This is a genomic window from Nonomuraea sp. NPDC049709 (genome assembly GCF_040674815.1).
In the GTDB taxonomy this organism is placed as follows: domain Bacteria; phylum Actinomycetota; class Actinomycetes; order Streptosporangiales; family Streptosporangiaceae; genus Nonomuraea.
In genome coordinates this window covers 1-113,764 of the sequence record NZ_JBFANM010000019.1, presented here as the reverse complement: position 1 = coordinate 113,764, position 113,764 = coordinate 1, and the positions used below count along the sequence as shown (strand labels likewise).

The 113,764-nt window shown below is 71.9% G+C and carries 99 protein-coding genes and 1 other RNA gene (1 of these 100 cut by a window edge); 58 read left to right on the top strand and 42 right to left on the bottom strand.

Features of this window, described 5'->3' with window-relative positions; all coding sequences use genetic code 11:
- From AB0J69_RS20840 to AB0J69_RS20825, 4 genes are all read right to left on the bottom strand, one after another.
- On the bottom strand, positions 1 to 92 hold the beginning of the coding sequence (locus AB0J69_RS20840) for an NADH-ubiquinone oxidoreductase-F iron-sulfur binding region domain-containing protein (RefSeq protein ID WP_364119348.1). Its footprint begins 1,495 nt before the window's first position; the window shows 92 of its 1,587 coding nt (coding positions 1-92); its start codon is at positions 90 to 92; its stop codon lies beyond the left edge, outside the window.
- Between the two features lie 76 nt (positions 93 to 168).
- Positions 169 to 1,008, bottom strand: a complete 840-nt coding sequence (locus AB0J69_RS20835; protein ID WP_364119345.1) for a ferric reductase-like transmembrane domain-containing protein — start codon at positions 1,006 to 1,008, stop codon at positions 169 to 171.
- A 70-nt stretch (positions 1,009 to 1,078) separates the two neighbouring features.
- Complete coding sequence (locus tag AB0J69_RS20830; RefSeq protein ID WP_364119342.1) at positions 1,079 to 2,533, bottom strand: DUF1996 domain-containing protein; 1,455 nt, start codon at positions 2,531 to 2,533, stop codon at positions 1,079 to 1,081.
- Positions 2,530 to 3,174, bottom strand: coding sequence for a DUF4142 domain-containing protein (locus AB0J69_RS20825; RefSeq protein ID WP_364119339.1), 645 nt, complete (start codon positions 3,172 to 3,174; stop codon positions 2,530 to 2,532). The genes AB0J69_RS20830 and AB0J69_RS20825 overlap by 4 nt, the downstream gene beginning before the upstream one ends.
- 117 nt (positions 3,175 to 3,291) lie before the next feature.
- On the opposite strand from AB0J69_RS20825, the gene AB0J69_RS20820 reads away from it, so the two are divergent.
- The 4 genes from AB0J69_RS20820 (at position 3,292) to AB0J69_RS20805 (ending at position 9,839) form a co-directional block, all read left to right on the top strand.
- Complete coding sequence (locus tag AB0J69_RS20820) at positions 3,292 to 3,837, top strand: sigma-70 family RNA polymerase sigma factor (RefSeq protein WP_185109925.1); 546 nt, start codon at positions 3,292 to 3,294, stop codon at positions 3,835 to 3,837.
- Positions 3,837 to 4,037 carry a zf-HC2 domain-containing protein gene (locus AB0J69_RS20815; protein WP_148439394.1) on the top strand — a complete coding sequence of 67 codons (201 nt, stop codon included), beginning with the start codon at positions 3,837 to 3,839 and terminating at the stop codon, positions 4,035 to 4,037. Before AB0J69_RS20820 ends, AB0J69_RS20815 begins: the two co-directional genes overlap by 1 nt.
- Positions 4,038 to 4,122: 85 nt before the next feature.
- Positions 4,123 to 4,926 carry a tryptophan 2,3-dioxygenase family protein gene (locus AB0J69_RS20810; RefSeq protein WP_364119335.1) on the top strand — a complete coding sequence of 268 codons (804 nt, stop codon included), beginning with the start codon at positions 4,123 to 4,125 and terminating at the stop codon, positions 4,924 to 4,926.
- Between the two features lie 38 nt (positions 4,927 to 4,964).
- Positions 4,965 to 9,839, top strand: a complete 4,875-nt coding sequence (locus AB0J69_RS20805; RefSeq protein WP_364119332.1) for an NAD-glutamate dehydrogenase — start codon at positions 4,965 to 4,967, stop codon at positions 9,837 to 9,839.
- A gap of 228 nt (positions 9,840 to 10,067) precedes the next feature.
- Here the strand turns inward: AB0J69_RS20805 and AB0J69_RS20800 are convergent, their stop codons facing one another.
- On the bottom strand, positions 10,068 to 11,087 hold the full coding sequence (locus AB0J69_RS20800) for a hypothetical protein (RefSeq protein ID WP_364119329.1): 1,020 nt from the start codon (positions 11,085 to 11,087) through the stop codon (positions 10,068 to 10,070).
- Between the two features lie 47 nt (positions 11,088 to 11,134).
- Here AB0J69_RS20800 and prfB point away from each other — a divergent pair, with 47 nt between their 5' ends.
- The 6 genes from prfB (at position 11,135) to ssrA (ending at position 17,342) form a co-directional block, all read left to right on the top strand.
- Positions 11,135 to 12,250, top strand: coding sequence for a peptide chain release factor 2 (gene prfB, locus AB0J69_RS20795; protein ID WP_364119326.1), 1,116 nt, complete (start codon positions 11,135 to 11,137; stop codon positions 12,248 to 12,250).
- Between the two features lie 396 nt (positions 12,251 to 12,646).
- The gene (gene ftsE, locus AB0J69_RS20790) at positions 12,647 to 13,336 is read left to right on the top strand and encodes a cell division ATP-binding protein FtsE (protein ID WP_091079803.1); all 690 of its coding nucleotides are present in this window, start codon (positions 12,647 to 12,649) and stop codon (positions 13,334 to 13,336) included.
- 20 nt (positions 13,337 to 13,356) lie between these two features.
- Complete coding sequence (ftsX, locus tag AB0J69_RS20785) at positions 13,357 to 14,265, top strand: permease-like cell division protein FtsX (RefSeq protein ID WP_364119323.1); 909 nt, start codon at positions 13,357 to 13,359, stop codon at positions 14,263 to 14,265.
- A 48-nt stretch (positions 14,266 to 14,313) separates the two neighbouring features.
- Positions 14,314 to 14,781 carry an SsrA-binding protein SmpB gene (gene smpB, locus AB0J69_RS20780; RefSeq protein ID WP_364119320.1) on the top strand — a complete coding sequence of 156 codons (468 nt, stop codon included), beginning with the start codon at positions 14,314 to 14,316 and terminating at the stop codon, positions 14,779 to 14,781.
- Between the two features lie 20 nt (positions 14,782 to 14,801).
- Positions 14,802 to 16,655 (top strand): penicillin-binding transpeptidase domain-containing protein, encoded by a 1,854-nt coding sequence (locus tag AB0J69_RS20775; protein ID WP_364119317.1) that lies wholly within the window; start codon positions 14,802 to 14,804, stop codon positions 16,653 to 16,655.
- A 303-nt stretch (positions 16,656 to 16,958) separates the two neighbouring features.
- Positions 16,959 to 17,342: a transfer-messenger RNA gene (ssrA, locus tag AB0J69_RS20770) on the top strand.
- Between the two features lie 136 nt (positions 17,343 to 17,478).
- On the opposite strand, the gene AB0J69_RS20765 is transcribed toward ssrA, so the two are convergent.
- Positions 17,479 to 18,351, bottom strand: a complete 873-nt coding sequence (locus tag AB0J69_RS20765) for a hypothetical protein (RefSeq protein ID WP_364119315.1) — start codon at positions 18,349 to 18,351, stop codon at positions 17,479 to 17,481.
- 224 nt (positions 18,352 to 18,575) lie between these two features.
- Here AB0J69_RS20765 and AB0J69_RS20760 point away from each other — a divergent pair, with 224 nt between their 5' ends.
- The 5 genes from AB0J69_RS20760 to AB0J69_RS20740 all read left to right on the top strand — a co-directional run bounded on the left by AB0J69_RS20760 (position 18,576) and on the right by AB0J69_RS20740 (position 23,810).
- Positions 18,576 to 19,469, top strand: a complete 894-nt coding sequence (locus tag AB0J69_RS20760; RefSeq protein WP_364119313.1) for a hypothetical protein — start codon at positions 18,576 to 18,578, stop codon at positions 19,467 to 19,469.
- A complete protein-coding gene (locus tag AB0J69_RS20755; RefSeq protein ID WP_364119310.1) occupies positions 19,466 to 20,077 on the top strand; it encodes a hypothetical protein in 612 nt (203 codons plus the stop codon). Before AB0J69_RS20760 ends, AB0J69_RS20755 begins: the two co-directional genes overlap by 4 nt.
- A 108-nt stretch (positions 20,078 to 20,185) precedes the next feature.
- Positions 20,186 to 21,016, top strand: a complete 831-nt coding sequence (locus tag AB0J69_RS20750) for a phosphatidylinositol-specific phospholipase C/glycerophosphodiester phosphodiesterase family protein (protein ID WP_364119307.1) — start codon at positions 20,186 to 20,188, stop codon at positions 21,014 to 21,016.
- A gap of 149 nt (positions 21,017 to 21,165) precedes the next feature.
- A complete protein-coding gene (locus tag AB0J69_RS20745; RefSeq protein WP_364119305.1) occupies positions 21,166 to 22,647 on the top strand; it encodes a hypothetical protein in 1,482 nt (493 codons plus the stop codon).
- On the top strand, positions 22,647 to 23,810 hold the full coding sequence (locus AB0J69_RS20740) for a hypothetical protein (RefSeq protein WP_364119302.1): 1,164 nt from the start codon (positions 22,647 to 22,649) through the stop codon (positions 23,808 to 23,810). Before AB0J69_RS20745 ends, AB0J69_RS20740 begins: the two co-directional genes overlap by 1 nt.
- Here AB0J69_RS20740 and AB0J69_RS20735 read toward each other — a convergent pair.
- Positions 23,755 to 24,162: a hypothetical protein gene (locus AB0J69_RS20735; protein ID WP_364119299.1), complete on the bottom strand. Its 408-nt coding sequence runs from the start codon at positions 24,160 to 24,162 to the stop codon at positions 23,755 to 23,757. The genes AB0J69_RS20740 and AB0J69_RS20735 overlap by 56 nt on opposite strands.
- 99 nt (positions 24,163 to 24,261) lie before the next feature.
- On the opposite strand from AB0J69_RS20735, the gene AB0J69_RS20730 reads away from it, so the two are divergent.
- From AB0J69_RS20730 to AB0J69_RS20710, 5 genes are all read left to right on the top strand, one after another.
- Positions 24,262 to 25,224 (top strand): GlxA family transcriptional regulator, encoded by a 963-nt coding sequence (locus AB0J69_RS20730; RefSeq protein ID WP_364119296.1) that lies wholly within the window; start codon positions 24,262 to 24,264, stop codon positions 25,222 to 25,224.
- A 48-nt stretch (positions 25,225 to 25,272) separates the two neighbouring features.
- On the top strand, positions 25,273 to 27,021 hold the full coding sequence (locus AB0J69_RS20725) for a serine/threonine-protein kinase (protein ID WP_364119293.1): 1,749 nt from the start codon (positions 25,273 to 25,275) through the stop codon (positions 27,019 to 27,021).
- Between the two features lie 13 nt (positions 27,022 to 27,034).
- Entirely contained in the window at positions 27,035 to 30,022 is a 2,988-nt protein-coding gene (locus tag AB0J69_RS20720) for a BTAD domain-containing putative transcriptional regulator (RefSeq protein ID WP_364119290.1), read from the top strand.
- Between the two features lie 73 nt (positions 30,023 to 30,095).
- Complete coding sequence (locus AB0J69_RS20715) at positions 30,096 to 30,695, top strand: hypothetical protein (RefSeq protein WP_364119287.1); 600 nt, start codon at positions 30,096 to 30,098, stop codon at positions 30,693 to 30,695.
- A complete protein-coding gene (locus AB0J69_RS20710; RefSeq protein ID WP_364119286.1) occupies positions 30,679 to 31,221 on the top strand; it encodes an OmpA family protein in 543 nt (180 codons plus the stop codon). Before AB0J69_RS20715 ends, AB0J69_RS20710 begins: the two co-directional genes overlap by 17 nt.
- A gap of 114 nt (positions 31,222 to 31,335) precedes the next feature.
- On the opposite strand, the gene AB0J69_RS20705 is transcribed toward AB0J69_RS20710, so the two are convergent.
- Both AB0J69_RS20705 and AB0J69_RS20700 read right to left on the bottom strand, forming a co-directional pair.
- Positions 31,336 to 32,442 (bottom strand): trypsin-like peptidase domain-containing protein, encoded by a 1,107-nt coding sequence (locus AB0J69_RS20705; RefSeq protein WP_364119283.1) that lies wholly within the window; start codon positions 32,440 to 32,442, stop codon positions 31,336 to 31,338.
- 18 nt (positions 32,443 to 32,460) lie between these two features.
- Complete coding sequence (locus AB0J69_RS20700; RefSeq protein WP_364119280.1) at positions 32,461 to 33,891, bottom strand: AMP-binding protein; 1,431 nt, start codon at positions 33,889 to 33,891, stop codon at positions 32,461 to 32,463.
- A gap of 575 nt (positions 33,892 to 34,466) precedes the next feature.
- Between AB0J69_RS20700 and AB0J69_RS20695 the strand changes: the two genes are divergently transcribed.
- The 8 genes from AB0J69_RS20695 to AB0J69_RS20660 all read left to right on the top strand — a co-directional run bounded on the left by AB0J69_RS20695 (position 34,467) and on the right by AB0J69_RS20660 (position 47,685).
- Complete coding sequence (locus AB0J69_RS20695; protein WP_364119278.1) at positions 34,467 to 35,318, top strand: hypothetical protein; 852 nt, start codon at positions 34,467 to 34,469, stop codon at positions 35,316 to 35,318.
- 74 nt (positions 35,319 to 35,392) lie between these two features.
- Positions 35,393 to 37,570, top strand: a complete 2,178-nt coding sequence (locus AB0J69_RS20690) for an acyl-CoA dehydrogenase (protein WP_364119275.1) — start codon at positions 35,393 to 35,395, stop codon at positions 37,568 to 37,570.
- Between the two features lie 65 nt (positions 37,571 to 37,635).
- Positions 37,636 to 39,165 (top strand): hypothetical protein, encoded by a 1,530-nt coding sequence (locus AB0J69_RS20685; protein ID WP_364119272.1) that lies wholly within the window; start codon positions 37,636 to 37,638, stop codon positions 39,163 to 39,165.
- 125 nt (positions 39,166 to 39,290) lie between these two features.
- Positions 39,291 to 39,422, top strand: a complete 132-nt coding sequence (locus AB0J69_RS20680; RefSeq protein ID WP_260477562.1) for a hypothetical protein — start codon at positions 39,291 to 39,293, stop codon at positions 39,420 to 39,422.
- Between the two features lie 85 nt (positions 39,423 to 39,507).
- Positions 39,508 to 40,728 carry a glycosyltransferase family 4 protein gene (locus tag AB0J69_RS20675; protein ID WP_364119269.1) on the top strand — a complete coding sequence of 407 codons (1,221 nt, stop codon included), beginning with the start codon at positions 39,508 to 39,510 and terminating at the stop codon, positions 40,726 to 40,728.
- The gene (locus AB0J69_RS20670; protein ID WP_364119266.1) at positions 40,725 to 44,864 is read left to right on the top strand and encodes an alpha-(1->3)-arabinofuranosyltransferase family protein; all 4,140 of its coding nucleotides are present in this window, start codon (positions 40,725 to 40,727) and stop codon (positions 44,862 to 44,864) included. Before AB0J69_RS20675 ends, AB0J69_RS20670 begins: the two co-directional genes overlap by 4 nt.
- On the top strand, positions 44,861 to 46,711 hold the full coding sequence (locus tag AB0J69_RS20665; protein WP_364119263.1) for a hypothetical protein: 1,851 nt from the start codon (positions 44,861 to 44,863) through the stop codon (positions 46,709 to 46,711). Before AB0J69_RS20670 ends, AB0J69_RS20665 begins: the two co-directional genes overlap by 4 nt.
- Positions 46,712 to 46,716: 5 nt before the next feature.
- Positions 46,717 to 47,685, top strand: a complete 969-nt coding sequence (locus tag AB0J69_RS20660) for a DUF3068 domain-containing protein (protein WP_364119260.1) — start codon at positions 46,717 to 46,719, stop codon at positions 47,683 to 47,685.
- On the opposite strand, the gene AB0J69_RS20655 is transcribed toward AB0J69_RS20660, so the two are convergent.
- Entirely contained in the window at positions 47,626 to 48,366 is a 741-nt protein-coding gene (locus AB0J69_RS20655; RefSeq protein WP_364119257.1) for a methyltransferase domain-containing protein, read from the bottom strand. The two genes, AB0J69_RS20660 and AB0J69_RS20655, sit on opposite strands and share 60 nt — an antisense overlap.
- 34 nt (positions 48,367 to 48,400) lie before the next feature.
- Here AB0J69_RS20655 and AB0J69_RS20650 point away from each other — a divergent pair, with 34 nt between their 5' ends.
- Positions 48,401 to 50,230 carry a hypothetical protein gene (locus AB0J69_RS20650; protein ID WP_364119255.1) on the top strand — a complete coding sequence of 610 codons (1,830 nt, stop codon included), beginning with the start codon at positions 48,401 to 48,403 and terminating at the stop codon, positions 50,228 to 50,230.
- On the opposite strand, the gene AB0J69_RS20645 is transcribed toward AB0J69_RS20650, so the two are convergent.
- Positions 50,167 to 51,411 carry an acyltransferase gene (locus AB0J69_RS20645; protein WP_364119252.1) on the bottom strand — a complete coding sequence of 415 codons (1,245 nt, stop codon included), beginning with the start codon at positions 51,409 to 51,411 and terminating at the stop codon, positions 50,167 to 50,169. The two genes, AB0J69_RS20650 and AB0J69_RS20645, sit on opposite strands and share 64 nt — an antisense overlap.
- A gap of 95 nt (positions 51,412 to 51,506) precedes the next feature.
- Here AB0J69_RS20645 and AB0J69_RS20640 point away from each other — a divergent pair, with 95 nt between their 5' ends.
- The 5 genes from AB0J69_RS20640 to AB0J69_RS20620 all read left to right on the top strand — a co-directional run bounded on the left by AB0J69_RS20640 (position 51,507) and on the right by AB0J69_RS20620 (position 56,549).
- Positions 51,507 to 52,427, top strand: a complete 921-nt coding sequence (locus AB0J69_RS20640) for a DUF3068 domain-containing protein (RefSeq protein ID WP_364119250.1) — start codon at positions 51,507 to 51,509, stop codon at positions 52,425 to 52,427.
- Positions 52,424 to 53,311 (top strand): decaprenyl-phosphate phosphoribosyltransferase, encoded by an 888-nt coding sequence (locus AB0J69_RS20635; RefSeq protein WP_364119247.1) that lies wholly within the window; start codon positions 52,424 to 52,426, stop codon positions 53,309 to 53,311. The genes AB0J69_RS20640 and AB0J69_RS20635 overlap by 4 nt, the downstream gene beginning before the upstream one ends.
- Positions 53,308 to 54,624, top strand: coding sequence for an FAD-binding oxidoreductase (locus tag AB0J69_RS20630; protein WP_364119244.1), 1,317 nt, complete (start codon positions 53,308 to 53,310; stop codon positions 54,622 to 54,624). The genes AB0J69_RS20635 and AB0J69_RS20630 overlap by 4 nt, the downstream gene beginning before the upstream one ends.
- The gene (locus AB0J69_RS20625; protein ID WP_364119242.1) at positions 54,621 to 55,358 is read left to right on the top strand and encodes an SDR family NAD(P)-dependent oxidoreductase; all 738 of its coding nucleotides are present in this window, start codon (positions 54,621 to 54,623) and stop codon (positions 55,356 to 55,358) included. Before AB0J69_RS20630 ends, AB0J69_RS20625 begins: the two co-directional genes overlap by 4 nt.
- Before the next feature lie 84 nt (positions 55,359 to 55,442).
- A complete protein-coding gene (locus AB0J69_RS20620) occupies positions 55,443 to 56,549 on the top strand; it encodes a nitronate monooxygenase family protein (protein WP_364119239.1) in 1,107 nt (368 codons plus the stop codon).
- A 66-nt stretch (positions 56,550 to 56,615) separates the two neighbouring features.
- Here the strand turns inward: AB0J69_RS20620 and AB0J69_RS20615 are convergent, their stop codons facing one another.
- Positions 56,616 to 57,425 carry a crotonase/enoyl-CoA hydratase family protein gene (locus AB0J69_RS20615; protein WP_364119236.1) on the bottom strand — a complete coding sequence of 270 codons (810 nt, stop codon included), beginning with the start codon at positions 57,423 to 57,425 and terminating at the stop codon, positions 56,616 to 56,618.
- Between the two features lie 153 nt (positions 57,426 to 57,578).
- Between AB0J69_RS20615 and AB0J69_RS20610 the strand changes: the two genes are divergently transcribed.
- The 5 genes from AB0J69_RS20610 to AB0J69_RS20590 are packed head-to-tail and all read left to right on the top strand — an operon-like array spanning position 57,579 to position 63,772.
- Positions 57,579 to 59,126: an acyl-CoA synthetase gene (locus tag AB0J69_RS20610; protein WP_364119233.1), complete on the top strand. Its 1,548-nt coding sequence runs from the start codon at positions 57,579 to 57,581 to the stop codon at positions 59,124 to 59,126.
- Positions 59,116 to 60,012 carry an OB-fold domain-containing protein gene (locus tag AB0J69_RS20605; protein ID WP_364119231.1) on the top strand — a complete coding sequence of 299 codons (897 nt, stop codon included), beginning with the start codon at positions 59,116 to 59,118 and terminating at the stop codon, positions 60,010 to 60,012. Before AB0J69_RS20610 ends, AB0J69_RS20605 begins: the two co-directional genes overlap by 11 nt.
- Positions 60,012 to 61,031 carry a thiolase domain-containing protein gene (locus tag AB0J69_RS20600; RefSeq protein ID WP_364119228.1) on the top strand — a complete coding sequence of 340 codons (1,020 nt, stop codon included), beginning with the start codon at positions 60,012 to 60,014 and terminating at the stop codon, positions 61,029 to 61,031. The genes AB0J69_RS20605 and AB0J69_RS20600 overlap by 1 nt, the downstream gene beginning before the upstream one ends.
- A 3-nt stretch (positions 61,032 to 61,034) precedes the next feature.
- Entirely contained in the window at positions 61,035 to 62,183 is a 1,149-nt protein-coding gene (locus AB0J69_RS20595; RefSeq protein ID WP_364119225.1) for a thiolase domain-containing protein, read from the top strand.
- The gene (locus tag AB0J69_RS20590; RefSeq protein ID WP_364119222.1) at positions 62,183 to 63,772 is read left to right on the top strand and encodes an acyl-CoA synthetase; all 1,590 of its coding nucleotides are present in this window, start codon (positions 62,183 to 62,185) and stop codon (positions 63,770 to 63,772) included. The genes AB0J69_RS20595 and AB0J69_RS20590 overlap by 1 nt, the downstream gene beginning before the upstream one ends.
- A 15-nt stretch (positions 63,773 to 63,787) precedes the next feature.
- On the opposite strand, the gene AB0J69_RS20585 is transcribed toward AB0J69_RS20590, so the two are convergent.
- The 3 genes from AB0J69_RS20585 to AB0J69_RS20575 form a co-directional block, all read right to left on the bottom strand.
- Entirely contained in the window at positions 63,788 to 69,982 is a 6,195-nt protein-coding gene (locus AB0J69_RS20585; RefSeq protein ID WP_364119219.1) for a hypothetical protein, read from the bottom strand.
- A 98-nt stretch (positions 69,983 to 70,080) separates the two neighbouring features.
- The gene (locus AB0J69_RS20580) at positions 70,081 to 70,707 is read right to left on the bottom strand and encodes a LysE family translocator (protein WP_364119217.1); all 627 of its coding nucleotides are present in this window, start codon (positions 70,705 to 70,707) and stop codon (positions 70,081 to 70,083) included.
- A 21-nt stretch (positions 70,708 to 70,728) separates the two neighbouring features.
- Positions 70,729 to 71,589: a LysR family transcriptional regulator gene (locus tag AB0J69_RS20575; RefSeq protein ID WP_364119214.1), complete on the bottom strand. Its 861-nt coding sequence runs from the start codon at positions 71,587 to 71,589 to the stop codon at positions 70,729 to 70,731.
- 110 nt (positions 71,590 to 71,699) lie between these two features.
- Here AB0J69_RS20575 and AB0J69_RS20570 point away from each other — a divergent pair, with 110 nt between their 5' ends.
- Positions 71,700 to 72,230: a cysteine dioxygenase family protein gene (locus AB0J69_RS20570; RefSeq protein ID WP_364119212.1), complete on the top strand. Its 531-nt coding sequence runs from the start codon at positions 71,700 to 71,702 to the stop codon at positions 72,228 to 72,230.
- Here the strand turns inward: AB0J69_RS20570 and AB0J69_RS20565 are convergent.
- Positions 72,209 to 72,856, bottom strand: coding sequence for an alpha/beta hydrolase (locus tag AB0J69_RS20565; protein WP_364119209.1), 648 nt, complete (start codon positions 72,854 to 72,856; stop codon positions 72,209 to 72,211). The genes AB0J69_RS20570 and AB0J69_RS20565 overlap by 22 nt on opposite strands.
- A gap of 107 nt (positions 72,857 to 72,963) precedes the next feature.
- On the opposite strand from AB0J69_RS20565, the gene AB0J69_RS20560 reads away from it, so the two are divergent.
- The 3 genes from AB0J69_RS20560 (at position 72,964) to AB0J69_RS20550 (ending at position 74,461) form a co-directional block, all read left to right on the top strand.
- Positions 72,964 to 73,464, top strand: a complete 501-nt coding sequence (locus AB0J69_RS20560) for a pyridoxamine 5'-phosphate oxidase family protein (RefSeq protein WP_364119207.1) — start codon at positions 72,964 to 72,966, stop codon at positions 73,462 to 73,464.
- Positions 73,465 to 73,655: 191 nt separating this feature from the next.
- Positions 73,656 to 74,246: a helix-turn-helix domain-containing protein gene (locus AB0J69_RS20555; protein WP_364119204.1), complete on the top strand. Its 591-nt coding sequence runs from the start codon at positions 73,656 to 73,658 to the stop codon at positions 74,244 to 74,246.
- Between the two features lie 26 nt (positions 74,247 to 74,272).
- Positions 74,273 to 74,461 carry a hypothetical protein gene (locus tag AB0J69_RS20550; protein ID WP_364119201.1) on the top strand — a complete coding sequence of 63 codons (189 nt, stop codon included), beginning with the start codon at positions 74,273 to 74,275 and terminating at the stop codon, positions 74,459 to 74,461.
- Here the strand turns inward: AB0J69_RS20550 and AB0J69_RS20545 are convergent.
- A complete protein-coding gene (locus AB0J69_RS20545) occupies positions 74,455 to 74,856 on the bottom strand; it encodes a nuclear transport factor 2 family protein (RefSeq protein ID WP_364119198.1) in 402 nt (133 codons plus the stop codon). The two genes, AB0J69_RS20550 and AB0J69_RS20545, sit on opposite strands and share 7 nt — an antisense overlap.
- 90 nt (positions 74,857 to 74,946) lie before the next feature.
- Here AB0J69_RS20545 and AB0J69_RS20540 point away from each other — a divergent pair, with 90 nt between their 5' ends.
- Positions 74,947 to 75,480, top strand: a complete 534-nt coding sequence (locus AB0J69_RS20540; protein ID WP_364119196.1) for a helix-turn-helix domain-containing protein — start codon at positions 74,947 to 74,949, stop codon at positions 75,478 to 75,480.
- Here the strand turns inward: AB0J69_RS20540 and AB0J69_RS20535 are convergent, their stop codons facing one another.
- The 3 genes from AB0J69_RS20535 to AB0J69_RS20525 all read right to left on the bottom strand — a co-directional run bounded on the left by AB0J69_RS20535 (position 75,481) and on the right by AB0J69_RS20525 (position 78,451).
- A complete protein-coding gene (locus AB0J69_RS20535) occupies positions 75,481 to 76,395 on the bottom strand; it encodes a CU044_5270 family protein (protein ID WP_364119193.1) in 915 nt (304 codons plus the stop codon).
- Positions 76,396 to 76,398: 3 nt separating this feature from the next.
- Positions 76,399 to 76,980, bottom strand: coding sequence for an RNA polymerase sigma factor (locus tag AB0J69_RS20530; protein WP_364119190.1), 582 nt, complete (start codon positions 76,978 to 76,980; stop codon positions 76,399 to 76,401).
- Between the two features lie 115 nt (positions 76,981 to 77,095).
- Entirely contained in the window at positions 77,096 to 78,451 is a 1,356-nt protein-coding gene (locus tag AB0J69_RS20525) for a dipeptidase (protein WP_364119188.1), read from the bottom strand.
- Between the two features lie 271 nt (positions 78,452 to 78,722).
- On the opposite strand from AB0J69_RS20525, the gene AB0J69_RS20520 reads away from it, so the two are divergent.
- From AB0J69_RS20520 to AB0J69_RS20510, 3 genes are all read left to right on the top strand, one after another.
- Positions 78,723 to 80,105, top strand: coding sequence for an aspartate aminotransferase family protein (locus AB0J69_RS20520; protein ID WP_364119185.1), 1,383 nt, complete (start codon positions 78,723 to 78,725; stop codon positions 80,103 to 80,105).
- 67 nt (positions 80,106 to 80,172) lie between these two features.
- A complete protein-coding gene (gene ald, locus AB0J69_RS20515; protein ID WP_364119182.1) occupies positions 80,173 to 81,282 on the top strand; it encodes an alanine dehydrogenase in 1,110 nt (369 codons plus the stop codon).
- 62 nt (positions 81,283 to 81,344) lie between these two features.
- Positions 81,345 to 81,713, top strand: a complete 369-nt coding sequence (locus tag AB0J69_RS20510; RefSeq protein ID WP_364119179.1) for a VOC family protein — start codon at positions 81,345 to 81,347, stop codon at positions 81,711 to 81,713.
- Here the strand turns inward: AB0J69_RS20510 and AB0J69_RS20505 are convergent.
- The 7 genes from AB0J69_RS20505 to AB0J69_RS20475 all read right to left on the bottom strand — a co-directional run bounded on the left by AB0J69_RS20505 (position 81,710) and on the right by AB0J69_RS20475 (position 85,802).
- Positions 81,710 to 83,095 (bottom strand): tetratricopeptide repeat protein, encoded by a 1,386-nt coding sequence (locus AB0J69_RS20505; protein ID WP_364119176.1) that lies wholly within the window; start codon positions 83,093 to 83,095, stop codon positions 81,710 to 81,712. The two genes, AB0J69_RS20510 and AB0J69_RS20505, sit on opposite strands and share 4 nt — an antisense overlap.
- 55 nt (positions 83,096 to 83,150) lie before the next feature.
- Positions 83,151 to 83,993, bottom strand: a complete 843-nt coding sequence (locus AB0J69_RS20500) for a sulfite exporter TauE/SafE family protein (protein WP_364119509.1) — start codon at positions 83,991 to 83,993, stop codon at positions 83,151 to 83,153.
- 44 nt (positions 83,994 to 84,037) lie between these two features.
- Entirely contained in the window at positions 84,038 to 84,163 is a 126-nt protein-coding gene (locus tag AB0J69_RS20495; protein ID WP_364119174.1) for a hypothetical protein, read from the bottom strand.
- 90 nt (positions 84,164 to 84,253) lie between these two features.
- Positions 84,254 to 84,538, bottom strand: coding sequence for an SHOCT domain-containing protein (locus AB0J69_RS20490; RefSeq protein ID WP_364119171.1), 285 nt, complete (start codon positions 84,536 to 84,538; stop codon positions 84,254 to 84,256).
- Between the two features lie 166 nt (positions 84,539 to 84,704).
- Positions 84,705 to 85,076, bottom strand: coding sequence for a VOC family protein (locus AB0J69_RS20485; RefSeq protein WP_364119168.1), 372 nt, complete (start codon positions 85,074 to 85,076; stop codon positions 84,705 to 84,707).
- Between the two features lie 104 nt (positions 85,077 to 85,180).
- The gene (locus AB0J69_RS20480) at positions 85,181 to 85,636 is read right to left on the bottom strand and encodes a Clp protease N-terminal domain-containing protein (RefSeq protein ID WP_364119165.1); all 456 of its coding nucleotides are present in this window, start codon (positions 85,634 to 85,636) and stop codon (positions 85,181 to 85,183) included.
- Between the two features lie 10 nt (positions 85,637 to 85,646).
- On the bottom strand, positions 85,647 to 85,802 hold the full coding sequence (locus AB0J69_RS20475) for a helix-turn-helix domain-containing protein (protein ID WP_091081925.1): 156 nt from the start codon (positions 85,800 to 85,802) through the stop codon (positions 85,647 to 85,649).
- 99 nt (positions 85,803 to 85,901) lie between these two features.
- Between AB0J69_RS20475 and AB0J69_RS20470 the strand changes: the two genes are divergently transcribed.
- The gene (locus tag AB0J69_RS20470) at positions 85,902 to 87,443 is read left to right on the top strand and encodes an FAD-dependent monooxygenase (RefSeq protein WP_364119162.1); all 1,542 of its coding nucleotides are present in this window, start codon (positions 85,902 to 85,904) and stop codon (positions 87,441 to 87,443) included.
- Between the two features lie 21 nt (positions 87,444 to 87,464).
- Here the strand turns inward: AB0J69_RS20470 and AB0J69_RS20465 are convergent, their stop codons facing one another.
- Together AB0J69_RS20465 and AB0J69_RS20460 are read right to left on the bottom strand one after the other, a co-directional pair.
- Positions 87,465 to 88,112, bottom strand: a complete 648-nt coding sequence (locus AB0J69_RS20465; protein ID WP_185109860.1) for a response regulator transcription factor — start codon at positions 88,110 to 88,112, stop codon at positions 87,465 to 87,467.
- The gene (locus AB0J69_RS20460; RefSeq protein WP_364119158.1) at positions 88,109 to 89,215 is read right to left on the bottom strand and encodes a sensor histidine kinase; all 1,107 of its coding nucleotides are present in this window, start codon (positions 89,213 to 89,215) and stop codon (positions 88,109 to 88,111) included. Before AB0J69_RS20460 ends, AB0J69_RS20465 begins: the two co-directional genes overlap by 4 nt.
- Positions 89,216 to 89,309: 94 nt before the next feature.
- On the opposite strand from AB0J69_RS20460, the gene ggt reads away from it, so the two are divergent.
- Positions 89,310 to 91,037, top strand: coding sequence for a gamma-glutamyltransferase (ggt, locus tag AB0J69_RS20455; protein ID WP_364119156.1), 1,728 nt, complete (start codon positions 89,310 to 89,312; stop codon positions 91,035 to 91,037).
- Here ggt and AB0J69_RS20450 read toward each other — a convergent pair.
- Both AB0J69_RS20450 and AB0J69_RS20445 read right to left on the bottom strand, forming a co-directional pair.
- Positions 91,027 to 92,481 (bottom strand): NAD(P)/FAD-dependent oxidoreductase, encoded by a 1,455-nt coding sequence (locus AB0J69_RS20450; RefSeq protein WP_364119153.1) that lies wholly within the window; start codon positions 92,479 to 92,481, stop codon positions 91,027 to 91,029. The two genes, ggt and AB0J69_RS20450, sit on opposite strands and share 11 nt — an antisense overlap.
- Positions 92,482 to 92,633: 152 nt before the next feature.
- On the bottom strand, positions 92,634 to 92,807 hold the full coding sequence (locus AB0J69_RS20445) for a hypothetical protein (RefSeq protein ID WP_364119151.1): 174 nt from the start codon (positions 92,805 to 92,807) through the stop codon (positions 92,634 to 92,636).
- Positions 92,808 to 92,912: 105 nt separating this feature from the next.
- Between AB0J69_RS20445 and AB0J69_RS20440 the strand changes: the two genes are divergently transcribed.
- Both AB0J69_RS20440 and AB0J69_RS20435 read left to right on the top strand, forming a co-directional pair.
- Complete coding sequence (locus AB0J69_RS20440; RefSeq protein WP_364119148.1) at positions 92,913 to 93,698, top strand: SURF1 family protein; 786 nt, start codon at positions 92,913 to 92,915, stop codon at positions 93,696 to 93,698.
- 2 nt (positions 93,699 to 93,700) lie between these two features.
- Positions 93,701 to 94,012: a DUF3817 domain-containing protein gene (locus AB0J69_RS20435; RefSeq protein ID WP_364119145.1), complete on the top strand. Its 312-nt coding sequence runs from the start codon at positions 93,701 to 93,703 to the stop codon at positions 94,010 to 94,012.
- 21 nt (positions 94,013 to 94,033) lie between these two features.
- Here the strand turns inward: AB0J69_RS20435 and AB0J69_RS20430 are convergent, their stop codons facing one another.
- From AB0J69_RS20430 to AB0J69_RS20420, 3 genes are all read right to left on the bottom strand, one after another.
- Entirely contained in the window at positions 94,034 to 94,225 is a 192-nt protein-coding gene (locus tag AB0J69_RS20430) for a hypothetical protein (RefSeq protein WP_364119142.1), read from the bottom strand.
- Between the two features lie 123 nt (positions 94,226 to 94,348).
- Entirely contained in the window at positions 94,349 to 95,416 is a 1,068-nt protein-coding gene (locus AB0J69_RS20425; protein ID WP_364119139.1) for a protein kinase, read from the bottom strand.
- Between the two features lie 40 nt (positions 95,417 to 95,456).
- On the bottom strand, positions 95,457 to 96,311 hold the full coding sequence (locus AB0J69_RS20420; RefSeq protein ID WP_364119136.1) for an arylamine N-acetyltransferase: 855 nt from the start codon (positions 96,309 to 96,311) through the stop codon (positions 95,457 to 95,459).
- Between the two features lie 96 nt (positions 96,312 to 96,407).
- Between AB0J69_RS20420 and AB0J69_RS20415 the strand changes: the two genes are divergently transcribed.
- Genes AB0J69_RS20415 through AB0J69_RS20390 form a run of 6 tightly spaced genes read left to right on the top strand, consistent with a single transcriptional unit; the run spans position 96,408 to position 105,007 of the window.
- Entirely contained in the window at positions 96,408 to 97,067 is a 660-nt protein-coding gene (locus AB0J69_RS20415; RefSeq protein WP_364119506.1) for a response regulator transcription factor, read from the top strand.
- Positions 97,064 to 100,744: a DUF4153 domain-containing protein gene (locus AB0J69_RS20410; protein WP_364119133.1), complete on the top strand. Its 3,681-nt coding sequence runs from the start codon at positions 97,064 to 97,066 to the stop codon at positions 100,742 to 100,744. Before AB0J69_RS20415 ends, AB0J69_RS20410 begins: the two co-directional genes overlap by 4 nt.
- Before the next feature lie 8 nt (positions 100,745 to 100,752).
- Positions 100,753 to 102,279, top strand: coding sequence for an amidohydrolase family protein (locus AB0J69_RS20405; RefSeq protein ID WP_364119130.1), 1,527 nt, complete (start codon positions 100,753 to 100,755; stop codon positions 102,277 to 102,279).
- Positions 102,280 to 102,334: 55 nt separating this feature from the next.
- Positions 102,335 to 103,411 carry an alanine racemase gene (locus AB0J69_RS20400; RefSeq protein WP_364119127.1) on the top strand — a complete coding sequence of 359 codons (1,077 nt, stop codon included), beginning with the start codon at positions 102,335 to 102,337 and terminating at the stop codon, positions 103,409 to 103,411.
- 9 nt (positions 103,412 to 103,420) lie between these two features.
- Positions 103,421 to 103,801 carry a Rid family detoxifying hydrolase gene (locus tag AB0J69_RS20395; protein WP_364119124.1) on the top strand — a complete coding sequence of 127 codons (381 nt, stop codon included), beginning with the start codon at positions 103,421 to 103,423 and terminating at the stop codon, positions 103,799 to 103,801.
- Between the two features lie 9 nt (positions 103,802 to 103,810).
- On the top strand, positions 103,811 to 105,007 hold the full coding sequence (locus AB0J69_RS20390; protein ID WP_364119121.1) for a hypothetical protein: 1,197 nt from the start codon (positions 103,811 to 103,813) through the stop codon (positions 105,005 to 105,007).
- On the opposite strand, the gene AB0J69_RS20385 is transcribed toward AB0J69_RS20390, so the two are convergent.
- From AB0J69_RS20385 to AB0J69_RS20375, 3 genes are all read right to left on the bottom strand, one after another.
- Positions 105,004 to 105,654 carry an alpha/beta hydrolase gene (locus AB0J69_RS20385; protein ID WP_364119118.1) on the bottom strand — a complete coding sequence of 217 codons (651 nt, stop codon included), beginning with the start codon at positions 105,652 to 105,654 and terminating at the stop codon, positions 105,004 to 105,006. The two genes, AB0J69_RS20390 and AB0J69_RS20385, sit on opposite strands and share 4 nt — an antisense overlap.
- A gap of 118 nt (positions 105,655 to 105,772) precedes the next feature.
- On the bottom strand, positions 105,773 to 106,312 hold the full coding sequence (locus tag AB0J69_RS20380; RefSeq protein ID WP_364119115.1) for a TetR/AcrR family transcriptional regulator: 540 nt from the start codon (positions 106,310 to 106,312) through the stop codon (positions 105,773 to 105,775).
- A gap of 5 nt (positions 106,313 to 106,317) precedes the next feature.
- Positions 106,318 to 106,932: a LysE family translocator gene (locus AB0J69_RS20375; RefSeq protein WP_364119112.1), complete on the bottom strand. Its 615-nt coding sequence runs from the start codon at positions 106,930 to 106,932 to the stop codon at positions 106,318 to 106,320.
- A gap of 102 nt (positions 106,933 to 107,034) precedes the next feature.
- Here AB0J69_RS20375 and AB0J69_RS20370 point away from each other — a divergent pair, with 102 nt between their 5' ends.
- Positions 107,035 to 109,842 carry an AAA family ATPase gene (locus tag AB0J69_RS20370; RefSeq protein WP_364119109.1) on the top strand — a complete coding sequence of 936 codons (2,808 nt, stop codon included), beginning with the start codon at positions 107,035 to 107,037 and terminating at the stop codon, positions 109,840 to 109,842.
- Between the two features lie 23 nt (positions 109,843 to 109,865).
- On the opposite strand, the gene AB0J69_RS20365 is transcribed toward AB0J69_RS20370, so the two are convergent.
- The 5 genes from AB0J69_RS20365 to AB0J69_RS20345 all read right to left on the bottom strand — a co-directional run.
- Positions 109,866 to 110,741: an ABC transporter substrate-binding protein gene (locus AB0J69_RS20365; protein ID WP_364119106.1), complete on the bottom strand. Its 876-nt coding sequence runs from the start codon at positions 110,739 to 110,741 to the stop codon at positions 109,866 to 109,868.
- Between the two features lie 167 nt (positions 110,742 to 110,908).
- A complete protein-coding gene (locus tag AB0J69_RS20360) occupies positions 110,909 to 111,685 on the bottom strand; it encodes an ABC transporter permease (protein WP_364119103.1) in 777 nt (258 codons plus the stop codon).
- Positions 111,682 to 112,356, bottom strand: coding sequence for an ABC transporter permease subunit (locus AB0J69_RS20355; protein ID WP_364119101.1), 675 nt, complete (start codon positions 112,354 to 112,356; stop codon positions 111,682 to 111,684). Before AB0J69_RS20355 ends, AB0J69_RS20360 begins: the two co-directional genes overlap by 4 nt.
- Before the next feature lie 204 nt (positions 112,357 to 112,560).
- Positions 112,561 to 113,187 carry a 3-oxo-tetronate 4-phosphate decarboxylase gene (otnC, locus tag AB0J69_RS20350; RefSeq protein WP_364119098.1) on the bottom strand — a complete coding sequence of 209 codons (627 nt, stop codon included), beginning with the start codon at positions 113,185 to 113,187 and terminating at the stop codon, positions 112,561 to 112,563.
- A gap of 67 nt (positions 113,188 to 113,254) precedes the next feature.
- On the bottom strand, positions 113,255 to 113,764 hold a 510-nt coding region (locus tag AB0J69_RS20345), incomplete at its 5' end, for a nucleotide-binding domain containing protein (RefSeq protein ID WP_364119097.1).

The window sequence follows — 113,764 nt, the reverse complement described above, 5'->3', positions numbered from 1 at the left end:
CGCGGCTCCACGACGCCGTGGAGTGTGCGGTGAGCGGGCAGGTCGAGCCGGCGGCAGTGGTCGAGCCCGGCGGTGAGCCGGGCCGGACCCATGCGTAAGACCCGTGGCACTCGAGCCGGAATCACGGCCTCTCCCTTGGGATCGTGAGCAGGGGGACTGCGAGCGGGCTCATCCGGCCTCCCGATATCTGCGCCGGGCCTCGGCGAGGCTCACGGGTGCGTTGGCGGCCGTCGCCGTCGCCGCCGCGGCGCCGGCCGGGACAGGCCGGGCCTTCTGAGGACGTTCTGACGGGACTCCCACGGCGGCGGCGGCGGTCACCGCGGGTCCTGCGACCTTCTCGGGTATGACGGGTGGCCGGCGCACGGTCGCCAGCACGCGGACGATCAGCGCGCCGCCGACCGCCGCCAGGCAGGCCACGTAGGACCAGGCCACCCAACCGGCCGGCGGGCGGCCGGCCGTCAATCCGTGCATGATGGCGACGGGCCAGGCCACGTACGCGGCGGAGTGCAAGATCCGCCACATCCACGGCCTGCTCCGCACCGCGAACCGGCCTCTGACCATTCCCGTCGCCACGGCCACGACCATCAGGTCGAAGGCCAGCGCGCCGAGCCCCACGTAGATTCCGGCGACCGGCACGACCGCAGCCCCCAGCGGTACGTGCCCCAGGCTGATCATGAGCGTGATGTGCGTGACCAGGTACGCCAGCCCGATGAGCGCGGTGGCCCGGTGAGCGAGCTGGGCCCTGACCCGGTTGGCCGGTGTCAGGAAGACGCGTTCGGTGGTCAGCAGGCCGAGCGCGACGGTCGCGGTCAGCAGCACCAGGGCGAACACGCCGGCGTAGAACTCGAGGAAGCCGATGCCTTGGCCGAGCAGCCCGATCCCGCGCTCCGTCCTGGTCAGTGCGAACACCGACAGCACGATCGCGGCGATCGAGGCACTCGCCCCCAGCCGGACATTCCTGGTGTCCAGCTTGGTGGGGGCGTGCCGAGGGCTTCGTCTGTGGAGCATGTATTTCCCTCCAAGGTCGAGTGAGGGTGCGACTCGGAAGGCTGGGTGCCCGTGCGGGCAGGTGTTCAGATCAGCAACGGCGACCCCGGTTGATGCATGAGACGACGAACTGCATCAGCCGGTCGGGCATCACATTGGCGAAGTCCGCGTGGTCGGTGACCGGGTTGTGCTTCTGTTCCGGGAAGGCGTCCAGGGCGTACGACGGACCCTGAGGCACGGAGTACGTGAGGGTCATGCGAAGTTGCGGAATCGCCCTGGTGCCCTGCGGGCAGGCACCACTCTGGTCGGGGAAGACCACGTGCGTGCGGTGATTGGCGCTGTCGGTGTTCTGGCCGTCCCAGCAGCTAGGGAAGTCCAGAATACGGAGCACCTGGCTGCCGCGCGGGCAAAGCGGGTATTTGTCGGGAGTTATGCGGTTTTGGAATCCCGTGCAGCTCCACGCCGCGCGGGCGTTCGCGCCGCCGTTCGTCGCGGCCTTGGCGTCACCCATGATCAGCCTGAGGAACCTCGGCATGGCGACGACCCTGGAGGTGGCGTTGCCGCGGAACTGCAGCGTCACGGCGCGGGCACGCAGCACCTGGCCGACGTTGCCGTCCGGGTCATTGGCGTTCGCGTCCGACTTGCGGTCCCTGAGCACGGGCCAGAAGTACGTGGACTTGTCGCCCAGCCGGCAGGTCGTGCCCGCCGCCGCCAGGCTCTCGTCGGTGGAGAACGCGTCCGTCGACAGGTTGCCCACGTAGTCGTGCAGGTGGTGCGCCCCGTTGCTCACACCGGGGGCGACGATGAAGTTGTCCGGGTTGTTGTGGCCGTTGCGGTTCGTACCGCACTGGGAGACGAACGTGCCGCGCGAGCCGTTCCTGCCGATCCGCGGGTTGAGCAGACCGCCGTTGCCCTGCACCTGGCGGATGTCCACGAAGTCCTCGGGGAACGGGCCCAGGTCGGCGCACTCTTCCTCGGCGCCGCCGGTCCCGGTGGGGGAGGGCGAGGGGGATCCCGTGGGGCTCTGCGAAGGCGATGCCGTGCCCCCGTCATCGGGGTTCTGGCTGGGGTTCGGGCTCGGGGACTGGTTGCCGTTGTTGCCGCCGCGACGGCGGGACTGGACCGTGGGGCTCTCCTCCGGCGCGGCCTCGGGGGCCTCCGCCTCCGGCGACTGGCCGTCAGGGGACTGGGCCTCGGGGGACTGCGCGGGGTCCAGCGCGATGCCGCCGCCCTGGGGCGCCTGCTGGTCGCCCTCCTGCTGATCGGTGTTCTGCTCGGGCGCCTGCTGCTGCTGGTCCTGCTGCTGGCCCTGCTGGTCCTGGCCCTGCTCGTCCTGCTGCTGGCCCTGGTCCTGTTCCTGGTTCTGATCCTGGTTCTGGTCCTGCTGCTGGGACTGCCGCGCCTGGGGCGTCTGTGTCGCCTCGGCGGGGTCGCAGTGGTCGGCGAGGGCCGGGGTGCCCACGCCTATGACAGCCGCGGACACCAGGCCGCCGGCCGCCACGGCCAGGGCGGACACGGCCGCGGCCATGCGTCTGGATCTCCTCATGTGTGTCTCCTCTTTTCGACCGCCATTGCGACGGGTGGAGCGGGTGAGGGCGTCGGGGGTTCGGGCAACTGGCTGTGGTCGACCAGTCCGGTGGACTCCAGGTACGCCATGTGGCGCATCACGTAGTTGATGCCTTCCGCGGCGAACTTCCTGATCTCGGAGTTACGCGTCCCGGACCGTACGCCCGCCACGACGGTGAAGACCTTGCCGTGCGCGGCACGCAACAGGTTCGCGAAGTCCTTGTCGAAGGCCGGTCCGCTCTCCGACGCCAGCTGGGCCATCCAGCGTTGCTGGTCGGGATTGGGCTCATCCGGCAGGGCCACACCGAGCCTCTTGGCGACCTGCCGGGTCAGCAGGTCGAGCTCCATGTGCTCCTTCATGATGAGCTGGCCGACTTCCTTCACGCGTTGGGACTCGGCGCGGGTCTTGGCGTACTCGCCGACGGGCATCTCCCACAGCCCGGCCTGGCGTACCTTGACCAGCAGGTCGCGGTCGGCGGCCGTGAGCGGCCCCGACGACGTCTGTGTCCACTGGGCGGCCGCGGGGTCGATCGCCGGCGGCATGACCAGCACGATCGTCACGGCGGCGGCTACGACGAAGCCGCCGAGCATGAACAGCTCGCCGCGCAAAAGCCTGTGCATGGTCGGAGGTACGCGGGCCTACCGGCTGGGGTTCACGTATGGCCGGAGATAGTTAGAAATGACTGGAGTTATCGGAGTGGCTACCGCTTGGATAACGAAGGTGTAAAGATGTGCCCCGTGCTAGGTCACCTCGACGGCAGGTTCGAGAGTGCGGATGCCGAGGCGGAGCATCGCATCGCGGTGCTTTACCAGGAGTTCGGCGGCCCTCTGCTGCGACACGTCCGCAAATCCACAGGTAATGACCTTCAGTGGGCCGAAGACGTCGTGCAGGAGACGCTCGTCCGGGCCTGGCGGAACTCGGCAAGACTGCAATGGGAACCAAGCCTCATATGGGCGTGGCTACTGACAGTGGCCCGCCGCATTGTCATTGATGGTCGTCGGCGGAAGAGCGTCCGGCCGCAGGAGGTCGAGCCGCCCGAAGTCGACATGATGTCGGTGCCAGATGGGTCGGAGCGAGCGTTGTCGGCGATGGTCGTCGCGGACGCTCTCCGATCCCTGTCCGAAGAACACCGCGAAGTCATTGAGCAGACCTACCTCCGAGACCGTACGATAAGTGAAGCGGCGGAGATTCTGGGGATCCCGCCGGGCACGGTGAAGTCCCGGCTCTACTACGGGATCCGGGCTCTCCGCGAGCTGCTGCGGGACAAGGGGGTAGCCGGCTGATGCATGACGGGGTGGCCGCCTACGTCCTCGGCGTCCTCGATGAAGAGGAGCACGAGGCCTTCGAGCGCCACCTCGACACATGCGAGCGCTGCCAGGCGGAGCTGATTGAGCTTGCCGAGCTGCCGGATCAGCTCGACGAGCTCAAGAACGACCCCTCCTCGACTTCCGGCGACGATCCCCCGATGTCGATGTCACGTTGACGTCTGTGCCCTTTTCGGGTGATATCGGTACGGCGAGGCGTTGCGCCCGGCCATGCGTGGCCGGGCGGTCAGGGGGAGGTGTTCGGTGGGCATCGACGGTGATGCGCCCGGGCCCCCGCGTCGGCAGTTCGGCGAGGAAGGCGGCCGGCTGTCGTACGGCGGCTATCTTCGCCTGCCCGAGCTCCTCGCCCAGCAGCAGCCGCAGTCGCAGGCTCCTGACGAGCTGCTCTTCATCACCATCCACCAGGTCTACGAGCTGTGGTTCAAGCTGCTGCTCCACGAGCTGGAGGGTGCCCGCGAGGCGCTGTTCGCCGGCGAGCTCTGGCGTGCCAGGCACCTGTTCCGGCGGGTGCACTCGGTCGAGCGCGTGCTGATCGAGCAGGTCGAGGTCCTGGAGACGATGACGCCCCAGGACTTCCTGGAGTTCCGCGCCAAGCTGTCGCCCGCCAGCGGGTTCCAGTCGGTGCAGTTCCGGGAGCTGGAGTTCCTGTCGGGGCTGAAGGACGAGCGCTATCTCGGCACCTTCAGGCACGCCGGCGAGGAGGAGCTCGCCCGGCTGCGTCGCAGGCTCGCGGAGCCCACGCTGTGGGATGCTTATCTCACCGCCCTCTCCCAGCGTGGCCTGCCGGTCTCGGACGACGAGATCATGGGCTCGCTGCTGGCCGTGGCGAGGGACCGCGGGTCTTACGACGACCTGTGGCAACTGGCCGAGGACCTGCTGACGCACGACGAGACCGCCGCGCTGTGGCGGATGCGTCATGTCCAGATGGTCGAACGCCAGATCGGCACCAAGTCGGGCACAGGCGGCTCGACAGGTGCCCCCTACCTGCGCGGTAGGACACGCCTGCACTACTTCCCGCTGCTGTGGGAACTTAGGGCCTGGCTATGAACAGCCATGGCGAACCCTCACAAAGGAGTGAGAGCGAAATGCCGCTCGACGAGGCCAAGGATGAGCTGCTCCAGCGAGCCGCCGAAAGTTGCGCGGTGAGCAGCGAGCACGTGAGCACCGAGGAGGCTCTGTCCTTCCTGCGCTTCTACTATCGACATGTCGCGCCGGAGGACCTGCTCGACCGCAACCCCGTTGACGTGTACGGCCCCGCGATGTCCCAGAGGCAGCTCGCCGAGGTCCGCCCGCAGGGCAGGGCGGTGGTCCGGGCCTACACCCCGACGCTGGAGGAGAACGGCTGGGACCCCGGCCACTCCGTGGTCGAGGTGGTCACCGACGACATGCCGTTCCTGGTCGACTCGGTCACGATGGAGCTCGACCGGCACGACCTGGGCATCCACCTGCTGGTCCACCCGCAGATGCGGGTGCGCCGCGACATGACGGGCCGGATGCTGGGCCGCGGCCAGGAGGACGTCACCGGCCAGATGCTGGTCGAGTCCTGGATCCACATCGAGATCGACCGCCAGGCCGACTCGGCGGCTCTCAAGGCCATCGAGGCCGACCTGCAGCGGGTGCTCTCCGACGTGCGCCACGCGGTCGAGGACTTCAGGAAGATGCGGGCGCTGGCCGTACAGACCGCCGAAGACCTGAGCATGAACCCGCCGCCGCTGGAGCCCGCGGAGGTCGAGGACAGCCTCGACCTGCTGCGCTGGCTCGCCGACGGGCATTTCACGTTCCTGGGCTACCGGGAATACCGCCTGGAGGACACCGACGAGGGCGAGGCGCTGCGCGCGCTGCCCGGGGCGGCCCTGGGCATCCTGCGCGACGACAAGGTGAGCTCCGAGAGCTTCGCGGCGCTGCCCGCCGAGGTGCGGGCCAAGGCGCGCGAGAAGCAGCTCATGATCATCACTAAGGCCAACTCCCGCGCCACCGTGCACCGGGCCACCTACCTGGACTACATCGGGGTGAAGCTGTTCTCGCCCGAGGGCGAGGTGATCGGGGAGCGGCGCTTCCTGGGCCTGCTCACGCACGTGGCCTACAACGAGTCGATCTCCCGGATCCCCGTGCTGCGGCGCAAGCTGGCCGACGTGCTCGACCAGGCCGGGCTGGCGCCCGACAGCCACGACGGCAAGGACCTCATCGAGATCCTGGAGACGTTCCCGCGTGACGAGCTGTTCCAGACCTCGGTCGACCAGCTCCTGCCGATCGCGATGGGCGTGCTGCGGCTGCGCGAGCGCAAGCAGGTCAAGCTGTTCCTGCGGCGCGACGACTACGGCCGCTACATCTCCTGCCTGATCTACCTGCCGCGCGACCGCTACACCACCAAGGTGCGGCTGAAGATGCAGGAAGTGCTGCTCAAGGCCCTGGGTGGCCGGTCGCTCGACTACAGCGCGATGATCGGCGAGTCGGTGCTGGCCCGGCTGCAGGTGGTCGTGCGGGGCGAGCGGGGCAGGCCGCTCCCGCCGCCGAGCGTGGACGTGGAGGAGCTGGAGGCGCGTCTGGCCGCCATCACCCGCTCCTGGGAGGACGACCTGGCCACCGCTCTGGGGGAGATGACCTCGGAGGAGGAGGCGCCGAAGCTCATCAGGCGGTACGCCTCCGCCTTCCCCGAGGGCTACAAGGCGGACTTCCCGCCCAAGGTGGCCGTGGTCGACCTCCGGCGGCTGGAGCAGCTCGTGGAGCGGGGCGACGGCGAGGAGGTCGGGATCAACCTCTACGAGCCGTACGACGCGGCCGAGGGGGAGCGGCGGCTCAAGATCTACAAGGTCGGCTCGCCCATCTCGCTGTCCCAGGCGCTGCCGCTGATCCAGCGGCTCGGCGTGGAGGTCGTGGACGAGCGGCCGTACGAGGTCGACCGGGACAACGACCCCGGCACCAAGAACGCCTGGATCTACGATTTCGGGCTCCGCTACACCCCCTCCGAAGACGTCGACAGGAACGACTTCAAGCGGCTCTTCCAGGACGGGCTCACCGCGCTGTGGCAGGGCCGGGTGCAGGCCGACGACTTCAACGCGCTCATCCTGGCGGCCGGGCTGACCTGGGAGCAGGTCGAGATCCTGCGGGTCTACGCCAAATACCTGCGGCAGGCCGGGAGCACGTTCTCGCAGCCGTACATGGAGCAGGTGCTCAAGGACAACGTGCGGCTGGCGCGGCTGCTGGTGCGGCTGTTCGAGGCCAAGCTCGACCCGCGGCGGGGCGAGGACGTGCGGGTGGACCTCGTGGAGGCGCTCACCGAGGAGATCCTCGGGGCGCTGGACGAGGTGGCCTCGCTGGACGAGGATCGGATCCTGCGGGCGTACCTGGAGATGATTCAGGCGACATTGCGCACTAATTACTTCCAAACTGTGGATGGGCGCCGCAAACCGTACATTTCGCTCAAGTTCGACCCTCAGGCCATCAGCGTGCTGCCGTTGCCGCGGCCGAAGTTCGAGATATTCGTGTACTCGCCCCGGGTCGAAGGCGTGCATCTCCGGTTCGGGAAAGTGGCGCGGGGCGGGTTGCGGTGGTCGGACCGGATGGAGGACTTCCGTACGGAGATTCTCGGCCTGGTGAAGGCACAGATGGTGAAAAATACCGTCATTGTGCCGACTGGGTCTAAAGGTGGATTTGTCGTTAAGCGTCCGCCCAAGTCCGGCACCCGCGAGGACCAGCTCGCCGAGGGCGTGGCGTGCTACCGGATGTTCATCTCCGGGCTGCTCGACATCACCGACAACCTCGTGGACGGCAAGGTCGTGCCACCGCCGGACGTCGTGCGGCACGACGGCGACGACACCTACCTCGTGGTCGCCGCCGACAAGGGCACCGCCACCTTCTCCGACATCGCCAACAGCGTGGCGAAGGAGTACGGCTTCTGGCTGGGCGACGCCTTCGCCTCCGGCGGCTCGATCGGCTACGACCACAAGGCCATGGGCATCACCGCCCGGGGCGCCTGGGAGTCGGTCAGGTACCACTTCCGCACCACGGGCGTCGACGTGCAGAACACCGACTTCACCGTGGTCGGGATCGGCGACATGTCGGGTGACGTGTTCGGCAACGGCATGCTGCTGTCGGAGCACATCCGGCTGGTCGCCGCGTTCGACCACCGGCACATCTTCGTGGACCCGTCGCCCGACGCCGCCCGCTCGTTCGCGGAGCGGCAGCGGCTGTTCGAGCTGCCGCGCAGCTCGTGGGAGGACTACGACGCCAAGCTGATCTCGGCCGGCGGCGGCGTCTTCCCGCGGACCGCCAAGTCCATCCAGATCACGCCCCAGATGCGCCAGGCGCTGGGCATCCCGTCGGGCGTCGCCTCGATGGCGCCGAACGACCTGATCAGCGCCATCCTGCGGGCCCCGGTCGACCTGCTGTGGAACGGCGGCATCGGCACCTACGTCAAGGCCGGCGCCGAGGCCAACTCCGACGTGGGCGACAAGGCCAACGACGGGCTCCGGGTCAACGCCTCCGAGCTGCGCTGCAAGGTCATCGGCGAGGGCGGCAACCTGGGCTTCACGCAGCTGGCCCGGATCGAGTTCGCGCTCAACGGCGGGCTGGTCAACACCGACTTCATCGACAACTCGGCCGGGGTGGACACCTCCGACCACGAGGTGAACATCAAGATCCTGCTCGACCAGGTCGTACGCGACGGGGAGCTGACCGACAAGCAGCGCAACCAGACCTTCACCTCGATGACCGACGAGGTCGCCGACCTGGTGCTGCGTGACAACTACGCGCAGAACGTGGTGCTGGCCGCGGCCCGTACGCAGGCCGTCGAGATGCTCCACATCCACGCCCGCTACCTGCGCAAGCTGGAGCGGGACGGGCTGGTGAACCGGGAGCTGGAGTTCCTGCCCTCGGACAAGACGCTGGCCGAGCGGCGGCAGGCCCGGCTGGGGCTGACCGCGCCGGAGTTCTCCGTGCTGCTGGCCTACACCAAGCTGGTGGCCGACGCCGAACTGCTGGGCTCCGACCTGCCCGACGACCCGTACCTGGCCTCGTGGCTGGTCTCCTACTTCCCGTCGGCGCTGCGGGAGCGGTTCCGCACGTACATGGACGAGCACCCGCTGCGCCGCGAGATCATCACCACCTGCGTGGTGAACGAGCTGGTCAACTCGGCGGGCACCACGTTCATGTTCCGCTTCGGGGAGGAGACCGGGGCCTCGACGCCCGACATCGTGCGGGCGTACCTGGTGGCGCGGGAGGTCTTCGATCTGCCGAGCTTCTACCGGGCCGTGGAGTCGCTGGACAACAAGGTGAGCACGGACGTCCAGATCGCCATGCTGCTGGAGGCCCGCAAGCTGGCCGAGCGCGGCGCCCGCTGGCTCCTGGTCAACCGCCGGCCGCCGCTGGACCTGGCCGGGTCCGTCAGCTTCTTCGTCAAGGGGGTCAACGGCCTCGTCGCCCACATCCCGAAGCTGCTGACCGGGCCCGACATCGCGGCCTACGAGGAGCGCCGGGACTCGTTCGCGGCCCGCGGGGTGCCGATGGAGCTGGCCGAGCGGGTGGCCGCGATGGTGCCGGCGTACTCGACGCTGGACCTGGTGGAGATCTCGTCCCTGACGGGGCGGCCGGTCAACGAGGTGGCGGAGGTGTACTTCGACCTGGCCGACCGGCTGCAGCTGGCCCGGCTGCGGGAGCGGGTCATCGCGCTGCCGAGGGACAACCGGTGGAACTCCATCGCGCGTTCGGCCCTGCGCGACGACCTGTACGCCGCGCACGCCTCGCTGACGCGCGACGTGCTGGCGCACAGCAAGCCGGGGCTGCCGCCGGAGGAGCGGCTGGCGCGGTGGTCGGAGACCAACTCGGCGGCGGTGTCCCGGGCCCGGCAGACGCTGTCGGAGATCTGGGAGAGCGACAACTTCGATCTCGCCACGCTGTCGGTCGCGTTGCGCGCCATCCGCACGCTCGTCGCCGCCAGCAACCTCCCCCACACGGAGGCATAGTCACGGAGGCATAGTCACGCGCCGCCGGGGCCGGCCACCCGCCGGCCCTTCAGGCGGCTTTCCTTTACGCGCTGCCGGGGTGGGCCAACCGCCGACCTTGGCTCGCGTCCGTCCAGGGGAACGCCCGCTGACCGGTCAGTGGCGCGCCGCCGTTACGGAGCGCACCGCCGGCCGGGTTCCGTGGCACACGAAGCCCGGCGACTCCACCAAAGGTGACAGGGGGGTCGGTCACTGGCCGGAGGCGCGGGTCAGGGCGCCGTCGTGGGCGATGACCGGGGCGGCGGCGGGGGTGGTGAGCGGGGGGACCGCGGTGGCGTACTGGTGCGTCTCGATCAGCTTGAGCGTGCGGCGCAGCACCGGCGTGGTGATGGCCCAGCGGGCCTGCTCCGGCACCGGGATGTAGTCGTCCTCGGCCGTCTTGGTCGTCGTGGTCGTCGTGCGGGTCAGCGAGTATTGGATCAGCGCCCCGCCGTCCTCGGTGCGCAGCGCGTAGACGGGATAGTTGTCGGCGCTGAAGATCGAGTCGTAGCTGAACCCGTCGTTCTTGGCCTTCTCCCGCTGCGAGGCGATCTGCTCGGCCACGTCGGTGGTGTAGGGCCCCGCCGCGAGCAGGCCGGCCGTGACCCCGGCCGTGCCCGTCTCGGCCACGCTGGCGTGCACGGGGCCGATGAACTGCGGGCTGATCGTGACGGTCTTGTCGTCGGGCGCAACGGCCGAGGCGTAGCCCTCGGCGTCGAGCTTGATCTTCGGCAGCTCCTGCCCCGGCAGGAGCTCGGCCGCGGAGCTGAGCCGCCAGCGATCGGACTTGGTGAACGTCAGCAGCGCCGGCCGCCCGTCGCGCGTCACCAGCGCGCTGAACCAGGGCGCCGGCTCGTCCGGGGCGAATCTGGGCACGTAGAGCGTCGGCGCGCCCCATCGGAAGCGCGGCGGCGCGTAACCGGTCGCCAGGAAGGCGGCCACGGCGATCTGCGACTGCCCGCCGGTGGTGACGTCGTTCTTGACCATGTCGAGCCGGCCCTCCAGGGGGCTCTTCACCCGCAGCGCGTCGTCGGTGGCGATGATCGCCGAGAACTCCTCGGCCGCCTCGGCCCGCGTGACGGCGGGCGGCGCGGGGGAGGGCGACGCGGTCGCGGAGGCCGCCGCGGCCGACCTGGTCGGCGCCGGTTGGGCATTGCCGGTGCAGGCGGTCACCGCGGCGAGCAGGCCGGCGGCGAGCGCCAGCACCCCTCGCCGACCGTATGCACGCACCTGGCCATGTTATTCGGGCCCGCGAGGGTCGCGTACCCTTGGGAGACGTGGCAGGCATCGATCCGGCAGAAGAGATCAACGAGCTCGCGGGCACGCTCCGCAGCATCCAGGACGTTCTCGACCTCGACGCTATGCGTAAGCAGATCGAGGAGCTGGAGCAGCAGGTTGCCGCCCCAGACCTGTGGGACGACCCCGAGCAGGCCCAGAAGGTCACCAGCAAGCTCTCCCACCTCCAGGGCGAGCTCAACCGTGTCGACGGCGTCGCGCGCCGGCTCGACGACCTGACGGTCCTCTACCAGCTCGCGGCCGAGGAAGGCGACGACGATACGCGCGCCGAGGCCGACAAGGAGCTCGAGTCCCTCAAGTCCGACATCGGCGCGCTGGAGGTGCGCACGCTGCTGTCGGGCGAATACGACGCCCGCGAGGCGCTCATCACGATCAACTCCCAGGCGGGCGGCGTCGACGCCGCCGACTGGGCGGAGATGCTGCTGCGGATGTATCTGCGGTGGGCCGAGCGCAAGGGCTACTCCACCGAGGTCTACGACACCTCCTACGCCGAGGAGGCCGGCATCAAGTCGGCCACCTTCACCATCAAGGCGCCCTACGCCTACGGCACGCTGCGGGGCGAGCACGGCACCCACCGGCTGGTCCGCATCAGCCCCTTCGACAACCAGGGGCGGCGGCAGACCTCGTTCGCCGGGGTGGACATCGTGCCGGTCGTCGAGCAGACCGACCACATCGACATCAACGAGGACGAGATCCGCGTCGACGTCTATCGCTCCAGCGGCCCCGGCGGCCAGGGCGTCAACACGACCGACTCGGCGGTGCGCATCACGCACCTCCCGTCCGGCATCGTGGTCTCCTGCCAGAACGAGCGCTCGCAGCTGCAAAACCGCGCCACGGCCATGAACGTGCTCCAGGCCAAGCTGCTCGAGCGCAAGCGGCAGGAGGAGGCGGAGAAGATGTCGGAGCTGCGGGGCGCGACCACCACGTCGTGGGGCACGCAGATCCGCAACTACGTGCTCCACCCCTACCAGATCGTGAAGGACCTGCGCACCGGCACCGAGGCGGGCAACCCGTCAGCCGTGCTCGACGGCGACATCGACGGGTTCATCGAGTCGGAGATCCGCTGGATGCGGCGGCAGGAGTCGGAGTCGGCCTAGGCTCAGAGGCCGCCCAGGTGCTTGACCGCCAGAGTCAGGAAGAGCAGGGCCAGCAGGAGCAGGATGAGGAGGGCGGGTGGCAGCCCGGCGAAGCCGTGGTTGTGCATCCGCTCTCTGTTGGCGCGGCACAGGGCACAGCGGCCCTCAATCACGGGGTGGGCGCACTGCGCGCATACGAGGTGTTCACAACTCATGTCAGCCCCAAGTCTAGCCGCACAATCGTTTTGTTTCCGTTATGGACGTTCCATGCCAGTCTTCCCCCTAGACTGTCGTCTGGCCAATCGGAACGTCGATCATCAGTAAAGACGACGCCCCCGATCGGCCGGTGGCGGGAAGTGGGCATGTGCCACCCTCGCTTCCGTCCTGACCCCTAGACTGGCATGCCGTGATGCTCTCGTGATCCATTTCGATAATGTCACCAAGGTCTACGCGAACCAGAACCGGCCCGCCCTCGACCACGTATCCGTTGACGTGGACAAGGGTGAGTTCGTGTTCCTCGTCGGTCCCTCGGGATCAGGCAAGTCCACGTTCCTGCGCCTGATCCTGAAAGAGGAGCGGCCGAACTCCGGCGCCATCCATGTCGCCGGCAAGGACCTGGCCCGCCTCTCCAACTTCAAGGTGCCGCACCTGCGCCGCCGCATCGGCTGCGTGTTCCAGGACTTCAGGCTGCTCCCGAACAAGAACGTCTACGAGAACGTGGCGTTCGCCCTCGAGGTCATCGGTAAGCCCCGGCGGTTCATCCGCAAGGTGGTGCCCGAGGTCATCGAGCTGGTCGGCCTGGAAGGCAAGGCCCACCGCATGCCCGACGAGCTGTCCGGCGGCGAGCAGCAGCGCGTCGCCATGGCCCGCGCGTTCGTCAACCGGCCGATGATCCTGCTGGCCGACGAGCCCACGGGCAACATCGACCCCGCGACGAGCATCGGCATCATGAAGGTGCTCGACCGCATCAACAGGACTGGCACCACGGTCGTCATGGCCACGCACGACGCGGCCATCGTCGACTCCATGCGCAAGCGTGTGGTGGAGCTGGAGGACGGCAAGATCGTCCGTGACCAGTCGCGTGGCGTGTACGGCCAGGCGTACTGACAGGGAGCTGCAGACACAACATGCGGGCGAATTTCATCTTCTCCGAGGTCTGGATCGGCCTCCGTCGCAACCTGACCATGACCATCGCCGTGATCATCACCGTGGCGGTCGGCATGGCGATGCTGGGCGTCGGCCTGATGATCAACAGCCAGGTCGGGCTGATGAAGGGCTACTGGGACGACAAGGTCGAGATCTCGGTCTTCCTCTGTAAAAAGGGAACGGCCATGCCGGCCTGCAACGGCAAGGCGATCACGCCCGCGCAGACCAAGGCGCTCCAGGAGCACATCACCAACACCCAGGGTGTCAAAGAGGTGTTCTTCGAGGACGAGACGACTGCCTACGAGAACTTCAAGCAGTCCTTCTCCTCCAACAAGGCCCTCGTGGACGCCACCAAGGTCGAGGACCTGCCGCAGTCGTTCCGGATCAAGCTCGAAGACCCGGACAACTACCAGCCCGTCATCCAGGCCGTCACGGGTCAGCCCGGCGTCGCCCAGGTGATGGACCAGAAGCAGCTCATCGCCCCGTTCTTCAGCCTGCTGGACACGCTCGCGATCGCCGCCCTCACCGTGGCCATCGTCCTGGTCCTGGCCGCCGCCCTGCTGATCGGTAACACGGTCCGGCTGTCGGCGTTCAACCGGCGCCGGGAAACGGGCATCATGCGGCTGGTCGGCGCGTCCAACCTCTACATCCAGCTGCCCTTCGTGATGGAAGGCGTCATCGCCGGTCTCGTCGGCGGCGTGTTCGCCGCGGTCATCCTGATCATGGCGAAGGTCTTCCTGTTCGACGAGGTCGTCAGCTTCTTCGGCGACGCCACGGCCGCGCTCGGCTGGAACGACCTGGCCCAGACGATCACGCTCACCATGATCATCGGTGTCGTGATCTGTATTCTGGCCTCGTTCGTGACGCTGCGCCGCTACCTCAGGGTCTAGCCGTGCGCATGGGTCGTCATCGTCCCTGTCGCCGGTAAAGTCAGAAGCATGCCACGTGAGACCGGGCGGAAGGTCATCGCCCAGAACAAACGTGCTCGGCACGACTACCACGTCGAGGACACTTTCGAGGCGGGTCTCGTGCTGCAGGGCACCGAGGTGAAGTCGCTACGCGAGGGCCGCGCCTCGCTCGTCGACGGCTACGCCAGCATCGACGGGAACGAAGCGTGGCTGCTCAACGTCCACATCCCCGAATACTCGCAGGGGACGTGGACCAACCACGCGGCGCGGCGCAAGCGCAAGCTGCTGCTGCACCGCAAGGAGATCGAGAAGCTCGCCGCCAAGACGAAGGAGGGCGGGCTCACGATCGTGCCGCTGGTCCTCTACTTCAAGGACGGCAGGGCCAAGGTCGAGATCGGCCTGGCCCGAGGCAAGAAAGACTGGGACAAGCGGCAGTCGCTGGCGGAGCAGCAGGCCAAGCGTGAGATGGCCCGGGCTCTGCGCCAGCGCAACCGATGAGAGCGGCGGCACCCTGACCGATGAGACGCGCCCGCCGCATTCTGGCCGCGACCGCCACCCTGGCGGTCGCGAGCACCACGCTGACCGGCTGCTTCGAGGAGCCCTCACCGCACGACGCGGTGCGCGACTTCCTCGTGGGCTGGCAGTCGGAGGACTACGACCTGGCCGCCGGCCGCACCGACGGCGACCTGGCGACGGTGCGCAAGGCCCTGGCCGACGCCAAGCTTGAGCTCGACGCGGCCTCGTTCCGCTTCAAGATCACTAGCGTGGGCGTGACCGGCGACGAGTCCAAGGCCAACTTCCACGCCGAGGTGGACCTGGGGGAGAACAACCCCCTGTGGGAATACGACGGGGTGCTGCCGCTGCACCTGGTCGATGGGGTGTGGAAGGTCCGCTGGTCGCCCTCGGTGCTGCATCCGCAGCTCAAGGAGGGGCAGCGCTTCGCGGTCGCCACCGACCCCAAGCCGCGCATGCCGGTGGTCGACAGGACCGGCGACGCGCTGCAGACCGACACCGTCCTCTACGTCGCCGGTGTCGTCCCCGGCAGGCTGGGCGACCAGGCCGAAGAGGTGGTCGCGCAGCTGTCCGAGGTCACCGGCTACGCCCAGGACCGGCTGCTGAGCCGCGTCAGGTCCTCGCCGCCCGACACGTTCGTGCAGCTGGTGACGTTCGGGCGGTCGCGCTACCAGTCGATGCGGGCCAAGCTCGACGCCATCGACGGCATCGAGGTCAACCCGCAGAACCAGCCGGTCAATCCCGACGCGCCCCGGCAGATCGTGGGCAGCGTCAGCGCGCTCACCCCGGAGACCGAGCAGAAGCTCGGCGGGCCGCAGCGGGCCGGTGACTCGGTGGGCAAGAGCGGGCTGCAGCAGGCCTACCAGGACTATCTGACCGGCTCCACGGCGACCAAGGTCATCACGCTCGACCTCAAGACCGGCCGGGAGGTCACCAAGCTCAAGGAGTGGCCGGGCCGGCAGAACGTCTCGGTGAAGACCACGATCGACCGGGGCGCCCAGGCGGCGGCCGAGCAGGCGGTGGCCGACACGGAGACGAGCGCGCTGGTGGCGGTGCAGCGCGACACCGGCGAGATCCTCGCGGTTGGCACCAAGGGCCTGCACCAGGAGCGTGACGCGCTGGCCGGCAAGTTCCCGGCCGGGACGGCGTTCTCGATCGTGGCCGCGGACGCGCTGCTCAACGAGGGCGTGAGCCCCAAGCAGCGGCTGGCCTGCCCGCAGGAGCGGACGGTGGGCGGGGCCAAGTTCGTGCACACCAGCCAGTCCACCGCCACGACGTCGGCCACGTTCCAGGAGAACTTCGCCAAGGGCTGCGTGACCGCGCTGGCCTCGCTGGCCCGCCGCGTCACGGCCGACGACCTGGCCAAGAGCGCCAAGGCGTTCGGCGTGGGGCAGCCGTGGCGGCTGCCGCTCAAGTCGTTCAGCGGCTCGCTCCCGCAGCTGGCCGGCGACGCCGACAAGGCCAAGGCCATCGCGGGCCAGAACGTCGAGGTGAGCCCGCTCAGCATGGCGCTCGTGGCCGCGACGGTCGCCTCGGGCACCTGGCGGCCGCCCGTGCTGGTGACCGACCCCAAGTCCCCCGACCCGGCGGCCCAGTCCACGCCGGCCACCCAGCCGGCCCCCGTGGCCATGAGCCCGGAGGTCCGCACGGCGCTGACGGCGATGATGCGGGCCGGCGCCGTCGGCACGCCCGCCCAGGCGGGCAAGGGCACCGTCTACGGCGTCACGGCGACGGCGGGCAACCAGCAGAGCTGGTTCGTCGGCTGGCAGGGCGACGTGGCGATCGCGGTCCTGGCGAAGAACTACAACGCCGGAGCCGTGGCGGGGAGCTTCTTCGCGGGCCTGGGCAACTCATCGTGAAATTGTCGCGACACTGAGCAACCATCCGGTCCTCAGGTTGCGTCTTACTCAATGACTGGGCCCGCTCGGGGGGTTGCGGTTCCAGTCGCCGTGATGAGATCAGGACTTCATCTCGGGGGAAGTCCTGCCGTCCGGACCGGCTCGACCCTGCCGGTCGGCCCCCGGGAGCGCGTGCTGCTGTGCCGCGCTCCCGGGGGTTTCGCCACGTCTGGCCACGGGGAATTAAGTTGGCGTTGAGGGCGTTGTCCCGTGTACATTCATGTTGCTCTTCCCCTCTCGGGGGGAGGGGTTGACAACTGCACAGGGGGTGACTGGCTTCGACTTTGACCTTGCAATTCAGGTGAAGCGGGCCGAGGACTGCGGACATAACCTCGTTAATCCTGTGACCGCAAACAACAAGTGCCAATTCCAAGAGCACTGTGGCGGCCAGGTCTGACCTGGCCCTCGCTGCCTAAGTAGCGAAACCACTGTCAGCCCGGGAGTGCCTTCGGCCCGGTGTCTGGCATCGCTAGAAGGCTCAACCGTTCGACCCGGCCACGGGGAAGATCGGGAAACTAAACAGTGGCTGAGCCCGTCGGCGACTCGCCTGCGTGATCGCCGGGGCTGAGAAAAACACAGCAGGCTGCGCCCGGAGAAGCCCTGACTTGGGGTTGAAGGACGCGGGTTCGATTCCCGCCACCTCCACCAACAGCGGCGGTGTCCATGTGGACACCGCCGTTTTTGCGTTGCGGTCACGCGTACGCGGTCCCCGCTGACCTGCACTATCGTGGTGCTGAGTCCGGCACACTGATCCTGTGCCGGACTCAGCACCCGATCGCCCGATCTAGCCCTTGCGCCAGATCGCCGCGAAGACGCCGCCCTCGGTGTCCAGGATCGCCGGACGATAGCCCAGCACCTTCATCTGCGTGGCCTTGGCCGCGTAGCCCAGGCGCGACAGGCTCAGATATTCCTTGCCGGCCGTGCCCGTCTTGCTCCACACGGTGGTGTAGAGCTTGCCGGGCTCGACGGCCATGAGCACCGGGTGCAGGCCCTGCTTCGCCTTCGCGAGGAGCTCCTGCCCGCGCTGCTCCACGGTCTGCCCCAGGGTCACCTGTACGGTGCCCGTGGCGGCTCCCACGATCCAGACGGCCGCGTAGAGCGGCTTCTCGACCGTGCCGTACACGTCGAGGGACGCGAGGCTGTAGCCGGCGGCGGTGAGCTCGGCGTTGACCTTCGTGAAGGTCTCCTTGGTCAGGCTGAGCTCCGACTTGGCGAGCCCCTTGACCTGCTCGAAGACCACGGCGAAGACGGCGTTCGCGCCCGTCCCGGTGCCGGTGATCATCGCGGGCCGGAAGCCGGCCTTGAGCTGCTCGGCGACGGTCTTCTGCAGGTTGGTGGCCGAGAGGCCCTGCAGGACGTTCACCTTGCGGGTCGTGTCCTTGACCCACACGGACGAGTACTGCGGGTTGGCCGCGTTCGTCACGCTCAGCGCGGCGGGAACGTAGCCCTTGCCGAGGAGCTGCTTGACCTTCTGCAGCAGCTGCGTGCCACTGAGCGCGTCAAGGCTGAGCCAGTCCAGCGGCAGGTTCTGGTTGGTGGTGTGGATTGCGGTGGTTTTGGCGGGTTCTGCGACCGCCGGGGAGGCGATGGCCAGCAGGGGAGCGGTGGCCGCGGCGAGTGCCGTGGTGAGGGCGACCATCCTCTGTGAGCGCCTCATGATCCTCCTAGGGGGTTAAAGGTTGTCCTGATTTTTGGACAAGTAGGGACCATAACAGAGGATGAGGGACAGTTGACCAACCGTCACTGAGATCGCAACGTTCCTGTGTCAGGAGCTCCCGGCGTTACGCGGCGAGAGGTTTCATGCCCAGAGTGTGACCGTAGGCGCCATACATGTGCTTAGGTATTGCTTTGACATTACTTGTGGCGGAGTGGGGTTGAAGGGTGTCAAGGTACGACTGGCGTCACTCGGTGTTCGCGCCCGTGGTCGCGCTGCTGGTGTCCGCCGTGCTGCTGCTGGCCGGGGCGGTGGAGGCGGTGCTCGAGTTCGTGGGCGCGGCGACGGCGCCCGCGGCCGCGGAGCTCGTGGTGACGCTCGTGATCGCGGTGTTCCTGACCACCGTGCTCAGGATCGTCAGGGCCGTACCTGACATCCGGCGGGAGAGCGCCGCGACGGCGCGGGCCGTGGCGAACGTCGGCGGGGTCGACCCGGACGGGGACACGCTGGTGGCGCGGCGGCTCAAGCTGTTCAAGGAGGCGGCCGAGGCCGGGAACGACTGCGAGTCGGTGCTGAGTGCCCGCTCGGCGCTGGACGAGAGCGAGATGGCCAACCGGCACCACCTCGACCACGCGCTCATCTGGGCGCTGCCGGTCTTCGGGTTCATCGGCACCGCGCTGACGATGGCCGCGATGGTGGGCTCGTTCTCGAACGCGCTGGACAGCCGGGGCGACCCCGGCGTGCTGATCACCGCGCTCAAGCAGCACGTGCTGCCCGAGCTGGCGTCCGCGTTCGGCGTCACCATGATCGCGCTGTTCCTGAGCGTGCTCGCCTTCGGCGCGATGGCCCTGGTCGAGCGGGCGGAGCGGGCCGCCGTGGTGGCCGCCGACGAGGTGTTCCTGATCTACATCGCGCGCCTTCCCGCGCGGCAGGCGGGGCCCGTCGCGCAGGGGCTCACGCGGGAGCTGGCGCACGTGCAGGGGCTCACGCAGGAGCTGGCCCTGTCGAGGGACCGGACGGAGGAGCTGGTCAAGGGCCTGGACGCGCTGCGTACCGCGATGGATCGGCTGAGCGCCGCCGAGAGCCGGCCGCAGAAGTACACCCTGGTGAGGGAGTCGTGAGGAGGCGGCCCCCCAGGTCGTTCGCACCACCGCTCGACCTGCGTTTCATCGACCTGTTCATGGCCATCGTGCTGGCGCTGTCCTTCGTGGCGATCATGCTGACGGTGGTGGCGCGGATGTTGCCGACCGAGGACGCCGCGCCACCCGCGCAGCGGCAGAAGAGCGTGGCCCAGCTGGAGCGCCGGCTTGACGCCGCCGTACGGGCGCAGCAGCAGGCCGAGGCCGAGCTGCGTGCCACGCGGGAGCAGATCGCCGACCAGACCGCGTTCGCCCTGCCCTGGTGGCTGATCGGCTTCTGCGCGCTGCTCGGCGTGCTGGCCGTGTTCATGAACTGGCGGGTGCGGCTGTGGAACAAGGGCAGCCTGCCGCGGCTGCGGAGCTGGCTGATGGTCACAGTGGTGGTGGCGGTGGTCACGGTGGTGATCAGGTCCCTGAGCGACGGCCAGGGCTACCTGCTGCTGGCCGAGATCCCCTGGTGGGCCGCCGACGTCCTCTGCCTGGGGCTGCTACTGGTCGCGCACGTGCTGATCTCCGACATCCGCGACCGGCGGGCCGCGCTGGGCCAGATCAGGACGCGGTCCGTACGCCCACCGGTGCCGGAACGGTGACCCGCCGGGCGAGCCGGGCACGTCGGCTGTTCAGCGGAACGTCACTCCTGTCACACTTTTCCCCCATAGCGTGGCACGCGTCCTGAATATCCCCCTTAAGGAGATGCGATGTTGCGTCGCGCCATGGGTGTGCTGGTCGCCGCCGGAGCCCTGCTCCTGACGGCCGTTCCAGCCTCGGCGGCCGTCCAGCCCCTTCCCCGTGCCCACGCGCACAACGACTACGAGCACGAGCGCCCGCTCCTGGACGCCCTCGACCACGGGTTCACCAGCGTCGAGGCCGACATCTACCTCGTGGACGGCGAGCTGCGCGTCGGGCACGACCCCGAGGACCTGCGGCCCGGACGTACGCTGCAGTCGCTCTACCTCGACCCGCTGGCCCGGCTCGTACGGCATGGGAGCGTCTTCCCCGGCAGCCGTCAGCAGCTCCAGCTCCTGGTCGACATCAAGAACAACGGCGCCGCCACCTACACCGAGCTGGACAAGGTGCTGCGGACCTACCGCAAGCTGCTCACCACCTACCACAAGGGCAAGGTGAAGCCCGGGGCGGTGACCGTGGTGATCAGCGGCGACCGGCCGCGCGACCTCATGGCGGCCCAGGAGCGGCGCTACGCCTTCTACGACGGCCGCATGGCCGACCTGGGGCAGGGCAACCCCGGCCTGATCCCGCTGATCAGCGACAACTGGACGAACCACTTCACCTGGACCGGCACGGGCGAGATGCCGGCCGCCGAGCGGGACAAGCTGCGGCAGATCGTGGCGACCGCGCACCGCGACGGGCAGCGGGTGCGGTTCTGGGCCACCCCCGACGTGGCCGGGCCGGCCAGGGACGCGCTGTGGCGGGAGCTGGTCGCGGCGGACGTCGACCACATCAACACCGACGACCTGGCGGGGCTGGAGCAGTTCCTGCGGGCGAACGACCGCGGGCGCGCCGCCGCGTAAATCTTGTCGCGTGGGGGTGAACGCCCCGGTAAGGTCCGGAACCAGACTGGCCGCGGGACTCCGGTACGACTTCCGGAAACCGCCTTGAAAGCGATGCTTCGCAGCTCGTGCCCCCATTCCCCGGCCAGTCCCCGACCCCCGGGGAGCCGATGGAGACCTACGCGGACCTGATCGAGTGCGAGGACCTGCTGCTCTTCGCGAACGCGGCGATCACCTCGACCGGCCAGCGCGAGTTCCACAGCGCGGCCGGCGAGCAGCGGCTCTCCCTCGGTTTCCTGCACAGCTACATCCACGGCAACTACCCCGACCTGTACGCCGCGACGCTGGCGCTTGACATCAACGACCACAACGCGGCCCTGATCATCGCCAACCTGCTCAGGCAGAAGGGCGGCGCGGGCGATGGGCGGCTGATCGCGTGGCGGCTGGGGCGGATGAGCCCGCCCCGGGTCTACCGGCTCTTCGAGCGGCTGCGGCGTGACGGCGTCAACAACCGGCGCACCCGGGCGCTGATCCGCGACTGGCTCGCCGGGCGGCCCGACCTGGCCTTCGACGCGGTGAAGTACCGGGCGGCGGTGAAGTCGGCGGTGCGGCACGCGCACCTGCGCCCGGCGGGCGAGCTGGGGGACTTCCTGTTCGCGCCGTTCAGCCGGGCCCGGTATGACACGCCCGTCCTGGAGGCGTGGCGGCGGGCACACTACGACAAAGGAGCCCTGTACGAGCTGCCGTACACGGTCGCCGAGGGCTTCGCCGCCCGGCACGGCATCAGCCGGGAGATCTTCCTCGAGGGCATCGCGCCCAGGCTGACCCGGCTGGAGCGGCTGCGGCTGGCGGACTCGGCGGAGCGCGACGGTGTCCGCACCGAGGCCGACCTGGCCGCGCTGCCGCTGGTCAGGGTGGCTTCGTACGTGCTGTCGCTGGCTGCCGGGGTGCGGGCGCGGCGGCGGGCCGAGCTGGACGCGGCGCTGCGGGCCGCGGCGGCCCGGGCGGCCGGGGCGCGGACCGGCACCTGGGGGAACGTGGCGGCGGTGCTGGACGACAGCTTCTCCTCGTTCGGCTCGCCGGTGAAACGCCGGCGGCCGCTCGCCGTCGCGCTGGCCTGCCACTACCTGCTGGAGGCGCTGGCCGGCCGCTATCGCGGGCTGTGGTTGTCGCGTGGCGCGGATCCGCTCCAGGCGCGGCCGACCGGGCCCACGCCGCTGGGGAGCCGGATCATCGACGCCCTCGACGAGCGCCCTGACCTGCTCGTCATCGTCTCCGACGGCTGGGACAACGCGCCGCCCGGGCTGGCGGCCGAGGTGCTGCGCGTCTGGCGGCGCAAGCTCGACCCCGGCGGCGAGGTCGGCATCGTGCACGTGAACCCGGTCTACGACGCCGGGCAGTTCGACGTGCGGCGGCTGTCGCCGATGGTGCCGACGGCCGGCATCCGCGACGCGGAGGACCTGCCGGCGCTGGTGGAGCTGGCCAGGTTCGCGGAGGGGCGGACCGGGCTCGGGGAGTTGCGGGCCTACCTGGCGGACCGCGCGGCCCCGGCTGATCAGGCGGTTCACGCGGCTCGGGCGGCTCGGGCGGCTCGGCAGGCTCGGGCGGATCGGGTGGATCCTTCGGCACAGGTGGATCGGGTGGTGGGGTGATGATCGACCTCGCCGGGCTGGACACGCGGCCCGCGCAGACCTGGGGCGCGATGCGGCTGGTGCCGCTCGTGCGCCGCGAGCCCATCGAGGACCTGCGGCTGCACGCCAAGGTGTACGGCGACGAGGTGTCCGTGGTGTCCCTGCCGGACCGCACGTACTACACCGCGTACGTGCCGCACGCCTTCGTCGCGTCGTGGACCGGCGACGGTACCCCGGCGGCGGCGTACGGGACCCAGCTCGGGGAGCCGCTGCGGCACATGTGCGTCAGGACGCGGCGCCGGATGGCCCGCCGCGTGGACCGGAACCGGCTCCGGTTCCTGCCGCTGCACCTGGCCGTGGAGGGCTTGCTCGCGTTGCACTTCGGCGGGCCCGAGATCGCGTGGGAGGAGTGGTCGCGGCGGGCGATCGCCCACGGCCTGTCCCCGCGGGCCGAGGACGCCTACACGGGTGCCGAGGTGCGCGGGCTGGACGACGCGCTCAAGGTGTTCGAGATCTACCCGGGGCAGTGCGGGCTGCTTCTCTACACCGGTGACACGCTGGCCGGCGCCTTCGTGGTGCCGCATCCGGAGGACTACCGGGCGCTGCACCCGATGCTCATCCGCGACCTGTACGGCGAGCTGGTCCACGAGTACGCCCTCTTCTACCCCGCCAGAGACTTCCCCGCAGCGATCGACGAGACGGAGGTCTCCTCGCTGTCCGACCTGCGGGCCCAGGCCGAGCGCCAGGAGCGGGAGTGGGCCGGGTTCCACGACTCGGTGATGGCGGCCGGGCTCCTCCGCGCCCCCGCGCGGGTGGAGGAGGTCTACCGGACGGGTCCGTACACGCTGAGCCGCTTCCTGCCGTCGTTCGAGCGGAAGAGCGAGAACCACATCGGGGAGACGATCACTGACGGGGACGGGCGGCTGGCGTACCTGAAGACGTTCCGGCTGTCGGAGGCACAAGGCCGGCGGGGCCACCTGCTGAGCGAGCTGGCCGCGAACGGCTGGAGCCTGCCGGACACCGCCGCCGCACTCCAGACCAGCGTGCCCCTGCTGGGGATGCGGCTGGAGCGGGCCGGGTTCGGGTACCTGCTGCGGCAGGACGTGCTCGACGGCTACCGCAAGGCGCTCAATGAGCGCACCCGGCGTACTCGTCGAGGCGGCGCAGCATCGCCACCAGCATGAGCGGGAACATGGCCACGTGCGAGACGATCATCAGCCCGCCGCCGTCGATGACCCCCAGCCACAGCAGGGGGAAGAGCGGCACGACGGGCGCGAACATGACCGCGCACATCTCCAGCGTCGGGGCCCAGCCGTGGCCGCGGAAGCGCATCCACGCGGCCATGCCGACGGACATGTTGAAGGCCATCGAGAGGTACCAGAGCTCCGGCTGCTCGGCGTGGGAGACGCCGAGGCCGACGGCGGACTGCAGCGCGCCGAGCGCGAACATCCCGACGAACATCGCGATGATCATCTCGACGTAGTGGAGGGCGAACCTGCCCCAGCGGCGACCGGTGTTCGTGGTTGTCGTTGTCATGCTTCGACTGTGTCGGGGCGGGCCGCGGGGAGCCAAGGGAGGCGGCCGAGGAGGTCCGGAAACTTGGGTTCTGCGTCCTTCGACCCTACAGTCGGTGGCATGGATGCGCGGCGGGTCGTGGTGGTGGCGTACGAGGCGGCGGAACTGCTCGACATCGCCTGCGTCACCACGACGCTGGAGAGCGCCAACTGGCACGGCGCGCAACCGTACTACGAATACCGCGTGGCGACCCCCGGAGGCCACCCCATCACCACCGGCACCGCGCTGATCCTGGAGGCCCAGCTCGCCCTGGAGCGGGTCACCGGGCCGCTCGACACGCTGCTGGTGTCGGGCGGCATCGGCCACGAGGACGCCGCCGACAACCCGCTGGTGGTCGGCCACGTGCGCCGGCTGGCCCGGGAGAGCCGCCGGGTGGCGTCCGTCTGCACGGGATCGTACGTGCTCGCCGCCGCCGGCCTGCTCGACGGGCGGCGCGCCACCACCCACTGGAACCAGGCGCAGACGATGGCCGCCCGCTACCCCGACGTCGTCGTGGACCCCGACCCGATCTTCATCCGCGACGGCAACGTCGCCACGTCCGCGGGCATCACCGCGGCCCTCGACCTCACGCTGGCCTTCGTCGAGGAGGACAACGGCACCGAGCTGGCCAGGACCGTGGCCCGGAACATGGTCACCTACCTGCAGCGGCCCGGCAACCAGGCGCAGATGAGCATGTTCGTCAGCGCTCCCTCACCGGCGAACAGCCTGGTCAAGCGCACCCTGGAGTACATCGGCGCCCACCTGCGCGACGACCTGAGCACCTCCGCGCTGGCCACGGAGGCGGGCGTCAGCGAGCGGCACCTGACCCGGCTGTTCCTCAAGCACCTGGGGCAGACGCCCGGCCGCTACGTGCGGCAGGCCCGCACCGAGGCCGCCGCCCACCTGCTGGCCTCCACCTCGTTACCGATGGCGGCGGTGGCGGTGCGCTGCGGGTTCGGCACGGCGGAGACGCTGCGGCAGGCGTTCATCGACCGGTACGGCATCCCGCCCTCCCGTTACCGCCTCACGCAGGCGGCCGGGTGAACCGGTTGGTCTGATGGGACATGCCGCGATCTGGCTAATGTGTCTGCGATGAACGGTGACCGGGTCATTGGCGGGTACGCGCTGCGGCGCCTGCTCGGCCGGGGCGGCATGGGCGAGGTGCACCTCGCGACCACGCCCACCGGCGGGCTGGCCGCGGTCAAGCTCATCCACCCGGCGCTGGCCCGGGATCCGGCGTTCGGGCGGCGGTTCGAGCGGGAGGTGGCGGCGGCCCGGCGGGTGGCCAGGTTCTGCACGGCGCCGGTGCTGGACGCCGGGATCGACGGGGGTGTCGCCTACCTGGTCACCGAGTACGTGAAGGGCCCCGACTTGGCCCAGGCCGTACGCGAGCAGGGGCCTCTGTCGGGTGGGAACCTGGAGGCGCTGGCGGTGGGCATCGCGACCGCGCTGAGCGCCATCCACGGTGCCGGGGTGATCCACCGCGACCTGAAACCCTCCAACGTGCTGCTCTCGCCGCTCGGGCCCCGGGTGATCGACTTCGGCATCGCGCAGCTCGTGGACCACGACAGCCTGGCCAGCCAGGCGATCCTGGGGACACCCGCGTTCATGGCGCCCGAGCAGGTGCGCGGGGAGCCGCTCACGCCCGCCGCCGACGTGTTCGCGTGGGGCGGGGTGATCGCCTTCGCCGGGACGGGGCGGCTGCCTTTCGGCGGCGGGGCGCCGGGCGAGGTGCTGTACCGGATCGCGCAGGAGCCGCCCTGGTTGGACGGTCTGGACGAGGGGATCCGGGGGGTGGTGGAACGGGCGCTGGCCAAGGACCCCCGGGCCCGGCCGACGGCCCAGGAGCTGCTGGGGGAGCTGGTGGGCGGCACCCGCCTGGCGGCGGCCACCGAGGTGGTGGAACGCACGTGGACGGGGACCATCACAGCCGACCTGCGTCCTGGCGTCGCCGCCCCGGAACCGCGTCCCGGCGAGTCCGGTGCCGGCGGCGGCCCGCATCCCGGCGCCGTCCCTCCGGACCTGCGGCCCGGCGAGTCCGGTGCCGTCCCTTCGGGCGCGCGCCACGGCGAGCCCGGGGCCATCCCCTCGAACCCGCGTCCCGGTCAGTCCGGTGCCGCTGCTCCGAGCCGGCGTCCCGGCGAGGTCGGGGACGGGCGGCCGGGTGTGGATGTGCCGGAGCCTGGGGTGGGAGCCGGTGCTCGGCGGCGGTGGCCGTGGGTGGCGGGGGGTGCCGTGCTGGTCGCCGCCGTGGTCGCCGCAGTCACGGTGCCGGGGCTCTCGCAGCAGAGCTGGCCGTACGAGGCGGGTTTCGGCGACTCCTGGTCCGTCGGCGCGTCCGGCGGCGGTGACGCGCGCCTGGACGGCTCCGGCTACGAGCTCACCGTCAAGCAGGGCTGGCGGCTGTGGAAGTCGGCCCCGGTCCAGGAGCCGGAGGAGGGCGTGATCGTCAGCGCGAAGGCCACCCTGGAGGAGGGCGCCGGGGAGTACGGTGTGTGGTGCCACGGCTCGGCGAGCTCCGGAGATCGTTACGAGTTCGGGGTGAGCGGCGCGGGCCAGGTCTCGATCGTCAAGCGCCGCACGGGCACCGGGGGCAAGGCCCTGTACGGCCCGGCGGACGTGCCGAGGACGGCCGCCAACCGCATCGTCGCGGAGTGCGGCCAGAGCGGCCAGGGGGTGCGCCTACGCATGTGGCTGAACGAACGCCTGGTCGCCGAGGTGTCCGACACCGACGCCCCCTACGGACCCGATCGGGCGGGTGTGCACGCGGCCTCGGGCACGGGTGAGCCCATCCGCGTCCGCTTCGAGTCCTTCGCCGTCAGACCGGCGACCGGCGCGTGAGGCCGGCGAGCCGGTGAACGTGCGATTCGGCGTCCTCGGACCGCTGCGGATCGACGGCGGCCAGGCACCCGGCCCGGCCAAGCACCGTACGTTACTGGCCGCGCTGCTGCTGTCCGCGCGCGAGCAGGTGCCGGTCGACCGGCTGCTGTCCGTGGTGTGGGACGACCGGCCGCCGGCGTCGGCGGAGTCGGTGCTCAGGGTGTACGTCAGCGCGTTGCGCAAGCTCGTGGACGGGATCCGTACCGTGCCCGGCGGTTACCTGCTCGACGTGGAGCGGGACGACGTGGACTGCCACCGGTTCGAGCGGCTGGTCGCCGAGGCGCGGCGGGCGCGGGCGGCGGGCCGGGTGGCGGAGGCGGCCGACGGGTTCAGGGCTGCGCTGGGGTTGTGGCGGGGGCGGGCGCTGGTCGACGTCGAGTCGTCGGCGCTGCTCCGGGCACACGGCGTACCGCTGGAGGAGCTGCGCCTGACCGCGCAGGAGGAGCGGGTGGAGCTCGACCTGCAGCTGGGCCGGGGCGCGGAGGTGGTCGGCGAGCTGCGGGCGCTGGTCGGGGCGCACCCGCTGCGCGAACGTGCCTGGGTACGCCTCATCGAGGCCCTGCACCAGGCCGGGCGCAGGTCGGAGGCGCTCGGGGCCTACCAGGAGGCGCGGCGGACGCTGGTCGAGGAGCTCGGGCTGGAGCCGGGGGCCGAGCTGGCGGCCGCCCACCAGCGGGTGCTGGACGGGACGGGCGGGCGGGTCTCGCCGGTTGACGAGCTTCCTCCCGACATTTCCGACTTTGCCGGGCGGCGGCCGGTGCTCGATTGGATCGCCGGGATGGCCGGTGAGCGCGCCTCCGCGCCCGTACACCTGGTCCTGCACGGCCCGCCGGGCTGCGGGAAGTCCGCCCTCGCCGTGCACGCCGCCACCGCGCTCGAACGCCCCGACGGCCGCCTGTACGCCTCCCTCGGGGGCCGGCCGCCGGGCGCCGTGCTCGAAGACCTGCTGCGCTCGCTCGGCTGCCCGGACGGCGCGGTGCCACCCGCGCTGGACGACCGGGTACGCCTCTACCGCAGCACGACGGCCCGCAGGCGGCTGCTCGTCGTGCTGGACGACGCCGCCGACGAGGCCCAGGTACGCCCCCTGCTGCCCACCGGGCCCGGCAGCCTCACCCTGGTGACGAGCCGGTCGCCGCTGGCCGGGCTGGAGGCGGCGCGGGCGTACGAGCTGGGGCTGCTCGACGAGGACGAGGCCGTGGCCCTGCTCGGCGGGGTGGCCGGGCACGAGCGGGTACGCGCCGAGCCCGAGGCCGCCCTGCGCATCGTCCGGCTCTGCGGTCACCTGCCGCTGGCCCTGCGCATCGCCGGATCCCGGCTGGCCAGGAAGCCCGGCTGGACGCTCGACCACCTCGCGGGGCGGCTGGGGGACGAGCGTCGCCGGCTCGACGAGCTCAGCGCCGGCGACCTGGCCGTGCGAGGCAGCCTCGCGCTCGGCTACCGGGGCCTGCCGGAGGCGGAGCGGCGGCTGCTGCGCGGGCTCGGCGCGCTGTCCGCGCCCGACTTCGCGCCCTGGGTGTTCGGGACGGACCTGGAACCGCTGGCCGAGGCGGGGCTGCTCCAGTCGCGCGGCCTGGACGAGGCGGGCCAGGAGCGGTACGGGTGGCACGACCTGACCCGGCTCTACGCCGCCGAACGGCTGGCCGAGGAGGACGGCGGTCCGGCCGGCGTGCTGGCGGCCAGGGCGGGCGAGATCCTCGACCGGGCCCGGCGGGGCTGGGCGTCCCTCCTCCCCGCCGAACCCGGCACCGGCCGCACCGAGGTCCACCCGCCCGAACCCGCCTCCGACCCGGACGGGCTGTGGCGGGAGGCGACGGCGGCGGGTTCCGGGCTGGAGACGGGGTGGCTGCGGCAGGAGGCGCGGTGGCTGGGCGCCGAGCGCCGGTTCCTCGTCGCCACCGTCGCGGACTTCTTCCGGGCCGGGCTGTACGAGGCCGCGTGGCGGCTGGCCTTCTACCTGACCCCGCTCCTCGAACTGGGCGCCCATCACGACGACTGGCACGCCACGACGGCGACCGGGCTGGACGCGGCCAGGGCGGCGGGGCACCGGCACGGGGAGGCGCTCCTGCTGCGCGGCCTGGCCGACCTGCACCGGGCCGAGGGCCGTCTTGAGGCGGCCGCCGCTGCGTTGAGAGCGGCTCAGCCGCTGGTGGAGGGGCTGGAACTGGCCCGCATCACGCTCCGCCTGGGCCTGGTCCAGGCCGCGACGGCCACCGGCCCGCACGCCCGGGAGGCGACCGGCCCCCAGCCGGAATGGGCAACGGGGTCGGGCGCCGGCGGTGCGGGGTCCGGCGCGGGGGATGCACAGCGGGGCGCGGGCGGTGCGGGGTCCGGCGCGGGCGGAGTGCGGGGTGCGGGGGGCGTGCGGTCGGGGCGGGTGCGGGAGGCTGAGCGGGCGTTCGTGCGGGCGTTGCGGGTTTTCGAGGAGGCCGGGGACCGGCGCGGGCGGGCGGACGCCCTGCGTGCGCTCGGCGCGTTGCTCGGCGACGAGGGCCCGCTGGGCGAGAGCCTGGCCGCCTACCAGGACCTGGGCGACCCGCGAGGCGAGGCGGAAGCGCTGCTGGACCTGGCCCGGCTGCATCTCGCCGCCCGCCGCCATCCCCAGGCCCGCGAGTGCGTGGAGCGCCGCCTGCGCATCAACCGCCGCCTCGGCGACCGGTTGCCGGAGGCGGTGGCGCTGCTCGTACTCGCCGAGATCGCCGGGCTGGAAGGCGCCCCCGAGGCGGCCGAAGGGGCGGCGCGGGCGGCGCTGGAGACGTTCACCGCGTACGGCGACCGCAGGAGCGCGGCGCGAGCCCGGCTGGCGCTCGCCCGGGCCGCACTCGACCTCGATCACCTCGATCGGGCGGTTGAGACCCTGATGAGAGCTATGGGAGAGTTTGACGGCCTCGGCGACGAACACGGCAAGGCCGAGGCCGAACGGCTCGTGCGGGAAGCTGATAGGCGGCGTGGTCAGCGGATATAGCGGACTATGCACATCCTGAAGGTCGCTTCCGTACGGTGAGGGACACATTCCCGACGACGAAGGTGACCACATAATGCGAAAGACGATCGCGCTGGCTGTCGCGGCCGTCGCGCTGACGGGATGCGGCATGATCCCCGGCCAGCAGGGCGGAGGCGGCGAGGAGCGGCAGTCGCAGGCCGCCGCGGCGACGGAGGGTCAGCCGGCCGACCAGCAGACCACCGCCCCGGCGGAGCAGCAGCAGACCGCGCCCCCGCAGGACACCAAGGTGATCGCCAGCCGCGAGGTCAAGGTCGGCTCGGGCGACACGTACGGCAAGGCGAAGGTGGAGATCACCGCCCTCAAGCGCCAGGGGCGCACGGCCAGCCTCAACTGGACCGTCACCGCGACCGACGGCAAGGTCAACATGCACAACGGCATGGGCAGTGCCGTCCTGGACTTCACCGTCTCGGGCGTCTCCCTGATCGACCCGGTCAACGCCAAGCGCTACCGGGTGGCCCGCAACGGCACCGGACAGGACGCGGAGTGCGTCTGCTCCGGGACGCAGGGGCAGTTCCTGGAGTCGGGGGAGGCGGTCACGCTGTACGCGGTGTTCGCGGCGCCACCGGCGGACGTCACGAAGATCAATGTCGAGATGCCGATGATCGGCGTGCTCACCGATGTTCCCATCTCTTAGCGTCGCGCTGGCCCTCGTCCTGTCCCCGACCCCCGTGCCGTCCGCGCCCTCGGACGCGACGGGCGCGGTGGAGAACCTGGTGCTGCCCGTCGAGGACATCATCGGCGAGGTCGAGTCGATGGACGGCACCGAGAGCGAGACCAAGCAGGGGCGGCAGGTGACGGTGGCGGTGACCAGCGACGTGCTGTTCGCGCTGGACAAGTGGCAGCTCACCGCCAAGGCCCGGCAGCGGCTGGCGAAGGTGGCCGCGAAGGTCGAGGCCGAGGCGGCGGGCGGGGTCGTCAAGATCGAGGGGCACACCGACGACCAGGGCACCGACGCCTACAACGTCACGCTGTCGCAGCGGCGCGCGCAGGCCGTGCAGACGGTCATGCGGGGGTTGCTGACGACCGCGGGCGTGACCCTGGAGGCAAGCGGGTACGGCGAGAGCCGGCCCAAATGGCCCAACGTGGTCGAGGGCAAGCCGGTGGAGAAGAACCGGGCCAAGAACCGCCGCGTCGAGATCGTCTTCACCGCCAAGCAGTGAGCCCGCCGGGCGGCGAGCCCGCCGTGCGGTGAGCCATCGCGCGGTGACCCCACCGCGCAGTGAGCCCGCTGAGCGGTGAGCGCCCCGCCGGGACGTCAAGCGCCCCGCCGGGCGTCAGTCGCCCTGCAACTGCCCCAGCCGTACGTTGATCGTCTGTGTCGTCCCGTCCGCCCGGAGGACCCCCACCCGGGCCCGGTCTCCCGGCCTCAGGGTCGTGATGGTCTCGGCCAGGAGCGCCATCGTCGGGGTCTTCGTGCCGTTGATCGAGACGATCACGTCACCGGGCCGGATCCCGGCCTTCGCGGCACCGCTGCCCGCCTCGACCGTGACCACCCCGACCCCGCTCGGCTGCCCGTCAGTGCCGATGACCGTGCTGCCGCGGATGCCCAGCGCGGCCCGGTGGCTGTTGGTGACCTTGCCGTCCTTGACGATCTGGCGGGCGATGTCGGTGGCGGTGTTGCTCGGGATCGCGAAGCCGATGCCCGGTGCGGCGCCCCCGCCCAGGTCGGGGTCGGTGGCCGCGAGCGTCGGGATGCCGATCACGTGCCCCGACAGGTCCACGAGGGCCCCGCCGCTGTTGCCCGGGTTGATCGCGGCCGAGGTCTGGATCGCTCCGGCGATGGTGGCGCCGGGGGAGCCGGGGTTCTGCGGTTCGGTGACCGTACGGCCGAGGGCCGAGACGATGCCGTTCGTCACGCTGCCCGACAGGCCCAGCGGGTTGCCCATGGCGAGCACGATCTGCCCCACCCGCAGCTTGGACGAGTCGCCGAACCGCGCGGGACGCAGCCCGTCGGGCCGCTCCACTTTGATCACCGCCAGGTCCCCGGCGGCGAAGGACTTGACCAGCCGGGCCGGTCGAGGGGCCCCGCCGGTGGCGATGGTGACGTTCATCTCCTTGGCCTGGCCGACCACGTGCGCGTTGGTGACGATGTGGCCCTTGGAGTCGAACACGATGCCGGAGCCGAGCCCCACCTTCGTGGTGATCTGCACGATGGACGGCAGGACATCCGTGATGACCCGCTCGAACGCCGCCTCCAGCGCCTGAGGGGAAGCCGTCGGAGTGGCCGGCGGCGTCGTGCCCGTGGTAGTGGGCCCCGTGGTGGTGGGGCTCGTGGCGGTGGGCACGGGGGACGGCGTGGCGGTGCCGGTGGACGTGGGAGGAGGCCCGCAGCCCGCGATCAGTACGGTGGCGGCGACCAGTCCCGCGACGATCTCCCTCATGGGAGATGACTGCCCAGCTCAGCTCGAAAGATACGTTTCCCGGACGTTTCGCCTGCTCAGCTTGCCTGTCGGCGTACGGGGCAGGGTCTCCCGGTACTCGATCACCCGCGGGTGTTTCAGCCTGGCCAGCCGGGGCGCGCAGTGCCGCAGCAGCTCGGCCGTGAGCTCCTCCCCGCCGGAGATCCCGGCCGCCGGCTGGACGAGGGCCACGACCTTGTGCCCCCACTCGGGATCGGGTACGCCGATCACCGCGACGTCGGCCACGGAGGGATGTTCGAGCAGGGCGGCCTCGATCTCGGCCGGATAGATGTTGACCCCGCCGGAGATGATCAGGTCGGTCCGCCGGTCCAGCAGGTACAGGTAGCCGTCGTCGTCGAGGTAGCCGATGTCGCCGGGCGTGTAGTCGCGGCCGCGCATGGCGGCCGCCGTCTTGCCGGGGTCGCCGTGGTACTCGAAGCGGTTGATCCCGCCGATGTACACCAGCCCGGGCGAGCCGGGCGCGACCTCCTCGCCGTCCTCCCCGACGATCGTGAACGACATGCCGTCCAGCGCCTTGCCGACCGTGCCCGGCCGGTCCAGCCACTCCTGGGACGACACCATGGTGGCCACGGCCGCCTCCGTGGAGCCGTAGTACTCCCACACCACCGGACCCAGCCAGTCGATCATCGCCTGCTTGGTGGCCGGCGGGCAGGGGGCGGCCCCGTGGTAGAGGTGGGTGAGGGAGGACAGGTCGTACCTCTCCCGGTCCGGCACCGCCAGCAACCGGTGGAACATCGTGGGCACCATGAACGCGTTCGTCACCCGATACCGCTCGATCAGCTCCAGCGCGGCGGCGGCCTCGAACCGGTCGGGCGCCACGATCGAGTGCCCGAACTGCAGCGCCATCATGGCCTGCCCGTACGGCGCCGAGTGGTAGAGCTGCGAGCACACCAGGTGCACCCCGCCCATCGGCAGCCCGAAGTGCCGCCAGCTCTTGCGCATCAGGATCGGGTACAGCTCCTCCGGCGTCAGGTCCAGCAGCCGCCGGCGTACCCCCTTGGGCCGGCCGGTGGTGCCGGAGGTGTAGAGCATCATCGACCCGGCCCGCCGGTGGCCGGGCGCGGTGGCGGGCTGGTCCGCGACGAGCTCGCCGACCGTGAGGGCGTCCGGGGAGATCACCACCTTGGCCCCGCAGTCGGCCACGATGTACTCGATCTCCTCGGTGGTGAAGTGCCAGTTGACGGGGACCAGGTAGACCCCGATCTGGTACGTGGCCAGCATCATGGTGAGGGCGTCGAGCCCGTTCTTCAGCACGGTCACCACGCAGTCACCGGGACCGGCTCCGCGCGAGGTCAGGCCGTTGGAGGCCCGGTTCACCCGGTCGAGCAGCGCTCCGTACGTCGTGCCCTCGTCACCGAGGAGGGCGGGGCGTTCAGGGTCGTTGGCCGCGATCTCGTAGAAACCCCTCATGTTGGCAGACCTTACAGAATTAGATTCTGCAGGGGGAATAGAGGAATTATCCCGCTCCGTCGTGACGTAACCTCAAGGCCATGGCGGACGACGGCGACCAGAGACGAACGTATGAATCACCCACCACTCCGTTCCGCAAGATCGTCCTGCCCGCGGAGGAGACGGTCAAGATCACCCGTCCGCCCGCCCCGGAGTCGTCCAGCCCGGTAAAGCCGCAGAGCAAGGGCTCGGCGCAGTCGCCGACCCAGCCCTCGGCCCAATCGCCGGCCCAATCGCCGGCACAGTCACCGGCCCAGCCGTCGGCCCAGTCGCCGACGCAGTCACCGGCCAAGTCGCCCGCGCAGCCGTCGACGCAGCCTCCGGCCAAGGCTCCGGGGCAGGGTCCCGTCCAGGGCGCGGGTTCGGGTCCGAACTCCGGCCCGCCGTCGGGACCGAATCCGAATCCGAATCCGGGCCCGGGGCCGGGGCCGACGCAGGTCGCGGGACCCGGCGCGGGGCCGGGACAAGGTGCGAGACCGGGGCAGGGCTCGGGGCCGGGACAAGGCGCTGGGCAAGGTGCGGGGCCCGGGAACGGCTTGGGGCAAGGCGCGGGGCCGGGGCTGCCGCCGCCGCAGCAGTTCGGGCAGCCCCCGTCGCGGACCATGGCGCCGCTGCCGCCCCCACCCCCGCCGCGCCGCCTCGGCGACATCCCGATCAAGGCCGTCTACCTCCTCGGCGCCATCCTCGCCACGGTGCTGGCCGTGCTGCTGGTCTTCGTGGTCTTCTCCGGCGACGTGCCGACCCGGCAGCAGGCGGACGAGCAGGTGGTCCCGGTCGCGCCGGTGCCCAGCAGCTCGGCGGCGCCCACGCCGTCGGTCAGCCCGACCCCCACCGAGAGCCCGATCGTGCTGCCCCCGGTGCCGGCGAGCAAGAAGTACGCGACGCTGTCCGGCACGGCGTCCCTGGTCACGGGTGTCATCACCGACAAGACCGTCGGCATCACCTACCCGAGGCTGGGCTCGCCGTGGAAGGCCAAGTCGTTCCCGCCGTTCTCGATCGCGCAGCGGATCGGCAAGGTGGCCATCCCGCACACCGTGATCGCCTCGGCGATGTACCCCGGCGAGTCGCCCGAGAAGAAGCCCAGCTCGAACGCCGACTACCGCGACATCGCCACCCAGGCCGCCCGCTGGTCGATCCGCACCCAGTACCCCAAGGGCGCCACCCTCCAGTGGACCGCCTCGCAGAAGATCCCGGTCGGCAAGGGCTGGACGCTCGGCTACAAGGTCACCTACACCTTCGACGGCAAGGAGCAGGAGGCCCAGGCGATGGTGACGATCATCGAGGTCGGCAAGACCAAGCCGGCGATGCTCATGGCCTCGATCCCCGAGACGAACAAAACCCGCTGGCGCGACCTGAACACCCTCGTGCAACAGGTTCGTCCGCTCTAACCGGCCGCTATGCCAGAAGCATCCTCTAGAATATGGTTCTGGGCATGCACTCAGACCTGGCTGGAGGATGAGCAATGGCAATCGGGTTGAGCGAGGAGCACGAGGCGCTCCGCGAGTCGGTGAGCGGCTGGGCCGAGCGGAACATTCCCTCGGAGTCGCTGCGCGCCGGAGTTGACGGGCGCCCCGCGTTCTGGTCCGGCCTCGCCGAGCAGGGGCTGCTCGGCCTGCACGTGCCCGAGGAGTACGGCGGCTCCGGCTACGGGCTGCTGGAGGCGGCCGTGGCCGTCGAGGCACTGGCCGAGCGCATGGCCCCCGGGCCGTACGTGCCGACCGTGCTGGCCAGCGCCGTGATCAACGCCTCCAAGCGCCCCGAGCACCTGGAGTCGTTCGCCGACGGCACCCTGACCGGCGCCGTCGCGCTGACCGGCGCGCTGACCGGCACCCGCACGGAGGACGGCTCCCTGATCGTTTCCGGCACGGCCGAGCCCGTGCTCGGCGGCTCGCTGGCCGACTCGCTGGTGCTGCCGGTCGCCACGGCCGACGGCGAGGAGTGGGTCCTCGTCGACGCCTCCTCCGCCACCGTCACCGAGGTGAAGTCGCTCGACCTCACCAGGCCGGTGGCGAAGGTGGAGCTGTCGGACGTGGTCGTCCCCGCCGAGGGCATCCTGGGCGGCGTCGAGAGCACCGACGTGCGCAACATCGCCGCGATCCTGCTCGGCGCCGAGGCGGCGGGCCTGGCCTCGTGGTGCGTCACGGCCGCCGCCGACTACGCCAAGGTACGCGTCCAGTTCGGCCGCCCGATCGGCCAGTTCCAGGGCATCAAGCACAAGCTCTCCCGCATGCTCGTGGCCCTTGAGCAGGCCGGGGCCACCGTGTGGGACGCCACCCGCGCCCAGGGCAAGGAGCTGGAGTTCGCCGCCGCCGTGGCCGGGGTCATGGCGCCCGACGCCGCCGTGCAGTGCGCCAAGGACGCCATCCAGACCTTCGGCGGCATCGGCTACACCTTCGAGCACGACGTACACCTCTACTACCGCCGCGCGCTCACCCTGCGCGCCCTGCTCGGCTCGTCCGCCGAGTGGGCCGCCACCGTGACCGCGCTGTCCCTGCAGGGCGTCTCCCGCGAGATGGAGATCGACCTGCCCGAGGACGCCGAGGAGCTGCGCGAGTCGATCCGCGCCGAGATCGCGGAGATCGCCCAGCTGGAGGGCAAGGAGCAGAAGCGGGCACTGGCCGGCCGCGGGTTCGTCATGTCCCACCTGCCCAAGCCGTGGGGCCGCGACGCCAAGCCGCTGGAGCAGGTGCTGATCGCGCAGGAGCTCAAGGCCGCCAAGGTCCGCCTGCCCGCCATGATCATCGGTGCCTGGGTGGTGCCGTCCATCGCCATGTACGGCACGCCCGAGCAGCAGGAGCGCTTCCTGCCCAAGACGCTCAGCGGCGAGATGATCTGGTGCCAGCTCTTCTCCGAGCCCGGCGCCGGCTCCGACCTGGCCTCGCTGCAGATGAAGGCGGAGAAGGTCGAGGGCGGCTGGCGGCTCAACGGCCAGAAGATCTGGACCTCCGTCGCCCACGTCGCCGAGTGGGGCATCTGCATCGCCCGCAACTCGAACGAGGGCTCCAAGCACGAGGGCATCACGTACTTCCTGGTCGACATGAAGGCCCCCGGCGTCACGGTCAGGCCGCTGACCGAGATGACCGGCGAGAACCTGTTCAACGAGGTCTTCCTCGACGACGTCTTCGTGCCGGACGACCTGGTCGTGGGCGAGGTCGGCGAGGGCTGGAAGGTCGCCCGCAACACGCTGTCGAACGAGCGCGTCTCGCTGTCGTCCGGCTCGGGCGGCACCGGCGCGTCGGTGCCCGACCTGCTGGGCCTGGTCGGCCGGCTGGGGCGGGAGCTGACGCCGGTGGAGGCGCAGCAGGTGGCCGAGGTGGTCTGCGAGGGCCACTCGATCAACGCGCTGTCGCTGCGGGTGACGCTCAAGCAGCTCGCCGGGGGCGAGCCGGGCGCGGACGCCTCCGTACGCAAGCTGCTGTCCACCTCCCACGCCCAGCACGTCTCCGAGACCGCGGTGGACCTGCTCGGCCCGGCCGCCGTGATCGCCGCGGACATGAAGCTCGGCGACGCCGGCTACTGGAACCGGGCGGTGCTCGCGACCAGGGCGATGACCATCTACGGCGGCACCACGGAGGTGCAGCTCAACATCATCGGTGAGCGCATGCTGGGCCTGCCCAGGGACCCCGAGCCCGGCAAGTAACACATGTGACCCCGCGGCGGCTACTCTCCCCTGTGCCTGGAATGTCCGGGAGCAGGGGAGAGGCGGTGTTCGTGACCCGCGGGCAGGAGTGGCTCGCGCGGCTGGCTCCCGCGCTCCTGGGCGCCGGCCTGGCGGCGCTGGCGCTGGGGCCCGCCCTGGGCTGGGGGCTGGTGCTCCGCTACGACCTGCTCTTCGTGCCCGGCGCACCGCTGCTGCCGGACCGGGGCGGCTTTCCCCGTGCCGTGCCCAGCGACCTGGTCGTGGCGCTGCTGTCGCGGGTGCTGCCCGTGGAGATCGTGCAGAAGGGGTTCCTGGTCGCGATCTTCGTGCTGGCCGCGTCCGGCGCGGCGGCGCTGGTGCCGCCGGAGCGCCGGCTCGCGCGGCTGGTCGCCGCCGCCTGCTATGCCTGGAATCTCTATCTCGCGCAGCGACTCATGCTCGGCCAGTGGGCGCTGCTGCTCGGCGTGGCCGGCCTGCCGTGGGCGGTGCGGGCCGCCGGCCGGGGCCCGGCCCGGCTTCTCCTCGCGCTGATCCCGGCCGCGATCGGCGGGTTCCAGGCGATGCTGGTCTCGGCGCTCACCCTGCTGCCGGTCGCCGTCGCCCGGCGCAGGACGCTCGTGACGGCCGGGGTCCTGGTCCTGCTCAGCCTGCCCTGGGCGATCCCCGCGCTCGGCTCGGGGGCGGTCACGGACCCGGCCGGGGTGGACGCGTTCGCCGCCCGGGCCGACGGGCCGTTCGGCGCGCTCGGCAGCCTGCTCTCCCTAGGCGGCATCTGGAGCGCAGACGCCGGCCTGCCCGGCCAGGAGTCCTGGTGGACGGCCACCGCGCGGCTGCTCCTCGTGGCCGCGGGCCTCTACGGGTACGCGAGGCTGCGGTCGGAGCGGTCGGAGCGGCCGGAGCGGCCGGAGCGGCCGGAGCGGCCGGAGTGGTGGGGCGGGCTCGCCGTGGCCGCCGCGGGCGGGTTCTGCGTGGCCGCGCTGGGGGCGTTCCCGGCGGGGCGCGCGGCGCTCAAGTGGCTCATCACGCTGTGGCCGGGGTTCGGGCCGCTGCGCGACGGCCAGGTCTACCTGGCGCCGCTGGCCCTGCTGGTCGCGGTCGGCCTGGCCGGCGTCCTGCGGTCGGGCGCCTCCGCAGTGGTGGGGATCCTGGCGCCGGTGCTGGTGCTGCCCACGCTGGCGTTCGGGGCGTTCGGCCGGCTGGCGGCGGTCACGTACCCGCCGGACTGGGTGGCCGTGCAGCGGATCGTCAACGGCGATCCCGCGCCCGGAGCGCTGCTGTCGCTGCCATGGGGCGCGCACCGGTCCTTCGCCTGGAACGGCGGGCGGATCGTGCTCGACCCGGCCACCAAGCTCTTCGAGCGACGGGTGCTCTGGGACGACACGCTCTACGTCGGGCTGCCGGACGGCGGGCGGTTGCGGGTGCGCGGCGAGGACCCGCTCAACCGGCGCGCGGGCGACCTCCTGGCCGCGGGCGACTACGCGCGGCTCCCGGCCCGGTACGTGCTGATGCCGGCAAGTCAGAACGGGTTCCTACTCGAACAGGCAGGCTGGAAGACCATTTTCCGCGGAAAAGAGCTCCACTTGCTGCGGCGTTGACCGGCTGTTTTGTGATATACCGGAGAGTAACTTGCTTTATCACGGTTTGACCAATGTTATGGATTCGAGCCGGAACACGTTCTAGTCTCGGCACACTGCGCCACTGATCGGAAGGGAGTGCTCTGTTGTTGCGACTTCTCGTGGCCCTGGCCATCGGAGCTCTGCTGGCGGTCGGAGCCTCCGTCGCGGTGGTCAACGTGGCATCGCCCTCTCTGACCCCGCCGAACCAGCCGTTGTACAACTACGGCACCAGGTGATCCTTCCCGCTTGAGGGGCCATCCCAGCTCGACAGCACGGAGGGTGGCTCCGCCATGCCCGCATGCTCGCTGACGAGGAGTGACGGTGGTCTTTACCGGTGAGCACCGGGGGGAGGCGGCCCAGCTGGCCGCGCCGCGCACCCGCGGCGAAGAGGGGGGCGAACGCCCGCTCACGGGCGTCCGTATCGCGATGCTCAACTTCCGCGAGCCCCGGCAGTCCACCGCCGGCGGCGCGGAGGAGTACGCCTGGCAGGTCAGCCGGCACCTGCTGGCCCAGGGGGCCTCGGTCGTCTTCGTGACCGGCCGCCAGCGGGGGCAGCGCCGCGCCGAGGTCCTGGAGGACATCGAGCTGCGCAGGATGGGCAACCCTTATCTGGTTTACCTTCTGGTGCCGCTCTGGCTGCTGTTCCACCGGCGCAGCGTCGACGCCGTAATCGACACGATGAACGGCATCCCGTTCTTCTCCCCCCTTGTCGTACGCCGCCACACCCCGGTGTTCTGCCTCGTGCACCACGTGCACAACCGGCAGTTCCACGCCTTCCTGCCCCGGTGGCTGGCCAGGATCGGCTGTTTCGTCGAGGGGCCGGTCGCCCGGCTGCTCTACCGCCGCTGCCTGACGATCACGGTCTCCGAGTCGTCCGCCCTGGAGCTGCGCCGCAAGCTGCGCTGGCTCGCCCCGATCACGGTCGTGCCCAACGGCTGCGTCGAGCCCGTGCCGGCCGCGCGGGAGTCCGGCCAGGACGGGCCGTCGATCGTGTACGCCGGCCGCCTGGTCGGTCACAAGCGCATCGAGCGGGTCGTCGACCTGGCCGCCGAGCTGGGCGAAGCGTGGCCCGGACTGCGGGTGCACGTCGTCGGGCGCGGCCCCGAGCACGGCCCGCTGGCCCGGCGGATCGCGGCCATGGAGCTGGGCGGGCGGGTCGAGCTGCACGGGTTCCTGCCGGAGGCGCGCAAGAACGCGCTGCTCGGCGCCGCGCGGCTGAACGTGACCGCCTCGGAGTTCGAGGGGTGGGGGCTCACCGTGATGGAGGCGGCCGCGCTCGGGGTGCCGACCGTGGCCTACGACGTGGCGGGGCTGCGCGACTCCGTACGCGACGGCGTCACCGGCTGGCTGGTGCGTGACGGGGAGAGCCTGGCGGACGTGGTCGAACGTGCGCTGAAGGAGCTGGCGGATCCGGACCGCCGGGCCGCGATGGCCGGCGCCTGCCGGGCCTGGGCGGCCGAATTTACGTGGAACCGAACTGGAGCTAGCATAACCGGACTTATCCTGGCGAAACTCCAAGATCGCGGCGGAGCCTATCAGTGACCCAAGCCTCGTCTGGACTCCGGGGGGAGCTCGCGGAGTCCACAGCCGAGAGCTACGAGGCACGGATCAGGCACAGGCTGCGACTGCTCGCCTCCTGCCTCCTGCTCGGGGCCATCGCGTTCAACACCTCGACCGAGAAGATCATCCCCGAGACCAAGCTCGACATGGCGGTCAACCCGCTGGGCTTCCTCGGCCGGGCCCTGCACCTCTGGGACGGCGCCTACTTCGGCCACCTGCAGAACCAGGCGTACGGCTACCTGTTCCCGATGGGACCGTTCTACGCGCTGTTCCTCAAGCTCGGCATGGAGTCCTGGGCGGTCCAGCGGCTGTGGATGTCGCTGGTGCTGTGCACCGCGTTCCTCGGCGTGGTCCAGCTCGCCCGCGCGTTCGGCATCGGCGGTCCGTACGGCCGGGTGATCGCCGGCTTCGTGTACGCCCTCGCCCCGCACGCGCAGGCGCTGATCGGCATCAACTCCTCGGAGTTCCTGCCCAGCGCCGTCCTGCCGTGGATCGTTCTCCCCCTGGTCAAGGGGGCCCGGCACGAGCTGCCCGCGCATCGGGCGGCGGCGCTGTCCGCGCTCGCCTTCCTGTTCTGCGGCGGCGTCAACGCCGTGGCCGAGGCCGCCGTGCTCGTCGTCCCGCTGCTCTACCTGCTGACCAGGCGATCGGGGGCCGGCAAACGCCGGCTGATCGCCTGGTGGCTGCCGCTCATCGCGCTCGCCTCGCTGTGGTGGGCCGCGCCGCTGCTGACGCTCGGCGGCTACATCTTCTCCTTCCTGCCGTTCATCGAGACCGCCAGCGCGACGACCGGCGTGACCTCGCTGGTCAACGCCCTGCGCGGCACGTCGAGCTGGCTCAGCTTCCTGACCGTGGACGGGCAGACCTGGCTGCCCGACGCCCACCAGCAGGCCACGGTCCCCTGGCTGGTCGTGGTCACCGCGGCCGTGTCGGCGCTCGGTTTCGCCGGCCTGACCCTGCGCCGGATGCCGGAGCGCCCCTTTCTCCTGATCAGCCTGGTGTGCGGGGTGGCCGTCATCACGACCGGCCATCCGGGCACCCCCCACCACGAGCTCATGGTGAACCTGCTGGACGGGCCGCTGGCGGCCTTCCGCAACCTGCACAAGTTCGACGCCCTGATCAGGCTGCCCGTGGCGCTCGGCGTCGCCGGGCTGCTCTCCCTGGCCCACCTGCGCTGGCGCAGGCCGCTGACCGTCGCCGCGGCCGGGCTCATGACCCTGTCGAGCCTGCCGATCCTCTACGCGGGGCTCGCGCCCACCGGTGGCTTCACCGCGATCCCCGACTACTGGAAGCAGGCCATCTCCTGGCTGGGGAACAACGCCGGGAACGGGATGGTGCTGGCCGTGCCCGGGGCCAAGCGCGGCGAGTATCTCTGGGGACGCCCCCTGGACGAGCCGCTGCAGGCGCTCTCGCAGACCCGCTGGGCCACGCACACCATCGTGCCGTGGGGGTCGGCCGGCATCTCGCGGGTCATGGCCGCCATCGACGAGCGCCTGTCCACCGGCAAGGGCTCCGCGGGGCTCACCGCCACGCTGCGCCGGATGGGGGTGTCGTACCTGGTCGTGCGCAACGACCTGGACCGCGCCACTATCGGCACCGCCTGGCCGGCCCGCGTGCACCAGGCGCTGGAGGACTCGCCCGGCATCTCGCTCGCGGCCCAGATGGGGCCCGGCGTGGGCATCGGCCGGTACGGCAGGGCCGCCGCCTGGCTGGACCAGCCGTACCACGCGGTCGAGATCTACCAGGTGGCCGGCGCCGCGCCGCTGGTGGGCACCGTCGACGCCACCCGCCCGCTGCGTGTGGGCGGCGCCCCCGAGGCCGTGCTCGACCTGGCCGAGCAGGGCCTGCTGGACGACGACCGCCCGGTCCTGCTCAACGACGACTCCGGCCAGGTCGAGGTGCCCGCGCACGACACGGTGCTGACCGACACGCTGCGCCGCCGCGAGCTCTCCTACCCTGACCTGCGCCGCAACGCCAGCGCGACGCTCACGGCCGGCGAGCCGTTCAGAGGCTCCTCGCCGTCGAACGACATCCTCGACCCCTCGTGGACGAAATACCTGGCCACGGCCGGATTCACCGGGATCGCGAACGTCACCGCGTCCACCTCGGAGGCGGACGTCACGGCGGCGCCCGGGAGCAGGGAGCCCGGCCACCAGCCGTTCGCCGCGCTCGACGGCGACCGGCGGACGAGCTGGCGCTCCACCGGCTGGAACGGCGCGGAGGGCGAATGGCTGGAGGTCACCTTCAGCACGCCCCTGACGGTCCCCACGATCCACGTGGCCTTCGAGAACTCGCCGATCGGCCCCGCGCCCACCGAGGTGGCGGTGGAGACGGACACCGGCTCGCTGCGCCAGCGCGTACGCGCCACCTCGGACCCGCAGGAGCTGGTCGTGCCGAAGGGCCCGATCAGCCGGCTGCGGCTGGAGGTGCTCGCCACCGCCGGCGAGCAGCCGGGCAGGCTCGGCGGCCGGGTCGGGATCACCGAGCTGACCGTCCCCGGCGTGCAGGCCGGCCGCACGATCACCGTGCCCGACCCCCGCGCGGGCTCGGTCGAGCCGGCCACGATCTCGGTCGGCCGGACCGGCGACGTCCCCGGCTGCGTCAAGGGCTCGGTGGCCTGGAGCTGCGCCCAGGGCCACGAGGTCCTTGGTGACGACGGCAACGGCTTCGACCGCACGTTCACCGTCAGGAAGGACGGCTCCTACGACGTCTCCGGCCGTACGGTGCTCACCGACCGCACCGCCATGGAGCGGCTCAGCGCGCTGCCCGGCGACTCCATGAAGGTGGCGGCGTCCTCGACCTCCGTGCAGCACGGCGCGGCCGGCGGCCGGTGGGCGTTCGACGGCGACCCGAAGACCGCCTGGTTCGCCGACCCGCTCGACCCCCGGCCCACGCTGAGCGTCGACCTCGCCCGCAGGACGCGGCTGTCGCAGATCCGCGTCGTCACGCCCGACTCCTACGTCGGCGCCCCGCCCATCCGGGTGACGATCCGGGCCGAAGGCGGGGTCAGGCAGAGCTGGGTGGGCAAGGACGGCCTCATCCGCTTCCCGGCCATGACCGCCCAGAAGGTCCGGCTGGAGTTCGGGGCGTCGGGCGGGCGGGCCATCGAGATCAGCGACGTCGCCTTCCCCGGGGTCCGCCCGCTCGGCGCGCTGACCGGCTTCCCGCTGAGGCTGCCCTGCGGGTACGGCCCGACGCTCACCGTGAACGGCCGGGACGTGCACACCCAGGTCGTCGACGGCACGCTCAATGACGTGGTCACCGGCAAGCCCGTCGCGTTCACGAGCTGCGAGCCGCTGCGGCTGGAGGCCGGCCAGGGCCGGATCACGGTGCGGACGGGAGACGCCTACCGCATCGAGTCCGCGGTCGTCGGCCCCAGCTCCGACGCCCGTCAGGCGGCGCCCGTGGAGATGCGCGAGGTGTCCGTGGACTCGTGGGAGGCCGGCGAGCGGGTGATCAAGGTCGGCGTCACCGACGACTCCTACCTCGTCGTCAACGAGAACTTCAACACCGGGTGGCGGGCCAGCATCGGGACCACCGAGCTGAAGCCGGTCCGGCTGGACGGGTGGCGGCAGGCATGGTTCCTGCCCTCGTACACCGCCGGCACCGTCACCCTGACCTACGAGCCCGACGAGTCCTACCGTGCCCGCCTGGCGGCGGGTGGCGGGCTCGCGCTGCTGGTCGCCGTGCTCGCCCTGGTTAGGACGGGCCCGCCCGCGCGGCACCTCGCGCCGGTGCGGCCGGCCCGCCTGCGCGCCAGCATCGTCCTGCCCTTCGCCGTCGCCCTGGGGTTCTGGACCGGCGGGGTGGCGGGCGCGGCGGTCGTCGGCGCGGTCTGCGCCCTGGGATCGTGGCTGCGGCCGCTGCGCGGCGCCGAGCACGCGCGCGTCGGCCCCCGCGTACGGCTGCTGCTCGGCCCCCAGGCCGGAATCGTCCTCTACCTGGTCGCGGCGGCCTGCGTGGCGGCCGGCATGGACGGCCTGTGGCCGCAGCTCCTCTGCCTGCCCCTGCTCGCGCACCTGCTCGCCGAGATCCCCGCCCGGCGGGCCCCGCGCAGGCAGGCCCCGGTTCCCGTCCCCGTCGCCGCCGGCGGCCCGACCATGACGAGTGTCCCGTGACCGAGACGACCAAGCCGCGCACCGGGATGGTCCTCACCGTCCCGGCCCCATTGGCGCGCCTGGCCGGGGCCGTGTCCCGGTGGGTGCGCGGGCGCGGCGTCCTGCTGGTCGCGCTGGTGCTCATCGCCGCGAGCCTGGCGTGGAAGGCGGCCATCGTCTCGTCCTCCTACTTCAAGGAGGACGACTTCGAGTTCGTGGCCAGGGCGATGGAGAGCGAGCTCTCCTTCGACTACCTGACCCGCATCCACTTCGGCCAGTTCATGCCGGGCGGCTTCCTGCTCGCCTGGCTCACGGCCCGGCTGGAGCCCTTCGGCTGGGGGTACGCGGCGGGCGGGATCCTGGTGCTGCACGCCTTCGCCGCCCTCGCGGTGCTGCGCATGCTGCGCGTGGTGTTCGGCCGGCGGCCGGCCATCCTCGCACCGCTGCTGATCTTCCTCGTCGCGCCGATCGCCGTGCCCGCGCTCGTGTGGTGGGCGGCGGCGCTCAACACCGTCTTCCTGCAGATCGCCCTGCCGATGGCGATCGCCTCGCACTGGCACCACCTGCGTACCGGGCGGATGCGGCACGCCCTGGCGGCGGCGTTCTGGGTGCTGTTCGGGCTGCTGGGATTCGTCAAGGGCTTCGCGCTGCCGCTGCTGCTGCTCGCCCTCACCGCGATCTACCACGGTGGCCTGCGTACGGCGCTGCGCAGACACCTGCCGGCCTGGGCCGCGTACGTGACCGTCGTCGTCGCCTTCGGGGCGCTCTACGTGCAGCGCTCGCTCTCCGCGCCCAACACCGGCGGGCTGCCGATCTTCGACCAGGCCACCGGCTTTCTGTGGGAGCTGCTCGGCAAGACGTTCGCCACCACCGTGCTCGGCGGCCCGTGGCGGTGGTTCGCGGGCGGCGACTGGGGGGTGGCCTCGCCGCCCCTGGCGGTGGTGATCGCCTCGCTCGTCACGCTCGCGGCCGTGGTGCTGGTCACCTCGCACTACCGCAGGCGGGCCGGGGCGGCCTGGGCGATGTTGCTGGGATACGTCCTCGTCGCCGATGCCCTGCCCGTGCTGTGGGGGCGGGTCCACCTGCTGGGCTCGTTCGTCGGCACCGACACCCGGTACCTCGCCGACGCCGTCCCCCTGGTCGCCCTGGTGGCGGGCCTCGTGCTGCTGCCGGTGGAGGGCGAGGCGGAGCCGTACCGCAGGGCACTGCCCGCCAGGGAGCGGGTGAGCGGGGTCCTCGGCGCGGCGCTCGGGCTGTTCGTGGGGGCGTCGCTGGTGTCGGTCACGCTCTTCGCCGGCTACCTGGGCGCGGACCGCCGTCACCGCTACATCGAGACGGCGAGAGCCGAGCTGGCGAGGACGCCGCCCGACGCCGTGATCTACGACCGGCTGGTGCCGTCCGAGGTGCTGCCGAACAGCTACCGGACCTACAGCCTGACCTCCAGGGTGCTGGGCGCGATGGCCTCCCCGCAGCTCAGGGCCAGGATGCAGGCGCCGCCCGCGGCGCTCGACGGCCTGGTCTTCGACGAGCGGGGCCGCCTGCGGCCGGTGGACGTGCAGGGCATTACGCTCGCCCCCACCACGAAGGACCGCTGCTGGCCGGTCACCGGCGGGACCGTGCAGGTGCCGCTGGACAACCGGGCCCGCCGCGTCGAGGGCACCCTGGTCCGGCTCGGGTACGCGGCCCGCACGGACGCGGAGGTCACGCTGTGGATGGGCGAGCGCGCCACTGACGTGCGGCTGCGGGCGGGCCTGGGCCAGGTGTTCCTGCTCGCGGTGCCGGGCGCCGACCGCATCGTGGTCCAGGACGTGCCGAAGGGCGTGTGCTTCGGCGACGTCACGCCGGGTCAGGCGGTGCCGCGACCATGAACGTCATGAGCCGCAGGAACCTGGCGCTGCTGCTGGCCGGCGTGGGCGCCTTCCTGCTGACGCTCATCCCCCTGACCCGCCTGTACGTGTCCGCCCAGGTGCTCAAGACGCCGCTGGAGCAGCAGAGCATGACCAGGTCCGTGGCGGAGTCGGCGACCTATCTGGACCCGGCCACGATGCGACCGGCGGTGGGGGACCTGGTGCAGACCCGGTGGCTGTTCGGCGACGTGCTGGCCGGCGACGCCGACCGCGCGGTGTGGGGCGAGTCGATCTCCGTGTCCACGCGCGAGGACGAGCGGCTGGACTATCACGAGCGGCGGCTGGCCTTCGACCGGCGCACCGGTGTCATCATCAACTGCTGCGGCGAGTACCTCGACGAGAACGCCTCGATCAAGCAGTCGGGACTGGCGTTCCGCTGGCCGTTCAATGCCCAGCGCCGCGACTACACCCTGTTCGACCTGCGGCTGCGCCAGCCGGTCACGGCCGCCTTCGACGGGGTGGAGCGGGTGCGGGGGGTCGAGACCTACCGGTACGTGCAGCGCACGCCGCGCCGGCTGGTGCCGGGGGAGACGCCGCCGCTGCCGCGCGCCCTCGTCGGGCTGCCGGGCAAGGGCGACGTGGGCCTGGCCAGGCACGCCGAGATCCGGCGCACGTACTGGGTCGAGCCGGTCAGCGGCCAGCCGGTCAAGACGGTGGACGAGGTCAAGGAGACGCTGGTCACGGCCGACGGGCGGGGGCGGCTGACCGCGCTGGACGCCAGGTTCACCACCACGGAGGCCGACGTCGCCGCGGCGCTGAACACGGCCTCCGCCTACAGCCGCTGGATCCTGCTGCTGGGCACCGTGGCCCCGATCGCCGGCGGGGTGCTCGGGGCGGCCTGTGTGGTGACCGCCCTCGGGCTCATGCGGCGGCGCTCACCTGCGGCGCAGGACGAGCAGCAGGTTCCAGGTGACCAGCTCGCGGATGCCAGGTAGGTGGACGACATGGCGAGCCCAGCGCGGAAGGTAGCGGGGGATCGCGTCCAGGATCTCCGCGTCCCGGCACCGCCGGGCCCAGGCCAGCGGCTTGGCCACGCTCGCGGCGTACATGCTCTCGCCGTAGACGTTCTTGGGCTGCCTGCCGTGCCTGCGCGCGTAGCGGCGGGCGGCGTAGTGGCCGCCCAGGTAGTGCCAGGGAGAGGTCTCGTGGCCGCCCCAGGGCCCCAGCCAGACCGTGTACGACAGGTAGACGATCCCGCCGGGCCGGGTGACGCGGACCATCTCGTCCGCCATCCTGAGCGGGTCGGGCACGTGTTCCAGCACGTTCGACGAGAAGCACACGTCCACGGAGCCCGTGGCCAGCGGCAGGTCGAGCGCGCTGCCCAATATCGCGTCCCGCGGCGCCACGCCGTCGCGCAGGCGCATCTCCCCGGCGTCGCAGTCCACGCACACCGAGCGCGCCCCGGCGGCGCGCAGTGCGTCGGCGAAATAGCCGGGACCACCCCCCACGTCGGCCACCGTGGCGCCGGCCAGGTCCGTGTAGGTCGCCAGCTGGGCGACCGTGTCCCTGGCCAGGGTGCCGTAGAAGTAGTCCGGATCGCTCTGCTCGACGCGGAAAGCGCGCAGCAGCCGGACGGATCTGCTCAGATCCGCTCGGAACGGTTCGGGGGTGTCCACGGCGCGGAGCTTACTGCAGCGGAAGGAGACCGCGATGGTTGAAGACGTCAAGCGCTCCGAGCCCTTACAGATCACGTTGCCCGCCCTGCGCGGCGGGCCGATCATGGGTGTCGGCCTGCTGCTCATCCTGGTGTCGCTGGTCTTCAGGGCCGGGATCCTCAGCAAGGCGTACTTCGTCGAGGACGACTTCCTCTTCGTGGCCGGCGCCGGTGACAGCGGGCTCACCTGGGAATACCTGACTCGGGTGCACAAGGGGCACCTCATGCCCGGCGCGCTGGCCCTGGTGTGGCTGCTCACGTCGGTGGCGCCGTACAACTGGGCGCTGGTCTCCTTCGTGACCGTCGCGCTCCAGGCGGCGGCCTCGGTGGTCTTCCTCGTGCTGCTGCGGCGGCTGTTCGGCGACCGCGCCGGGGTGCTGGCCGCGCTGGCCGTCTTCGTCTTCTCGCCGCTCACCGTGCCCGCCATGAGCTGGTGGTCGGCCGCGCTCAACGCGGTCCCGCTGCAGCTCGCCCTGGTCGCCGCGCTGGCCGCGCACATCAGGTACGTACGCGAGGGCAAGGGCCGCTGGCACGCCCTGATCTGGACCGCCGTCGGCATGGCCTTCTCCACCAAGGGGGTGTTCATCCCCTTCGTGATCCTCGGGGTCACCAGCGCCTACCTCGGCAAGGGCCCCTGGCTCCGCGCGGTGCTGACCGAGCTGCGCCGGCCCGGCTGGTGGGCGCAGGGCCTGCTGCTGGCCGGTTACGCCGTGCTCTACCTGCTGCGCCGCGACACCGCCGGCTCCGACGCGCTGACCGGGCCGAAGGCGGAGGTGGTCCCCGGGCTCGTCCGCAGGCTGCTGGGCGAGACCTTCCCCACCGGCGCCGTCGGCGGCCCGCTGCGCTGGGGCGGGGTCACCACGACCGGTGGCCTGGCCGACCCGGCCCCGGCCACCGTGATCGCGTCATGGGTGGTGATCGCGCTGCTGGTCGCGGTCACGTGCGCGTACCGCAGGCGGGCCTGGCGGGCGTGGGCGATCCTGGCGGCCTACGTCGTCGTGGCCGACGCGGTGCCCACCGTGATCGCGCGGGCCACGGCCTGGGACCTCGTGGGCGCGGAGACCAGGTACGTGGCCGACGCCGCGGTGCTGTTCGCCCTCTGCCTGGCGCTGGCGTGGCTGCCGGCGCAGGGGGAGGAGGACGTCGTGCGCAGGCCCGTGCCGGGCGGGCTGTCGCTGGCCGCGGGCGCGCTGACCGCCGCCTTCGTGGCGGTGTCGCTGGTCTCCATCAACGCCTTCGGCAACACGCTCAGCGGAGACCGGGTCCGGACTTATCTGGACAACGCCCGTGACTCGCTGGCCACGGCGGCGCCGGGCGCCGACATCTACGCGCGGCCGGTGCCGCCGGAGATCGTCCTGCCCTGGAACGGGCCGCGCCGGCTCACCTCGTACGTGCTGGCGCCGCTGGCCGACGCCGAGACCCGGGAGCGCATGCGCAACCCGCGCCCCACGGCCGAGCCGTACGTCTTCGACGCCACCGGCAAGCTCGTCCTGGTGGGCCGGGTGACCCCGTTCTTCGACGCGGTCAAGGGCGCCAAGTGCTATCCGGCGGGCAAGTCGTTCCCGGTCGAGTCCTACGGTGGGCCCGGCATGGTGGTGGCCATGGCCTACACCAGCCCCCGGCCCGTACAGGTCGTGCTGGACCTGGGCGAGGTCCAGCGGGCGGCCACCCTGCCCGCGACCGGTGCCATGGGCGCGCTGTACTACGTCCCGCACGACGGGGCCGGCAAGGGGATGCGCATCACCGCGGCGGGCGGCCAGGGTCAGGCGTTCTGCCTCAGGGCGGTGGCGTTCGGGGAGCCGGGACCGGCCCCGCCGGCCCTTTGAGGCACGAACCGGATCAGCCGCCTGGCGGGCTCCTCCACGTAGCGGTGGGTGAGCCCGGCCAGCCCGACCGTCAGCGCGCTGACCGCGACCAGGTTGAGCGGCAGGTTGCCGGTCCACGGCTGCTGGCCGGTGAAGTCGTACCAGAGGTAGAGGACCACGAACTGCCACAGGAAGACGCCGTAGGAGATCTGGCCGAGATAGCTCATGAGCCGCCCGCCGAGCAGCGTGTGCACCCGCTCGCTCCCCAGAGCGGCGGGCGCGACCAGGCAGAAGGCGATGAGCGTGTAGAGGGCCTGCTCGGAGAAGGCGGTCCAGATGCTGCCCAGCCCGACCAGGCGCGGCCCGGTCAGCGGCGTGGAGGCGATCAGGTACGCCAGCCCGGCGATGAGCCACAGCGAGCCCCACGACGACGCCAGGGCGGCGCACAGCCGCCGGACGCGGCCGTCCTCCTCCCTGGCCCAGACGGTCAGGACGGCCAGCGCCATGCCCGGCACGAAGAACGTCCAGGAGCGGGGCAGCCACACGTTCATCCACGGCCGGAACTCGGGGAAGTACTCGACGATCGTGTACGCGTACGACACGGCGCCGAAGGCCGCCAGCCCGATCAGCAGCCGCCTGGCCCGGGCCCGCAGGTCCGGGCCGGCGCGCAGCGCGAACCACCGCAGCACGGCCGCCATCAGCGGGAGCGTGAGGTAGAAGCTCAGCTCGACCGCCAGGCTCCACATCTGGCCGAGCCCCTTCGGCCCGAGCCCGAACCACCACGGGTTCGTGTCGTAGGTGTGCACCAGGAACAACATCTGCGCCCACGTCCACGGGTCCGACGCGTGCGCCTCACCCCACAGCAGCAGCGCCACCGCCACCACCAGCCAGTACGCCGGGATGATGCGGAAGAAGCGCCGCCACAGGTAGCGGCGCGTGTCCGGGGTCCGCTCGCCGGTCAGCACCTCCGCCGCCCACGGGCGGTACAGCAGCAGCCCCGACAGCGTGAAGAAGATCGGCACGCCGATCTCGCCCCGCGCCAGCACGCCACCCAGGAACCCGGGCTCCAGCGCCGTCCCGGTCTCCATCGAGACGTGGAACAGCAGCACGGCGAAGGCGGCCACGGCCCTGATCCCGTCGAGGGAGGTCTGGTGGCCCGACACGACCGGCACGGCCGCCGATGTAGAACCTGTTTCGGTCACGTTTCCGCATCCCTGGTGACGTTGGTCACTCACCGCAATAACATTACCGGCGAGTAGAACTAGTTCCAGTCACAGTCACCCAGCATGGAGGGTCCATGAACCGGGTCGTCGTTGGCAGCGTCCTGATCGCCGCCGGGGCATTCCTCATTGTTCTGGCACCCCTGCTGAGATTCCAAGTGGCACCCGCGCTCAGCGCCGCCGCGGGCGACTACTACGGGATCACCAAGCTGCGGGCGGCCGGCGCACAATACTTCAGCGTCCCCGACGGCAGAGTGCTCACCGCCGACCTCGACATCATCGTCACCACTCGTGGTGACGTGAAGGAGGCCGCCGGTGACCGCGTCGTGTGGGACGAGTTCACCGCCGTGAACGACGTCACCAACAGCAAGGCGGGCATCGACTTCACCGAGCGGCGCAGCGCCTTCGACAAGCGCTCCGGCGTCGGGCTCAACTGCTGCGGCGTCAACATCGACAAGGCTCCGGTGCAGCTCCAGGGGCAGATCTACAAGTTCCCGTTCGACGCCGAGAAGAAGACCTACCTGGTCTTCAACTCCAGCACCGGCAAGGCGTACGAGGCCAGGTTCGTCGGCGAGGAGAAGGTGAACGGCCTCGACACCTACAAGTTCGAGCAGGCCGTCCCCGAGACCAAGACGCAGACGCTGAACGCCCCCGCCGCCTGGTTCGGCATGGGCACCTCGGGTGACGTGCAGCTCGACCGCTACTACTCCGGCACCGTCACGTACTGGGTCGAGCCCACCACGGGCGCGCCCGTACGCCAGGAGCAGCAGCGCAACGAGGTGCTCAAGAGCCAGGACGGCGTCGAGCGCTCCAAGGCGTTCGTGGCCACGGCCAAGATGACCGATGACACCGTGCAGAAGCTCGTGGACAGCGCCAGGGACGGCAAGAGCCAGATCACGCTGATCAGGACCACGGTGCCGATCGTGGTGGGCGTGGTCGGCCTCGTGCTGGTCGTGGTGGGCCTCCTGCTGACCCTGCGCGGGCGCAGGACCGCATGAGCCAGGGGGTGGCCGCGCGGTCCCGTCCGGCCACACCCGTGCTGGCCCTCCTCAAGGCGGCCAGGCCACGCCAGTGGCTGAAGAACCTGCTGGTCCTGGCCGCCCCCATGGCCGCCGGGGTGCTCGGCGAGCCGCGCAGCCTGCTCGCGGCGCTGCTGGTCTTCGCCGCGTTCTGCCTGGCCGCCAGCGGCTCCTACCTGATCAACGACGCCTCCGACGTGGAGGCCGACCGGCTGCACCCGCGCAAGCGGCGGCGCGCGGTCGCGTCGGGGGCGGTGTCCGTGCGGGCGGCCCGGACGACGGGTGTCGTCCTGCTGGTCCTGGCGCCCGGCGTCGCCGGGCTCACCGGGAGCTGGCAGCCGGCCGCCGTGGTGGCCGGGTACGTCGCGCTGACGCTGTCGTACACGCTGTGGCTCAAGCACCAGGAGGTCGTGGACCTCATCGCGGTCGCCGGGTGCCACGTGATCAGGGCCTACGCCGGGGCCGTGGCGGTGGACGTGCCGGTGACCGGCTGGTTCCTGATGGTCGTCTCGCTCGCCGCGCTGCAACTGGTGGCGGGCAAGCGCGAGGTGGAGCTGCGGGCGCAGGGCGTGAGCGGGACGCGGGCCACGCTGGCCGCCTACCCGCCCGGCTACCTGACCCAGGTCCGGGTCATGTGCTCGGGCGCGATGATCGTGACGTACTGCCTGTGGGCGCTCAACGCGCACGACGACCTGTTCTACGGGCTCAGCATCATCCCGTTCCTGCTGCTCGTGCTCCGGCACAACCTGCTGGTGAACCGGGGTGAGGGCGAGGAGCCGGAGGAGCTGGCCGTCCGCGACCGGCCGACTCTGGTCTTCACCGCCGGGCTGGTCGTGCTGGTGGGCCTGGGGATCTACGCATGACGACGTTCCTGACCGGCTGGGGGCGTACGGCGCCCACCCCGGCCATGCTCGCCCGCCCCCGCACCCTCGACGAGCTGCGGGAGGCGGTCGAGGACGCTCCCCGGCGCGGCCTGGTGGCGCGCGGCCTGGGCAGGTCGTACGGCGACGCCGCCCAGAACGCCGGTGGCCTCGTCCTCGACTGCACCGGCCTGGACACCTGGACCTTCGACGAGGCCACCGGCCTGGTCACCGCCTCGGGCGGCGTGAGCCTGCACGAGCTCATGACCGAGCTCGTCCCTCGCGGCTGGTTCCTCCCCGTCAGCCCCGGCACCCGGTACGTCACCGTCGGCGGCGCCGTCGCGGCCGACGTGCACGGCAAGAACCACCACCGCGACTCCTCCTTCGGCGCCCACGTCCGCTCGCTCACCCTGGTGACCGCCGGCGGGACGGCCCGCGTCCTGCGCCCCGGCCAGCCGCTCTTCCACGCCACCGTCGGCGGCATGGGACTGACCGGGGTGATCGCCGAGGCGACCTTCGCCTGCGTGCCCGTCGAGAGCGCGCGGATGCGGGTCGACGTGGAGCGCACCGGCGACCTGGACGAGACGCTGGCGGTCATGGCCGCCACCGACGACCGCTACCGCTACACGGTGGCCTGGATCGACCTGCTCGCCCGGGGGCGCCGGATGGGGCGCAGCGTGCTGACCAGGGGCGACCACGCCGGACGTACCGAGAAGAGGGAGCCCGGCTTCGCGCCCGGCCCGCTCGTGCGGGCGCCCGCGTGGGTGCCCGGCGGGCTGCTCAACGGGCTGAGCGTGCGCGCCTTCAACGAGGTCTGGTACCGCAGGGCCCCGCGCCGCCGGACCGTCGTGCAGGACCTCGCGCCGTTCTTCCACCCGCTCGACGCCGTCGAGGGCTGGAACCGCGTGTACGGCCCGCGCGGCTTCGTCCAGTACCAGTTCGTGGTGCCCTTCGGCGCGGAGGAGACGCTGCGCGGCATCGTCGGGTCGCTGTCGGCGCACGGCACCGTGTCGTTCCTGACCGTGCTCAAGAGGTTCGGGCCCGGCTCCGGCGGGCTGCTGTCGTTCCCCATGCCCGGCTGGACCCTCGCCCTGGACATCCCCGCCGGGCAGCGCGGGCTGGGCGGCCTGCTGCGCGGCTTCGACCGGCGGGTGGCCGAGGCCGGGGGGCGGGTCTACCTCGCCAAGGACTCGCGGCTGCGCGCTGACATGATGGCGGCGATGTATCCCGAGCTGGAGCGGTGGCGGCGGATCAGGGACGAGGCCGATCCCGCCGGCCTGTTCCGCTCCGATCTGGCCAGGAGGCTTCGGCTGTGAAGAACGCGCTCGGCGCCGTCGACACCGTGCTGCTGCTCGGCGGGCGCAGCGAGATCGGCATGGAGATCGTCCGGCTGCTCGTGGGGCTCGGCGCGAGCCGGGTGGTGCTGGCCGCGCGGGAGGACTTCGTCCCGCCCGCGCTCGGCGTGGAGGTCCACGTCGTGCCGTTCGACGCGCTGGACGTGCACGCGCACGGCGCGGTCCTGACCAAGGCGGTCGAGCTGGTCGGCGACCTCGACGTGGTGATCTCGGCGTTCGGGGTGCTGGGGGCCCAGGCGGACTACGACGCCGACCCCGCGGCCGCCGCGCGGGACGTCACCGTCAACTACACCGCCCACGTGTCGGTGGGGCTGCACGCCGCGAGGGTGCTGCGCGCGCAGGGACACGGCACGCTCGTGGTGCTGTCGTCAGTGGCGGGCGCGCGGGTGCGCAAGGCCAACTTCGTGTACGGCTCCGCCAAGGCCGGGCTCGACGGGTTCGCCCAGGGGCTCGGCGACTCCCTGCACGGGACCGGCGCCCGGGTGCTGATCGTCCGGCCCGGCTTCGTGATCGGGCGGATGACGAGGGGCCTCGTCCCCGCACCGTTGTCCTCGACCCCCCGGCAGGTGGCGCTGGCCACGGTGGGCGCGTTGCGCGACGGCGCCTCCTCGGTCTGGGTGCCGCGCGCGCTCGGGCCCGCCTTCGGCGCGCTGCGGCTGCTGCCCAGGGCCCTCTGGCGCAGGCTGCCGCGATAGAACTCGTTCCATTCGGCTGACCGAGCAAAGGTTCTAGAGTAGAACGCGTTGCAGTTTGGCGGCCGGGCGTCTTATGGTCAGGGCATGCGGACACGTGTCACGGACATGTTCGGAATCGAGCTCCCGATCTTCGCGTTCAGCCACTGCAGGGACGTGGTCGCCGCCGTCAGCAGGGCCGGTGGCATGGGGGTGCTCGGTGCGCTCTACTTCACGCCCGAAGAGCTCGAGATGGAGCTCAAGTGGATCGACGACCACGTGGACGGCCGGCCCTACGGGGTCGACGTGGTCATGCCGGCCTCGTACGAGGGCGCGGAGTTCGCCCCCGAGGAGCTGGTCGGCCGCCTGCAGTCGATGATCCCCGACGGCCACCGGGCCTTCGTCGAGGACCTCCTCGCCAAGCACGGGGTGCCGCCGCTGTCGGCGGACGCGGACGCCGGGCGGGTCCTGCTCGGCTGGACCGACGCCACCGCGCGCCCCCAGGTGGAGGTCGCGCTGCGCCACCCGATCGCGCTCCTGGCCAACGCGCTGGGCCCGCCGCCCGCCGACGTCGTGGACCTCGCCCACGCGCACGGCGTCAAGGTCGCCGCCCTCGCCTCGACCCCGCGCCACGCGCTCAAGCAGGTGGAGGTCGGGGTGGACGTCGTCGTCGCCCAGGGCACCGAGGCCGGCGGCCACACCGGTGAGATCTCGACCATGGTGCTGATCCCGCAGGTGGTGGACGCCGTGGACGTGCCCGTGCTGGCCGCCGGCGGGATCGGAAACGGCCGCCAGATGGCCGCCGGCATGGCGCTGGGCGCCGAGGGCGTCTGGACCGGCTCCATCTGGCTCACGGTCGAGGAGGCGGACACGCCGGAGATGGCCAAGCGCCGCATCCTGGAGGCCACCTCCCGGGACACCGTCCGCTCGCGCAGCTGGACCGGCAAGCCCGCGCGGCTGCTCAGGAACGAGTGGACGGAGGCGTGGGAGTCGGAGGAGTCGCCGGGGACGCTGCCGATGCCGATGCAGTTCATGCTGGTGTCGGACGCGCTGCGCCGCATCGGCCGCTCGGACGCCTCGGAGCTGGCGACGTTCCCCGCCGGCCAGATCATCGGGATGATGAACCAGGTCAAGTCGGCCAAGGACGTGGTGTTCGGGCTGGTGGAGGAGTACACGGAGGCCCTGGAACGCCTGGAGCGCCTCACGGGCGACTGAGACGTCCCCGTCTCGAAGGGCGCACCGGCCCCGCTCGCGCGGGGCCGGTGTGTCAGTGGTTCCCCGTCAGCGGCCCTCGTACGCCGCCGGGCGCTTCTCGCGGAAGGCGTGGGTGCCCTCCTTGGCGTCCTCCGAGCCGATCACCGGCCAGCCCAGCTCGTCCGACACCTTCAGCGCCGCCACCTCCGGCATGCCCAGCGTGTCCCGGTACGTCCGCAGGATCGCCTGCACCGCCAGCGGGCCCGAACTGGCCACGTCGTCGGCCAGTTCGCGGGCCGCCGCCAGCGCCTGGCCGTCCGGGACCACGCGGTTGACCAGGCCCATCGACAGGGCCTCCGCCGCCGTGATCGCGCGCCCGGTGAGGAGCAGGTCCATGGCGTGGCAGTACGGGATCTGCCGGGGCAGCCGTACGGCGCTGCCGCCCATGGGGAACAGCGCGCGCTTGGCCTCGAACAGGCCGAGCGTGGCCGACTCCGCCACCACCCGCAGGTCCGTGCCCACCAGCAGCTCCGTGCCGCCGGCGACCGCGTAGCCCTCCACCGCGCAGATGATCGGCTTGGTGGGCAGGTCCTCGCGCAGCAGGCCCTTCCAGTGGAAGTTGGGCATCTGGGCGGCCCTGGCCTGGACCTCCGGGTCCGTCGACGCCTGGCCCATGGCCTTGAGGTCGGCGCCGGAGCAGAACGTGCCCTCCGCGCCCGTCAGGATCGCCACCCGGACGCCGGGCTCCGCCGACGCGTACGCCCATGCCGAGGCCAGGCCGATCAGCATGTCCGAGGACAGCGCGTTGCGGGCTTCCGGGCGGTTCATGGTGACGGTCAGGACGTGGCCGTCGCGTTCGATCCGGCAGTGCGGGGTGCTGATCGGCAGGAGCTCCACGGATGCCTCCGAAGTCGCTGTATCAAGCGCTTGTTAGGCAGCGATCATACCTCGTGGATCAAGCGCTTGCTCAGGGCTTCGCTCCCGGGATACGCTCCCACCAGCAAACGAGAACAGGTTCCTGTTTTGCTCGCCCTGAGCTGAGGAGATCAGATGGGCACGCTCGGTTTCTGGAGGCTCGCGCAGGCGGATCCCGAGTGGATCGCGGCCGTGGACCCGGACGGCACGCAATACCGCGCGGGCGACCTCCTCGCCCGCTCGAACCGCCTCGTGCACGGGCTGCGCGAGCTCGGCCTCCAGCCCGGCGACGGCATCTGCGGCCTGGTCCCGAACGGCGCCGACGGCCTGGTCCTCTACCTGGCCGCCCTGCAGGCCGGCTGGTACTACACGCCGATCAACTGGCACCTGACCGGCCCCGAGATCGCCTACATCGTCTCCGACAGCGAGGCCAAGGCCTTCTTCGTGCACCCCCGCTTCCTGGCCGAGGGCACCCGCGGGGCCCAGGCCATCGCGCCCGAGCGCCGCTTCCGCATGGGCGGCACGGCGGAGGAGTTCCGGCCCCTGGCGGAGCTCCTCGACGGGCAGCCCGACACGACTCCCGCCGACCGCACCGCCGGTGCGACCATGCACTACACCTCGGGCACCACCGGCAAGCCCAAAGGCGTCCGCCGGCAGCTCAGCGGCCTGGACCCGGACGACGCCGCCGAGCTCATGACCTTCCTGCTCGGGCTGTTCGGCATCACCCCCGGCCGCCCGAACGCGCACCTCGTGACCTCGCCGAGCTACCACACGGCGGTGACCCAGTTCGGCGGCACGGCGCTGCACATGGGTCACACGCTCGTCTACATGGACAGGTGGGACGCCGAGGAGATGCTCGCGCTCTGCGAGCGCCACCGCGTCACCAACTCGCACCTCGTCCCGACCCACTTCAAGCGGCTGCTCGCCCTGCCGGAGCAGACCCGCTCCAAGTACGACCTCTCCTCCCTGAAATGGATGATCCACGCCGCCGCCCCCTGTCCGATCCCGGTCAAGTGGGCCATGCTCGAGTGGTGGGGCGACTGCGTGTACGAGTACTACGCGGCCACCGAGGGCGGCGGCACCCTCGCCACGCCCGAGGGCTGGAAGGCCCACCCCGGCACGGTCGGCTCGGCGTGGCCGATCAGCGAGCTGCTCATCGCGGACGATCAGGGCGAGCCGGTGCCCACCGGAACCCCCGGGACGATCTACATGAAGATGATGGGCGTCCCGTTCGAGTACAAGGGCGACCCCGCCAAGACCGCCGCGAACCGCCTCAAGGACTACTTCACCGTCGGCGACATCGGATACCTGGACGAGGACGGCTTCCTCTACCTGTGCGACCGCAAGGCCGACATGATCATCTCCGGCGGGACGAACATCTACCCGGCCGAGATCGAGAACGAGCTCATGATCCACCCGAAGGTGGCCGACGTGGCCGTGTTCGGCATCCCGGACGAGGAGTGGGGCGAGCAGATCAAGGCCGTCGTCGAGCCCGCGCCGGGCGCCGAACCGGGGCCCGAGCTGGCCGCCGAGCTGCTGGCCTCGCTGGAGGGGCGGCTGGCCAGGATGAAGTGGCCCAAGAGCATCGACTTCATCGCCGAGATGCCCCGCGAGCCCAACGGCAAGCTGCTCAAACGCAAGCTCCGCGCCCCGTACTGGGAGGGACACGACCGTGCCATCTGATCCGCTGGTCGCTCAGCACGTCCTGGAGTTCCCCGGCGGCTACACGCGTACGACGGGACCGGTGGTCGGCCGGTTCCTGAGCGAGTTACGCGCCCGCCGCATCGTCGGGGTACGGACGGCGGAGGGCCGGGTGCTCGTCCCGCCCCTCGAGTACGACCCCGCGACCGGCGAGCCCGTCACCGGCGAGTACGTCGAGGTCGGCCCGGCGGGCACGGTCACAACGTGGGCATGGGTGGACGAGCCGCTCGAAGGCCACCCGCTCGACCGCCCCTTCGCCTGGGCGTTGATCGAGCTCGACGGCGCGGACACGGCCCTGCTGCACGCGGTGGAGGCCGAGAACCCCAAGGCGATCGGGGCCGGCACGCGCGTCTGGCCCGTCTGGCGCGACCGGCCCACCGGCCACATCACCGACATCTCCCACTTCGCGCCCGAGGTCACGAAGATCGTGTCCAACGTACGCGCCGAATACCGCCTCCAGGCGGGCGGCGCGCTGCGCGTCTTCCTGGAGGGCGTCGAGCGCGGCGTCCTCCTCGGCGGCCGGTGCGCGAGCTGCGGCAAGGTGTACGTGCCCTACCGGGCGGCCTGCCCCGAATGCGGAAGCGCCATCCCGGAGACGCTCGAACTCCCCGACACCGGCACGATCACCACGTACGCCATCAACAACCTGCCGGATCCACGGGCTCCGCAGGTGCCGTTCGTGTCGGCGTACATCCTGCTCGACGGTGCTGACGTCCCCATGATCGCCCTGATGGGCGACGTACCCGCACACGAGGTGCGCCAGGGCATGCGCGTCAAGGCCGTCTGGGTCCCGGAGGGCGAGCGGACGGCGTCCATGACGAACATCCGCTGGTTCGCCCCCACCGGCGAGCCGGACGTGGAGCTGTGATGAGAGACGTAGCGATCGTCGCATTCGCCCAGACGCGGCACACCGGCCAGGACACCGGCCTGACCGAGCCCGAGCTGATCCTGCCCGTGATCAACGAGGTCAAGGAGCGTACCGGGCTCAAGCGGTTCGGCTTCACCTGCTCCGGGAGCTGCGACTACCTGGCCGGGGCCCCGTTCTCGTTCGTGTCGGCGCTCGACGCGCTGGCCGCCTGGCCGCCGATCTCCGAGAGCCACGTCGAGATGGACGGAGCCTGGGCGCTGTACGAGGCGTGGGTGCGCCTCCAGCACGGCGACATCGACTCGGCCCTGGTCTACGGCTTCGGCAAGTCGTCGCTCGGCGACCTGCGCACGATCATGACGCTCCAGCTCGACCCGTACTACCTGGCCCCGCTCGGCCTCGACCAGCTCTCCTACGCCGCCCTCCAGGCCAACGCGGTCGGCGCGGACCGGCGGGAGCTCGACGAGATCGTCCGGCGCAGCCGCGCGGACGGCAGGAGTAACCCGTACGCGCTCGATCTGCCCGAGCCGGACGGTGAGGACTTCGCCGTACAACCGCTCAGGAAGACGGACGTGCCGCCCATCACGGACGGCGCGGCGGCGATCGTGCTCGCGACCGGCGACCTGGCCGCCCGGCTGTGCCCGAATCCCGCCTACATCAGGGGAATCGCGCACCGCATCGAGCCGCACTACCTGGGCCTGCGCGACCTGGCCCGGTCGGTCTCCGCGGCCGACGCCGCGCGGGCCGCCGGGGTCGGCAAGGCGCCCGTCGAGGTGGCGGAGCTGCACGCGCAGTTCCCGCACGAGGAGATCGTCCTGCGGGAGGCGCTCGAACTGGGCGGCGACACCGTGATCAACCCGTCGGGCGGCCCGCTGGCCGCCAACCCCGTCATGGCCACGGGCCTGATCCGCATCGGCGAGGCCGCGCGGCGCATCCACGACGGCGACGCGAGCCGCACGGTCGCGCACGCCGCCAGCGGCCCCTGCCTGCAGCAGAACCTCGTCACCGTCCTGGAGGCATGAACAATGGGCAACCGGTGCGCGGTCATCGGCGTCGGGCAGACGCACTACACGACCAAGCGGCGCGACGTCTCGATCGCCGGGCTGGTGCGCGAGGCGGCGCTGCGGGCGCTGGCGGACGCCGGGCTGACGTTCAAGGACATCGACGCCGTGGTCATCGGCAAGGCGCCGGACCTGTTCGAGGGCGTGATGATGCCGGAGGCGTACCTGGCGGACGCGCTCGGCGCGGCGGGCAAGCCCATGATGCGCGTGCACACGGCGGGCAGCGTGGGCGGCTCCACCGCCCTGGTCGGAGCCTCGCTGATCCAGGGAGGGGTGCACGAGCGGGTGCTCGTGGTCGCGTTCGAGAAGCAGTCGGAGTCCAACGCCACCTGGGCGCTGTCCACGCACCTGCCGTTCAACGCGTCGCTGGTGGTGGGCGCGGGCGGCTACTTCGCCCCGCACATCCGCGAGTACATGCGCAGGTCCGGCGCCCCCGGCCACATCGGCACGCTGGTGGCGGTCAAGGACCGGCTGAACGCGCTGAAGAACCCGTACGCGCACCTCAAGATCCCCGGCATCGACCAGAAGATGGTCGAGTCCACGCCCATGCTCTGGGAGCCGATCCGCTACCTGGAGACCTGCCCGTCCAGCGACGGCGCCTGCGCGCTGGTGCTGTCGTCGGAGTCGGCGGTCACCGGCACCCCGGCCTGGGTGCACGGGACGGCCATGCGCTCGGAGCCGATCTTCCGTGCCGCCCGCGACACGGTCAGCCCGCAGGCCGGCAAGGACTGCGCCGCCGACGTCTACCAGCAGGCCGGCATCACCGACCCGCGGCGGCAGATCGACGTGGCCGAGGTGTACGTCCCGTTCTCCTGGTACGAGCCGATGTGGCTGGAGAACCTGGGGTTCGCGGCGGAAGGGGAGGGATGGAAGCTCACCGAGTCGGGCGCCACGGCACTCGACGGTGACACCCCCTGGAACGCCTCGGGCGGGGTGCTGTCGAGCAATCCGATCGGGGCGTCGGGGCTGATCAGGTTCGCCGAGGCCGCGCTGCAGGTGCGCGGGATGGCCGGCGAGCACCAGGTGGACGGCGCCCGTACGGCGCTCGGCCACGCCTATGGCGGGGGAGCCCAGTTCTTCGCGATGTGGATCCTCGGACGGGAGAGACCCTGATGGAGTTCAACCACGCTGACCTGTACGAAGGGCTCGCGGACACGATCGGGGACAGGACGGCCGTCGTCTGCGGCCAGGAAAGGCGCACCTACGCCGAGCTGGAGGCCGAGTCGAACCGGCTCGCCCACTACCTCATGGACCTCGGCGTCCAGCCGGGCCAGCACGTCGGCCTGCACCTCTACAACGGCATCGAGTACGTCGCCGGCCTGCTGGCCGCCCTCAAGATCAGGGCCGTGCCGATCAACGTCAACTACCGGTACGTCGAGGCCGAGCTGCTCTACCTCTACCGGGACGCCGACCTCCGGGCACTGCTCTACGACGTGGAGTTCGAGCCCAGGGTGGCCGCCGTGGCCGGGGACGCGCCGCTGCTGGAGCACCTGATCGCGGTGGGCGGGCAACCGTCGCTCGGCTCGGCGGTGCCGTACGCGACGGCCCTGGAACACGGCAAGCCGGAGCGGGGCTTCCCGCCGCGCTCGGGCCAGGACGTGTACATCATCTACACCGGCGGCACCACCGGCATGCCCAAGGGCGCGATGTGGCACGTCGAGGACCTGTTCATGGGCTTCGGCGGCGGCAACCCGTACGGCGAGCCGCGCGCCACCCCGCAGGAGGTCATCGACGAGGCGATCAAGGCCACCCCCATGGTCATGATGGCCGCGCCGCCGCTCATGCACGGGGCCGCGCAGATGGCCACGTTCATCTGCTGGTGCATGGGCTCGACCATCGTGTACGTGCGCAAGTTCGAGGCCGCGGAGGTCTGGCGGGCGATCGAGCGGGAGCGCGTCGCCACCCTGAACATCACCGGCGACGCCATGGCCAGACCCCTGGCCGAGGCGCTGGAGAAGGGCTCGTACGACGTCTCCTCGCTGTTCGTGATCAGCTCGACCGGGGCCATCCTGTCCGGCGCGGTCCGCGACCGCCTCCAGGAGCTGCTCCCGAACGTCATGATCCTGGACAGTTTCGGCTCCACCGAGTCCGGCTACACGGCCTCCGGCGTGGCCGGCTCCTCGCCCGAGACGGGACTGCGCTACCAGCCGAACTCCGTGGTCAAGCTGGCCGTGCTCGACGAGCGGAACCGCCCGGTCGAACCCGGCTCCGGGCAGATGGGGACGGTGGCGCGGTCGGGGCGGGTGGCGTTCGGCTACTACAACGACCCGGACAAGACGGTTCGCACGTTCGTCACCGACGAGGTGGGCACCCGGTGGCTGCTGACCGGTGACCTGGCCACGGTGGACACCGATGGCACCGTGAACGTGTTCGGCCGGGGCTCGCAGTGCATCAACACCGGCGGGGAGAAGGTGTTCCCCGAGGAGGTCGAGGCGGTGCTCAAGGGGCATCCCGCGGTGTTCGACGCGGTGGTGACCGGGGTGCCGGACGAGCGGTGGGGCAACCGGGTGGCCGCCGTGATCGAGCCGCGGCCCGGCATCGAGGTCACGGCCGACGAGCTGGACGGGCACTGCCGGCGGCTCCTGTCCGGGTACAAGGTGCCTCGTACGTACGCGTTCGTGACGGAGATGGTGCGCTCGCCGGCCGGCAAGGCCGACTACCGGTGGGCCCGCGAGACGGTCGAGAACACCACCACGGACTGAGGCAGCCGATCTTGGTCAGGTCGGGCGGCGCTGGGAGCTCAGCCGGCGCAGCTCGGCCTCGACCGCCCGCACCTCCTCACCCCTGCCCCCGGCCGTCTCCAGCAGCTTCAGCCGCCCGATCAGCACGTCCCGGAGCAGCCCCTGCCCGCCCTCGGCCGCGGGCAGCTCGCGCAGCAGGTCCGCGGCGACCCGCAGGGCGGCCTCCGCGGCGTCGTCCCGGCCCAGCTCCCACTGGCAGAAGCCCAGCCGGGCGTGCGCCACGGCCCTGGCCAGCGCGTCCCGCGTCACCTGGGTGCTCCGGTGGAAGACGAGCCCGGCCTCCAGCGCCCGCCCCGCCTCCATCAGCGCGTCCCCCAGCATGAGCATCGCCTGGGACAGCAGCCCCGACTGCAGCGGATTGTCCGGCGAGAACCGCTCCAGCGCCGCCACCGCCTCCCGCAGCGGCTGGATCGCCTCGGCCGCCAGCTCCCGCATCCTGAGCGCGGAGGCCAGGGTGAGGCAGGCGCCGGCGCGGCTGGTGTGCAGGACGTGCGCGTTCATGCCCGCGGTCAGCAACTCGTCGTAGATCGCGATGGCCTCGCGCGCCCTGGCCTCGGCCTCCGCGCCGCCGTCCAGCCGCAGCAGGGGGAGCAGCTCCGAGCTCTGCGCCAGGGAGTCGGCCAGGATCGCCCGGTAGGTCAGATCGTCCGGTGCCCGCCGGGCCAGCGGGATCAGGCCCTCCACGAGCGCGTTGGCCTCGTCGAGCTCGCCGAGCATCATGTGACACCTGGCCAGCCGCTGGGTGGCCAGGGCGTGCTTCACGGTGCCCGGTTCGTGGCCGGTCGTGGCGATCCGTGCGTACTCGGCGGCCTCCTGCGGGCGCCCGTCGGCCAGGAGATCGTCGGCGATCAGCGCGGCGGTCTCGGCGGCGGCAAGAGGCTCCGCCAGCCCGCCGAACAGCCGCAGGGCCTCCACCAGGTGCGCCATCGCCTCCTGCCCCCGGCCGAACGCCCGCAGCACCCGCCCCCGCACCTGAACCGCCCGCGCCCGCACCCGCGGCAGCTCCCGCCCCGCCTCCTCGGCCCGGTCCAGCTCGGCCAGCGACCAGGCGATCGCCTCCAGTGCGGCCTGCGAGCGGTCCAGCGCGGCCAGGGTGGAGCCGAGCTGGGCGTAGGTGACGGCGGCGACGGCCGGGTCGTCCAGCTCGTCACAGAGATCGGCGGCCCGCTCGCAGTGGGCCAGCGCCTCGACGGGGCGGCCCTGGGCGAGCAGCTCGGCGGCGTACCGGTTCAGTGCCTCGGCCAGCGTACGGTCCTCGCGCTCGCCGAGCAGCACGATGGCCTGCTCGACGACGGCGAGCCCCCCGCCCGGCCCGCCCTCGGCATCCCGGGAACCCAGCGCGGACAGCCGGGCCAGGGCGGATCCGAGGTGCTCCCGATAGACCCCGGAGACGGCGGCGAGCCCCCGGTAGACGCGCACGGCCAGCTCCGCACCCGCCACGGCGCTCGCGGTGTCACCCGCCTCCGCCGCCGCGGCGCTGAACGCGGCCAGATACCGGCCGTACCGGTCGTGCGTCTCCGGCGCGCCCGTCTGCGGCACCTCCCGCTCCAGCTCCTTCGTGAACGCCGTGAGCGGCCCCACCAGCTCGGCCGCCGCTCCCTCCACCGCGCCGGCGAGCTCCTCGACGAGGGCATCGAGCACATCCGTCCCGGGAAGCGGCCGCAGCTCCAGGATCTGCGCGTACAGACCGGTTCCGGCGGCCGGGCCCTCCTCCTCCACCCGCAACCTGGCCAGCCGGACCAGCGCCAGCAGATGCACGCCGACCAGATCGTGGGGGACAGGCTGCCCGAGCCGCGCCATCGCCGAGGTGCCCGCGGCCAGCCGCGTCCGGGCCGCCTCGCTCTCGTGCAGCTCGGCCAGGCACAGCCCACCGAGCTCCAGGCAGGTGGCGGTGACCAGCCGGTCCCCGTCGCCGGGCGGCGAAGGGGTGAAGTCGAGCGCGCGGGTGACGGACTGCAGCGCGCCTTCGGGGTCCTGCCGGGTGAACCGGATGCCGCCCTGCAGGCGCAGCGCCCCGGCCAGGGCGACGGGACGTTCGAGGCCCTCCGCCACGAGCTTCGCGTACAGCTCGACCAGCCGGTCGGCCGCCGCCTCCGCGTCGGACGGGCAGGCGGCGCGGGACAGGGCGACCGTCTCGAGGATCATCAGCTCGGCCAGCTCGGTACGGAACTCGGCGCTCGTCTGGGCGTGCGGCTCGTAGGACTCGATGGCGGTGAGCAGGTGAGGAATGGCCTCCTTGTGGCGCCCCAGCACCACCAGCGACCGGCCGAGGGCAGCGGCGACCATGCCGACGGCGATCGCGTGCGGCCCGTCGGGCGCGGCGTGCCGCTCGAGCAGCTCGGCCGCCCGCATCGCCAGCGCGAACCCTTCCCCGGCCCGCCCGGTATCCGCCCAGGCCCGGGCGAGCACGGCCTGCGCCGACAGGTACGCGTGAATCTGCTCGATCCCCGGCGTACCGGCTCCCTCGACGGCCTCCCGGCACTCCGCCAGCCGCCGCTCAGCCCGCCCGACGGCCCCCTCGTGCCCGCCCGCCGCTTCCGACCGCCTCATGACCAGATCCAGCAGCCACGGCTGCCCGTCGGCGGCCTCCTCCCCGGCGGCCGGGCCGGCTTCCAGCCTCCTGCGCAACCTGGCCCGCACCTCGGACCGATGGGCCTCCTCGGCACCCAGCACGTCGTACAGCTCGGCGGCGATCTCCAGCTGCGCCCGGCCGTCGGCGGTCCGGCCCAGCTCGTCCAGGCAGAGGCCGAGCAGCCGCCTGCCCGCGGCCTGTGCCGCCGTGTGCCGCTCGGCCGCCACGGTCATGGCCTCCTGCAGCGGCCCGAGCGCCTCTTCCGGCCGGTCGTCGATCAGCAGCAGCTCTCCGAGATCGAGCAGCTGCCCGGCCAGGGCGGGGCGGTGCTCGTCGGGTTCGAGCGTGACGAGGGCCCGCAGGCTCCGTACCGCCTCGGCGGCGGACCGTACGGCGGCGTCCAGGTCTTCCAGGCCGGCGTGCAGCCTGGAGAGCACGGCCGCGGCGGAGGCCAGCATGGCCCGCAGGCCGGGCTCCTCCCGCGCCAGCGCCCGCAGCCGGGAGACGGCCTCGGCGGCCGGGACGAGGGCTTCGGCCGGCCTGCCGTGCGTCTCCAGCCAGCCGGCGAGCAGGTGCAGGCGGTGGGCGAGGTCCCTGTCGGTCGGGGCGACGCCCTTGACGGCGGACGTGGCGGCGACGGCCAGGCAGGCGGCCAGCTCGGGCAACGCCGCGCCGGCCGCGATCCCCTCGAACGGCGTCAGCGGCTCCGGCACCTGTACGGCGAGCGGCTCCGGCACCTCGCCGAAGACCGCCGTCACACCTCGCTCGGACGCCTGAACGGAACCCGCTGCGGCGGCACGGCCCGGCGGCGGCCGCCACGGCTCGAACACCGAGCCCGCCCCACCGGCGAACGCCTGCGCGCCGGTCTCGCCCACGGGCGACCACGCGCCGGACCCGCTGGAAGGCGCCTGCGGGCGGGCCTTGCCGAGGGACGCCTTCGGCGGCTGCCCGACGGGCATGAGCCGGTTGGCCGGTGGATCGGCCCCGGAACCCGGCGGCGGCAGGCGGTCGCCGGACGTGTCCGGGCGCGGCAGCGGGACCGTGGCCGCCTCAGCGTCCGGGTGCCGGTCAGCGGCCGTCTCGGGCCGTACGGACAGGACACCCGTCACGTTCGCCGCGAAACCGGCGTCACCCCCGGCCGCCGAGAACGCCGCCACGGCCTCCTCCAGCCGTCCCGTCCCCAGGAGCGCGCAGGCGACGTTGTAATGCGCCCGCGCGGACTGCTCCGAATACCGGAGATCGTCCTCGGCCAGGATGCGGAACCGGGCCGCCGCCTCCTGCGCGGGCTTGAGCGCGCCCCCCGCCTCACCGCCCAGCAGCAGGCATGCCCCCAGGCCGAACAGCGCCTCCGCCCGCCCGGCCGCCTCCTCGTACGGAGGAGCGCCGGCGTACGCCTCCACGGCCTCCGCCGCCGCGACCACCGCCTCGCCCACCCTGCCCACGGCGGCCAGGCCGTCCGACAACCGTGCCAGCGCCCCTGCCAGCGCGACCCGCGTACCACCCTGAGCCCGCCGATGCCGGACAGCCAGCTCGGCGAGCGTCACGGCAAGTGCCCGCGACCCCAGCCCGGCCTCCTCCACCCGCACCGCCGGCAGAGCGGCCACGGCCTCGGCGAGCTGCCGGTCGGTGGCGAACAGGCCCAGAGCGGCGTCGAGCACGTCGCCGAGCCGGCTCGCGGGGTTGGTCACGGCCTCCGCGACCAGCGTTCCGATCCGGCTGATGACCAGCGACCACAGCGCCGCCCTGACCCGTTCCCGGCCCGCCGACAGCCGGAGGACGTCGAGCATGCGCACGAGATGCCCGACCGTGCGGCCCTCCTGGTCGTGGACGGCGAGTACGAGCGCGTCCAGGCTCTCCGTCCCGGCCAGGAACTCCTCGACCAGGAGGTCCGGCCCCAGCGGGCTCAGCCGTCCGTCATCGGGGGTGCCTGGTGCGCCCGCAGGGTCACGCCGGCCCGGGAAGACGCGGCCCAGCCAGTCGGCCGCGTTCCGGAGGTGAGGTGTGCTGCGGAGGCCGGGGACGGCCGTCAACAGGCCGGGGAGTTCGGCCGGGGAGGGGGCGGTGAGCGTGAGGACCGCCACGGCCTGCCGAGCGGTCACGTCGTCGAGCCGTTCCCCCGTGTCCGGCCAGACGCGGGCCCACTGATCGCGTTCGCGCGCCAGGAACCGGCCGAGCAGGCCGTCGCCCCTTTCCACCCGCCCGCTCGCGTCGCCGTCCGCGTCGCACAGCCGCAGCAGGGCGGCGAGGTGGACGCGGAGCGGGAGGCCGTACTCCGGGTCGTCGAGCCGGGGCGGGGAGGGGAGGGCGGCGCGGCTCGGCGCGAACGCCTTCATGGCCGCCGACGCGTGCTCGGTCCGCTCGGTGAGCGTGAGCGGGTGGGCGTTGAGGTGCACCGTCGTGCTGTTGAGCCGTCTGAGCCGGCCGCCCGCCGCCGTGTCCAGCCGCCGCCACCAGTCCGGCTCGCCGGGCTCTCTGGCCGCCAGCAGGAGGCGTACGCGGGGGTTGTGCCCGTGCTCGGCCAGCCTGCGGATGAGCTCGCCGACGAGGGGGACGGACGGCTCGGGACGGTCGATGACGATCAGGGTGGGTCGCAGCGCGTCGAGCGACACGGCGCTCAGCGGGCCGGCCGGCAGGCCGGGTAAGGCGTCGAGGGGGAGGAAGCCCGTGTCCCAGCCCGCCTCCGCCAGCTCCACGCACAGCTCGCCGGCCAGCCGCGTCTTCCCCGTCCCGCCGCGTCCCGTGAGGACCGCGATCGACAGCGGGGCCGGGTCGGCGGCCCACACGCGCAGCTCCGCCAGCTCCTCGGTCCGGCCCAGGAACGGCACCACCGCGTGGCGTGCCATCAGCAGCGTCCAGTCCGGGCAGTCCTGGGGCAGGCGCACGCGGGCCGGTTGCAGGAGGGTGGGCAGGGGCGCCGAGAGGTCGCCTTCCGCGACGGTTTCGGGCGGGCCGGGGGCGACCGCCGCCAGCTCGCGGAAGCGTTCGTCGGCCAGCAGGGCGGTCACGGGGATGGCGTCGAGGTGGCGTTGGGCGTGCCCGGAGGGGCTGGTGGCGATCACGCCGATGAGCTGGCCGGCGGGTTCGGCGAGCAGGGCGGCGCCCGACATGCCGTGCCAGAGCGAGTCCGGCATCGACTCGAGTTCGGGGCTCAGCACGCTGACCGTCAGGGTCTTCGACACCGCGCCCGTGGGTGCGTCCACCAGGCCGGCCAGTGTCTCTGGGCTCCGCGCCCCTTCTCGCTGCCCCGTCTGCGGGAAGCCCCAGGCCAGCCAGCGCAGGCGGCGGCCTCCGCCGGTCGCCGGCCGGGCGAATCGGGTGCGCTCGATGCCCGGCAGGTCCGCCCATACCGGCTCGGTCACCCGGAGCAGCACCGCGTTCGCGCCGCCGCGCCCCCGCCACACCGGCTCGGCCGCCACCCATCGATCCGGCCCCGGCCCGCGTACGTGGCAGGGCGCGCCAGGGCGTGCCACGTGCCCGGAGGTCAGCACCAGATCGGCACCGACCACATATCCGGAACCGGTCAGGCCGACCAGGTCGGCGTGACCGGAAAAGACCTCGACGACCCGTTCGAGCCCGAGGCGGTGCGGTGGCGTGTCCATGAGGTCCGCCTCTTAGCTACGTCCCGACGTGCCGTCCCCCTGATCAGCGTCTGATCTCATCTCACTATCGCACTATGGCCCGGAAATTTCCTGGCTTGTCAGGCCTTCTCGGTGGTGAGCCAGGCCGCCAGCCCGAGGTAGACGACCCCGCTGCCCACATCCAGCCGCCGGCGTACGCGGGCCGACCCGCGTACCCGTCCCGCCAGGGCCGAGGCGAGCATCGCGTACGTCCCGTCCGACGCCATGCCCAGGACGATCCACAACAGCCCGAGCAGCAGGATCTGCGGCCCGACCGGCCCCGCCTCCGGGTTGGTGAACTGCGGCAGGAACGCCACGAAGAAGACGGCGGTCTTGGGGTTGAGCACATTCACCACGAACCCCTCCCAGAACAGCCGCCGCCTCGACTGCGCCTTCACCTCGATCGGCTCGTCGCCGTCGCCCCGGCGCATCAGCTTGCGTACGCCGAGCCAGACCAGGTAGGCCACGCCCACGTACTTGACCACGGTGAACGCCGTGGCCGAGGCCGCCAGCAGCGCGCTGATGCCCAGCGCCGCGGCCGCCACGTGGACGACCGAGCCGGTGTGGACGCCGAGCACGGAGATCAGGCCGGCGCCGCGACCCTGGGAGACGCTCCGGGTGACGATGTAGAGGACCGCGGGTCCGGGAACCACCAGCAACCCGAGTGTGAGCGCGCAGAATATGGCGAGTGTCGAAATGTCCGGCATGGGGCCATGGTAGGCGTGGCGTCAAAGGCTTTCCTGGAGGGCTGCCAGCAGCGCTTCGGTGGCCGGCGGGTGTGGCGGCTCGCCGTAGACGGCGGCGTACACGTGCCTGGTCGACCCCGGCACCTCCGCCACCTCCACCTCCGGGTGGCGATGGGCGGCCAGCGCGAGCCCGGGCAGCATCGTCAGCCCCAGCCCGGCCGCGACCAGCGCCTGCACGGCCACGATGTCGTCGCTGGTGAAGGCGATCCGCGGCTCGAACCCTGCCTTCTCGCAGGTGTCCAGCAGGTGGCTGCGGCACCGGTCGCACCCGGCGATCCAGGCCGACTCGGCGTGCTCGGCCAGCCCGCCCGCGGGCCCGCTCGACACCAGGTAGCTGGGGTCGTCGAGCAGGTGCACCATGTGGATGCCGCTGTCCTCGGGGGCGGTGTCGTCGTAGCGGAACATGACCGCGACGTCCACCCGCCCGGCCCGCAGCAGCCGCAGCGCCTCCGGCGGCTCGGTCTCGGTGAGCTGCAGGCGAAGCCCCGGATGCGCGCCGGCCAGCGACCTGGCCGCCTTGGGGATGAACGTCCCCAGCGCGGACGGGAAGGCCGCCAGCCGCACCCGCCCGGAGCGCAGCCCCACGTGCGCGGCCAGCTCCTCGGCGGTGGCGTCGAGGCGGCCGATGATCTCCGCGGCCCGCTCGGCCAGCAGCCGCCCCGCCTCCGTGAGTCGGATGCCGCGCCCGGCACGCTGGACGAGCTTCGCCCCGGTCTCCGCCTCCAGCCGGGCCAGGTGGTGGCTGACCGAGGGCTGTGAATAGTGCAGCTCCTTGGCCGCCGCGGTCAGCGAGCCCTTGCGGGCCACCGCGACGAGGACGCGCAGGCGTACGACGTCGAGCATTCATCAATCGTATCTATAGATCGGCCAGAAGACTTCTGTTGGACCTATCGGTCGAAATGCAGGACCGTGGAAGGGGAAGGCCGATTGCTGATTTTCCCTAGGGGAATACCATGAATATCGCCGTAACCACAGCCACCAGACCCGGGCTCGGCATCCTCGTGGCGGGGGTGTCGCGGATCGTCGACCGCCGGCTCGGCCGCCGCGAGACCGCCCTCGCCGTCGCCGCCCTGCTGCGCGACCACCTCCCCGGGCGCGACATCCTGACGCCCGAGGAACGCGCGGGCTCGCCCGACCGGTACGCCAGCCACGTGCTGCACGCCGAGGAGGGCTTCTCCATCGTCGGCGTCGTGTGGCGGCCCGGCCAGGACACGGTGATCCACGACCACGTCTCGTGGTGCACGTTCGGCATCCTCAGCGGGATCGAGCACGAGACGCTCTACCGCGACATGGGCGACCACCTCGTGGAGATCGGGCGGGCCGACAACCGGCCGGGGGAGGTCAGCGGGTTCGCGCCGCCCGGGGACATCCACAAGGTGCGCAACACCAGCGCGGAGGTCGGGGTGTCGCTGCACGTGTACGGGGCCGACGTGGCCAGGCTCGGCAGCAGCGTACGCCGGGTCTACGACCTCCCGATCAGGTAACCCTCCAGCCGGTCGGCCAGCTCCCGGGGCCTCGCCAGCATGGGAGCGTGGCCGCCGTCGATCTCGTCGGGCGTGATGCCGAGCCGGTCGCGCACGACCCGGCGCATGAACTCGGGGGTGAAGAACCGGTCGTCCCGGCACAGCAGGAACCTGGTCGGCACGTCCGGCCACGCGCCCAGCGGCCACGGCTCCAGCACCGCCTTGTCCGCATGGGAGCGCCCCCGGGAGAGGCACTCCTCGGCGAGCTCCTTGGGCACGTCGTGCAGGAACAGCTCGATCGTGTCCATCTCCGCCTGCTCGAACCCCGTGTTGCCCCACCACTCGGACGGCGGCTCGCCCGGGACCGGGACCATGGCCGTGACCAGCACCAGGAGCTCGGCAGGCGTCCGCGCGCAGACGAGCGGCCCGACGAACCCGCCCCACGAATGCGCCACGACGACCAGGTCGCGGCGGCCCCCGACGGCTTCGACCACGGTGTCGGCGTGGTCGAGCAGGCCCGCGTTCTCGTCCTCGACCGGCAGGTCCACCGCCACCACGTCATGCCCGCGACCGCGTAGCTCGGGCTCCAGCAGGTGCCAGTCCCAGGCGGAACCTCCGCCACCGTGGATCAGCGCGAACGTGGCCATGTTGCGATACCTCCGAAGTCAGGCGACACCCCATCCTGTCCCGGCCGATGAGTTCCCGGCGCCGGCCAGGTCTGTCCATTGACGACCGTCGCACCGAAGGAGTGACCATGGAACCGACCACCCGGCTGGACGCCCGCTTCAGCGCCGAGAACGCCGCCCCGACGTCCTGGGCCGAGGCCCGCGACCAGCTGGAGCGCGCGGAGACGTACTGGCTGAGCACCGTACGCGCCGACGGCCGCCCGCACGTCACCACACTGCTGGCCGTCTGGCAGGACGACGCGCTCTACTTCTGCACGGGCGCCGAGGAGCAGAAGGCCAGGAACCTGGAGGCCAACCGCAACTGCGCGCTCACCACCGGCGCCAGCGCCCTGCACGAGGGCCTGGACCTGGTGGTGGAGGGTGTCGCGGAGCGGGTCACGGACCCCGGCAAGCTCAAGCGGCTGGCCGGTGCCTGGGAGGCCAAGTACACCAGCGAGTGGCACTTCGAGGTCGCCGACGAGGGGTTCGTGAACACCGCCGGCGGGGTGGCCCTGGTCTTCGAGGTGGCGCCGGCCAAGGTGCTGGGCTTCCGCAAGGGCGACTACGCGCAGACACGCTGGCGGTTCTGAGCCGCTCAGGCGCCCGGGGCGATGATCAGGGAGCACTTGGCCAAGGTGGCCGGGCTGCCGTTCCAGGACTACGGCCGCGAGAACATCTTCGTCCCGGCCGGCATGAAGGACTCCGGCTATCCGCAAGGTGTAGAAAATAAATTTGCGCAAACTATATTGCGCAAATTTTCTTTCCTACTTACCCTGCTGTCATGGCCCCCACCGAGAAGACCCATCGCGTCAAGGACCTCGACACGCTCAAGGCCCTGGGCCACCCGCTGCGCATCCAGCTCTACCGCGCGCTCCACGTCGCCGGCACGGCGACCGCCTCGCAGCTCGCCGACCAGGTGGACGAGGCGGTGTCGCTGGTCAGCTACCACCTGCGCAAGCTGGCCGCGCACGGGATCATCGAGGAGGCCGAGGGGCGCGGCGGGGACGCCAGAGAGCGCTGGTGGCGACCGGCCGCCACCAGCATCGCCACCCGGGAAGAGGACTTCAGCGACGCCCCCGAGCGCGCCGCCGTCCACACCGCGGTCTCGCGCGTGTTCGCCCGCCAGCGCGGCGAGCTGTACCAGAGCTATCTCGACACGAAGTCCGCGTGGAGCGACGACTGGCGGAACGCGGCCTTCAGCTCCGAGCACTGGCTGGCGCTCACGGCCGCCGAACTGGACGAGATGGGGGCGGAGCTCAACGCGCTGGTCCGGAGCTGGCGGCGGCGCGGCGAGGCGGCGCGGGAGGCGGGCGACACGGAGGGTCGGGAGAACGTGGCCGTGCATGCGTACGGCTTCCCGTTCCGTACCTGACAGCCCTGATCGGGAGGAGAGAGCCGATGAATCCGGACTTATACCTGTACGTGGAGCGGGTCCGGGCCCGCGAGCTGCGAGCCGACGCCGAACGCGACCGCCTCACCCGCGCCGCCGCCCCGGGCTCGGCGGTCCGGGCCTGGGAGACGCGCCTGGGCTGGGCACTGGTGGCGGTGGGCCTGCGGCTCGTGCAGCGCCGGGCCGTCGACTACTGAGCGAGCCCGAGCTGGTGGCCCATGGCCACCGTGTCCCTGATGGCCCAGTGCTCCACGATCCGGCCGTCCCGTACGCGGATCAGGTCCATCCCGCGCACCTCGTAGCGCCGGCCCGAGGCCGTGTGGGTGCCCCGGCTGAGGTAGACGTTGGCCGACAGGTCGCCGTCGTGCACGTTCTGCTCGACCTCGACCGAGACGTCGTGGAAGCCCGTCTCCCCGGAGGCCGTCCGCTCCCACTTCTCCCGCCACGCCGCCAGGCCGTGGTGGTCGCCGTCCGTGCCGCCCCGATGGTCGATCACGTCGGGGTCGATGAGGGCGAGCGCCTCGTCCATCCGCCCGGCCAGCGCCTCCGGGTAGAGCTCCAGGATCCGCCGATGCACCTCCGCAGCCGTCATGGCGACCCTCCTTCCAGCTAAGTGGGGAACTCCCCGTTTATGGTTCACGGCTACAGTAACCGGGGACTTCCCCACTTAGCAAGGAGTCAGATGGGATCGTCTCGGCCGCTGCGGGCGGATGCGCAGCGCAATCGCGACCTGCTGCTGGCCGCGGCGGCCCGGGTGTTCGCCGAACGCGGCACCGACGCGCCGCTGGACGAGGTCGCCCGCCGCGCCGGAGTCGGGAACGCCACCATGTACCGGCATTTCCCCACCCGCTCCGACCTGCTCGTCGCCGTCTACGCCGACGAGGTGGCCCAGCTCTGCGCCGGCGCGGAGGAGTTGCGGGCGGCCGGGTCGCCGCGGGAGGCGCTGCACGAGTGGTTGCGGCGGTTCATGGACCACCTCACCACCAAGCGCGACCTGGCCCTGGCCGCCTCCCACGAGACGGCCCGGCACGCCGAGTGGCATCGATCGATGCTCGGCGCCGCCTCCGGCCTGCTGGAGGAGGCCAAACGAGCCGGTGACGTACGCGCGGACCTGGACGTACGCGACCTGCTCACGCTCGTCAGGGGCATCACCCTGGCCGCCGCGGACCGGGCCCAGGCCGAGCGCCTGCTGTCCCTGGTGAACTGGCGGGCCTGATCACGGCACGTCGCCCGCCCGGTCCACGATGCCCGACCCGAGCACCGACATCCCCACGGCCTCGCCGTCGTTCACCACCTTCATCCCCATGTAGTGGTAGTCCTCCGGATCGAGGACGTAGTACGCCTTGACACCGTCCCCGGCGTCGAACACCACCCCGACGCCCTGGCGCCCGTCCAGGTCGGTGGTGCCCTGCTCGATCGACACGTGCGGGATCCTGGCCAGCGCCCGGTACATCCCCGCGACCGTCTCCGGCGGGATCATCGGCCCGAACTTCATGTACCACCCGATGGTCCCGAACGCCTTGACGTCGTCCTCGATCTCGGGGGCGCAGTTCGGCCGGCAGATCGACAGGGGGAACCGCTCCCTCTCCAGCCCGCGGAAGTGGGCCAGCAACGCGTCGGGGTCGGAGGGCAGGCTCTCCACCTCCCGCTGCGTACGCCCGACGTGTGTCGGCCCCTTCTCCGCGGCCCCCACCTTGAGCTCGCCGCCCTCCTCCCTGATCGCTTCCCGGCGTCCGTCCATCCGCGCCCACGACTCGAACGCCGGCAGATCGGCGCCCATGTGCTGCGATTCCTTGAGGTAGAACCACTGGTCGGGCCGGATCTCCGTGGCCGGGCTCCGTACGGCGACGAGCGCCGCCTGTTCGAGCACCGACGTGGTGCCGTCCCGCTGTGCCGACACGGCCGGCTGCGTGCGTACCTCGCCGGCCCGCGGCTGGATGACGGCGACGGCCGCGGCCGCCAGCACGCAGGCCCCCGCCACCGTCAGCCCCAGCCGGTACGCGGGCCGCCGGCGCCGCCTCGTCACCGGAACGGCCGTCAGCTCGGCAAGCCTGCGCTCCACCCCCGTGACGTCCGGCCGCTCGGGCACCTCGCTGCGCATCTCCCTGAGGAGCTCGATCTCGTTCACCATCACTCATCCCTCGTCCACGACGGTCGGATCGGCACCAGCGAGCACCCGGCGCAACTTGCCGCGAGCCCGGTTGACCCGTGACCGCACGGTCCCCACGGGAACGCCCAGCGCCACGGCGGCCTCCTCGTACGTCAGCTCCGTCCAGGCCACCAGCAGCAACGTGTCCCGATGCTTCTGGGACAGCCCCGCCAGCGCCTTCGCCAGCCGCCTGCTCGCCGCGCCCGCGGCCACCCGCCGCTCGACCTCGTCCGTGAACGGCTCGGTCACCGAGTCGGCCCCCGTCCGGCTCAGTGCCCTGTACAGGCCGATCTCGCGGCGGCGGTGCCGGCCGATGAGGTTGGTGGCGATGCCGTACAGCCAGGAACGCTCGTCACCGAGGCCGCGGTCGTACGTGTCCAGGCGCTGCAGGGCCACCGCGAATGTCTCGGCGACGATGTCGTCAGCCGGTTCCACGCCAAGCCGCCGCACGACGTAACGCTTGAGCTCGGGGGCGTGGTCGACGAACAAGGTGGCGAACCGCTCGGGTTCGTGCCGGGGCACCGCGTCCACCGCGCCACCGCCGCCCGCCCGGCTCTCGTGTCGCATGTCTTGCCTCTCGGGTGTCTCTGGTCATGACACGAGTAATTGCCGCGAACGGGGACGGCGGTTCCAAAAAAGATCAGCCCACCCGGTAACCGGGTGGGCTGACGGTGCGGGCGGTCTACACGCCCAGGGCCGAGGGCAGGCTCAGCTCCTGCAGGAACAGCGCCTCGGTGGTCGCCACCCTGCGCAGCTCCTCCAGGTCCACCCGCTCGTTCGGCGCGTGGATGGCCGCCTCCTCGTCCTCCGCCCCGAACAGCAGGATCTCCGCCGCCGGATACTGCTTCAGCAGCGTGTTGACCAGCGGGATCGAGCCCCCGGCGCCGACGTCGCGCGGCGGGCGGCCGAAGGCGCGCTCCATGGCGCGGTTCAGGGCCGCGCGGGCCTTGCCGCCCGAGTCGGCCTGGAAGCCCGACCCGACCGTGAAGTCCCCGAACGACACCTGCACGTTCCACGGCGTCACCTGGCGCAGGAACTCCACGACCGCGTTCACCGTCGTCTTCGGGTCGCCGGCCGGAGGTACGCGGACCGTCACCCGGGCCCGCGCCGCCGGCTGGACGGCGTTGACCGCGCCCGACACCGTCGGCACGTCCAGCCCCGTGACCGTGATCGCGTACGAGGACCACAGCCGGTCCGCCAGCGAGCCCGAGCCCACCAGCGACACCCCGTCCAGCACCCCGGCCGTCTTCCTGAACTCCTCCTCCGACGGCCCGTGCCCGAGGAACGACCCCCGGGGCAGCCCCGGCACGCGGATGTCGCCGTTGTCGTCGTGCAGTGAGGTCAGCATGCGCATGAGCGCCGCCAGCGCGTCGGGGGCCGCACCGCCGAACGAGCCGCTGTGCAGGGCCTCCCGCAGCGTACGGACCTCGATCGTGAAGGCGGCCATCCCGCGCAGCGAGGTCGTGACCGCCGGGTCGCCCACGCGCGGGTTGCCGGTGTCGGCCACCACGATGGCGTCGGCCCGCAGCAGGTCGGGGTTGCGCTCGACGAACGCCTCCAGCCGGTCGCCCGCGTATTCCTCCTGGCCCTCGATGATGACCTTGATGCCCACCGGGAACCGGCCCTGGAAGGCGCGCAGGGCGGTGATGTGCGAGATGACGCCCGACTTGTCGTCCGCGCAGCCCCGCCCGTACAGGCGGCCGTCGATCAGGGTCGGCTCGAACGGCGGCGTCCGCCACGTGGCCGGGTCCCCCGCCGGCTGCACGTCGTAGTGCGCGTAGAGCAGGACCGTGGGCATGCCGGGAGGCGCGGGCGCCTCGCCGTAGACGGCGGGGAAGCTGCCCTCGACGGCAACCTGCTGCACGCGCGGCAGGCCGGTGGAGCGCAGGAGCTCCTCCGTCATGGCGGCGGCGGCGAACACGGGCTCTTCCGGGTGCCCGGGGAAGGCCACGGAGGGAATGGCGGCGAGCCGCTTGAGCTCCTCGATGGCCTGTGGCATCGCGGCGGAGACGGCGCTCTCGATCTGTTCAGGAGTCACGGGACGGTCCCCCGGGGGTTGTTCTAACGGTTAACAACAATTCATAGCGGTTGACAGCAGTTTGCTCTCATTGGATCACAACAGCCCCCACGCTGCGGAAACGGGGCGGGCACAGCCTTGACCCGCGCGCTAATCTACTGCGGATTTCGTTGTTGTTACATACCGGTTCTGCGGATCTCGATTTTCTTGCATAGTGCTGCGACCGATTCGCTTGGCAAACCGCAGGTGAGCATGCAGACTGTGGGGAGTTCAGACACGAGGGAAGATAACCATGACGCAGCCGGAACACGACGTCCTGAAGGCCGCGCAGGACAACCTGTGGTTGCACTTCACCAGGCACAGTGCCTACGAACAGTCAGAGATCCCGACCATCGTGCGCGGTGAGGGGTCGTACATCTACGACATCCACGGCAAGCGCTACCTCGACGGCCTGGCCGGCCTCTTCGTGGTCCAGGTGGGCCACGGTCGCCAGGAGCTGGCCGAGGCCGCCGCCAAGCAGGCCCAGGAGCTGGCGTTCTTCCCGCTGTGGTCCTACGCCCACCCCAAGGCGGCCGAGCTGGCCCAGCGACTGGCCTCCCACACTCCCGGCGAGCTGAACCGCGTCTTCTTCACCACGGGCGGCGGCGAGGCGGTCGAGACCGCCTGGAAGCTGGCCAAGCAGTACTACAAGCTCGTCGGCAAGCCGCTCAAGCACAAGGTCATCAGCCGCCAGATCGCCTATCACGGCACCCCGCAGGGCGCGCTGTCGATCACCGGCATCCCGGCGTTCAAGCAGATGTTCGAGCCCCTCGTGCCGGGCTCGGTCCGCGTGCCCAACACCAACCACTACCGCGCCGACGAGATCACCGGTGTCCCGGGCATGACGCCCGAGCAGTACGGCATCTGGGCCGCCGACCGGGTGGCCCGCGCCATCGAGATGGAGGGCCCCGACACGGTGGCCGCCGTCTTCGCCGAGCCCGTCCAGAACGCCGGCGGTTGCTTCCCGCCGCCTCCCGGCTACTTCCAGCGCCTGCGCGAGATCTGCGACGAGTACGACGTGCTGCTCGTCTCCGACGAGGTCATCTGCGCCTTCGGCCGGCTGGGCACCATGTTCGGCGGCCAGAAGTTCGACTACGTGCCTGACATCATCACCTGCGCCAAGGGCATGACCAGCGGCTACTCGCCCATCGGCGCCATGATCGCGCACGAGCGGCTGTTCGAGCCGTTCAAGGACGGCGACACCATGTTCGCCCACGGCTACACCTTCGGCGGGCACCCGGTCTCCGCGGCCGTGGCCCTGGCCAACCTCGACATCTTCGAGCGCGAGGACCTGCTCGGCCACGTGACGAAGAACGAGCCCCTGTTCAAGCAGACCCTCGACGACCTGCGCGACCTGCCGATCGTCGGCGACGTGCGCGGCTCCGGCTACTTCTGGGGCATCGAGCTGGTCAAGGACAAGGCCACGAAGGAGACGTTCGACGCGGCCGAGTCCGAGCGGCTGCTGCGCGGCTTCCTGTCGAAGGCGCTGTTCGACGCGGGCCTCTACTGCCGCGCCGACGACCGCGGCGACCCCGTCATCCAGCTCGCCCCGCCGCTCATCGCCGGCCAGAAGGAGTTCGACGAGATCGGGTCGATCCTCCGCGGCGTGCTCACCGAGGCGTGGGCGCGCCTCTAGGCCCCGCCTGAGAACCACCCCTCAATCCGGCACGACGATGTGCCGGTTCCCGAAAGGATCCACCGCAATGAAGATCGGCGTCCCAGCCGAGGTCAAAAACCACGAATATCGCGTCGCCGCCACTCCGGCGGGCGTGCACGAGCTGGTGCGCAACGGGCACGACGTCACCGTTCAGCGGGGCGCGGGCCTGGGCTCGCAGATCACGGACGAGGAGTACCTCGCGGCGGGTGCGAAGATCATCGACAGCGCCGACGCCGTGTGGGCCGAGGCGGACATGGTGCTCAAGGTGAAGGAGCCGATCGCCGAGGAGTACCACCGGCTGCGCGAGGGGCTGGTGCTGTTCACGTACCTGCACCTGGCCGCCTCCCGCCCCTGCACCGACGCGCTGCTCGGCGCCCGGACCACGGGCATCGCGTACGAGACCGTGCAGGTGGGCAACGCCCTGCCGCTGCTCGCCCCGATGTCGGAGGTCGCGGGCCGGCTGGCGCCGCAGGTGGGCGCGTACAACCTGATGCGCTTCAACGGCGGCCGGGGCGTCCTGCCGGGCGGCGTGCCCGGCGTGGCCCCGGCGAAGGTGGTCGTGATCGGCGGCGGCGTCTCCGGGCTGAACGCCGCCCAGATCGCCGTCGGCATGGGCGCCGAGGTCACCGTCCTCGACACCAACATCGACCGCCTGCGCTTCATCGACGCCATCTACCAGGGCCGGCTCAAGACGCTGGTCTCCACGCGGTACGCGATCGAGCAGGAGGTCCTGCAGGCCGACCTGGTCATCGGCGCGGTGCTGATCCCCGGCGCCAAGGCCCCGACGCTGGTCTCCAACGACCTGGTCGCGCGCATGAAGCCGGGCTCGGTGCTCGTCGACATCGCCATCGACCAGGGTGGCTGCTTCGAGGACTCGCGTCCGACCACGCACGCGGAGCCGACGTACAAGGTGCACGAGTCGGTCTTCTACTGCGTGGCCAACATGCCGGGCTCCGTGGCCAACACCTCCACGTACGCCCTGACCAACGCGACCCTCCCGTACGCGGTCAAGCTGGCCAACCTGGGCTGGCGCGAGGCCCTGAAGGTCGACGCCGGCCTGGCGGCCGGGCTCAACACGCACGACGGCCTGCTCACCAACGAGCCGGTCGCCGAGGCGCTCGGCCTGGCCTACACCCCGGTCGCCGAGCTCGTCTGATTGTCGGCGGTGGAGGGTACGGTTGCGCCACCGTACTCTCCACCATCCCTTGAGAGGCAGCGATGGCGCTCAGCATCAGCCAGGTCACCATCTACGTCGAGGACCAGCAGCGGGCGGTCGACTTCTGGTCGAACAAGGTGGGCTTCGAGGTCACCCGCGACATGCCGTACGGCGAGGACCGCTGGATCGAGGTGCAGCCGCCCGGCGGCGGCACCCGCCTGGTGATCAGCAAGGCCGATCCCGACGCGCCGGTGCTGGTCAAGGACATGCCCAACTACGTTCTGTTCCAGGCCGACGACATCGTCAAGACGCACCGGGAGCTGGCGGGGCGCGGCGTGGTGTTCACCCAGGAGCCCACGCGGCAGCCGTGGGGCTGGTCGGCCGTGTTCACCGACGACGACGGCAACCTGTTCCATCTGGGCCAGAGCTAGCGCACGCCCAGGCGCCGCCGCAGGTCGCGGGCGGTGGCCAGCACGTGCTCGAGCTCGTTCGGGCTCGGCCACGGCGCGCTGCCGGGGCGCACCAGCGTGCCGCGCACCGACGCCAGGTGCTCGACCGCGCTCATGTGCACCCCGCTCCGCGCCGCGAGCCACGCGAACACGTCCGAGTGGTTGTGCAGTGGCCTGGTCACCAGGTCCCACGTGCCCAGCACCTCGGCCAGGTCGGCCACCGCCAGCGGGACACCGCCCCGGCGCGCGATGGCCGCCGCGGCCAGCTCGGCCCTGGCGGTCAGCTCGGGCTCGGCGTGCCGCCCCCAGGCGGGCGGCGGCGGATCCGCCAGCCACTCCTGCGCCTCCCCGTGCTCCCCGGCCACCGACAGCAGCCCGCCCAGCTCGACCGCGGCCCCGTGGTGCCCGGCCTCGGCCGCCTGCCGGAACCAGTGCTGCCCGCCCGCAAGGTCGCCGAACTCGGCGATGAGCAGCAGGCCGTAGTTGAAGGCCGCCTCGGCGTCCCCGCCGGCCGCCGCCCGGCCGAACCAGTGGCTGGCCGCCGCCGTGTCGCCGAGCTCCACGCAGACGAAGCCGGCCATCCGCTGGTCCTCCGCCCGCCCGGCGGCGGCCGCCTGCTCGTACCAGCCCCGCGCCGTACGCAGGTCGCCCCGGGACAGCGCGACCCCGCCCAGCCGCGAGGCCGCGCCGGGATGCTCGCTCCGCGCGGCCAGCCGGTAGTAGGCCTCGGCGCCCTCGGGGTCGCGGTTGGCGTGCAGGTAGAGGCCCATGCAGTACGCCGACTCGGCGTGGCCGCCCCTGGCCGCGCACTCCCACCAGTGCACGGTCTCCTCCTCCTCGCCCGCCGCGTAGGCCAGGAAGCCCAGGTCGTGGGCGGAGGCCGCGTCACCGTCCGTGGCCGCCCGGCGGTGCCACTCGCGCGCCGTGCCCGGCTCGCCCGCGTCCTCGTACATCAGGGCCAGCCTGCGGGCGGCCGTCCTGGACCCGCCGGTGGCCGCGATCTCGAACCAGGCCCTGGCCGCCTCGGCGTCGCCGCGCTGCTCCAGCAGGAGCGTGGCCAGGTTCGTGGCCGCCTCGGCGTCGCCGGTGCCGGCGGCGGCTTCGTACCAGGTGACGGCCTCCTCCAGGCTGCCGTGTTTCTCGTGCCAGATGCCCAGGTTGTAGGCGCTGTCGACGTTGCCGCCCGCGGCCGCCAGCTCCCACCAGAGCCTGGCCGCCGCGCGGTCGCCGTGCTGGGCGTAGAGCTTGCCGAGCCGGTGCGCGGCCTGCGCGTCGCCCGCGCGCGCTGCGGCCAGCAGCTCGGGCTCGTCTCCCACGCGCGGCGCCGGTACGGCCGGCGCCGCCACCTCTCCTTGCCAGGCCATGGCGACAGACTGGCACGTGATCGCCCGATCGCGAACCGTAATCGCCGACAAGGCTCTACGAGAAGTCGATGAACCCGGTGTACATGCCCATTCCGCACGCGTACCGCAGCAGGCCGGGCGGTTGCGGCGGCAGCCGGACGGTGGCCGGCAGGGCGACGTCGCGCCCGTCGATCGAGACGGTGCCGGTGCAGCCCCGGTCCGCCAGCTTGAAGACCACCTCGACGGGCACCCCCGCTCGCGCCGACACCATGGCCGGCCGGTAGCCCTCCCGCGTCGCCCACACGGTGACCGACCGCGCGGGCGGGCCGGCCGCCTCGGGAGCGGCGGTGGAGACCCAGCCGCCCAGGTTGATCCCGGCCCCGGCGGTCCAGAGCCCGGCGGCGATGGCCACGACCCCGGCCACCCGGGCCAGCCTGGTCCGGGAGATGCGCCGCAGGACGTATCCGAGCAGCGCGAACGCCGGCGCGGTGCCGACGACGAACCCCGCCATGGCCGCCGCGCCCGCCGAGGGGGAGCCGCTGGAGATGGCGAGCATCTCGATGCCGAGCGTCACCCCGCAGGGCACCAGGATCGTGGCCGCGCCCAGCAGGGGGGCCTTGTACCGGGACGGAGCCGCCGGCTCCGCGGGCGCGCAGCCGGCGCGCCCGCGCCGCATGAGCCTGATGGCGAAGACGATGACGGTGAGCCCGGCCGCGACGAGCAGCACCGCCCGCGCCTGCGGCGGCAGGGCGACGGCCGAGCCGAGCAGCCCGAGCAGCGCCCCCACCACGGTGTACGAGACCAGCCGCCCCGCCAGGAACCAGCCCACCAGCGCGGGATCGCGCCCGCGGGAGCCGTCGAGGAGGCCCATCAGCAGCCCGCCCTGCGCCGCCGTGCAGGTGGCGGTGCCCGCGACCAGGCCCGCGGCGAGCCCGCCGGCCAGCAGGGTGAGGGTCTGCCCGCTCAGCGGACGAGCGCCAGGCTGTCGGGGGACCCGCTCCTGGCGGCCGACGCGATCGGACCGAACGGGCCGGGGTCGTCAGTGATGATCATCTGGCACTGGCCGCTGAGCTCGGCGATGGACCGCATGCTTGTCCCCACTCTCGACGAAGCCGTATTCGAAACGTAACGCGACTCCATGGATGCGGCCAGTGACACTTGTTACACCCTTAGTGATGTTTAGGAGGATCCGCCCCTGAGAACGGACATCCTTTCGAAGTATTCGTCATCGGTCATCTCACCGCGGGCGTACCTCTCGGCCAGGATCTGCTCGGCGGACGCGGTCGGCGAGGCCGCCGGAGCGGCGGCGGCGTGCGCGCGGCGCGGGCCCCACCAGCCCCTTCGCCAGCCCGTGACGGCCAGCGCGATGAGCGAGACCCAGAGCAGGCCCCAGATGACCGGGAAGATCGGCGAGAAGCCACCGGCGCCGCCCCAGTGCGGCGCCCATAGGGCGATCGTGTTCATGTTCTCCTCCTTGGTTCGTACCTCCAGGGTCCGCCGGAGGAGGACATGGCGAATCGGATGTGGGGCTCTGTTCGCGCTCCGCCCCGGGGAGTGCTCGGGCGGGCGGGCCGTACGACGGCTGGGGTAGCGCCCCGGCGCGTCCCATCGTCCTCAGGGCGGGGGCCGGTCAGGCCAGGCAGAACTCGTTGCCCTCGGGGTCGGCCAGCACGACCCAGTCGTCGTGCGTGGTCAGCAGCTTGGCACCGAGCCCGATCAGCCGGTCGATCTCGCTGTCGAGGTCGTCGGCGCGCAGGTCGAGGTGGAGCCGGTTCTTGACGATCTTGCGCTCGGGCACCCGCTGGAACCACAGCCGCGGCGATCCGCCGTCGACCAGCACGGTCGGATCGTCCTCCGGGTCGAGGACCCCTTCCTCGCGCAGCCGCGCGAGCTCGGTCTCGTCATAGGGCGCCACGGCGTAGCCGTCGAGCACCGCCGCCCAGAACCGGGCCAGCGAGGCCGGGTGCCGGCAGTCCACCACCACGTCATGCAGCCTGGCCATCAGGCCTCCTCGCCTCGACGTGCCTCTCCCGGATCGGGTCCTCGTACGCGCGCCGCATTCTTCGACCTTTTCAGCGGCCCGGCCCGGCATTCAACCAAATTTGGTCATACGATCCGGCTGCGTACGGTCGTACGGTCGATCCCGAGCTGGTCGATGACCTGCGCGGCCGGGTCGGGCCGGGCCTGCGCCAGCAGGCCGAGCGCCAGGTGCCGGGGCGTCTCCGCGTCCCTGGTCCGCATCGTCGTGGCCTTGATGGCCTGGTTGAGCACGGCACGCGCGCTGGAGGTGAGCGCGGTGCCGGGGACGGCCGGGTGCTTGCGCGGCGTCTTGGGCGCGTCGCCGACCTCCAGGCCCAGCATCCGCAGCGCCGCCCGGTCGAGCTCGTCCAGCGCCGCGCGGGCGGTGGCCACGTCGATGCCCAGCGCCCGCGCGGACTCCTCGTGGTGGAGGAGGCCGAGCAGCAGGTGCTCGGTGCCCATCCGCCGGTCGCCGCGCAGCCGGGCCTCCTCGAACGCGGCCTTGATGATCACCGTGACCGGGCTCTTCTGCCTGCCGAACATGGTCAGCTCCTCACTTCCCGTATTTGGCGTGCACCGACTGCCGTGACATGCCGAGCGCGTCACCGATCTGCTCCCAGGTCCAGCCCTGCTCCCTGGCCAGCGCGACGGACACCGCCTCGACCTGCTCGGCCAGCCGGTGCAGGGCGCCGACCGCCCGCAGGCCCATCGCCGGGTCGTTGGCCCGGATCCGCTCGGACAGCTCTGTAACGTCCACGGTGTCAGGCTAGCTTGACAGGCGCGATTTTGTCAATCTAGCCTGACGGGCATGGAGGATGTGCTGATCGTGGGGGCCGGACCCGTGGGGCTGATGCTCGCATGCGAGCTGAGCCTGGCCGGAGTCCGCCCGATCGTGCTGGAGAAGAGGGCCGAGCCGAGCGAGCTGCCCAAGGCCAACGGGCTGGGCGGGCAGGTCGTCGAGTTACTCGACCACAGAGGGCTGCTGGAGCGGTTCAGCGAGGGCAGCCCGTTCGCGGGGCGGGCGCCGGGGTTCCCGTTCGGGTCGGTGCCGCTGCGCTTCGACGGGATCGAGGACAGTCCGCTGCGGCTGCTGCTGATTCAGCAGCCGAGGCTGGAGCGGCTGCTGGCCGAGCGGGCGCGGGAGCTCGGGGTCGAAGTCAGGCGGGGGTGCGAGGTGCTGTCGCTCTCCCAGGACGAGGAGGGGGTGACGCTCGACGTCGCGGACGGCGGCGGGCGCGCGCCGCTCCGGTCCCGGTACGCGGTCGGCTGCGACGGCGCGCGCAGCCTCGTACGCGAGCGGGCCGGGATCGCCTTCCTCGGCACCACCGACGAGGAGGGGCTGCTGATCGGCCACTTCAAGGCCGACATGAAGGTGTTCGAGTCCCTGGAGGGGGACGGGCTCCAGCCGGGCTGGAACCGCAGGCCGGGCGGTCGCGTGCTGCTCACCTCGCTCCACGACGGCGTGCTCGTCGCCGGCGTGCGGGAGCGGGGCGACCTCGCGGACGGCCCCGTGACGCCGGCGGACTTCCGGGCCGCCGTCCGCCGCGTGCTGGGCCGGGACGTGCCGCTCGGCGAGCCGATCTGGCTGTCGAGCACGGTCGCGCAGGCCAGGCTCGCCGAGCGGTACCGGGCCGGGCGGGTGTTCCTCGCGGGCGACGCCGCCCACCTGTTCCCGGCGGGCGGGTCGGCGCTCAACGTGGGCATGACTGACGCGGCCAACCTCGGCTGGAAGCTGGCCGCCAGGCTGCGCGGGCGGGTGCCGGACGCGCTGCTCGACACGTACGAGTCCGAGCGCCGGCCGGTCGCCGAGCGCACGCTCATGCAGACCCGGGCGCAGGCGGCGATCGACCGGGTCGAGGGCGAGGACGGTGCGGCGCTGCGGGCGCTGCTCGCCGAGGTGTTCGCCTTCGACCAGCCGGCCCGCCACCTCGCAGCGCTGCTGACCGACTCCGGCCTGCGGTACGGGCCCTCCGGTGACGCCGCTCCCGGGGACGCCGGGCACCCGGACGTCGGGCACCGGGACCCCGTTCCCGGGGATGCCGGGCACCCGGACGCCGCTCCTGGGGGCGCCGGGCATCCGCTGGTCGGCCGGTTCCTGCCGGAGCTGGCGCTGGCCGGCGGGGGCCGGGCGGCCGAGCTGATGCACGCGGCCCGGCCCGTGCTGCTCGACCTGGGCGGCGGCGCCGAGCTCCACGACGACTGGATCGACGTGGTCAGGGCCCGCTGCGACGACCCGCCCGCCGACACGCTGCTGATCCGCCCGGACGGCTACGTGGCCTGGGCGGGCACCGAGGGGCTGGCGGAGGCGGCCGCGGAGTGGTTCGGCCTCGCCGCCGCCCACCAGAAGTGACCCGGCGGCCGGGGCGACGGCTCAGAGCCAGCCCGGCTTGACCAGGCCCGACTCGTAGGCGATCACGACGAGCTGGGCGCGGTCGCGGGCGTGCAGCTTCATCATGGCCCGGCTCACGTGCGTCTTCGCCGTCGCCGGTGACATGAACAGCTTGGCCGCGATCTCGTCGTTCGTCATCCCGGTCCCGACCAGGGCGAGCACCTCGCGTTCGCGCTCGGTGAGCTGGTCGAGGCCGTCGGCGGCGACGGGCTCCTTGGCGCGGGAGGCGTACTCGGCGATCAGGCGCCGGGTCACGCTGGGGGACAGGAGCGCCTCGCCGGCCGCCACCACCCGCACCGCCTGGATCAGCTCGGCCGGCTCGGTGTCCTTGACCAGGAAGCCGCTGGCGCCGCCGCGCAGCGCCTCGAAGACATACTCGTCCAGCTCGAACGTCGTCAGGATGATGATGTGCGGCCCCGGCGGCATCTGGCGGGTGGCGGTCAGGCCGTCGGTGCCCGGCATGCGGATGTCCATGAGCACGACGTCCGGCTGGTGCTCGCCCGCCAGCCGGACGGCCTGCGCGCCGTCGGACGCCTCGGCCACCACGGTCATGTCCGGCTGGGCGTCGAGCAGCGCCTTGAAGCCCGCGCGGACCAGCGCCTGGTCGTCGGCCAGCAGAACCTTGATCATGATGTCTCCTCGGGTAGGGGCAGCCGGGCCTCGACCTGGAAACCGGCGCCCGACGGACCGGCCACCAGCGTGCCGCCAAGCGCGGAGGCCCGCTCGCGCATGCCGGGGATCCCGTTGCCGCTGCCCGACTCGGCCAGCACGGCGGCGGTGGTGGCGCCCGTGTCGGACACCCGGACGACCAGCTCCTTCTCGCCGTACTCCAGGCGCACGTTCACCTCGGCCCCCGGCGCGTACCGGGCGGCGTTCGTGAGCGACTCCTGCACGATCCGGTACGCCGCCCGTTCCACCTGGGACGGCAGCGGCCGCGAGCCGATGCGCTTGAGCGCCACCTTCATCCCCGAGCGCTCGACCAGCTCGTCGAGGCGGTCGAGCCCGGCGGTCGGGGAGCGTGGGGCGCCCTCGCGCAACACGTTCAGCACCGAGCGCATCTCGCCGAGCACCTCCTTGGAGGCCGTCTTGATCGTGGCCAGGGCGGTCCTGGCCTGCTCGGGGTTGGCGTCGATGAGGTGCAGCGCGGTGGACGCCTGCACGTGGATGAGCGAGATGTTGTGCGCGAGCACGTCGTGCAGCTCCTGCGCCATGGTCAGGCGCTCCTCGCTGGCCTGCCGCCGGGCCTCCTCCTCGGCGATCCGGTCCCGCTCGGCCCGGCGCTCCTTGACGACTTTGACCAGCTCGGCCACGACCATGAGCAGCATGATGGAGGTGAAGATCCATACGCTGTGGAAGAGATCGCGGTTGCCGACCAGCCAGGCGTAGGTCACGAACGACAGCAGCGTCATCGCGGCCATGAGCCAGGCCATCAGCCTCCTGCCGCGCACCACCAGCAGGAACAGCAGGACACCCGGGCTGAGGAAACTGGGGCCGTAGGCGTACCCGCCGACCAGGAAGAGATCGCAGGCGGCCAGCCCGGCGGCGGTCGTGAGCAGCGGGAAGCGGCGGTGCGCGAGGATCGCCAGCGGCCCGACCAGCAGCAGCAGGTACGCGTAGGGGTCCATCGGCTCCCTCGCGAACCGCTGCCCCCAGGAGGCGCCCCTGCCGATCACCAGCTGGCCGACCGCCACGATGAGGGCCAGATAGGGGTCGAAGCCGTACTTCCTGCGCACGCCCCCACGCTAGATCACCCCTCTGACCAGCGCATCACCCCAGCGTGTGAGGGGGCCCTACCACGACGGGCGTACGTAGGCCATCGTGGAGACCATGCGCCGTGTGATCATTCCCGCAGCAGCAGTCCTCGTCGCGCTCGTGCCGGCCCCGGCCGCGCTGGCGGAGCGCCAGCAGAAAGTCCCCGTGGCCGAGGGGTACGGGGGCGCCGTCGCCACCGTGGACCTCGATGCCAGCAAGGCAGCCATCTCCGTGCTCAGGAAGGGCGGCAACGCCATGGACGCCGCGGTCGCCGCTGGTGCGGTGCTCGGCGTCACGGAGCCGTACTCGTCGGGCCTGGCCGGCGGCGGCTTCATGGTCTATTACGACGCCAGGCAGCGCAAGGTGTTCACGATCGACGGCCGGGAGACCGCGCCGCAGGCCATGACCGCCACCAGCCTCGAAGGCATCCCGTTCGAGGAGGGCGTCACCAGCGGCCTGTCGGCGGGCGTGCCGGGCACGGTCGCGAACTGGGACCTGGCCCTGCGCAGATTCGGCACGATCCCCCTCAAACAGGCCCTCCAACCGGCGATCGAGGTGGCCTCCAAGGGCTTCGTGGTGGACCAGACCTTCCACGACCAGACCGCCGCGAACGCCACCCGCTTCAAGGACATCGCCTCCACGGCCAAGCTCTACCTCCCGAACGGCGCCCCGCCGCCCGTCGGCTCGGTCTTCAGGAACCCGGAGCTCGCCGACACCTACCGCCAACTGGGCAAGCGCGGCCCCTCCTGGTTGTACGGCGGGCAGCTCGGCAAGGAGATCGTGGCCACGGTCAAGCGGCCCCCGGTCACCCCCGGCAGCACCCGCAACGTCCGGCCGGGCCTGATGGAGCTGTCCGACCTGCGCGCCTACCGCGCGATCATGCGCGAGCCCACCAAGATCTCCTACAAGGGCATCGACGTGTACGGCATGGCCCCGCCCTCCTCCGGCGGCTCGACGGTCGGGGAGGCGCTCAACATCCTGGAGGCCCTGCCGCAGGTGGGCCTGCACGAATACCTGGAGGCGTCCAGGCTGGCCTTCGCCGATCGCGGCAAGTACGTCGGCGACATCCCCGGCGTGCCGCTGGCGGAGCTGCTGTCCGACGGCTTCGCCAAGGAGCGCTCCTGCCTGGTGGGCGACAGGGCCATGGCCCACCCGGCCGCGCCCGGCAGCCCGGACGGCGCGTACGAGCCCTGCGCCCGGCCCACCGACGCCGCCACCCCGGTCGCGGCCGAGGGACCGGAGACCACGCACCTCGTCGTGGCCGACCGCTGGGGCAACGTGATCGCCTACAACTTGACCATCGAGTCCACCGGCGGCAACGGCATCGTGGTGCCGGGCCGCGGCGTGCTGCTCAACAACGAGCTGACCGACTTCACCTTCGGCCCGGCCCCCGGCGACCCGAACCTGCCCGGCCCCGGCAAGCGGCCGCGCTCGTCGATGTCGCCGACGCTGGTGTTCGACGACGGCCGGCCGGTGCTGGCGGTGGGCTCGCCCGGCGGCTCCACGATCATCACGACCGTGCTGCAGATCCTGGTCAACCGGTACGACTTCGGGATGAGCCTGCCCGACGCGCTCGCCGCGCCGCGCGCCACCCAGCGCAACACGGCGCAGACGCAGGCCGAGCCGGCGTTCCTGACCCGCTACCAGGCCGAGCTGGAGGCCAAGGGGCACAGCTTCGCGCCCAACCCGGAGATCGGCGCCGCGACGGCGCTGGAGTTCCTCGGCAGGGGCCGGATCCAGGCCGCCGCCGAGCCGGTCCGCCGCGGCGGCGGCAGCGCGATGGTGGTCTCGCCTAGTAGATGAGTTCGAAGGCGCCGGGCTGCACCTTCCTCGTACGCGCCCAGTACTCGAAGGTGAAGCCCGGCCAGATCGTCCGGTTCACTCCGTTCTCGTCCAGATACCAGGACCGGCAGCCGCCCGCGTTCCAGACCAGCGGGTTGAGCCGCTCGCGCAGCCGGTCGTTGAACGCCCGCTGCGCCCCCGGCGTGACGTCCACGGCCCTGGCCTGGGTGCGGGAGAGCAGGCGCAGGCACTCGATGACGTAGCGGACCTGCGACTCGATCATGAAGACGACCGAGTTGTGGCCCAGGCCGGTGTTGGGGCCGAGGAGGAAGAACAGATTGGGGAAACCGGAGGCGGCGATGCCGTAGTAGGCCTCCACGCCGTTCTTCCAGGCGTCCTGGATGCGCAGGCCGTCCCTGCCGGTGATCCGCTGGTCGGCCAGCGCGTCCACCACCTTGAAGCCGGTGCCGTAGACGATCGCGTCGGCCTCGTGCTCGACCCCGGCGGCGTCCACGAGCGAGCGCTGCCGGATCTCGGTGATCCCGTCGGTGACCAGAGTGACGTTATCCCTGGTCAGAGCCGGATAGTAGTCGCTGGAGACGAGAATGCGCTTGCAGCCGATCAGGTAGTCGGGGGTGAGGGCGCGGCGCAGCCCGGGGTCGGGGACCTGGGCCCGCAGGTGGCGGAGGGCGAGCTGCTCGTGGACCCTCATCAGGCGGGGGTCCACGGCGAAGCCCAGGGCCCTGCTCTCCAGAGCCCAGTAGATGCCACCGCGCAGGGTCCTGGCCGCGCCGGGCAGGTGCAGGAACCGGCGGGCGCCGGGGGAGAAGCCGAAGTCCGGCTTGGGGTGGATCCAGGGCGGCGTGCGCTGGAAGACGGTCAGGTGGCGGGCGGCGGGGGCGAGCCGGGGGACGAACTGGACGGCGGACGCGCCGGTGCCGACGACGGCGACGCGCTTGCCGGTCAGGTCCACGGAGTGGTCCCATTCGGCGGAGTGGAAGGCGGGGCCGGTGAAGGTCTCCTGCCCCGGGATATCCGGAAATTTCGGGATGTGGAGGGCGCCGATCGCGGAGACCACCGCCTTCGGGCGCAGGGTGTCGCCGTCCTCCGTGGTGACCGTCCAGTCGCGGGCGGCGTCGTCGTACTCCAGGGAGACGACGCGCTTGCCGTACCGGATGTGGGGGGTGACGCCGTATTTGGCGGCGCAGGCGCGCAGGTAGTCCTGGATCTCCTCCTGCGGCGAGAACATCCGCGACCAGTCCGGGTTCAGCTCGAACGAGTAGGAGTACATGTGCGAGGGCACGTCGCACGCGCAGCCGGGGTAGGTGTTGTCGCGCCAGGTGCCGCCCAGCTCGGCGGCCTTCTCCAGGATGACGAAGTCGTGGTAACCGGCTTGTTTGAGCTTGATGGCCATGCAGATCCCGGCGAACCCGGACCCGACGATCACTATCCCTGGCTCACCCACTGGTCCTCCCCGGGGGTGTGCGCTTATTGGACGATGAATCTAATGTAGTGTCCGGCTCCCGATCGGGTCCAGAGTGACGCATCTCACGGAGACGATGCCAGGGAACGACGAAAACCCGCCACGGCCTCCGCGGCGGGTGAAGCTGTCGGCTGTTACCGGAGCAGCAGGAAGGCGGCGACGCCGATGATCACGATCACGGCGACGGCCGCGATGATGGGGACGAGGGGCGACTTCTTGGGCTTGGCCGTGGCCTCCTGCTCGCGCGCGTTGGCGAACGCGCGGAAGGCCTGGGTGTTGCCCGCCGGGTCTATATGCTGGTCAGACATGGCCAGCAGCCTAGCGTGATCGCCTGCGAAGTTTGCGGCTTTTGGCGGGATCTAAGGCGATGGGCTGATTGCGGGACCGCCCCATCGGGCGGATAGCTTTGAGGCATGCTGAGGACCCTGCTCTCTCCCCGCGTCATGGGGCTGCACCTGCTCACGATCGGGGTCCTCGTCGCGTTCATCATGCTCGGGCGGTGGCAGCTCGGCGTTTTCCAAGATTCGGGAAAGCCGCGCGTCTCCACTGACCCCGCGCCCGTCGCGGTCGCCTCGCTCGCCCAGGTGGGGGTCCAGATGAACGGCGAGGCGGTGGGCCGCAGGGTCACGGCGGAGGGGGTCTACGAAGCCGGCCGCCAGCTCCTGGTCGCCGACCGGCAGGCCGACGTCGACGCCCCCGGCGGCAACGTCTCGCGCGACCAGGGTTACTGGGTGCTCACGCCGCTCAAGCTCGACGACGGCACGCTCGTCCCCGTGGTGCGCGGGTGGGTCGCCGAGGCCGACGATCCCGCGGTGGCGGCCGTGCCGCAGGGCAGGGTCGCGCTGGCCGGGCGGCTGCGGCCGCAGCAGGGCACCGACAGCGTGCAGCGGCGCGCGGAGGGCCTGCCCGCCGGGCAGGTGCAGACGGTGTCCACGGGCGAGCTGGTCAACCTGTGGAGCGGGGAGCGGGTGCGCACCGGATATGTCGTGGCGCAGCCGGCCTCGGGCTCGCTGACGCAGGTCAAGGTGGCGCCGCCGGTCACCGGTGGCACGCTCACCTGGCGTAACCTGGCTTATGCCGCCAACTGGTGGATCTTCGCTGGATTCGCCGTTTTCATGTGGTTCCACTTCGTACGCGATGCCGTGCGGGCGGATCGGGACCGCGGCAAGTCGTCCCCTGAGATGGTTCTGGAAGGTTAACGGTGGAATCGGCTCTCAAGCCCTTCCGGGTGCTCGCGTACGTCGTCGGCGTCATGCTGCTCGTGCTCTGCGTGGGCATGGTGCTGCGCTACGGCTTCGGCGAGGCGGCCATGTCGAAGGTCATCGCCCCCATCCACGGCGGGCTCTACATGATCTACCTGATCGCGGTCATGAATCTGGGCATGAAGGCGCGCTGGACGTGGCCGTACATGCTCGGGGTCATGCTCGGCGGCACGGTGCCCTTCCTCTCCTTCTACGTCGAGCGAAGGGTGACCCAGCGCGTGCAGACCGCGCTGGCCGCGGCGGAGGCCTGAGGCCCCCGCCGCCTGGCGGCCTCAGTGGCCGATGCCTCGCCTGCGGCTCCTCTTGAGCCGCTCACGCTGAGACGGGTCGAGCATCAGGTAACCGACCACCGGAGCGGCGACCACGCCGAGGACGACCAGCAAGGTGACCCAACCGGGCAAGAAGATCAGCGAGAGCAGAACCGCGGCGCCTGCGCCGATGGCGTACTTCTGGACTGGCGACATCCTCAACTTCCTCCGAACGCGGAGCGCACGCCCCGCCTCTCCCACATTCTGCGTCCCCTGTCCAACGTGTGAACACACCGTTGTGGTTCCGCTCGCGATGTATCGCAATTGTTGCGCGGACCGTCAAGCCCGCTCGGCGACGATCGCGAGCAGGTCGCGGCGGAGCTCGTCCAGCGTGGGACGTTCCACGGGATTGCCCGACAGGAGCCGGAACAGGACAGGGGCCAGCGCACCCGCCCTGGTCAGTGGTGCGCCCGGCGCGGGCGGGCGGCCCTCGACGGCGGTGAAGAGCGTGGCCCCGAGCGACCACAGATCGGCGGCCTGGGTCGGGGCGCCCTCGGGCGCGGTGTAGGCCGGGAGCGTTCCCGACCTCAGCAGCGGCGTGAGCCGGGCCCGCCCGGAGAAGTCGATGAGGACGTTGCCCGGCTGGATCCCGCCGTGGAACTCGCCCCACGCCGCGAGCCGGTCGATCACGGCCAGCCCGATCGCGGCCACCTCGGAGGGTGGCAGCGGGCCCGACGCCGCGACGACCGCGTCCAGCGGGCGGTCCACGGCCAGCCGGTCGAGCGTCTCGCGCACCACCTCCATCGGCGGCGGCCCCATCGGATGCAGCATCGCCCTCAGCAGCGACCTGAACGGGTCGGACCCTCCGGCCGGGACCTGCCCGGGCGGGCGGCCCTCGACCGCGAAGTGCAGCGTGGCGGCCAGCGACCACAGATCGGCGGTCGGCAACATGCTGAGGCTGGGGAACCCGAACCCGGTGAGCATCGCCCGGCCGGTCGTGGTGAGGAGCACGTTGCCGGGATCGACCCGCCCGTGCACGATGCCCGCCTCGTGCGCGGCGGTCAGGGCCCCCAGGACGCAGACGCCGATCCTGGCCGCCTGCGGGACGGGCAGCGGGCGGTGGGCGCGTACGGTCTGCTCCAGGGAGGCCCCGGAGACGAACTCCATGACCAGCCAGGGCACACCGTCCTCGACCAGCACGTCCAGCACCCGCACGACATACGCGTGCCGCAGCCCGGTGGCCCGGCGCGCCTCGGACAGGGCCGCGTCGCGCAGCTCCGGGGGCACCCGCAACTCCCTGACCGCGACGTCGCGGTGCTCCCTCTCGTCGAAGGCCAGGCGTACGGACCCCGTGCCCAGGGGGTTCAGCAGCCGGTAGCGACCGTTCAGCTTCCTGGTCTCACCCATTTCGAGGTGCACGATAGCGCCCGGACGGCGGCCGGGGCCATCACGTGGAGCCGCCTGCCGACCAGCTTTCGTGAGCCTCGTACACCTTGCGCCAGAGCTTGTCCTTCTCCCCGTCGCTCACGTCGTCGAGCGGCAGCAGGAAGATGTCCGCCAGCGCCGCGTAGTAGTCACGCGACGTGCTCAAGGTCACCGACTGCGTGCTCCGCCCCCGGCGGGTCAGGCGGAGCCCCCGCAGGCTGTCCACCCCGTACGCGTCCCGCCGGTGCACCGCGGCCACGCGCACGAATCCCGAGGTCGCGGACGTGGTCAGGTGGTGGTGCATGTCGGCGAACGCTGACATCTCCACCGGCGTCCGGACGAAGTCCATGCCGACGAACCCGCCGCTCTCCTCGTGGTCGAACCGCCAGCCGCCGGGCGCGGCCTCCGACGGGCGCAGGACGTACTCGAACGGGCCCTGCCGGTACGTGCCGGCGACCAGCGGCAGCGGCTCGTGCAGCGCGTCGCCGAGCCCGACGTCGACCAGCCACTCGCCGCCCGGATTGTCGTCGGAGGGCAGGCCGCGCGCGGTGAGCACGAGGTGGTTCCCGGAGACGCCGGCCTCCCCGCCCCGGATCTGCACGCCGCCGGAATGCCTGGTCACCTCGTAGCCCAGGGACCTGGCCAGCTCCGAGAACGCGCCGTTGAGGTGGTAGCAGTAGCCGCCGCGACCCCGGATGATCCGCTCGGCGGACTCGACGGGGTCCACGGTCGTGGGCCGGCCGAGCCAGATCTCCAGCGCCTCGTACGCGACCTTCTCGACGTGCGCGACATGCAGGGCGCGCAGGTTCTCCGCGTTCGCGGGGGCGTTGAGCAGCCTGGGCAGGCCGAGACGGCGGAGGTAGCCGGCGGTGTTCATCAGGCCAGTCTGCACGGTATGTGCACGAATTTAGGGGTGTCGTCTGCACAGGGCGCTTCTAGTCTTTCGTACGTGGCAGAGCAGCGACGCATCCTCGTGGTCGAGGACGATGTGACGATCGCCTTGGCCGTACGGAACCGGCTGGCCGCCGAGGGTTTCGACGTCAGGGTGGCGGGCGACGGGCAGGACGCCCTCGTCCAGTACGGCAACGCCGAACCGGATCTGGTGATCCTCGACCGGTTGCTGCCCGGCCTCGACGGATTAGAGGTGTGCCGCAGGATGCAGGCGGCCAGGCCGGTGCCCGTACTGATGCTGACCGCGCTCGGCGAGGAGACCGACGTGCTCGTCGGGCTCGGGGTCGGGGCGGACGACTACCTGGCCAAGCCGTTCAGCATGCGCGAGCTGGTCGCCAGGATCCACGCGTTGCTGCGCCGGGTGGAGCGGGCGGCCCAGCTCGCGGCCGAGGACACGGTGATCAGGGTGGGCGAGGTCGAGATCGACACGGCGGCCCGCCGCGTGTTCGTGCGCGGGGTGGAGGCCCAGCTCACCAGGACCGAGTTCGACCTGCTGCGTCGCCTGGCCGAGCGGCCCGGGCAGGTCTTCGAGCGTGACCGGCTGCTGTCCGACGTGTGGGGCTTCTCCGAGGCCGCGGCGACCAGGACGGTGGACAGCCACGTCCGGGCGCTGCGCCGCAAGCTGGGCTCCGACGTGGTGCGCACGGTGCACGGCGTCGGCTACGCGCTGGTGCGGCGATGAATCCTCTCGACTTCCTCGGCCGGATCAAGGTCAAGCTCGGCATCGTGATCGTGCTGGCCGTGGGGACGGCGTTCGTGGTGAACGAGGTCGGCATCAACTCCGGCTTCTCCCGCGAGGTCCGCATCGCGGTCGCGGTCATCCTGGCCCTGATCATGGTGCAGGTGCTGGCCATGGGCATGACCAAGCCGCTGCGCCAGATGGCCAGCGCCGCCCAGACGATCGCCAAGGGCAGCTACACCCTGCGCGTGAGCGCCACCTCGCGGGACGAAGTGGGGGAGCTGGCCAGGGCGTTCAACGCGATGGCGGCCGACCTGGGCGAGGTGGACCGGCAGCGGCGCGAGCTCGTCGCGAACGTCAGCCACGAGCTGCGTACCCCCATCACCGGGCTGCGGGCCGTGCTGGAGAACGTCGTGGACGGCGTCTCGGCGGCCGACCCCGTCACGATGCGCACCGCCCTCGCCCAGACCGAGCGGCTCGGCCGGCTCGTCGCCCAGCTCCTGGACCTGTCGCGGCTGGACTCCGGCGTGCGGCTGATCGAGGCCGAGGCCGTCGAGCTGGCGCCGCTGATCGAGCAGGCCGTCCTGGAGGCGTCGATGGCGCGCGAGGACGTGGCCATCCGGCCGTCCGTGCCGGCCGACCTGGTGGTGCGGGCCGACCCCGACCTGCTGGCGCAGGTGCTGGCGAACCTCCTCGACAACGCCGTCCGGCACAGCCCCCCGTCCGGGGTGGTGACCGTTCTCGGCGAGCCTTCGGGGGCCGGGGTGCGGCTCACGGTCTCCGACCAGGGGCCGGGGATCCCGGCGTCGGCCAGGGGGCGCGTGTTCGAGCGCTTCTCCCGGCTGGACGCGGGACGGGCGGCCGACTCCGGGGGTGCGGGGCTGGGGCTGGCCATCGTGAAGGAGATCGTCGAGCTGCACGGGGGTTTCGTTCGTATCGATGACTGTGCCGGGTGCCGGATGGTCGTCGATCTACCAGGGAGGACGACGATGGCGGACGTGCCATTAGAGGGTGAGCGCGGTGGTTCGGGGGAGGACGCGCGGGTGGAACAGGGGGGTGCCGGCGAGGCGCTGGGTGCGGAGGCGCCCGTGGACGCGGCTGCTGACGCGACCCCTGCGGCCTCGGGGACCCCTGGGGATGGCGCTGCCGGTCGCTCTGCGGACCTTCCGGCCGGTCATCCGGCGGACCTTCCGGCCGGTCACGCGTCCGGCCTTCCTGCCGGTCCGGCCGACCTTCCGGCCGGGCTGACGGCCCTCATCGGGCTCGCGTCCCCGGGGGCTGGCGCGCCGGACCTCGCCTCGGCCGGGAGCGGCGCGCCGGGGTCGGGCCCTGCGGCGAGCGGCGCGGTGGGGAGCGGTGCGGTGGGGAGCGGTGCGGTGGCGGGTGGCGCTGTGGGGGGTGGCGCTGCGGCGAGCGCTGCTGCGGGGAGCGGCGCTGTGGGAATGGGCGCTTCGGTGAGTGGCGCTGCGGGGAGCGGTGCCGTGGCAGGCGATGCTGCGGAGGCGGCTGCTCCGCTGGCGGGTGCTGCGGCGGCGGGCGCTGCGGAAAGCGACGCTGTGATGAGTGGCACGCCCGAGCTGGCTGCGGCCGGTAGCGGCGCGGCTGGATCCGGTCCTGCGGCCAGCGGGGTGGCGGCGAGCGGCGCAACGGTAGGCGGCGCTGAGGCGGGTGGTCGTGCGGCGGGTGCGCCCGGTGCGGCAAGCGGGTGGCCGTTGGTCGACGGGGCGGCCGCCGTGCCGGTGCCTGCTCGGAGTGCCGCGGCTGGGGACGGTCAGGGTGTTCCGGCGGGCGTGGCGGCTGCTGCGGCGCTGGGAGCGGAGGGTGCGCACGGTCCCGCGGCTGCGGCTGCGGGGGTCCTGGTCTCGGGGGCCGGTACGGGTGTGGGGCGGCCGGGTGTGGGGCGGGCTGGAGCGCAGGCTGGTGGGGGTGGGTATGGGGCGGCGGAGCCGTCCGATGCCGGGAGGCTGGCCAGGATGCTGGGGGGTGGGGTCATCGGGCTGCTGATCGGGTTCCTGGTGGGCATGTTCGCGGCCGTGTTCGCCAGCGTGACCATCGGCGACGCGGCCGCCCTCGTCACGCTGGTCATGTGCACCGCCGTCATGGGCGCTGTCGGTGCGGCCATGGGAGCGGGCACGGGCAGGCGGGCGGCGGTCGCGGCGTACCAGGGGGCGGAGCCGTACCGGGGACAGGCGGGACCGGTGCCGCCCTACGTGCCGCCGCCGCTTTTCCCCCGGCCCGAGCTGCCCGAGCCGCCCCGGTGGCTGCTGCCGGCGGCGGCGGGGGCGGGGGTGTTCGCGGCGGTGGCGCTGCCCGAGGCGCAGATCGGGCTGGGGATCGTGCTGGTCGCGATGGTGCTCGGCGCCGCGGCGCTGCCGGCCGTGCTGCGGCGGATGACGCCGTGGACGGTGGCGTTCGGGGTGACGGCGTACTGGCTGATGTCCATGGCGGCGGTGCGCGATGCCGACTGGCTGGTCGCGATCCTGCTCGTGGCGGGGGCCGGGCTGGGCGCGCTGGCGGTCTCCGGCGCGGGCGCCGGCTGGCTGGGCGTGATCAGGGGCGGCGTGTCCGTCGCGCTCGCGCTCGGACCGGTGCCGTGGTTCCTGGCCCAGCCGGTGAAGCGGCTGACGGCCCGCCGGCGGGTGCTGCCGATGCTGGCCGCGCTGGGCATCACGGCGGTGCTGCTGCTGGTGTTCGGGTTGCTGTTCGCCTCGGCGGACGCGGTGTTCGCGTCGTACGTGGAGCGGCTGACCACCGCGCCGGACTGGGCGGAGTCGGCACCGGTGCGGATCTTCCTGTTCGTGCTGTTCGCGGTGCTGCTGGCCGCGGTGGTGCTGGTCGCGCTCAGGCCGGTCGTGGACCCCGTGGGGCCCGACACGAAGTTCGCGGTGAGCAGGAGCATCTGGATGGTGCCGCTGACGGCGGTGAACCTGCTGTTCGCCTCGTTCGTGGCGGTGCAGATCACGGCGCTGTTCGGCGGCGACACCCTGGTGCTGAGGACGGCGGGGCTGACCTACGCCGAGTACGCCAGGCAGGGGTTCTTCCAGCTCGTGGTGGTCAGCGTGTTCGTGCTGGGCATCGTGGCGGTGGCCGCCGGGCTGCTCAAGGTGGATCGGCGGGAGCGCTGGATGCTGGCCGCCCTGCTGGGCGTGCTGTGCGGGCTGACCATGGTGGTGCTGGCCTCGGCCCTGCACCGGATGAACCTCTACACCGACGCCTACGGCCTGTCCCGGCTGCGCCTGTCCGTGCAGGCCGCGGTGTGGTGGCTGGGCGCGCTGTTCGCGCTGGTGCTGCTGGCGGGCGCGGCGCGGTTCACGGGGCGCGGCTCCGGCTGGCTGCCCCGTACGATCGTGCTGGTCACCGGGCTGGGGCTGGGCGCGTTCGCGATCGTCAACCCCGATCTGCAGGTCGCGCAGACGCAGGTCGAGGTGCGCGGCCCGGCCAAGATGGACTCCGACTACCTCGGCGACCTCGGCGCGGAGGCGGTGCCGGCCCTCGACCGGCTGCCGGAGCCGCAGCGCAGCTGCGTGCTGGCGGCCGTGGTCGAGGCCAACGGGCTGGACCGCCCCGATCCCTGGAACGGCTGGAACCTGGCTCGCTCCCAGGCCCGTGACCTGCTGGCGCAGCGGCCGGTGGGCGACACCGCGCAGTGTCCTCCGGTGCCCAGTCGCGTCTCTGATTGAATCCAGGGGTGAGGTTCGACGTAGTCATCAGCGGCGGCCGGGTGCTCGACGGGACGGGCGCCCCGCCGTACCGCGCGGACGTGGCGATCTCGGGCGATCGGGTCGCGGCGGTCGGCCGGCTGGACGGCGCGGAGGCGGGCAGCGTGATCGACGCGACCGGGCGGCTCGTCGCGCCCGGCTTCGTGGACTGCCACGCCCATGGCGACGCGGCCGTGTTCGACCCGGACGTGCAGCGGGCGGCGCTGCGGCAGGGGGTGACCACGTTCGTGCTCGGGCAGGACGGGCTGTCCTTCGCGCCCGGCTCGGCCGCGACCGTCGCCTACGCCTCCCGATACTTCGCCGCCGTCAACGGGGCGCTGACCGAGGGGCCGCTGACCGTCGGCGAGCTGCTGACCGGTTACGACCGGGCGGTGGCCGTGAACACCGCCTACCTGCTGCCCCACGGCACCATCCGCTACGACGTCATGGGCCCCTCGCCCGATCCGGCCTCGCCCGGCGACCTGGCGAAGATGCTGCGCCACGTTGAGCGGGGGCTGTCGGAGGGCGCGGTGGGGCTGTCGAGCGGGCTCGAATACCTGCCCGGCCGCTATGCCGACGCCGAGGAGCTGGCCGCCCTGTGCGCCCCGCTCGGCGGGCTCCCGTACGTCACCCACATGCGCGCCTACGGCCAGCGGGCCGGGGTGGGGATGGCCGAGGTCGTGGACATCGCCGAGCGCTCGCGCGCCGCCGTGCACGTCTCACACCTGCACGGGCCCGCCGACGTGCTGCTGCCGCTGGTCGACGGGGCACTCGGCAAGGGCGTGGACCTGAGCTTCGACACCTACCCCTACCTGCGCGGCAACACGATCCTGGCGATGGTCGTGCTGCCGCCGTCCGTGCCCGGCGCCGAGCCCGGCCCCGCCCTGGAGATGATCGCCTCGGACGCGCTGGACGAGTGGTGGCCGACGCTGGAGGCCACCTGGCCCCGGCTGACGGTCTCGCACGCGCCGGGCCTGGAGTGGGCCGAGGGGCTGACCATGGTCGCGGCGGCCGAGCGGGCGGGAGTGGCGCCGGCCGAGTTCTGCCGCCGCCTCCTGACGGAGACGCGGCTGGAGGCGGGGGTCGTCTCCGCCCGTCCCGACGAGGGCCCGCAGGGCGAGGAGTCCGTACGCCGGATGCTCCGCCACCCCTCGCAGACCGGCGGCTCCGACGGCATCTATGTGGGCGGCCATCCGCATCCGCGCGGGTTCGGGGCGTTCGCCAGGTTCCTCGGCCGGCACGTCAGGGAGCTGGCGGACTGGACCTGGGAGCAGGCCGTGACGCACCTGTCCACGCACCCGGCCCGGCGGTTCGGGCTGGCGGACCGGGGGCTGCTGCGGGGCGGGTTCGCGGCCGACGTGGTGGTGATCGACCCGGCCACCGTCGGCGACCTGGCCACCTACCCGGCCCCGCGCGCACTCGCCGAAGGGGTCGACGACGTGGTCGTGACCGGCGTACGCGTGCTGGCGAACGGCGAGCTCACCGGGGCCACACCCGGGCGCGCACTCCGGCCGTGAGCCCCTGACGAGCCGAGATGTTGGGATAAGGTCGGACGCGGACGAAGGGGGTGTTGTGCCGGCGATCCTCGGTCAGTCGGTCTTCGACGGCGGGCTCGAATTTCCCGCGATGGTGGTGCACCGGGACGCGCTGGAGCACAACGTCGCCACGATGGCGGCCTTCGTCCGCGATCACGGCATGGAGCTGGCGCCCCACGCCAAGACCCACATGTCCCCCGAGATCGCCGCGCTGCAGCTCGACGCCGGCGCCTGGGGGCTCACCGTCGCGACGCCGCGGCAGGCGGAGACGGTCAGGGGCTTCGGCGCCGGCCGGATCATGGTGGCCAACCAGGTCGTCGATCCGGTGGGGCTGGCCTGGGCCGCCCGCGAGCTGGAGCGGGATCCGGAGTTCGAGTTCCTGAGCTTCGCCGACTCCAGGGCCGGGGTCGACATCCTGGCCGGGCACGCGGGTGAGCGGCCGTTCCGGGTGCTGGTGGAGCTGGGGCACGAGGGCGGGCGGGCCGGGTGCAGGACGCTCGACGAGCTGCTGGAGGTGGCCTCCTACGCGCAGGCGACGCCGGGGGTCGAGCTGGCCGGGGTCGCCGGGTACGAGGGCGCGCTCAAGACCAGCGAAGAGGTCCGGAAATATCTGGATCTGTTGCAGGAAGCCGTCGAATACGTCCGCGTCCGGAACCCCATCCTGAGCGTGGGCGGCAGCCAGTGGTTCGACGTGATCGGGCGCGAGCTCGCCGCCACGCAGGCCAGGATCCTGCTGCGCAGCGGCGCCTACGTCACCCACGACGACGGCTACTACCGGGAGCGCACCCCGTTCAACCGCATCGACGGCGAGCTGCGCCCGGCGCTGGAGGTGTGGGCGCATGTGCTGTCCACCCCCGAGCCGGAGCTGGCCGTCGTGGGCATGGGCAAGCGGGACGCGCCCTACGACGAGGGGCTGCCGATCCCGCGCCGTGGCGGGGTCACGATCATGAAGATGCAGGATCAGCACACCGTGGTGCGGGCAGCCGGGCTCAAGCCGGGTGACCTGCTGGCTTTCGGCATCTCCCATCCGTGTACGGCCTTCGACAAATGGCGGGTGCTCCCGGTGGTCGATCGGGACTACCGTGTCGTGGGCACCATAAACACCTATTTCTAGGGAGATTCCGTGAAAAAGGAGCTCAGGACCACGGAAGGCGCCGCTCCGGTCGGCGCCTACTCGCAGGGGCTCGTGGTGGGCGACTTCGTCTACACCTCCGGAATGGGCCCCCTCGACCCGCACACCGGTGAGGTCGTCGGCGACGATGTCGCCACCCAGACGCACCAGGTCATGCGCAACCTGGGGGCCATCCTCGCGGCCCACGGCCTGGGTTTCGACGACGTGATCAAGTCCACCGTCCACCTGCAGCACCTCAAGCGTGACTTCGCCGCGTACAACGAGGTGTACAAGTCGTATTTCAGCCAGCCGTACCCCGTGCGGACGACGGTGGGCTCGGAGCTGATGGACATCCTGGTGGAGATCGACTTCGTCGCGTACAAGAGCGCTTAAGGTCTGCTTGTGGACAGTTCGGTGTACGTCTTCGTCGAGGACCTGCGCGGCGAGGGCGTCGAGCGGGTGCTCGACAGGATCAGCGGTTACGGCGTGTCGGGCGTCACCGTGGGCGCCGTGCACCACGCCTCCCGCGACGTCACCCCGCACGGGCTGTCCAGGCTGACCCTCCGTCACGACGGGGCCCACTTCACCCCGCCGCCCGAGCTGTTCGACGGGCTCCGGCTCTCGCCCGTGCCCGGTTATCCGGACGCTCTCGACGGGGTTCGCGAGGCTTGTGCGAAGCGGTCGATGAAGCTGCACGGATGGACGGTTTTCCTGCGCAACGCCACGATCGGCACCGAACATCCGGACGTGACCGTACGCGACTGCTTCGGCGACCGCGGCTCGCTCACCGACCTGTGCCCGGCCCATCCCGACGTGCGCGTCTACGCCGTCGCGCTGGCCAGGGCGGTGGCCAGGCTCGGAATGGACAGCGTGGTGGCCGAGTCGCTGCACTTCAGGCCGCTCAAGCCGCAGCGCTCGTTCGTGCCGCTGGGGCCGATGGACGCCTACCTGTTCGGGCTCTGCTTCTGCGACTACTGCATGCGCCGGGCCACCGACCTGGGCGTGAACGCCGAGGTGGCGCGCGACGAATGCGCCAGGATCGTGGGCGGCGTGTTCGACGGTGACCCGCCGGCGCAGGGCGAGGTGACCAGGGCGGCGCTGACCGCGTACGCGGGCCCCGAGGTCGTGGCCTACGCCCGCGCGCGCTCCGAGACGGTCACCACGCTGGTGTCGGAGGTGTCCTCGGCGGTGGCCGAGGAGGGCTCCAAGCTGGTGTTCATCGACTCGACGGGGGCGGTCAAGGGCTACACCGACGGCCTGCCCACGCCCGGCCTGGCCGCGCACGACGCCTGGCAGCTCGGGGTGGACCTGGTGGCGCTGGGGGACCTCGTGCCCGCGTTCGGGGTGCTGGCCTACGCGCGTGACGCGGCGCGGGTGGCCGACGACGTGGGGGCCTACCTGCGGTCCGTGGGCAAGGACCGCGAGGTGCGGGCCGTGCTGCGGCCCGGCTACCCCGACAGCGACTCCGCCGACCGGCTGGTGGCCAAGGCGCGCGGCGCCAAGGCGGCCGGGGCGCTGGCGGTGGACTTCTACGCGTACGGGCTGGTGCCGCACCCGGTCCTCGACCGCATCCCGGCCGCGCTGGCGGAGGCGCTCTAGCTCAGGTTCTTGCGCATCACCTGCCACGGGCCGGAGCACAGCCCGCAGCCGGTGCCGACGAACATCGCCTCGGCCGCGGCGTCACCCTTGAGCTGCCACTTCAGCCAGGCCGCCCCGACCCGCCCGAACTCGCCACCGTTGGGCTGGGAGTAGGTGCCGAAATGTCCCACGTCCAGGTTCCCCATGAACGCGGGCAGCCCCGCGGGCAGGCGGTTCCAGTCGTCGATCGCGTTCTGGTAGGCGATGTCGCCGGGCCCGCCGATGAAGTAGCCGATCGGCGCGTGCAGGCGGGAGAGCTGGATCTTGTCCGCCGCGCTCATGAAACCGCTTTTCCCGATGCCGGTGGTGGTGACGCGCGGGTCGTCCGACACCTCGTACGCCTCCAGCCCGCCGCACGACTGCCCCATCACCGCGATCCTCGTGGTGTCGATGCGGCCACGGAGCCGGCTGGTGAGGCGGCTGTTCTCGGCGATCGCCCAGTCAATGGCGTCGAGCAGCATCTCCGCGTCGGTGGTGCCGGTGCCGCCGGGGCGACCGTTGGCGATCACCAGGAAGCCGTGGGAGGCCAGCTCCTTGAGGAAGTTCTCGAACCAGGTGCCGTCGGCCCGGCAGGCGCCGTTGCCCCAGGCCACGATGGGCAGCTGCACTCCGGTGGGCAGGACCGCGGGCCGGTAGACGGTGTGGCGGGGCAGGCGCAGGGTGGTCTCGTAGTCGGCCGGATAGGGTCCGGAGCCTCCGGGGGCCGCGTGCGCGGGCAGTCCAGCACTAGACGCCGTCCAGCAGGGCCGAGACCGACTCGACGGGGAAGTCGTCGCTCAGCCGCAGGCCCCTGAAGACCGCCCGCATCCACACGGCCCCGGCCAGCAGGTCGACGATCAGCATCGGGTCGACGGACTCGTTGAGCTCGCCCCGGTGGACCGCGCGCTCGAAGATCTCCCGCTCCCTGGCGAACCGGTCGGCGAAGAAGCGCCGCGCGTCCAGCTCGGGATGGCGTACGGCGGCCGCCAGCGCGGCCACGGCGATGTCGCTGGCGGGCGGCTCGGTCAGCAGCCGTTTGACGCCCTCGACCAGCGCGACCAGGTCGCCGCGCAGGCTCCCCGTGTCGGGCGCCTCGAAGCCGAGCACGTCGGACTCGACCAGCGCCGCCCCGAGGAGCGCCGCCTTCGACGGCCACCACCGGTAGATCGTCGTCTTGTTGACGCCCGAGCGCTCGGCGACCCCCTCGACGGTCAGCCCGTCGTAGCCCTTCTCGGCGACCAGCCGCAACGTCGCATCGAAGATCTCCTGCTGTTTCCTCGGGGCCATGGGGCTCATTTTCTCCCGGCGAACGCCGTGGCCACGCCGAGGCCGAGGTAGACGACGCCGCTCACGTACCTGAGGGTCCTGGTCCCGCCGTTGAGGCGGTGGCCGAGGGCGCCGGCGGTGAAGGCGTACAGGAGGTCCGAGAGCAGCCCCAGGAGGAGCAGCGTGAGGCCGAACACCGCGACCTGCGGCGCGGGCGAGCCCGCGGCAGGGTCCACGAACTGCGGCAGGAACGCCAGGAAGAACAGCGCCACCTTGGGGTTGAGCAGGTTGACCAGCACGCCTTCGAGGAACACCTTGCGCAGCGGCTGCGGGTCCGGCCGCCCGGTCTCCGCCTCCTTGCCGGTGAACGCGCGGATGCCCAGGTAGACGAGGTAGGCGACGCCGGCCCACTTGACGATCGCGAACAGCGTCGCCGACTGCGAGATCAGGTACGACAGGCCCGCGGCGGCGGCCACGATGTGCACGAGCGTGCCGAACTCCACGCCGAACGCGCTGGCCAGGCCCGCTGCCCGGCCCTGTGCGAGCGCTCTGGCGGTGATGTAGAGGTGGTTCGGCCCGGGGATGACCACCAGGGCCAGCGAGGCCGTCACGAAGAGGACGAAAGTGGTGGGAGGTATCACGAAAGAGCAGCGTAGGATGGCGTTGGTATGTCGAAGGAGGCCAATCTTGGGCCGATTTTCCGGACCAATCGAATGTCGGCGGGGCGTGGCATAGTTTCTGGCGTGAACGGTCTTCTCGTCGGGCGCTCCTCTGAGCTGGCCAGGCTCGCGCGTGTGCTCCAGTCCGCCGCCGACGGCGTGGCCGGGGTGGCGCTCGTCGGCGGGGACGCCGGGATCGGCAAGACCCGGCTGATCACCGAGCTGGCCGCCGAGGCCCGCGAGCGCGGCTTCAACGTGCTGGTCGGCCAGTGCGCCGAGCTCGGTGACGCGCTGCCCTACCTGCCGCTGGCCGACGCGCTGCGCGGCGCGGAGCCGGGCGTGCGCGAGGCCGCCGCCGCCCATCCCATGCTCGGCCAGCTGCTGCCGGGCACGGAGAGCGCGCCCTCGACCGGGCTCACCCAGCAGCGGCTGTTCGGCTCGCTGCTCGGGCTGCTCGCCGACGTGCAGCCGGTGCTGTTCGTGATCGAGGACCTGCACTGGGCCGACCGCTCCACCCGCGACCTGCTGGTCTTCCTCAGCCGCATGGTGCAGACCGAGCGCGTCTGCGTCGTCGGCACCTACCGCACCGACGACCTGCACCGCCGCCATCCGCTGCGGTCCGTGCTGGCCGAGCTGAAGCGCCTGCCCACGGTGACGAACGTGGAGCTGGGGCCGCTGGGCTCCGGCGAGATGTCCGATTACGTCGCCACCCTGGGCGAGGTGGACGCCCAGGGGCTCGGCCTCATCGTCTCCCGCGCCGACGGCAACCCGTTCTACGCGGAGGAGCTGTTCGCGGCCATGGCCGAGGGCGACAGCCTGCCCGACGGGCTGGCCAGCCTGCTGATGTCCAGGGTCGAGGTGCTCTCCGAGGCCGGGCAGCGGGTGCTGCGGGCCGCCGCCGTGGCCGGCCGGCGGGTGGAGGACGAGTTGCTGCGGGAGGTGTCGGGGCTGCCGCTGGCGGAGTTCGAGGAGGCGGTCAGGGAGATCGTCTCGCGCGGCCTGCTCAAGGTCCACGGCTACGGCTACGCCTTCCGCCACGCGCTGCTGCAGGAGGCCGTCTACACCGACCTGCTGCCCGGCGAGCGCACCAGGCTGCACGCCGCCTTCGCCCGTCTGCTCAGCTCGCCGGCCGAGCTGGCGCACCACTATCTCGCGGGCCACGACCTGGCCGGGGCGCTGGCAGCCTCGGTCGAGGCGGGCCGGGAGGCCGAGCGGGTCGGGGCGCCCGCCGAGGCCCACAGACACTACGACCGGGCGCTCGGCCTGTGGGACCGGGTGGACGACGCGGCCCGGCTGGCCGGGGAGGGCCGGGCCGAGCTGGCCTTCCGCAGCGCGGTCATGGCCGCCGACAGCGGTGACAACCACCGGGCGGTGGTCCAGCTCCGCGCGCTGCCGCAGACGTCCGAGGTGAGCGAGCGGCTCGCCTACTACCTGTCCGAGATGGACGACCGGCCCGGCGCGGTCGCGGCGGCCGAGCGGGCCGTCGAGAGCGCCGACGACCAGGTCGCGCTCGCCCGCGCCCTGGCCACCTACGCCCGCGCGCTGCTGTGGACGGCGCGGCACCAGGAGGTGGAGGCCATGTGCGCGCGGGCCCTGGAGACCGCCCGCGCGGCCGGCGCAAGGGACGCCGAGGTGGGCGCCCTGCTCACGCTGGCCACCTTCGTCGAGCACCGGGGCGACGTGGCCAGGGCCCACGAGCTGGTCGAGACGGCCATGGCCGAGCCCTCTGGAGACCTGGCCATGGATCTGCGGGCCCGATTCCACCATGCCCGCATCCACCACGAGCAGGGCCTGCTGGCCCAGGCCGCCGAGGTGGCCGACGACGGCATCCGCATGGCGCTCGGCAACGGGCTCAAGTGGAGCACCTACGGCACCGACCTGCGATTCCTGCGCTTCCTCATCCACTACGTGGCCGGCGAGTGGGACCAGGCCGAGTCGGTGGCGGCCGGCTTCGGAGCGCGGGTGGGCACGCTGCAGGAGGCGACCCTGTCGTCGTTCGCCCTGTTCATCGAGGTCGCACGTGACCTGCCGGCGGTCGAGGGGCGGCTGAGCTGGCTGCGCCCCTTCTGGTCCGATGAGCTGGCCGTCTACATGTCCAGAGGTCTGGCGGCCGAGCATTCCCTGTGGCACGGCGATCCGGCGGGGGCGCTCGACCACGTGCGCGCGGCTCTGGCGCCGCTGATCGAGGGCGACGTGGGCGTGTTGCGGCCGGCCGCCATCGGGCTGTGGGCGCTGGCCGAGCTGGGCACCACCGAGGGGGCCGACGAGCTGCTCGCCCGCGCCCGGCTCGCGGTCGAGGCCGGGCCCATGGGCGAGGGCGGGCACATGGGTCCCGAGGGGCGGGCCTGGGCGCTGCGGGTGGAGGCCGAGTGGCAGCGCGTGCACGGGCGGCTCGACGTGGAGCTGTGGCGGCGGGTGGTCGAGGCGTTCGACTTCGGGTTCGTCTACGAGACGGCACGGGCCCGGTGGCGGCTGGCCGAGGCGCTGCTCGCGGCCGGTGACCGGGAGGCGGCGCAGGCGGAGTGGGAGCTGGCCAGGGAGACGGCGGGCAAGCTGCGGGCGGGGCCGCTGGAGAGCGCGCTGCAGGAGTTCGGGCGGCGGGCCCGGTTCGCCGGGGCCGGTGGCACGAGTGGTGGCGCCGGTGGTGGCCGGCAGGGCGGCGGGCAGAGTGGTGGGCAGAGTAGCGGGTACGGTGACGGCGGGCTGACGGCGCGGGAGGTCGAGGTGCTGCGGCTGGTCGCGGAGGGGCTGACCAACCGGGAGATCGCGGAGCGGCTGTTCATCGCGCAGAAGACGGTGAGCGTGCACGTGTCCAACATCCTGGGCAAGCTGTCGGTCTCCACCCGCACCCAGGCCGCCGCCGCGGCCCGGCAGCGGGGGTTGCTCGGATAGCGGGGCCGCCGGGCCTGGCGGGGTCAGGAGGCGGCGCCGCCGGCCAGGAGCGGGGCGACGTCCAGTCGCTGCTTCAGGTAGCCGAACTCGAGCATGAGGTCCGCCACGCGCTGCACCCGCACGGGGTCGACGGAGGTGGAGAAGCCGCCGAGCTTCATCGTGGCGGCCGTGGCGGCGTCGATCTTCGTGTACTTGCCGAGCGCGGCGGCCACCTCGGCCGGGTTCGAGACGGCCAGCTCCGCGGCCTTGCGCAGGGCCCGCTGGAAGGCCGCGACGACCTTCGGGCTCTGCTGGGCGAAGGTCTCGGTGGTGAGGTAGCCGGCGATCGGGAAGTCGGCCGTCGGGCCGGTGAACGGGTCGATCAGCTCGACCGCCCCGAGCGTCTTCGCCGCCGCCTGGAGGAACGGCTCGGGCAGGAACGCGACGTCCACCTGGCCGCTGTCCAGCGCTCCGGCCATCTCGGGGAACGGCCGCTCGACGAACTTGACGTCCTCCGGCCGCAGCCCGGCGGGCTTCAGCAGGGCGCTGACGGTGAGGGTGGCCACGTTGTTGAGGGTGTTGACGCCGACCGTCCTGCCCTTGAGGTGGGCCGGCTCGGTGATCGGCGAGCCCTTCTTCGTCATGAGCAGGAAGTTGCCGGGCTTGGCCGCGTACGCGTCGCCGACGATCTTGATCTTGGCCACGCCGCTGGCCGAGGCGAGCAGGGCGGAGACGTAGTTGCTGTGCAGGAAGTCGAGCTTGCCGGAGATCAGGTCGGGCATGGCCGCCCCGCCGCCCGCGATCGTCTCCGTCTCCACCTTGAGCCCTTCGGCGGCGAAATAGCCCTTGTCGATGGCGATCTGAATAGGTGCGACTTCGGGCAGCGGCACCATTCCGATCCTGATATCGGTCTTTTCCAAACCGCCTGATTGCCCGCCCGATTCACCTCCTCCGCCGCAAGCGGCGACCATGAGGGCCGCGATGCCGAGAACGAGGAGGCGCCGAAAACCTGACATGTACGCTCCTGGAGGGGAGAAACGTATTCGGAATGGCGTGATCTTGAGCTTAACCCCGATTCCCCGGAAGGTCACCGGCCTTTTGCGGCGTCATGCCAAGCGAGCGCGCGTTTCTCCAGGAACAGAAATCCCTGATTCAGCAAATATCCCAATATGCCGAGCAGCACGATCGCCCCCCAGACCCCCGGCAGGTCGAACGCCCGCTGCGCGGCCCGCAGCTGGAACCCGATGCCCTCGGTGCTGAAGAACTCCGCGATGACCATGAGGATCAGCGCGAGCGACAGGCTGAGCCGCAGCCCCGCGAAGATCTTGGGCAGGGCCGACGGCAGGATGATCCGGAACAGCCGCTGCCCCCGCGAGAGCCCGAAGACCCGCGCCGTCTCCAGGTGCAGCGGCTCGACGCCGCGCGCCCCGTCCGCCGCGTTGAACAGCACCGGCCACACGATCCCGAACGTGATCGTGGCGATCTGCATGCGCGTGCCCGTCGAGAACAGGGCCAGGAACATCGGCAGCAGCGCCGGCGGCGGCAGCGCCCGGCCGAACTGGATCACCGGGTCGAGAAACCGGTAGAGCAGCGGCGAACGGCCGAGGGCCACGCCGACCGTCACGCCGGCCACCCCCGACAGGGCCCAGCCCGCCAGCAGCCGGCCCAGGCTCTGCGGGAAGTTGGCCAGGGCGGTGTCGTTCAGCCAGAGGCGGGCGGGCGAGCCGGTGAACCAGAGCTCGCGCATCTGGCCGGCGATCGTCGACGGCGGCGGGAAGAAGGGATGCTCCATGGCCCGCGTGGCCAGCTCCCACACCACGAGGACGAGCGGCACGACCCACAGCCCGGACAGCCGGGCGATCACCGGGCCACACCCGGGTGCCAGCGGAACAGCCGCCGCTCCGCCCAGACGAACGCGCCATTGGTGGTGATGCCGAGCAGCCCGGCCCACACGGTGGCGGCCACGGTGAGCGTGAGCCCGTCGGGGCTGCTGCCGGCCAGGATGATGAACGCGCCGATCCCGCTCGACCCGCCCGCGAGCAGTTCCGTGCTGATGGCCAGGATGAGCGCGATCGTGGCGGCCACCCGGATCCCGGTCGCGATGAACGGCGCCGTGCTCGGCAGCGACACCCGTAACAGCACCGCCGTCCGGCCGAAGCCGAAGGCCCGCAGGGTCTCCTTGGCCAGGGGGTCGACCTCTCTGAGGCCGTACATGGTGTTGATCAGGATGGGCCACGTGGAGGCGTACACGATCACCGCGATCTTCATGTCCAGCCGCTCGGTGAACACGAACGCCGCCAGCGGGATCAGCGCCACGGACGGGATGGGCCGCAGGAACTCGATCACCGGCCGCAGCGCCGCCTCGATCGCCGGCACGCTGCCGAGCAGCAACCCGGCCGGTACGGCCAGCGCCACGGTGAGCAGCAGCCCCAGCGCCCACCCGGCGAAGGTGGCGCCGACGTCGAGCAGGAATTCGGGATCGGCCGCCAGTCCCGCGGCGGTGACCAGCACGGTCGAGGCGAGCGGGAATTGCACGGTGGAAATGAGCCCGAGCCGGCCGGCCGCCTCCGCAAGGCAGAGGAGGCCGGCCACACCCAGAAAACCGCAGACCAACGCGCTGTCGAAAGGACGCCGGGGGATCAGCCGGGGCATCAACGGAATGCCCCGTTGGGGGGAAACACCATAAAGGTCTCCAAAATCCAACCGTGACGGCGAATATGGAGCCAGAGTAACGATCAGTTATTGACTTGGGCGAGGTTCGAGTGCCCGGCGCTGATCGGGGGTGAGCGGGCGCGTGGGCAGCCCCTGCAGGAGGAGGAAGAGCTTGGCCGTCTCCTCCAGCTCCTCGATGGCGTCCAGCGCCGCGCCGAGGCTCGCCCCGGCGACGATGGGGCCGTGGTTGCTGAGCAGCAGGGCCGAGTGCGTGCGTGCCATCTCCTCGGCGGCCGGTTCCAGGCGCTGGTCGCCGGGCGCGAAGTACGGCAGCAGCGGCAGCCGGCCCACGCGCATCGCGAAGTAGGCCGTCAGCGGTGGCAGGGCGTCGTCCGGGTCGAGGCCGTCCATGCACGACACGGCGGCGGCGTACGTGGAGTGCGTGTGCACGACGGCGTTCGCCGCGGGCCTGGCGCGCAGGAGGGCGGCGTGCAGGAACGCCTCCTTGGACGGCTTGGGACCGCCCATGTGGGCGCCGCTCCGGTCGATCAGCGACAGCTCGTCGGCCTCGACGGTGCCCAGGCTCGACCCGGTCGGCGTGACGAGGATGTGCTCGCCGACGCGTACGGACAGGTTGCCGGTGCTGCCGTGGGTGAGGCCGCGCCCGAACAGCGACCGCGCGGCGGCGATGATCGCGTCGCGTTCCCCGTTCATCGCGAGACCGCCGGCAGTCGACGTTCGCCGTTCACCGCGAGACCTCCAGCAGTCGGGGGTGCGCCGTTCATCGGGAGGCCTCCAGCAGCAGGTCGGGCTCGCCGAAGTTGCCGGACTTCAGCAGCAGCGCGAGGCCGGACGGGGTGAAGATCCAGGGCACGCCGCGCGCCGCCTCCGCCCCGATCACGCCGCCGGGCACGCCGAGCGCGCTGACGACGGCGCCCGAGGTCTCGCCGCCGGCCGAGATCACGCGGGTGACGCCGCGCTCGACCAGCCCGCGCGCGATCCGGCCGGTGGCCGACTCCAGGATGGCGGCCGACCGCTCGGTGCCCAGGGCCTCCTGTACGCGGCGCAGCGCCGCCGGCTCCAGCGACGAGTAGATCAAGGGTGCTCCCGCCGTCCCGTCCAGGGCGTCGTACCAGGCCAGGGCGTGCCTGGCGAGCGACTCCTCGTCCTGGTCGGCCAGCGCGTCGAGCCGGTGGGCCGGCCTGCCCGCCTGGATCATGGCGTCGACCTGCTGGAGCGTACGGGCCGAGCAGCTTCCCGCCAGCACGGCGGCGCGCCCGGCCGGCTCGGG

What these genes read in the sequence shown, in the direction of transcription:
- AB0J69_RS20690 (WP_364119275.1), top strand. Translation starts at nt 35,393, where the DNA reads ATGGCAATCGGGTTGAGCGAGGAGCACGAGGCGCTCCGCGAGTCGGTG.
- AB0J69_RS20420 (WP_364119136.1), bottom strand. Translation starts at nt 96,311, where the DNA reads ATGAACACCGCCGGCTACCTCCGCCGTCTCGGCCTGCCCAGGCTGCTC.
- AB0J69_RS20540 (WP_364119196.1), top strand. Translation starts at nt 74,947, where the DNA reads ATGGGATCGTCTCGGCCGCTGCGGGCGGATGCGCAGCGCAATCGCGAC.
- AB0J69_RS20650 (WP_364119255.1), top strand. Translation starts at nt 48,401, where the DNA reads ATGGTTGAAGACGTCAAGCGCTCCGAGCCCTTACAGATCACGTTGCCC.
- AB0J69_RS20510 (WP_364119179.1), top strand. Translation starts at nt 81,345, where the DNA reads ATGGCGCTCAGCATCAGCCAGGTCACCATCTACGTCGAGGACCAGCAG.
- AB0J69_RS20765 (WP_364119315.1), bottom strand. Translation starts at nt 18,351, where the DNA reads ATGAGGCGCTCACAGAGGATGGTCGCCCTCACCACGGCACTCGCCGCG.
- smpB (WP_364119320.1), top strand. Translation starts at nt 14,314, where the DNA reads ATGCCACGTGAGACCGGGCGGAAGGTCATCGCCCAGAACAAACGTGCT.
- AB0J69_RS20485 (WP_364119168.1), bottom strand. Translation starts at nt 85,076, where the DNA reads ATGGCCAGGCTGCATGACGTGGTGGTGGACTGCCGGCACCCGGCCTCG.
- AB0J69_RS20610 (WP_364119233.1), top strand. Translation starts at nt 57,579, where the DNA reads ATGGGCACGCTCGGTTTCTGGAGGCTCGCGCAGGCGGATCCCGAGTGG.
- AB0J69_RS20640 (WP_364119250.1), top strand. Translation starts at nt 51,507, where the DNA reads ATGAACCGGGTCGTCGTTGGCAGCGTCCTGATCGCCGCCGGGGCATTC.
- AB0J69_RS20700 (WP_364119280.1), bottom strand. Translation starts at nt 33,891, where the DNA reads ATGAGGGGTTTCTACGAGATCGCGGCCAACGACCCTGAACGCCCCGCC.
- AB0J69_RS20830 (WP_364119342.1), bottom strand. Translation starts at nt 2,533, where the DNA reads ATGAGGAGATCCAGACGCATGGCCGCGGCCGTGTCCGCCCTGGCCGTG.
- AB0J69_RS20475 (WP_091081925.1), bottom strand. Translation starts at nt 85,802, where the DNA reads ATGGGCCTGCGGGCGGTCGGCGCCCTGCACCGGCTGGCCGAGCAGGTC.
- AB0J69_RS20635 (WP_364119247.1), top strand. Translation starts at nt 52,424, where the DNA reads ATGAGCCAGGGGGTGGCCGCGCGGTCCCGTCCGGCCACACCCGTGCTG.
- AB0J69_RS20750 (WP_364119307.1), top strand. Translation starts at nt 20,186, where the DNA reads ATGTTGCGTCGCGCCATGGGTGTGCTGGTCGCCGCCGGAGCCCTGCTC.
- AB0J69_RS20585 (WP_364119219.1), bottom strand. Translation starts at nt 69,982, where the DNA reads ATGGACACGCCACCGCACCGCCTCGGGCTCGAACGGGTCGTCGAGGTC.
- AB0J69_RS20530 (WP_364119190.1), bottom strand. Translation starts at nt 76,980, where the DNA reads ATGCGACACGAGAGCCGGGCGGGCGGCGGTGGCGCGGTGGACGCGGTG.
- AB0J69_RS20660 (WP_364119260.1), top strand. Translation starts at nt 46,717, where the DNA reads ATGAGCCGCAGGAACCTGGCGCTGCTGCTGGCCGGCGTGGGCGCCTTC.
- AB0J69_RS20745 (WP_364119305.1), top strand. Translation starts at nt 21,166, where the DNA reads ATGGAGACCTACGCGGACCTGATCGAGTGCGAGGACCTGCTGCTCTTC.
- AB0J69_RS20380 (WP_364119115.1), bottom strand. Translation starts at nt 106,312, where the DNA reads ATGGCCCCGAGGAAACAGCAGGAGATCTTCGATGCGACGTTGCGGCTG.
- AB0J69_RS20815 (WP_148439394.1), top strand. Translation starts at nt 3,837, where the DNA reads ATGCATGACGGGGTGGCCGCCTACGTCCTCGGCGTCCTCGATGAAGAG.
- AB0J69_RS20725 (WP_364119293.1), top strand. Translation starts at nt 25,273, where the DNA reads ATGAACGGTGACCGGGTCATTGGCGGGTACGCGCTGCGGCGCCTGCTC.
- AB0J69_RS20445 (WP_364119151.1), bottom strand. Translation starts at nt 92,807, where the DNA reads ATGTCTGACCAGCATATAGACCCGGCGGGCAACACCCAGGCCTTCCGC.
- AB0J69_RS20740 (WP_364119302.1), top strand. Translation starts at nt 22,647, where the DNA reads ATGATCGACCTCGCCGGGCTGGACACGCGGCCCGCGCAGACCTGGGGC.
- AB0J69_RS20550 (WP_364119201.1), top strand. Translation starts at nt 74,273, where the DNA reads ATGAATCCGGACTTATACCTGTACGTGGAGCGGGTCCGGGCCCGCGAG.
- AB0J69_RS20410 (WP_364119133.1), top strand. Translation starts at nt 97,064, where the DNA reads ATGAATCCTCTCGACTTCCTCGGCCGGATCAAGGTCAAGCTCGGCATC.
- AB0J69_RS20440 (WP_364119148.1), top strand. Translation starts at nt 92,913, where the DNA reads ATGCTGAGGACCCTGCTCTCTCCCCGCGTCATGGGGCTGCACCTGCTC.
- AB0J69_RS20555 (WP_364119204.1), top strand. Translation starts at nt 73,656, where the DNA reads ATGGCCCCCACCGAGAAGACCCATCGCGTCAAGGACCTCGACACGCTC.
- AB0J69_RS20835 (WP_364119345.1), bottom strand. Translation starts at nt 1,008, where the DNA reads ATGCTCCACAGACGAAGCCCTCGGCACGCCCCCACCAAGCTGGACACC.
- AB0J69_RS20465 (WP_185109860.1), bottom strand. Translation starts at nt 88,112, where the DNA reads ATGATCAAGGTTCTGCTGGCCGACGACCAGGCGCTGGTCCGCGCGGGC.
- ggt (WP_364119156.1), top strand. Translation starts at nt 89,310, where the DNA reads ATGCGCCGTGTGATCATTCCCGCAGCAGCAGTCCTCGTCGCGCTCGTG.
- AB0J69_RS20580 (WP_364119217.1), bottom strand. Translation starts at nt 70,707, where the DNA reads ATGCCGGACATTTCGACACTCGCCATATTCTGCGCGCTCACACTCGGG.
- AB0J69_RS20630 (WP_364119244.1), top strand. Translation starts at nt 53,308, where the DNA reads ATGACGACGTTCCTGACCGGCTGGGGGCGTACGGCGCCCACCCCGGCC.
- AB0J69_RS20730 (WP_364119296.1), top strand. Translation starts at nt 24,262, where the DNA reads ATGGATGCGCGGCGGGTCGTGGTGGTGGCGTACGAGGCGGCGGAACTG.
- AB0J69_RS20805 (WP_364119332.1), top strand. Translation starts at nt 4,965, where the DNA reads ATGCCGCTCGACGAGGCCAAGGATGAGCTGCTCCAGCGAGCCGCCGAA.
- AB0J69_RS20565 (WP_364119209.1), bottom strand. Translation starts at nt 72,856, where the DNA reads ATGGCCACGTTCGCGCTGATCCACGGTGGCGGAGGTTCCGCCTGGGAC.
- AB0J69_RS20560 (WP_364119207.1), top strand. Translation starts at nt 72,964, where the DNA reads ATGGAACCGACCACCCGGCTGGACGCCCGCTTCAGCGCCGAGAACGCC.
- AB0J69_RS20495 (WP_364119174.1), bottom strand. Translation starts at nt 84,163, where the DNA reads ATGCGGTCCATCGCCGAGCTCAGCGGCCAGTGCCAGATGATCATCACT.
- AB0J69_RS20705 (WP_364119283.1), bottom strand. Translation starts at nt 32,442, where the DNA reads ATGAGGGAGATCGTCGCGGGACTGGTCGCCGCCACCGTACTGATCGCG.
- ftsX (WP_364119323.1), top strand. Translation starts at nt 13,357, where the DNA reads ATGCGGGCGAATTTCATCTTCTCCGAGGTCTGGATCGGCCTCCGTCGC.
- AB0J69_RS20480 (WP_364119165.1), bottom strand. Translation starts at nt 85,636, where the DNA reads ATGTTCGGCAGGCAGAAGAGCCCGGTCACGGTGATCATCAAGGCCGCG.
- AB0J69_RS20620 (WP_364119239.1), top strand. Translation starts at nt 55,443, where the DNA reads ATGCGGACACGTGTCACGGACATGTTCGGAATCGAGCTCCCGATCTTC.
- AB0J69_RS20520 (WP_364119185.1), top strand. Translation starts at nt 78,723, where the DNA reads ATGACGCAGCCGGAACACGACGTCCTGAAGGCCGCGCAGGACAACCTG.
- AB0J69_RS20775 (WP_364119317.1), top strand. Translation starts at nt 14,802, where the DNA reads ATGAGACGCGCCCGCCGCATTCTGGCCGCGACCGCCACCCTGGCGGTC.
- AB0J69_RS20590 (WP_364119222.1), top strand. Translation starts at nt 62,183, where the DNA reads ATGGAGTTCAACCACGCTGACCTGTACGAAGGGCTCGCGGACACGATC.
- AB0J69_RS20735 (WP_364119299.1), bottom strand. Translation starts at nt 24,162, where the DNA reads ATGACAACGACAACCACGAACACCGGTCGCCGCTGGGGCAGGTTCGCC.
- AB0J69_RS20575 (WP_364119214.1), bottom strand. Translation starts at nt 71,589, where the DNA reads ATGCTCGACGTCGTACGCCTGCGCGTCCTCGTCGCGGTGGCCCGCAAG.
- AB0J69_RS20710 (WP_364119286.1), top strand. Translation starts at nt 30,679, where the DNA reads ATGTTCCCATCTCTTAGCGTCGCGCTGGCCCTCGTCCTGTCCCCGACC.
- AB0J69_RS20430 (WP_364119142.1), bottom strand. Translation starts at nt 94,225, where the DNA reads ATGTCGCCAGTCCAGAAGTACGCCATCGGCGCAGGCGCCGCGGTTCTG.
- AB0J69_RS20600 (WP_364119228.1), top strand. Translation starts at nt 60,012, where the DNA reads ATGAGAGACGTAGCGATCGTCGCATTCGCCCAGACGCGGCACACCGGC.
- AB0J69_RS20825 (WP_364119339.1), bottom strand. Translation starts at nt 3,174, where the DNA reads ATGCACAGGCTTTTGCGCGGCGAGCTGTTCATGCTCGGCGGCTTCGTC.
- AB0J69_RS20505 (WP_364119176.1), bottom strand. Translation starts at nt 83,095, where the DNA reads ATGGCCTGGCAAGGAGAGGTGGCGGCGCCGGCCGTACCGGCGCCGCGC.
- AB0J69_RS20545 (WP_364119198.1), bottom strand. Translation starts at nt 74,856, where the DNA reads ATGACGGCTGCGGAGGTGCATCGGCGGATCCTGGAGCTCTACCCGGAG.
- AB0J69_RS20425 (WP_364119139.1), bottom strand. Translation starts at nt 95,416, where the DNA reads ATGGGTGAGACCAGGAAGCTGAACGGTCGCTACCGGCTGCTGAACCCC.
- AB0J69_RS20595 (WP_364119225.1), top strand. Translation starts at nt 61,035, where the DNA reads ATGGGCAACCGGTGCGCGGTCATCGGCGTCGGGCAGACGCACTACACG.
- AB0J69_RS20470 (WP_364119162.1), top strand. Translation starts at nt 85,902, where the DNA reads ATGGAGGATGTGCTGATCGTGGGGGCCGGACCCGTGGGGCTGATGCTC.
- AB0J69_RS20570 (WP_364119212.1), top strand. Translation starts at nt 71,700, where the DNA reads ATGAATATCGCCGTAACCACAGCCACCAGACCCGGGCTCGGCATCCTC.
- AB0J69_RS20535 (WP_364119193.1), bottom strand. Translation starts at nt 76,395, where the DNA reads ATGGTGAACGAGATCGAGCTCCTCAGGGAGATGCGCAGCGAGGTGCCC.
- AB0J69_RS20490 (WP_364119171.1), bottom strand. Translation starts at nt 84,538, where the DNA reads ATGAACACGATCGCCCTATGGGCGCCGCACTGGGGCGGCGCCGGTGGC.
- AB0J69_RS20715 (WP_364119287.1), top strand. Translation starts at nt 30,096, where the DNA reads ATGCGAAAGACGATCGCGCTGGCTGTCGCGGCCGTCGCGCTGACGGGA.
- otnC (WP_364119098.1), bottom strand. Translation starts at nt 113,187, where the DNA reads ATGAACGGGGAACGCGACGCGATCATCGCCGCCGCGCGGTCGCTGTTC.
- ald (WP_364119182.1), top strand. Translation starts at nt 80,173, where the DNA reads ATGAAGATCGGCGTCCCAGCCGAGGTCAAAAACCACGAATATCGCGTC.